112 protein-coding genes and 4 pseudogenes (1 of these 116 running past the window's edge) are annotated in these 108,038 nt (G+C 63.0%); 48 read left to right on the top strand and 68 right to left on the bottom strand.

The annotated features are described in order from the left end of the window. Window positions 1–567: 567 nt before the first annotated feature. The 5 genes from AB4Z10_RS15910 to AB4Z10_RS15890 all read right to left on the bottom strand — a co-directional run bounded on the left by AB4Z10_RS15910 (window position 568) and on the right by AB4Z10_RS15890 (window position 6,151). Window positions 568–1,467, bottom strand: a complete 900-nt coding sequence (locus AB4Z10_RS15910) for a polysaccharide deacetylase family protein (RefSeq protein ID WP_441471338.1) — start codon at window positions 1,465–1,467, stop codon at window positions 568–570. Window positions 1,468–1,608: 141 nt separating this feature from the next. Beyond that, window positions 1,609–3,312, bottom strand: a complete 1,704-nt coding sequence (locus AB4Z10_RS15905) for a dipeptide ABC transporter ATP-binding protein (protein WP_441471337.1) — start codon at window positions 3,310–3,312, stop codon at window positions 1,609–1,611. 163 nt (window positions 3,313–3,475) lie between these two features. Beyond that, entirely contained in the window at window positions 3,476–4,354 is an 879-nt protein-coding gene (locus AB4Z10_RS15900; RefSeq protein ID WP_441471336.1) for an ABC transporter permease, read from the bottom strand. Then, entirely contained in the window at window positions 4,351–5,325 is a 975-nt protein-coding gene (locus AB4Z10_RS15895) for an ABC transporter permease (RefSeq protein WP_441471335.1), read from the bottom strand. The genes AB4Z10_RS15900 and AB4Z10_RS15895 overlap by 4 nt, the downstream gene beginning before the upstream one ends. A 124-nt stretch (window positions 5,326–5,449) precedes the next feature. After that, window positions 5,450–6,151, bottom strand: a complete 702-nt coding sequence (locus AB4Z10_RS15890; protein WP_441471334.1) for a creatininase family protein — start codon at window positions 6,149–6,151, stop codon at window positions 5,450–5,452. A 127-nt stretch (window positions 6,152–6,278) separates the two neighbouring features. Between AB4Z10_RS15890 and AB4Z10_RS15885 the strand changes: the two genes are divergently transcribed. The 5 genes from AB4Z10_RS15885 (at window position 6,279) to AB4Z10_RS15865 (ending at window position 11,441) form a co-directional block, all read left to right on the top strand. Then, entirely contained in the window at window positions 6,279–6,824 is a 546-nt protein-coding gene (locus AB4Z10_RS15885) for a MarR family winged helix-turn-helix transcriptional regulator (protein ID WP_441471333.1), read from the top strand. A 2-nt stretch (window positions 6,825–6,826) separates the two neighbouring features. Continuing rightward, window positions 6,827–8,419 carry an ABC transporter substrate-binding protein gene (locus AB4Z10_RS15880; RefSeq protein WP_441471332.1) on the top strand — a complete coding sequence of 531 codons (1,593 nt, stop codon included), beginning with the start codon at window positions 6,827–6,829 and terminating at the stop codon, window positions 8,417–8,419. A 145-nt stretch (window positions 8,420–8,564) separates the two neighbouring features. Further along, the gene (locus AB4Z10_RS15875; protein WP_441471331.1) at window positions 8,565–9,512 is read left to right on the top strand and encodes an isoaspartyl peptidase/L-asparaginase family protein; all 948 of its coding nucleotides are present in this window, start codon (window positions 8,565–8,567) and stop codon (window positions 9,510–9,512) included. 160 nt (window positions 9,513–9,672) lie between these two features. Continuing rightward, window positions 9,673–10,713: a ketopantoate reductase family protein gene (locus AB4Z10_RS15870; RefSeq protein ID WP_441471330.1), complete on the top strand. Its 1,041-nt coding sequence runs from the start codon at window positions 9,673–9,675 to the stop codon at window positions 10,711–10,713. Continuing rightward, the gene (locus AB4Z10_RS15865) at window positions 10,686–11,441 is read left to right on the top strand and encodes an SDR family NAD(P)-dependent oxidoreductase (protein WP_441471329.1); all 756 of its coding nucleotides are present in this window, start codon (window positions 10,686–10,688) and stop codon (window positions 11,439–11,441) included. Before AB4Z10_RS15870 ends, AB4Z10_RS15865 begins: the two co-directional genes overlap by 28 nt. A gap of 124 nt (window positions 11,442–11,565) precedes the next feature. On the opposite strand, the gene AB4Z10_RS15860 is transcribed toward AB4Z10_RS15865, so the two are convergent. From AB4Z10_RS15860 to AB4Z10_RS15850, 3 genes are read right to left on the bottom strand one after another with little or no spacing between them, the layout of a single operon-like run. Continuing rightward, window positions 11,566–12,000 carry a VOC family protein gene (locus tag AB4Z10_RS15860; RefSeq protein ID WP_441471328.1) on the bottom strand — a complete coding sequence of 145 codons (435 nt, stop codon included), beginning with the start codon at window positions 11,998–12,000 and terminating at the stop codon, window positions 11,566–11,568. A 44-nt stretch (window positions 12,001–12,044) separates the two neighbouring features. Next, window positions 12,045–12,590 (bottom strand): SRPBCC family protein, encoded by a 546-nt coding sequence (locus AB4Z10_RS15855; RefSeq protein ID WP_441471327.1) that lies wholly within the window; start codon window positions 12,588–12,590, stop codon window positions 12,045–12,047. Between the two features lie 41 nt (window positions 12,591–12,631). Further along, the gene (locus AB4Z10_RS15850; protein ID WP_441471326.1) at window positions 12,632–12,979 is read right to left on the bottom strand and encodes an ArsR/SmtB family transcription factor; all 348 of its coding nucleotides are present in this window, start codon (window positions 12,977–12,979) and stop codon (window positions 12,632–12,634) included. Between the two features lie 224 nt (window positions 12,980–13,203). On the opposite strand from AB4Z10_RS15850, the gene AB4Z10_RS15845 reads away from it, so the two are divergent. Then, complete coding sequence (locus AB4Z10_RS15845; protein WP_441471325.1) at window positions 13,204–14,658, top strand: AMP nucleosidase; 1,455 nt, start codon at window positions 13,204–13,206, stop codon at window positions 14,656–14,658. A gap of 140 nt (window positions 14,659–14,798) precedes the next feature. Here the strand turns inward: AB4Z10_RS15845 and ubiB are convergent, their stop codons facing one another. Both ubiB and ubiE read right to left on the bottom strand, forming a co-directional pair. Further along, complete coding sequence (gene ubiB, locus AB4Z10_RS15840) at window positions 14,799–16,355, bottom strand: 2-polyprenylphenol 6-hydroxylase (protein ID WP_441471324.1); 1,557 nt, start codon at window positions 16,353–16,355, stop codon at window positions 14,799–14,801. A 106-nt stretch (window positions 16,356–16,461) separates the two neighbouring features. Further along, window positions 16,462–17,223 carry a bifunctional demethylmenaquinone methyltransferase/2-methoxy-6-polyprenyl-1,4-benzoquinol methylase UbiE gene (gene ubiE / locus AB4Z10_RS15835; RefSeq protein ID WP_441471323.1) on the bottom strand — a complete coding sequence of 254 codons (762 nt, stop codon included), beginning with the start codon at window positions 17,221–17,223 and terminating at the stop codon, window positions 16,462–16,464. A gap of 114 nt (window positions 17,224–17,337) precedes the next feature. Between ubiE and mutM the strand changes: the two genes are divergently transcribed. From mutM to AB4Z10_RS15775, 12 genes are all read left to right on the top strand, one after another. Further along, window positions 17,338–18,228 carry a bifunctional DNA-formamidopyrimidine glycosylase/DNA-(apurinic or apyrimidinic site) lyase gene (mutM, locus tag AB4Z10_RS15830; RefSeq protein WP_441471322.1) on the top strand — a complete coding sequence of 297 codons (891 nt, stop codon included), beginning with the start codon at window positions 17,338–17,340 and terminating at the stop codon, window positions 18,226–18,228. A 197-nt stretch (window positions 18,229–18,425) separates the two neighbouring features. Continuing rightward, window positions 18,426–19,199 (top strand): enoyl-CoA hydratase, encoded by a 774-nt coding sequence (locus AB4Z10_RS15825; protein ID WP_441471321.1) that lies wholly within the window; start codon window positions 18,426–18,428, stop codon window positions 19,197–19,199. A gap of 269 nt (window positions 19,200–19,468) precedes the next feature. After that, window positions 19,469–20,470 carry a threo-3-hydroxy-L-aspartate ammonia-lyase gene (locus AB4Z10_RS15820; protein WP_441471320.1) on the top strand — a complete coding sequence of 334 codons (1,002 nt, stop codon included), beginning with the start codon at window positions 19,469–19,471 and terminating at the stop codon, window positions 20,468–20,470. A gap of 179 nt (window positions 20,471–20,649) precedes the next feature. Further along, entirely contained in the window at window positions 20,650–20,916 is a 267-nt protein-coding gene (gene rpsT, locus AB4Z10_RS15815) for a 30S ribosomal protein S20 (protein WP_149131629.1), read from the top strand. A 781-nt stretch (window positions 20,917–21,697) separates the two neighbouring features. Then, on the top strand, window positions 21,698–23,218 hold the full coding sequence (dnaA, locus tag AB4Z10_RS15810; RefSeq protein WP_441471319.1) for a chromosomal replication initiator protein DnaA: 1,521 nt from the start codon (window positions 21,698–21,700) through the stop codon (window positions 23,216–23,218). Between the two features lie 156 nt (window positions 23,219–23,374). Then, the gene (gene dnaN / locus AB4Z10_RS15805) at window positions 23,375–24,490 is read left to right on the top strand and encodes a DNA polymerase III subunit beta (protein WP_441471318.1); all 1,116 of its coding nucleotides are present in this window, start codon (window positions 23,375–23,377) and stop codon (window positions 24,488–24,490) included. A gap of 121 nt (window positions 24,491–24,611) precedes the next feature. Then, window positions 24,612–25,739 (top strand): DNA replication/repair protein RecF, encoded by a 1,128-nt coding sequence (recF, locus tag AB4Z10_RS15800; RefSeq protein WP_441471317.1) that lies wholly within the window; start codon window positions 24,612–24,614, stop codon window positions 25,737–25,739. A 75-nt stretch (window positions 25,740–25,814) separates the two neighbouring features. Further along, window positions 25,815–26,429, top strand: a complete 615-nt coding sequence (locus AB4Z10_RS15795) for a LysE family translocator (RefSeq protein ID WP_441471316.1) — start codon at window positions 25,815–25,817, stop codon at window positions 26,427–26,429. 6 nt (window positions 26,430–26,435) lie between these two features. Continuing rightward, entirely contained in the window at window positions 26,436–26,789 is a 354-nt protein-coding gene (locus AB4Z10_RS15790) for a hypothetical protein (RefSeq protein WP_441471315.1), read from the top strand. A gap of 59 nt (window positions 26,790–26,848) precedes the next feature. Further along, window positions 26,849–28,687, top strand: a complete 1,839-nt coding sequence (gene recQ / locus AB4Z10_RS15785) for a DNA helicase RecQ (protein WP_441471314.1) — start codon at window positions 26,849–26,851, stop codon at window positions 28,685–28,687. Between the two features lie 272 nt (window positions 28,688–28,959). Continuing rightward, on the top strand, window positions 28,960–31,398 hold the full coding sequence (gyrB, locus tag AB4Z10_RS15780) for a DNA topoisomerase (ATP-hydrolyzing) subunit B (protein WP_441471313.1): 2,439 nt from the start codon (window positions 28,960–28,962) through the stop codon (window positions 31,396–31,398). 439 nt (window positions 31,399–31,837) lie between these two features. After that, window positions 31,838–32,029 carry a hypothetical protein gene (locus tag AB4Z10_RS15775; RefSeq protein WP_441471312.1) on the top strand — a complete coding sequence of 64 codons (192 nt, stop codon included), beginning with the start codon at window positions 31,838–31,840 and terminating at the stop codon, window positions 32,027–32,029. A 60-nt stretch (window positions 32,030–32,089) separates the two neighbouring features. On the opposite strand, the gene AB4Z10_RS15770 is transcribed toward AB4Z10_RS15775, so the two are convergent. The 8 genes from AB4Z10_RS15770 to AB4Z10_RS15735 all read right to left on the bottom strand — a co-directional run bounded on the left by AB4Z10_RS15770 (window position 32,090) and on the right by AB4Z10_RS15735 (window position 41,603). Beyond that, entirely contained in the window at window positions 32,090–32,305 is a 216-nt protein-coding gene (locus tag AB4Z10_RS15770) for a type II toxin-antitoxin system Phd/YefM family antitoxin (protein WP_441471311.1), read from the bottom strand. Between the two features lie 28 nt (window positions 32,306–32,333). Further along, window positions 32,334–35,270: a TniQ family protein gene (locus AB4Z10_RS15765; protein ID WP_441471310.1), complete on the bottom strand. Its 2,937-nt coding sequence runs from the start codon at window positions 35,268–35,270 to the stop codon at window positions 32,334–32,336. Window positions 35,271–35,291: 21 nt separating this feature from the next. After that, window positions 35,292–37,181, bottom strand: coding sequence for a TniQ family protein (locus AB4Z10_RS15760; RefSeq protein WP_441471309.1), 1,890 nt, complete (start codon window positions 37,179–37,181; stop codon window positions 35,292–35,294). Then, entirely contained in the window at window positions 37,178–38,314 is a 1,137-nt protein-coding gene (locus AB4Z10_RS15755; protein ID WP_441471308.1) for a TniB family NTP-binding protein, read from the bottom strand. The genes AB4Z10_RS15760 and AB4Z10_RS15755 overlap by 4 nt, the downstream gene beginning before the upstream one ends. A gap of 11 nt (window positions 38,315–38,325) precedes the next feature. Further along, window positions 38,326–38,487 (bottom strand): hypothetical protein, encoded by a 162-nt coding sequence (locus AB4Z10_RS15750; RefSeq protein ID WP_441471307.1) that lies wholly within the window; start codon window positions 38,485–38,487, stop codon window positions 38,326–38,328. Further along, window positions 38,484–39,887 carry an AAA family ATPase gene (locus tag AB4Z10_RS15745; RefSeq protein ID WP_441471306.1) on the bottom strand — a complete coding sequence of 468 codons (1,404 nt, stop codon included), beginning with the start codon at window positions 39,885–39,887 and terminating at the stop codon, window positions 38,484–38,486. The genes AB4Z10_RS15750 and AB4Z10_RS15745 overlap by 4 nt, the downstream gene beginning before the upstream one ends. Before the next feature lie 550 nt (window positions 39,888–40,437). Beyond that, entirely contained in the window at window positions 40,438–40,869 is a 432-nt protein-coding gene (locus tag AB4Z10_RS15740) for a hypothetical protein (RefSeq protein ID WP_441471305.1), read from the bottom strand. Between the two features lie 323 nt (window positions 40,870–41,192). Next, on the bottom strand, window positions 41,193–41,603 hold the full coding sequence (locus AB4Z10_RS15735; RefSeq protein ID WP_441471304.1) for an MbcA/ParS/Xre antitoxin family protein: 411 nt from the start codon (window positions 41,601–41,603) through the stop codon (window positions 41,193–41,195). Between the two features lie 382 nt (window positions 41,604–41,985). Here AB4Z10_RS15735 and AB4Z10_RS15730 point away from each other — a divergent pair, with 382 nt between their 5' ends. Continuing rightward, entirely contained in the window at window positions 41,986–42,171 is a 186-nt protein-coding gene (locus AB4Z10_RS15730; protein ID WP_441471303.1) for a hypothetical protein, read from the top strand. 532 nt (window positions 42,172–42,703) lie between these two features. Next, window positions 42,704–43,000 (top strand): SemiSWEET family sugar transporter, encoded by a 297-nt coding sequence (locus AB4Z10_RS15725; protein ID WP_441471302.1) that lies wholly within the window; start codon window positions 42,704–42,706, stop codon window positions 42,998–43,000. Window positions 43,001–43,056: 56 nt separating this feature from the next. On the opposite strand, the gene AB4Z10_RS15720 is transcribed toward AB4Z10_RS15725, so the two are convergent. The 3 genes from AB4Z10_RS15720 to AB4Z10_RS15710 form a co-directional block, all read right to left on the bottom strand. Next, on the bottom strand, window positions 43,057–43,458 hold the full coding sequence (locus tag AB4Z10_RS15720) for an MOSC domain-containing protein (RefSeq protein WP_441471301.1): 402 nt from the start codon (window positions 43,456–43,458) through the stop codon (window positions 43,057–43,059). A 474-nt stretch (window positions 43,459–43,932) separates the two neighbouring features. After that, entirely contained in the window at window positions 43,933–45,201 is a 1,269-nt protein-coding gene (locus AB4Z10_RS15715) for a GGDEF domain-containing protein (protein WP_441471300.1), read from the bottom strand. Between the two features lie 283 nt (window positions 45,202–45,484). Continuing rightward, window positions 45,485–46,354 (bottom strand): hypothetical protein, encoded by an 870-nt coding sequence (locus AB4Z10_RS15710; RefSeq protein ID WP_441471299.1) that lies wholly within the window; start codon window positions 46,352–46,354, stop codon window positions 45,485–45,487. A gap of 261 nt (window positions 46,355–46,615) precedes the next feature. Here AB4Z10_RS15710 and AB4Z10_RS15705 point away from each other — a divergent pair, with 261 nt between their 5' ends. The 6 genes from AB4Z10_RS15705 to AB4Z10_RS15680 all read left to right on the top strand — a co-directional run bounded on the left by AB4Z10_RS15705 (window position 46,616) and on the right by AB4Z10_RS15680 (window position 47,990). After that, window positions 46,616–47,044, top strand: a complete 429-nt coding sequence (locus AB4Z10_RS15705; RefSeq protein WP_441471298.1) for a DUF1810 domain-containing protein — start codon at window positions 46,616–46,618, stop codon at window positions 47,042–47,044. Window positions 47,045–47,126: 82 nt separating this feature from the next. Continuing rightward, on the top strand, window positions 47,127–47,288 hold the full coding sequence (locus AB4Z10_RS15700; RefSeq protein ID WP_441471297.1) for a hypothetical protein: 162 nt from the start codon (window positions 47,127–47,129) through the stop codon (window positions 47,286–47,288). 33 nt (window positions 47,289–47,321) lie between these two features. Then, a complete protein-coding gene (locus tag AB4Z10_RS15695) occupies window positions 47,322–47,558 on the top strand; it encodes a DUF3606 domain-containing protein (protein ID WP_441471296.1) in 237 nt (78 codons plus the stop codon). After that, entirely contained in the window at window positions 47,521–47,715 is a 195-nt protein-coding gene (locus AB4Z10_RS15690) for a hypothetical protein (RefSeq protein WP_441471295.1), read from the top strand. Before AB4Z10_RS15695 ends, AB4Z10_RS15690 begins: the two co-directional genes overlap by 38 nt. Window positions 47,716–47,727: 12 nt before the next feature. Further along, window positions 47,728–47,901, top strand: coding sequence for a DUF7696 family protein (locus AB4Z10_RS15685; protein ID WP_441471294.1), 174 nt, complete (start codon window positions 47,728–47,730; stop codon window positions 47,899–47,901). Then, the gene (locus AB4Z10_RS15680) at window positions 47,817–47,990 is read left to right on the top strand and encodes a hypothetical protein (RefSeq protein WP_441471354.1); all 174 of its coding nucleotides are present in this window, start codon (window positions 47,817–47,819) and stop codon (window positions 47,988–47,990) included. The genes AB4Z10_RS15685 and AB4Z10_RS15680 overlap by 85 nt, the downstream gene beginning before the upstream one ends. A 529-nt stretch (window positions 47,991–48,519) precedes the next feature. Here AB4Z10_RS15680 and ligD read toward each other — a convergent pair. Beyond that, a complete protein-coding gene (gene ligD, locus AB4Z10_RS15675) occupies window positions 48,520–49,383 on the bottom strand; it encodes a non-homologous end-joining DNA ligase (protein ID WP_441471350.1) in 864 nt (287 codons plus the stop codon). Between ligD and AB4Z10_RS15670 the strand changes: the two genes are divergently transcribed. From AB4Z10_RS15670 to AB4Z10_RS15660, 3 genes are read left to right on the top strand one after another with little or no spacing between them, the layout of a single operon-like run. Next, the gene (locus AB4Z10_RS15670; protein ID WP_441471353.1) at window positions 49,309–49,626 is read left to right on the top strand and encodes a hypothetical protein; all 318 of its coding nucleotides are present in this window, start codon (window positions 49,309–49,311) and stop codon (window positions 49,624–49,626) included. The genes ligD and AB4Z10_RS15670 overlap by 75 nt on opposite strands. Before the next feature lie 39 nt (window positions 49,627–49,665). After that, window positions 49,666–49,887, top strand: coding sequence for a hypothetical protein (locus AB4Z10_RS15665; RefSeq protein WP_441471293.1), 222 nt, complete (start codon window positions 49,666–49,668; stop codon window positions 49,885–49,887). A gap of 12 nt (window positions 49,888–49,899) precedes the next feature. Then, window positions 49,900–50,124, top strand: coding sequence for a DUF6894 family protein (locus AB4Z10_RS15660; protein ID WP_441471292.1), 225 nt, complete (start codon window positions 49,900–49,902; stop codon window positions 50,122–50,124). 857 nt (window positions 50,125–50,981) lie between these two features. On the opposite strand, the gene AB4Z10_RS15655 is transcribed toward AB4Z10_RS15660, so the two are convergent. Then, entirely contained in the window at window positions 50,982–51,215 is a 234-nt protein-coding gene (locus AB4Z10_RS15655) for a DUF6894 family protein (RefSeq protein ID WP_441471291.1), read from the bottom strand. 584 nt (window positions 51,216–51,799) lie between these two features. Between AB4Z10_RS15655 and AB4Z10_RS15650 the strand changes: the two genes are divergently transcribed. Together AB4Z10_RS15650 and AB4Z10_RS15645 are read left to right on the top strand one after the other, a co-directional pair. Continuing rightward, complete coding sequence (locus AB4Z10_RS15650) at window positions 51,800–52,114, top strand: hypothetical protein (RefSeq protein ID WP_441471290.1); 315 nt, start codon at window positions 51,800–51,802, stop codon at window positions 52,112–52,114. Window positions 52,115–52,382: 268 nt separating this feature from the next. Continuing rightward, window positions 52,383–52,592 (top strand): con-10 family general stress protein, encoded by a 210-nt coding sequence (locus AB4Z10_RS15645; RefSeq protein ID WP_441471289.1) that lies wholly within the window; start codon window positions 52,383–52,385, stop codon window positions 52,590–52,592. 78 nt (window positions 52,593–52,670) lie between these two features. Here the strand turns inward: AB4Z10_RS15645 and AB4Z10_RS15640 are convergent, their stop codons facing one another. The 3 genes from AB4Z10_RS15640 to AB4Z10_RS15630 form a co-directional block, all read right to left on the bottom strand. Further along, window positions 52,671–53,201, bottom strand: a complete 531-nt coding sequence (locus tag AB4Z10_RS15640; RefSeq protein ID WP_441471288.1) for a ferritin-like domain-containing protein — start codon at window positions 53,199–53,201, stop codon at window positions 52,671–52,673. 112 nt (window positions 53,202–53,313) lie between these two features. Beyond that, complete coding sequence (locus AB4Z10_RS15635) at window positions 53,314–53,511, bottom strand: hypothetical protein (RefSeq protein ID WP_441471287.1); 198 nt, start codon at window positions 53,509–53,511, stop codon at window positions 53,314–53,316. 82 nt (window positions 53,512–53,593) lie between these two features. Then, window positions 53,594–53,890 (bottom strand): con-10 family general stress protein, encoded by a 297-nt coding sequence (locus AB4Z10_RS15630; RefSeq protein WP_441471286.1) that lies wholly within the window; start codon window positions 53,888–53,890, stop codon window positions 53,594–53,596. Between the two features lie 194 nt (window positions 53,891–54,084). On the opposite strand from AB4Z10_RS15630, the gene AB4Z10_RS15625 reads away from it, so the two are divergent. From AB4Z10_RS15625 to AB4Z10_RS15600, 6 genes and pseudogenes are all read left to right on the top strand, one after another. After that, entirely contained in the window at window positions 54,085–54,393 is a 309-nt protein-coding gene (locus AB4Z10_RS15625) for a DUF982 domain-containing protein (RefSeq protein ID WP_441471285.1), read from the top strand. 18 nt (window positions 54,394–54,411) lie between these two features. Then, complete coding sequence (locus tag AB4Z10_RS15620; protein ID WP_441471284.1) at window positions 54,412–54,729, top strand: DUF2934 domain-containing protein; 318 nt, start codon at window positions 54,412–54,414, stop codon at window positions 54,727–54,729. Between the two features lie 282 nt (window positions 54,730–55,011). Then, window positions 55,012–55,305 (top strand): hypothetical protein, encoded by a 294-nt coding sequence (locus AB4Z10_RS15615; RefSeq protein WP_441471283.1) that lies wholly within the window; start codon window positions 55,012–55,014, stop codon window positions 55,303–55,305. Between the two features lie 170 nt (window positions 55,306–55,475). Further along, a pseudogene (locus AB4Z10_RS15610) lies at window positions 55,476–56,807 on the top strand (YihY/virulence factor BrkB family protein). A gap of 84 nt (window positions 56,808–56,891) precedes the next feature. Beyond that, a complete protein-coding gene (locus AB4Z10_RS15605; RefSeq protein ID WP_441471282.1) occupies window positions 56,892–57,152 on the top strand; it encodes a hypothetical protein in 261 nt (86 codons plus the stop codon). 3 nt (window positions 57,153–57,155) lie between these two features. Next, complete coding sequence (locus AB4Z10_RS15600; RefSeq protein WP_441471281.1) at window positions 57,156–57,617, top strand: hypothetical protein; 462 nt, start codon at window positions 57,156–57,158, stop codon at window positions 57,615–57,617. Here AB4Z10_RS15600 and AB4Z10_RS15595 read toward each other — a convergent pair. From AB4Z10_RS15595 to AB4Z10_RS15565, 7 genes are all read right to left on the bottom strand, one after another. Then, window positions 57,614–58,525, bottom strand: a complete 912-nt coding sequence (locus AB4Z10_RS15595; protein ID WP_441471280.1) for an NAD(P)/FAD-dependent oxidoreductase — start codon at window positions 58,523–58,525, stop codon at window positions 57,614–57,616. The genes AB4Z10_RS15600 and AB4Z10_RS15595 overlap by 4 nt on opposite strands. Before the next feature lie 44 nt (window positions 58,526–58,569). Continuing rightward, entirely contained in the window at window positions 58,570–59,202 is a 633-nt protein-coding gene (locus AB4Z10_RS15590; RefSeq protein WP_441471279.1) for a DUF6766 family protein, read from the bottom strand. Between the two features lie 55 nt (window positions 59,203–59,257). Then, entirely contained in the window at window positions 59,258–59,635 is a 378-nt protein-coding gene (locus tag AB4Z10_RS15585) for a VOC family protein (protein ID WP_441471278.1), read from the bottom strand. Beyond that, window positions 59,632–61,161, bottom strand: a complete 1,530-nt coding sequence (locus AB4Z10_RS15580) for an FAD-dependent oxidoreductase (RefSeq protein ID WP_441471277.1) — start codon at window positions 61,159–61,161, stop codon at window positions 59,632–59,634. Before AB4Z10_RS15580 ends, AB4Z10_RS15585 begins: the two co-directional genes overlap by 4 nt. Window positions 61,162–61,338: 177 nt before the next feature. Beyond that, on the bottom strand, window positions 61,339–61,941 hold the full coding sequence (locus AB4Z10_RS15575) for a cysteine hydrolase family protein (protein WP_441471276.1): 603 nt from the start codon (window positions 61,939–61,941) through the stop codon (window positions 61,339–61,341). A gap of 53 nt (window positions 61,942–61,994) precedes the next feature. After that, window positions 61,995–62,501: a YciE/YciF ferroxidase family protein gene (locus AB4Z10_RS15570; protein WP_441471275.1), complete on the bottom strand. Its 507-nt coding sequence runs from the start codon at window positions 62,499–62,501 to the stop codon at window positions 61,995–61,997. Between the two features lie 74 nt (window positions 62,502–62,575). Next, entirely contained in the window at window positions 62,576–62,920 is a 345-nt protein-coding gene (locus AB4Z10_RS15565; RefSeq protein ID WP_441471274.1) for a low affinity iron permease family protein, read from the bottom strand. Between the two features lie 99 nt (window positions 62,921–63,019). Between AB4Z10_RS15565 and AB4Z10_RS15560 the strand changes: the two genes are divergently transcribed. From AB4Z10_RS15560 to AB4Z10_RS15550, 3 genes are all read left to right on the top strand, one after another. Beyond that, entirely contained in the window at window positions 63,020–63,445 is a 426-nt protein-coding gene (locus tag AB4Z10_RS15560; RefSeq protein ID WP_441471273.1) for a low affinity iron permease family protein, read from the top strand. 230 nt (window positions 63,446–63,675) lie between these two features. Further along, window positions 63,676–63,978 carry a PepSY domain-containing protein gene (locus AB4Z10_RS15555; RefSeq protein WP_441471272.1) on the top strand — a complete coding sequence of 101 codons (303 nt, stop codon included), beginning with the start codon at window positions 63,676–63,678 and terminating at the stop codon, window positions 63,976–63,978. A gap of 17 nt (window positions 63,979–63,995) precedes the next feature. Then, the gene (locus AB4Z10_RS15550) at window positions 63,996–64,532 is read left to right on the top strand and encodes a hypothetical protein (protein ID WP_441471271.1); all 537 of its coding nucleotides are present in this window, start codon (window positions 63,996–63,998) and stop codon (window positions 64,530–64,532) included. A 578-nt stretch (window positions 64,533–65,110) separates the two neighbouring features. Here AB4Z10_RS15550 and AB4Z10_RS15545 read toward each other — a convergent pair. The 3 genes from AB4Z10_RS15545 to AB4Z10_RS15535 form a co-directional block, all read right to left on the bottom strand. Continuing rightward, window positions 65,111–66,055 (bottom strand): cation diffusion facilitator family transporter, encoded by a 945-nt coding sequence (locus AB4Z10_RS15545; RefSeq protein WP_441471270.1) that lies wholly within the window; start codon window positions 66,053–66,055, stop codon window positions 65,111–65,113. A 107-nt stretch (window positions 66,056–66,162) separates the two neighbouring features. After that, window positions 66,163–67,443, bottom strand: a complete 1,281-nt coding sequence (locus AB4Z10_RS15540) for a DUF763 domain-containing protein (RefSeq protein ID WP_441471269.1) — start codon at window positions 67,441–67,443, stop codon at window positions 66,163–66,165. Between the two features lie 103 nt (window positions 67,444–67,546). Next, a complete protein-coding gene (locus tag AB4Z10_RS15535; protein WP_441471268.1) occupies window positions 67,547–67,831 on the bottom strand; it encodes a hypothetical protein in 285 nt (94 codons plus the stop codon). A gap of 203 nt (window positions 67,832–68,034) precedes the next feature. On the opposite strand from AB4Z10_RS15535, the gene AB4Z10_RS15530 reads away from it, so the two are divergent. Both AB4Z10_RS15530 and AB4Z10_RS15525 read left to right on the top strand, forming a co-directional pair. Then, window positions 68,035–68,319, top strand: coding sequence for a BrnA antitoxin family protein (locus AB4Z10_RS15530; protein ID WP_441471267.1), 285 nt, complete (start codon window positions 68,035–68,037; stop codon window positions 68,317–68,319). 382 nt (window positions 68,320–68,701) lie between these two features. Next, a complete protein-coding gene (locus AB4Z10_RS15525; protein WP_441471266.1) occupies window positions 68,702–69,262 on the top strand; it encodes a DNA-3-methyladenine glycosylase in 561 nt (186 codons plus the stop codon). 28 nt (window positions 69,263–69,290) lie between these two features. Here AB4Z10_RS15525 and AB4Z10_RS15520 read toward each other — a convergent pair whose 3' ends face one another. The 17 genes and pseudogenes from AB4Z10_RS15520 to AB4Z10_RS15440 form a co-directional block, all read right to left on the bottom strand. Continuing rightward, window positions 69,291–69,536, bottom strand: coding sequence for a hypothetical protein (locus AB4Z10_RS15520; protein ID WP_441471265.1), 246 nt, complete (start codon window positions 69,534–69,536; stop codon window positions 69,291–69,293). A 250-nt stretch (window positions 69,537–69,786) separates the two neighbouring features. Further along, window positions 69,787–70,392 (bottom strand): hypothetical protein, encoded by a 606-nt coding sequence (locus tag AB4Z10_RS15515; protein ID WP_441471264.1) that lies wholly within the window; start codon window positions 70,390–70,392, stop codon window positions 69,787–69,789. A gap of 20 nt (window positions 70,393–70,412) precedes the next feature. After that, on the bottom strand, window positions 70,413–70,694 hold the full coding sequence (locus tag AB4Z10_RS15510; RefSeq protein WP_441471263.1) for a type II toxin-antitoxin system Phd/YefM family antitoxin: 282 nt from the start codon (window positions 70,692–70,694) through the stop codon (window positions 70,413–70,415). 134 nt (window positions 70,695–70,828) lie between these two features. Beyond that, window positions 70,829–71,161: a DUF4113 domain-containing protein gene (locus AB4Z10_RS15505; RefSeq protein WP_441471262.1), complete on the bottom strand. Its 333-nt coding sequence runs from the start codon at window positions 71,159–71,161 to the stop codon at window positions 70,829–70,831. 19 nt (window positions 71,162–71,180) lie between these two features. Next, entirely contained in the window at window positions 71,181–71,333 is a 153-nt protein-coding gene (locus AB4Z10_RS15500; RefSeq protein WP_441471261.1) for a DUF1127 domain-containing protein, read from the bottom strand. 470 nt (window positions 71,334–71,803) lie between these two features. Further along, window positions 71,804–72,022 carry a hypothetical protein gene (locus AB4Z10_RS15495; RefSeq protein ID WP_441471260.1) on the bottom strand — a complete coding sequence of 73 codons (219 nt, stop codon included), beginning with the start codon at window positions 72,020–72,022 and terminating at the stop codon, window positions 71,804–71,806. After that, window positions 72,022–72,267 (bottom strand): hypothetical protein, encoded by a 246-nt coding sequence (locus AB4Z10_RS15490; RefSeq protein ID WP_441471259.1) that lies wholly within the window; start codon window positions 72,265–72,267, stop codon window positions 72,022–72,024. The genes AB4Z10_RS15495 and AB4Z10_RS15490 overlap by 1 nt, the downstream gene beginning before the upstream one ends. A 14-nt stretch (window positions 72,268–72,281) precedes the next feature. Beyond that, window positions 72,282–72,581 (bottom strand): hypothetical protein, encoded by a 300-nt coding sequence (locus AB4Z10_RS15485; RefSeq protein WP_441471258.1) that lies wholly within the window; start codon window positions 72,579–72,581, stop codon window positions 72,282–72,284. Further along, the gene (locus tag AB4Z10_RS15480; protein WP_441471257.1) at window positions 72,572–74,641 is read right to left on the bottom strand and encodes an ATP-dependent helicase; all 2,070 of its coding nucleotides are present in this window, start codon (window positions 74,639–74,641) and stop codon (window positions 72,572–72,574) included. Before AB4Z10_RS15480 ends, AB4Z10_RS15485 begins: the two co-directional genes overlap by 10 nt. Window positions 74,642–74,948: 307 nt before the next feature. Beyond that, window positions 74,949–75,938, bottom strand: coding sequence for a 3'-5' exonuclease (locus AB4Z10_RS15475; RefSeq protein ID WP_441471256.1), 990 nt, complete (start codon window positions 75,936–75,938; stop codon window positions 74,949–74,951). 279 nt (window positions 75,939–76,217) lie between these two features. Further along, window positions 76,218–76,367 carry a hypothetical protein gene (locus tag AB4Z10_RS15470; protein ID WP_441471352.1) on the bottom strand — a complete coding sequence of 50 codons (150 nt, stop codon included), beginning with the start codon at window positions 76,365–76,367 and terminating at the stop codon, window positions 76,218–76,220. A 32-nt stretch (window positions 76,368–76,399) separates the two neighbouring features. Next, window positions 76,400–76,507 (bottom strand): annotated as a pseudogene (locus AB4Z10_RS15465) (transposase); the annotation flags it as partial. A gap of 443 nt (window positions 76,508–76,950) precedes the next feature. Further along, window positions 76,951–79,215, bottom strand: a complete 2,265-nt coding sequence (locus tag AB4Z10_RS15460) for an ATP-binding protein (RefSeq protein ID WP_441471255.1) — start codon at window positions 79,213–79,215, stop codon at window positions 76,951–76,953. A 519-nt stretch (window positions 79,216–79,734) separates the two neighbouring features. Next, a complete protein-coding gene (locus AB4Z10_RS15455) occupies window positions 79,735–80,841 on the bottom strand; it encodes a DUF3800 domain-containing protein (protein WP_441471254.1) in 1,107 nt (368 codons plus the stop codon). A 6-nt stretch (window positions 80,842–80,847) separates the two neighbouring features. Next, window positions 80,848–81,288, bottom strand: a complete 441-nt coding sequence (locus tag AB4Z10_RS15450) for a hypothetical protein (RefSeq protein WP_441471253.1) — start codon at window positions 81,286–81,288, stop codon at window positions 80,848–80,850. A gap of 4 nt (window positions 81,289–81,292) precedes the next feature. After that, window positions 81,293–83,146, bottom strand: coding sequence for an ATP-dependent nuclease (locus tag AB4Z10_RS15445; RefSeq protein ID WP_441471252.1), 1,854 nt, complete (start codon window positions 83,144–83,146; stop codon window positions 81,293–81,295). Between the two features lie 340 nt (window positions 83,147–83,486). Then, window positions 83,487–84,572, bottom strand: coding sequence for a hypothetical protein (locus tag AB4Z10_RS15440; protein WP_441471251.1), 1,086 nt, complete (start codon window positions 84,570–84,572; stop codon window positions 83,487–83,489). Window positions 84,573–85,066: 494 nt separating this feature from the next. On the opposite strand from AB4Z10_RS15440, the gene AB4Z10_RS15435 reads away from it, so the two are divergent. Beyond that, window positions 85,067–89,512 carry an NACHT domain-containing protein gene (locus AB4Z10_RS15435; protein WP_441471250.1) on the top strand — a complete coding sequence of 1,482 codons (4,446 nt, stop codon included), beginning with the start codon at window positions 85,067–85,069 and terminating at the stop codon, window positions 89,510–89,512. Window positions 89,513–89,916: 404 nt separating this feature from the next. On the opposite strand, the gene AB4Z10_RS15430 is transcribed toward AB4Z10_RS15435, so the two are convergent. Both AB4Z10_RS15430 and AB4Z10_RS15425 read right to left on the bottom strand, forming a co-directional pair. After that, on the bottom strand, window positions 89,917–90,489 hold the full coding sequence (locus AB4Z10_RS15430) for a LysR substrate-binding domain-containing protein (protein ID WP_441471349.1): 573 nt from the start codon (window positions 90,487–90,489) through the stop codon (window positions 89,917–89,919). A 186-nt stretch (window positions 90,490–90,675) separates the two neighbouring features. Continuing rightward, window positions 90,676–90,807: pseudogene (locus AB4Z10_RS15425) on the bottom strand (LysR family transcriptional regulator); the annotation flags it as partial. Window positions 90,808–90,900: 93 nt separating this feature from the next. On the opposite strand from AB4Z10_RS15425, the gene AB4Z10_RS15420 reads away from it, so the two are divergent. After that, window positions 90,901–92,316: an aldehyde dehydrogenase family protein gene (locus tag AB4Z10_RS15420; RefSeq protein WP_142022995.1), complete on the top strand. Its 1,416-nt coding sequence runs from the start codon at window positions 90,901–90,903 to the stop codon at window positions 92,314–92,316. A gap of 61 nt (window positions 92,317–92,377) precedes the next feature. On the opposite strand, the gene AB4Z10_RS15415 is transcribed toward AB4Z10_RS15420, so the two are convergent. The 7 genes from AB4Z10_RS15415 to AB4Z10_RS15385 all read right to left on the bottom strand — a co-directional run bounded on the left by AB4Z10_RS15415 (window position 92,378) and on the right by AB4Z10_RS15385 (window position 98,625). Beyond that, window positions 92,378–93,268: a LysR family transcriptional regulator gene (locus tag AB4Z10_RS15415; protein WP_441471249.1), complete on the bottom strand. Its 891-nt coding sequence runs from the start codon at window positions 93,266–93,268 to the stop codon at window positions 92,378–92,380. Between the two features lie 94 nt (window positions 93,269–93,362). After that, window positions 93,363–93,710, bottom strand: coding sequence for a hypothetical protein (locus AB4Z10_RS15410; protein WP_142022872.1), 348 nt, complete (start codon window positions 93,708–93,710; stop codon window positions 93,363–93,365). Window positions 93,711–93,738: 28 nt separating this feature from the next. After that, on the bottom strand, window positions 93,739–94,203 hold the full coding sequence (locus tag AB4Z10_RS15405; protein ID WP_142022873.1) for a nuclear transport factor 2 family protein: 465 nt from the start codon (window positions 94,201–94,203) through the stop codon (window positions 93,739–93,741). A 65-nt stretch (window positions 94,204–94,268) separates the two neighbouring features. Then, a complete protein-coding gene (locus AB4Z10_RS15400) occupies window positions 94,269–94,817 on the bottom strand; it encodes a carboxymuconolactone decarboxylase family protein (RefSeq protein ID WP_441471248.1) in 549 nt (182 codons plus the stop codon). Between the two features lie 134 nt (window positions 94,818–94,951). Further along, window positions 94,952–97,021 carry a 2Fe-2S iron-sulfur cluster-binding protein gene (locus tag AB4Z10_RS15395; RefSeq protein WP_142022875.1) on the bottom strand — a complete coding sequence of 690 codons (2,070 nt, stop codon included), beginning with the start codon at window positions 97,019–97,021 and terminating at the stop codon, window positions 94,952–94,954. A 59-nt stretch (window positions 97,022–97,080) separates the two neighbouring features. After that, the gene (locus AB4Z10_RS15390) at window positions 97,081–97,692 is read right to left on the bottom strand and encodes a glutathione S-transferase family protein (RefSeq protein ID WP_142022876.1); all 612 of its coding nucleotides are present in this window, start codon (window positions 97,690–97,692) and stop codon (window positions 97,081–97,083) included. 186 nt (window positions 97,693–97,878) lie between these two features. After that, the gene (locus AB4Z10_RS15385; RefSeq protein ID WP_142022877.1) at window positions 97,879–98,625 is read right to left on the bottom strand and encodes a pirin family protein; all 747 of its coding nucleotides are present in this window, start codon (window positions 98,623–98,625) and stop codon (window positions 97,879–97,881) included. A gap of 111 nt (window positions 98,626–98,736) precedes the next feature. Between AB4Z10_RS15385 and AB4Z10_RS15380 the strand changes: the two genes are divergently transcribed. Then, on the top strand, window positions 98,737–99,612 hold the full coding sequence (locus AB4Z10_RS15380; RefSeq protein ID WP_142022878.1) for a LysR family transcriptional regulator: 876 nt from the start codon (window positions 98,737–98,739) through the stop codon (window positions 99,610–99,612). A gap of 1 nt (window position 99,613) precedes the next feature. Here the strand turns inward: AB4Z10_RS15380 and AB4Z10_RS15375 are convergent, their stop codons facing one another. From AB4Z10_RS15375 to gcvA, 3 genes are all read right to left on the bottom strand, one after another. Further along, the gene (locus AB4Z10_RS15375) at window positions 99,614–100,621 is read right to left on the bottom strand and encodes a zinc-dependent alcohol dehydrogenase family protein (RefSeq protein ID WP_142022879.1); all 1,008 of its coding nucleotides are present in this window, start codon (window positions 100,619–100,621) and stop codon (window positions 99,614–99,616) included. Window positions 100,622–100,822: 201 nt separating this feature from the next. After that, entirely contained in the window at window positions 100,823–101,398 is a 576-nt protein-coding gene (locus AB4Z10_RS15370; protein ID WP_142022880.1) for an isochorismatase family protein, read from the bottom strand. A 439-nt stretch (window positions 101,399–101,837) separates the two neighbouring features. Beyond that, on the bottom strand, window positions 101,838–102,713 hold the full coding sequence (gcvA, locus tag AB4Z10_RS15365) for a transcriptional regulator GcvA (RefSeq protein ID WP_061971254.1): 876 nt from the start codon (window positions 102,711–102,713) through the stop codon (window positions 101,838–101,840). A gap of 170 nt (window positions 102,714–102,883) precedes the next feature. Between gcvA and AB4Z10_RS15360 the strand changes: the two genes are divergently transcribed. Both AB4Z10_RS15360 and AB4Z10_RS15355 read left to right on the top strand, forming a co-directional pair. Continuing rightward, on the top strand, window positions 102,884–104,299 hold the full coding sequence (locus AB4Z10_RS15360) for an amidase (protein WP_142022881.1): 1,416 nt from the start codon (window positions 102,884–102,886) through the stop codon (window positions 104,297–104,299). 63 nt (window positions 104,300–104,362) lie between these two features. Beyond that, the gene (locus tag AB4Z10_RS15355; RefSeq protein ID WP_061971250.1) at window positions 104,363–105,604 is read left to right on the top strand and encodes an MFS transporter; all 1,242 of its coding nucleotides are present in this window, start codon (window positions 104,363–104,365) and stop codon (window positions 105,602–105,604) included. A gap of 194 nt (window positions 105,605–105,798) precedes the next feature. Here the strand turns inward: AB4Z10_RS15355 and AB4Z10_RS15350 are convergent, their stop codons facing one another. The 3 genes and pseudogenes from AB4Z10_RS15350 to AB4Z10_RS15340 all read right to left on the bottom strand — a co-directional run bounded on the left by AB4Z10_RS15350 (window position 105,799) and on the right by AB4Z10_RS15340 (window position 107,826). Further along, window positions 105,799–106,155, bottom strand: a complete 357-nt coding sequence (locus AB4Z10_RS15350) for a DUF2200 domain-containing protein (protein WP_061971248.1) — start codon at window positions 106,153–106,155, stop codon at window positions 105,799–105,801. Between the two features lie 112 nt (window positions 106,156–106,267). Next, a pseudogene (locus AB4Z10_RS15345) lies at window positions 106,268–106,714 on the bottom strand (alpha/beta hydrolase family protein). A 248-nt stretch (window positions 106,715–106,962) separates the two neighbouring features. Then, window positions 106,963–107,826, bottom strand: a complete 864-nt coding sequence (locus AB4Z10_RS15340; RefSeq protein WP_061971247.1) for a LysR family transcriptional regulator — start codon at window positions 107,824–107,826, stop codon at window positions 106,963–106,965. Between the two features lie 103 nt (window positions 107,827–107,929). Here AB4Z10_RS15340 and bla point away from each other — a divergent pair, with 103 nt between their 5' ends. Beyond that, window positions 107,930–108,038, top strand: the 5' end (the start) of a protein-coding gene (gene bla / locus AB4Z10_RS15335) for a class A beta-lactamase (RefSeq protein WP_082617698.1). The gene runs 785 nt beyond the window's last position; only the first 109 of its 894 coding nucleotides appear in the window; it begins with the start codon at window positions 107,930–107,932; its stop codon lies off the right edge, out of view.

The following is a 108,038-nucleotide window of genomic DNA, read 5'->3' as shown; positions in this document are numbered from 1 at the left end:
CTCCGCCGGCGGACGCGGCGGTGTCGGCCGGGCCGCGGGCGGCTGTGCTGGTGCCGGCGCCATGTTCGGGGCGGGGCGCATAGCGGGAGGCGCCTCGCGCGGCACCGGCGGACGCTCCGGCTGCGGACGCGCAGCAGGCGGTTCGGCGCGCGGTTGCGGGGCCGGCATGGCGGGCGGCTGCGGCCGGGGAACAGCCGGGGCGGGCTGCATTTGCGGCGGGCGCGGGGCCTGGGGAGCGCCCGGAGCCGCGGGCCGCTCCGGGCCGCGCTGGCCCGGCTGCCCGCCGGGCGGACGATGCTGCTCCTGCGGCCGCTGACGTGGTCCCCGTCCCGGTTCCTCGTCGCCGGCTGCGGGGGCCTGGGCCAGCCGGTATCCGGCTTCGGCAAAGGCTTGCCCGGCCTGCGAAATGACGAGGGCGGGCAGGACGGTCCCGACCAGCAACCAGCGTTTCGTGCGCATTGCAATTCCCGTTGTTCGTTTCAACGCGTGGGTATCAGGCCGGCCAGGGCCTGAACCCGCGATGAAGCGAAAACGGCGAGAATCGGGCAGCGGTTCCGATCGGACGGGTCAGAGCCCGGCTTCGGCCTTCACATAGGCCGCGATCTCGGCATGGGTCGCAAACCAGCAATCGCCCTTCGCCTTGGCGAGCCGGATCAGCTCCTCGAGTATCCAGAGGCGCGAGCGATAGGTGATGACATGCGGATGCATCGTCAGCAGGAAGAGCCCGCCATCGGCATAGGCGCCCTCGAATTCGCGGCGGAAGATGTCGAAGACCGCCTCCGGCGGCGTATAGGGCCGGAGCGCCTGGAAACGGTTCATGTTGAAATAGACCGCGTCGTCGCGAATCCATTCGACCGGCAGCTCGACCATGCCGGTCGCCTCGCCCTTCTCGACGATCTCATAGGGGTCGTCATCGGCGAACAGCGAGGAATCGTAGAGAAGGCCGAGTTCGCGTTCGACCGAGAGCGTCACCTCCGAGAAATCCCAGGACGGGGTGCGCATGCCGACCGGCCGGACGCCGGTGATCTTCTCCAGCGTATCCGCCGAGCGCAGATGCAGTTCACGCTCGTCGGCCGGGGGAACGGCCGTGTTGACCTCGTGGATCCAGCCGTGAAGGCCGATCTCGTGACCCTCGCCGACGATGCGGCGCTGTTCGTCGGGATAGAGCAGCGCCGTAACGGCCGGCACGAAAAAGCTCGCCGGGATGTCCTGCTTCTTCAAAAGCTCCAGGATGCGCGGCACGCCGACGCGGTTGCCGTATTGCCCCCAGGACAGGCGGCCGACCGACTTGCCGCCGTCGCGTAGCTCGTTGGTCTCATGATCGACGTCGAAGGAGAACGCGATCGCGCAACGGGCGCCGCTCTTCCACCTGGCAGGCTTGAGATTGCGGCCGGCGCGGACGCGCTCGACCTTGCCGCGCCAGACCTCTTCCGGCCATTGCCAGGGCAGGAGTTCGGATTCGGTCATTGCCTTTTCCTCTCTGTCGAAACGCGCCCGGTCATTGCGAGCACGGCGAAGCATTCCAGGAGGACTGGGTTGAACGGTTCAGCCCTGCCGGCCCTGGATTGCCTCGTCGCTTCGCTCCTCGCAATGACGGGGTAATCATCCTCAAGCCACCGGCAGCACCGGCACGGCGGCGAGCAGGCGCTTGGTATAGTCGTGCTGCGGATGGTCGTAGACCGCGCCGGCCGGGCCGCTCTCGACGATCTTGCCGCGATACATGATCGCGACGCGGTCGCAGAGATGGCGGACGACCGAAAGGTCGTGCGAGATGAAGATCAGCGTCAGGTCCAGTTCCTGCCGCAGGCGGATCAGCAGATTGATGATCTGAGCCTGAATGGAAACGTCGAGCGAGGCGACCGGCTCGTCGCAGACGACGACGTCCGGCTGCATCGCGAGCGCCCGCGCGATGGCGACACGCTGGCGCTGGCCGCCCGAGAACTGATGCGGGTAGCGGCCGGCGACGTTCGGATCGAGCCCGACGGCCGCCAGCCATTGCCGGACGTAGTCCTTCGCTTCGCCGCTCTTGACGAGCCCATGCGCCAATGGCCCCTCGGCGATGCTGTCGCCCACGGTCATGCGCGGGTTGAGCGAGGCGAAAGGGTCCTGGAAGATGGTCTGGACGCGCGTTGTGACCTTGTGCGGGTTGTCTCCCGCACTCATCACCGGCGCGCCGTCGATGCGGACGGAACCGCTATCGGGCGCATAGATGCCGGCCGCGACGCGCCCGAGCGTCGACTTGCCGGAGCCGGATTCGCCGACAAGGCCGAGCGCCTCGCCGCGCTTCAGCACCAGCGTGACGTCGTCGACCGCTTGCACCACTGCCGCAGCCTTCGACAGGCCGGCCTTCTGGGCGAGCTTGCGGAAAAGCCCGGGCGTCCCGGCGAAGCGCTTGGCGACATGCTCGATGCGGACGTAATGCAGGGCATCGGCGACGGCAGGCGCAGCCACCTTCGCGGCGCGCGGCGGCGGCGCGACATCGGAGCCGGCGCCTCCGGCCAGCAATTGGCCAGGCTCGGAGCGGGACGGCAGCGCGTCGAGCAGCCCCCGCGTATAAGGGTGCTGCGGATGGGTCAGAACATCGAGCGTCGGCCCGGCCTCGACGATCTTGCCGTGGCGCATGACGCAGACATGGTCGGCAAGCTCGGCGACGACGGCGAGGTCGTGGCTGATCCAGATCAGCGCCGTGCCGAGTTCGGCGACCAGCTCCTTCATCTCCGCGAGGATCTCGGCCTGCACGGAGACGTCGAGCGCGGTCGTCGGCTCGTCGCAGATGATCAGCTTCGGCCGGTGCAGCAGGGCGATCGCGATGGCGACGCGTTGGCGCATGCCGCCGGAGAACTGGTGCGGGTAGAAATCGACCTTGCCCTCGGGATCGGGAATGCGGACCTGCGCCAATGCCGCGACGGCGCGGCGGCGCGCCTCGGCGCCCGAGACCGTCTCATGCGCTTCCAGAGCCAATCGGATTTGCGTCCCGATGGTCAGCATCGGGTTCAGCGTCATCATCGGGTCCTGGAAGACCATCGAGATCTGCTTGCCGCGGATCTTGCGCAAGTCGGAGGGAGCCAAACCGACGAGTTCGCGGCCCTCCAGCTTCACCGAGGAACCGCTTTCGACGCGGCCGGGCGGGTCGATCAACCCGATGATCGAGAAGCCGGTGATGCTCTTGCCCGACCCGGACTCGCCGACGAGCCCCATCACCTCGCCGCGCTTCAGCGCGAAGGAGACGCCGTCGACCGCCTTCACCACGCCGCTGCGGGCGTGAAAATGCGTTGCGAGATTCGCGACCTGAAGGAGCGGGACTTCGGTCATGACTGCCCCCTCCACCGGTATCCCTCAGCCCTCATCCTGAAGCACGCCGCAGGCGCGTCTCCAAGGATGGTCCAGCTCGCGGCGAAAGCGCCCCCTGAAGCATCCTTCGAGACGCCGCTGCGCGGCTCCTCAGGATGAGGGCTCGCATATCCAGGAGGGCCGCTCATCGCTTCAGCCTCGGATTGACCTGATCGCGGATGCGGTCGCCGACGAGGTTGATCGCGACGATCAGCACGATCAACGCGATGCCCGGATAGATCGAGATCCAGTAGCGGCCCGAGAGCATGTACTGGAAGCCGTTCGCTATGAGCATGCCGAGCGAGGGCTCGGTGACCGGCAGGCCGACGCCGAGGAAGGAGAGCGTCGCTTCCAGCGCAATGGCATTCGCCACCTGCACCGTCGCGACCACGATCAGCGGCGGCAGGCAGTTCGGGAAGATGTGGCGCAAGACCACACGCCAGCCGGGCAGCGGCGTCGACAGCACCGCCTCGACATAGTCCTTGCCGCGCTCGGCCGAGGCAGCGCCATGGGCGGTGCGTGCGAAATAGGCGTATTGCGCGGCAGCGAGCGCGGCGATGAGCTGCATCTTGCCCTGGCCCAGCAACGCCGAGAGCACGAGCGCCAGCAGGATCGCCGGGAAGGCGAGCTGGAGATCGATGACGCGCATGATGAAGGCTTCCCAGCGGCCGCCGACATAGGCGGCGCCTATGCCGAGCGAAACGCCGAGGACGAAGGCCAGCGCACCGGCGACGAGCCCCATCTGCAGCGAGATGCGCAAACCGTAGAGGATGGCCGACAGCAGATCGCGGCCCTGCGCGTCGGTGCCGAGCCAATGGGTATAGCCACCTTCACCGACATAGCCCGGCGGACGGCGCGCATCCGACAGCGACAGATTGGCGAGGTCGTAGGGGTCCTGAGGGGCGACGAGCGGCGCCAGCAGCGCGATGCCGATCATCAGCACGACCACGACGAGCGCCGCGACCGCTGTCTTGCTCTCGCGGAATTCGGCCCAGAAGCGGGCGGCGGGAGAGGCGTCCTTCATCTGGCGCCTCCTTTCCTCAGCCTGGGATCGAGCCCGACATAAGCGAGGTCGACGAGGAAGTTGATGGTGATGAAGACGAAGGCGACGAGCATGAGATAGGCGACCATCACCGGCCGATCGAGCGACTGGATGGAGTCGATGATCAGCTTGCCGATGCCGGGCCAGGAGAAGATCGTCTCGGTGACGACGGCGAAGGCGAGCGTCGAGCCGAATTCCAGGCCGAAGACGGTCACCAGCGGAATCGCGATCAGCCTCAGCACATGCCGGCGCAGCACGGTCCATTCGGAGAGGCCGGCGGCGCGGGCGAACTTCACCGTGTCCGACAGCATGGCCTCGCGCGTGCCGGCGCGGGCAAGGCGCGTCATCAGCGCGAGCTTGAAGAAGGCGAGGTTGAGCGCCGGGAGCAGCAAGTGGCTGAGCCCGTTCAGCGTCAGGAAGCTCCACTCGACGCCGAAGATCGAGACCGTCTCGCCGCGCCCGCCCGCCGGCAGCCATTGGAGTTCGACGGCGAAGGCCATGATCAGCACGAGGCCGATCCAGAAGGTCGGCACGGAGAAACCGAGGATCGAGACCGTCATGATCAGCTTCGAGGCGAAGCCATCGGGCTTGTAGCCGGCGTAGATTCCCGCGGGGATGCCGATCAGCGCCGCGCCGCAGACCGCGGCCAGCGTCAGTTCCAGCGTCGCCGGCAGGCGCGACAGGATGAGCTGCATCACCGGCATGCCGAAGACGAAGGAACGGCCGAAATCGCCGTGCAGCACGCGCCCGAGAAAGGTGAGGTATTGCTCCCAGAGCGGCCGGTCAAGCCCGTAATGGGCGATGGTCTGGAGCCTGAGCTCCTGGCTGACATCGGGACCGATCAGCACGTCGATCGGATTGCCGATCGCATAGACGCCGACGAAGACCAGCACCGACATCACGAGCATGACGACGAGCGCCTGCGCCAGCCGGACGGCGACGTGGCCTAGCATGCGTCTCGGCGGTCCCTGCCGCTCTGTCCAGCCCTCATCCTGCGGAGCGCCGCAGGCTTTGTCCGGCTCGCGACAGTGACGCCGCTCCGCGGCTCCTCAGGATGAGGGCTGAGGGAAGTCGGCCTCACGGCCAGTTCTCCACCATCGCCGCACGCGTCTCCTCGACGCCCACCCGCCAGACCTTCAGCATGTCCTCGTCCGGCCGCTGATAAAGGCCGTGGAAGTTGCCGTCGCCGATGATCTCGCGTCGCCTCGCGGGACTCGCGGCCTGGTATTGGGCGGCAATGAAGGGCGGCTTCAGCGTGTCGGGCATCGAGACGCCCGCGAGCCGCGTCCAGGGGAAGTTCTCCATCCAGGAGGCGTGCGACGCCGCCGGGTCGATAGCCTTCACCGCCGCCTGGAATTGCGGCGCCGCCCACCAATTGTGCAACCTGATGCTCGCATCCGGGTGGCGATCGAGCCATTCGGTGGCGAAGTTCAGCGCGGGCGAATTGCCGCCATGGCCGTTGACCAGCACGATCCGCCGGAAGCCAGAGCGATAGAAGCCGTCGAAGATGTCTCCCAGCAGCGCCGCATAGGTGCTGAGCTTCAGCGAGATGCTGCCCGGAAAATCGAGGAAGCCCGGGGTCATGCCATAGGCCAGCACGGGGAAAACGGGGATGCCGAGCGGCTCGGCCGCCTCCTTCGCCACCCGTTCGGACAGGATCACGTCGGTCGCCAGGCTGAGATAGGCGTGCTGCTCGACGCTGCCGAGCGGCAGGACGCAGCGGTCGTCCCGCTTCGCCTGGGCTTCGATCTGCATCCAGTTCATCTCGGCGACCAGCACGGCGCAATCCTTGCTTTGCTTTCACAGGCGGTAGACAGTTCGGTCAGTCCCTGCCCAAACCATCCTTGACTCTGGCATTCCGGAGCGTCAAGTTCCATTTGGAACTAAACGGCAGGGAGACACTGCCATGCGGCGCTCGCCTACCTCTCTTTCGCGCGTTGACCCGGAACGCGAGGCCGCGTTTGGCGCGCTCGATCCGCTGACCGTCACCAAACTCTGGGACAATCCCTGCTGGCTGTCCTTCCGGCTGAACTTCCTTGCCTTCCGCTTCAACGATCCGGTCTATCGCTGGATCGAGACCCGATACGGCCTGGTGCGCCCGGAATTCGTTGCGCTGTATGCCGTGGGGCTGCGCGAGGGCGTCGCTGCCAAGAACATCGTCGCCTCGTCGGGGCTGCCGAAGAACACGCTGTCGCGCGCAGTGCAGAAGCTGCTGCAGAGGCGCCTGCTCAAGCGCGAGACCGACCCCGACGATCTGCGGAGCTACGTGCTGCACCTGACGGCGGCCGGCCGCAAGATCTTCAACGAGACCATGCCGCAGATGGTGCAGCACCAGAGCATGATGCTCTCTCGCCTCAGCGAAGACGAGCAGCAGCAGCTCTGCGCGCTGCTCGACAAGCTCGTCATTGCCTCGCCCACCTGGCCCAACGAACTCGAACACGAGGGGAACTAATCATGAAACCGGCCCGGACCTTCCGCCTCGCGGCCTTCGCCGCGCTACTCGCCACCACCGTCTCGACCGGCGCACTGGCCCAGACCCTGACGATCGGCGTGCGTGCCGGCCCTGAGTCGATCGATCCGCACTTCACCGCCACCGGCACGCATGCCGAGGCGCTGAAGCATGTCTTCGACACGCTGACCTGGTCCGGCGACAAGCTGCAGATCGAGCCGCGGCTCGCCCTGAGCTGGAAGACGCTCGAGCCGACCGTCTGGGAGTTCAAGCTGCGCCCCGGCGTCAAGTTCCATGACGGTTCCGACTTCACCGCCGAGGATGTGAAGTTCTCGATCGAGCGCATCCCGGTCGTGGCCGGACCGAACCCGACGACGATCTACGTCCGGCGGGTCAAGGAGGTGAAGATCGTCGACCCGCTGACGGTTCACATCGTCACGGACGGGCCGGCTCCGAACCTGCCGAACGACTTCATCCGGCTGTTCATCGTCTCGCACAAGGCCGCCGCGGGCCTGACCAAGGACAATGCCAACGAGGCCTTCAACTCCGGCAAGGCGGCTGTTGGCACCGGCCCCTACAAGTTCGTCTCCTGGACGCCGAAGGACCAGATGGTGCTGGATCGCTTCGACGGCTACTGGGGCCCCAAGGAGCCCTGGGCCAAGGTCGTGCGCAAGGAATTGCCGAACGACGCCGCTCGCGTCGCGCAGCTCAAGGCCGGGCAGGTCGACATTATCGTGCGTGCCCCGGCCTCCGACGTGCCGACGCTGAAGCGCGATGCCAAGCTCAACGTCGCGACGGTCGAAAGCGTCTACCTCTTCAACATGGAGCTCGACATGCGGGACAAGTCCCCGCAGATCAGCGCCAAGGACGGCTCGCCGCTGCCGAAGAACCCGCTGCAGGACGTCAGGGTGCGCGAGGCGATCGACCTTGCCATCGACCGGCCGGCGCTGGCCGAGATCGCGATGGAAGGCCTCGGTTCGCCGGCCAACCAATTGGTGACGCCGACCATCGCCGGCTTCAACAAGAGCCTGCCGGCGCTCAAGCCCGACATCGCCAAGGCCAAGAAGCTGATGGAGGAGGCCGGCTATCCCAGCGGCTTCAAGATCACCTTCTCCTTCACCAATGACCGCCTGCCCGGCGACCGGCAGGTCGGCACCTCGATCGCCCAGATGCTGGCGCGCATCGGCGTCGAGGTGAACGCCAACGCCCAGCCGGGCGCCGTGTTCTTCCCAGCCCGCCTGCGCGGCGACTTCTCGATGTCGATGTCAGGCTGGGGCACGCTGACGGGCGAGGCCAACTACACGCTGTCCTCACTGGTGCATTCGAACGACCCGGCCAAGAAGCTCGGCGCCTTCAATGTCCAGAACTACGCGAATCCTCAGGTCGACAAGCTGATCGAGGACGCTGCTGTCGAGATGGACGAGGCCAAGCGCAACCAGATGCTGGCCGATGTCTCGGCCATCGTCGCCAAGGACCGGCCGCGCCTGCCGATCACCGCCGTCGGCTCGGCCTGGGCGATGCAGAAGGACAAGGTGACGATCAGCCCGCGCGTCGACGAGGACACGCTGGCGATGGACATCAAGCCCGCCAAGAAGTAACGCGACCACCTTCGCGTCATGGTCGGGCTTGTCCCGACCATCCACGTCTTCGCTGGGCGAGGGTCGTGTTCAAGACGTGGATGCTCGCCACAAGGGCGAGCATGACGGGCGACTCCTCGAAACGACGACTGATCGGAATACGAACATGACCCTCGCGCTTGCCATTCATGGCGGCTGCGGCACGTTGCCCAAGGCCGAGATGACCGAAGCCGAATGGGCGCAGGCCCGCGCCGACCTCGCCGCTGCGCTCAGGGCCGGCTGGAGGATCCTGAGCAAGGGCGGCCCCGCCGTCGATGCGGTCGAGGCCGCGGTGCGGGTGATGGAGGACTCCCCGCATTTCAACGCCGGCCATGGCGCCGCCTTCAACACCGATGGCGAGCATGAGCTCGACGCCTCGATCATGGACGGATCGACGCTTGCGGCCGGCGCTGTCTGCGGCGCCAAGCGCATCCGCAACCCGATCACGGCCGCCAAGGCCTTGATGCTGCGCGGCGACCCGCTGCTGCTCGCCGGCCCCGCGGCCGATGATTTCGCCGAGCATGAGGGCGTCGATACCGTCGCGAACGAGTATTTCTCGACCGAGCGCCGGCGCAAGAACCTCGCCTCGATGAAGCTGCGCGAGATCGTCGGCACCGCCGCCGAGGCGAGCGAGGCCGAGAAGCACGGCACGGTCGGCGCCGTCGCCTGTGACGCGCAGGGCCATCTCGCCGCCGCGACCTCGACCGGCGGCTACACCAACAAGCCGGTCGGGCGCGTCGGCGATTCCCCGATCATCGGCGCCGGCACCTATGCCCGCGACGGGCGCTGCGCCGTCTCCGGCACCGGCAAGGGCGAGTATTTCATCCGCTACTGCGTCGGCCACGAGATCGCATCGCTGATCGCCTATAAGGGCCTCTCGCTGCAGGCCGCGACGGACGCGGTTCTTGCGGAACTCTCCGAGCACAAGATCGGAGCCGGGCTGGTGGCGGTCGGGGCCGATGGCGCGATCGTCGCGCCCTACAACACCGAAGGCATGTATCGGGGCTGGGTGACGGCGGATGGACTCGTCCATGTCGCCACGCACGACCATGTCGAGTTGGTGGGGCAGGCGTGATGCCAGTTTCGTCTTCCACAGCCCTCATCCTGAGGAGCCGCGCAGCGGCGTCTCGAAGGATGTTTCAGGAGGCGCGGGAGACATCTGGAACATCCTTCGAGACGCAAGCCTTTGGGCTTGCTCCTCAGGATGAGGGCTGCGTGATGCAAAGGCTTCTATCGTGACCGCTGAACCCATCCTGATCTGGGGCGCCGGCGCCATCGGCGGCACGCTCGGCGCCTATTGGGCGCGGGCCGGCGTGCCGGTTCTGCTCGTCGACATCGTCCCCGAGCATGTCGAAGCCTGCCGGACCAAGGGGCTCGCCATTTCCGGGCCGGTCGAGGAATTCACGCAAGTCGTGCCGGCCGCGACGCCAGCCGAATTGACCGGCCGCTACAGCCGCATCGTCCTTGCCGTGAAGGCCGGCGCGACGGAGGCTGCGCTCGACGCGCTCAAGCCGCATCTGGCCGAGGACGGCTTCGTGCTCTCCGCGCAGAACGGGCTCAACGAGCTCGCCATCGCCAAGGCAGTCGGCGAACGGCGCACCATGGGCTGCTTCGTCAATTTCGGCGCCGATTGGCTCGGGCCGGGCGAGATTCTCTACGGCAACCGCGGCGCGACGGTCGTCGGCGAGCTCGACGGGTCGATCAGCGAACGCGCGTCCGAGATGCATCGGCTGATGAAGCTGTTCGAGCCCGACGCGATCCTGACCGACAACATCTTCGGCTATCTCTGGGGCAAGCTCGCCTATGGCGCGATGCTGTTCGGGACGGCGCTGACCGACGATTCGATGTCGGCGAATTTTGCGGACCCGGAACGGCTTCCGGTCTGGCTGGCGCTCGGCCGGGAAGTCGGCGCGGTCGCGGCCAAGCGCGGCGTGACCTCCCTCGGTTTCGGCGATTTTGACCCGATGGTCTTCGCGCCCGGCCGGCCGGAAGGTCCGCAGATCGAGACCATTCGCTGGCTCGCCCGCTACACCGCGCAGACGGCCAAGACCCATTCGGGCATCTGGCGCGATCTCGCGGTGCGCAAGCGCAAGACCGAGGTCGACCCGCAGATCGGCGTCATCGCGACACTCGGCCGCGAGGTCGGCATCGCGACGACCGCGATCGAGACGCTGGTTTCGCTCATCCACGACATCGAGGACGGCCGCCGCCCGATGGCCTTCGAGACGCTGAAAGTATTGATCGACCGATGCAGATCCGCTTCGACGGCCGCGTAGCCCTCGTCACCGGCGCAGCCCAGGGCATCGGGCGCGCAATCGCCGCCGCCCTGGCCGAGGCAGGCGCACGCGTCCACCTTGCCGACATCGATACCGGCGGCGTGCAGGCGGCGGCGCGGGAAATCGGCGCGACGGGGCATGGCGTCGATCTCGGTACGCCCGAGGCAGCGCAGACGCTGGTGCGCGACATCGTCGCGATGGAAGGTCGGCTCGAACTCCTCGTCCATGCCGCCGGCGGCGTGCGCGGACAGGTCGGCAGACCGATCGAGGCAATTTCAGAAGAAGACTGGCGGGTGATCTTCGCGGCCAATGTCGATGCCGCCTTCTTCCTCGCGCAGGCGGCAGCGCCCGCGATGAAGCAAGGCGCCTACGGCCGGATCGTCACGATCTCGTCTGGCGCAGGATTACGGCCTAGCCTCACCGGCATCCAGGCCTATGCCAGCGCCAAGCACGCACTCGTCGGGCTGACGAAGCAGCTCGCCTGGGAATTCGGCCCGCATGGCATCACGGTGAACTCGGTGGCGCCGGGCTTCGTGCGCTCAAACCCCGCAACCGAGCGACAGTGGCAGAGCTATGGGCCGGAAGGGCAGAAGCGCCTCGTCGAGAGCATCCACACCCGCCGCCTCGGCACGCCCGAGGATATCGCCAACGCCACGCTGTTCTTCCTGAGCGAACAGGCAGGCTGGATCAGCGGGCAGGTGCTCTCGGTGGATGGCGGACGGTCATAGAGGCGGCTGGAGCGCGCCGTCATGCTCGGGCTTGACCCGAGCATCTCGTCCCGAAGGAGGCTCCAGCGCCTTGTTCTGCGTGAGATGCTCGGGTCGAGCCCGAGCATGACGAGCGTTTGTGGCGTCAGCCGCAGTTCATCTTGTCGGCCGGCTGGTCGGCGCCGACCATCCAGTTGGTGCCGAAGCGATCGACAAGCATGCCGAAGCGCGGCGACCAGAAGGTCTCGGCCATCGGCATGGTGATCTTGGCGCCGCCTTCGGAGAGACCCGCGAAGATGCGCTCGGCCTCCTCGGGAGTCTTCACGCCGACGCTGACAGAGACCGAACGCATCGGCCCGTCCGAGCGATCCGGCGGCGCGTCGGAGGCCATCAGCATCTGCCCGTCGACCTCGAGGCAGGCATGCAGGATCTTGTCGCGCCATTCGGGGGCGACATGCTCCTCGGCCGGCGTGCCCTTGTGGTCCATCATGGCCAGCATCTTGCCGCCCAGCACCTTCTCGTAATGGGTGAAGGCCTCGCGACAGTTGCCTCCGAACATCAGGTAAGTCGACAGTTTCATTGTGTTTCCTCCTCGCTGGGGTGATGGCGGGTGCGGAGGGCGGCTCAGGCGGGGCGCTCGGCCGCTGCCTTCATCGCCGTCAGGCCGGATTCGAAATCGCCGCCGACCATGCGGTCCATATCCATGAAGACATGCATGATCTTGCCGATGAATGGCGTCGGGCCGGTCATGGTCCAGGTCACGACCGTCGCAGGGCCCTGCGGCGTCAGCGCGAAGGCGACGTCATTATGGGCCTCGAACGGCTTGACGAAATCGAGCTTGAGCGCGACCCGGCTCGGCGCGTTGGCTTCCATGATGCGCATGCTGCCTTCGCCGACATTCTTGTCGCCGGCCCAGGCATAGGTCGAACCCACGCCGGTGTCAGTGCCGCCATAGGTCCGCTTCATCGCCGGATCCTTCTTCTCCCAGGGCGACCAGGCGCTCCAGGCCTTGAAATCGGCGATCAGGGCATAGACACGCTCCGGCGGCGCCTTGATCGTGGCGGTGCGCGTGACCTGGAAGGTGTCCGGCTTGCGGGCCGCGAGGATCAGCACGATGGCGATCCCGAGCACGACAACGCCGAGCAGGCTGAGGAGAACAGTCTTGAGCATGGGTCATCACCTGCGGAAAAGCTGAAGGGAATATTGGCGTCTCAAACGCCCGATTCATCGGGGGGTTTCACCTTGATCTGGCGCAGCATCTCGTCCAGCCGGCCCAGGCTCTGGTCCCAGAAGCGGCTGTAATGCTCCAGCCATTCCGAGACGTCCTGCAAGGGGCCGGGGTCGAGCCGGCAGGGTCGCCACTGGGCTTCCCGCCCCCGCGTGATCAGCCCCGCGCGCTCCAGCACCTTCAGGTGCTTCGAGACCGCGGGGAGGCTCATCGCGAAGGGCTCAGCCAACTCCTTCACGGAGGTCTCGCCTTGCGACAGCCGGGCCAGAATGGCGCGGCGCGTCGGATCGGCGAGGGCGGCGAAAGTCAGGCTGAGCGGGTCCGTCGACATCGAATGAAACCGATCAGTTAATTAACTAGTAGGTTTGGTATCGTCATCCCCCTACCTTGTCAACCGCGTTCCGAGCAGATTGTCGTGAACCACCGCCGGTTGTTGTCAGGAGCAAGGACACGCGGATAGCCCTCTTTGCTTCGAGGCAATTTCTTCACGCGAACCGGTGTCCACTTCGCTCGAAAATGCTCTAGAACCGATAGACGAGGAGGACGCACCCGCTCATGAGCTTCGAGACCGCAGCGACACCCGAAGCCGCCATCGACCGGCTCGAGCAGCTCTATGACGAAGCCCGCTCGGCGCTGCGCGGCGACCTGCAGCACTTCTTCGATACCGGAAAGGCACCGACCCCGGAGGATCGGGAGCGCTACCGCTACCCCATGCTGCGCGTGACCTACGAACCGTCGAAGCTCCCGGCCGCCACGCGGCGCGGCTATGCCAAATTCGCGGCGCCGGGCATCTATTCGACCACGGTGACGCAGCCGGCCGAATTCCGGGCCTATCTGCTCGACCAGCTCCGGCCGCTCGTCGCCGAATACGGCGCGACGATCGAGACCGGGGTCAGCACGCAGGAAATCCCCTACCCCTATGCGCTGGAAGGCGGCGACGAGCTCGGACGCGGCAAGATCACGCCCGCCGAACTCGCACGGCATTTCCCAACGCCACTGCTCGCGCTGGTCGGCGATGAGATTGCCGATGGCACCTATGACCTGATCGAGGGCGAGCCGCGCCCGCTCTCATTGTTCGACGCGGTCAGGGTCGACTATTCGCTGCGGCGCCTGGTCCACTACACCGGCACCGATTGGCGGGCCGTGCAGCCCTGGGTGCTGCTGACGAACTATCACCGCTATGTCGACCAGTTCGTCCGGCTTGGGCTCGCCGAGATCGAGGCCGGCACGGCCGAGGCACTGGTCGCGCCGGGCGGCATCCGCATCGGCCGCGACGGCATCGACGTCTCGGCGGCGGAACGCGTGATGTCCGCGCCCTGGCACCGCTTCCAGATGCCGGCCTATCACCTGATCCGGAAGACCGGCGAGGGCGTGACGCTGGTCAATATCGGCGTCGGCCCTTCCAATGCGAAGAACATCACCGACCATCTGGCAGTGCTGAGGCCGAATTGCTGGCTGATGGTCGGCCATTGCGGCGGCCTGCGCCAGACCCAGATCATCGGCGACTACGTCCTCGCGCATGCCTATCTCAGGCAGGACCATATCCTCGACGAGCTGGTACCGCCGGAGATTCCGATCCCGGCGCTGGCCGAGGTCCAGGTCGCGCTGCAGCAGGCCGCCGCCGAGATCACCGGCGAGAAGGGCGACCGGCTGAAGCAAAGGCTGCGCACCGGCACGGTCGTGACCCAGGACGACCGCAACTGGGAACTGCAATGGACCAAGGAACGGCGGCGCATCAATCTCTCGCGCGCCATCGCGGTCGACATGGAATCCGGCACCATCGCCGCGCAGGGCTACCGGCTGCGCGTGCCCTATGGCACGCTGCTCTGCGTCTCCGACAAGCCGCTCCATGGCGAGATCAAGCTGCCGGGCGCCGCCAACGCCTTCTATGAACGCGCCGTCGGCGAGCATCTGCGGATCGGGCTCGCCGCGCTGGAGAAGCTGAAGGAGGCGGGCTCGGCGATCCATTCGCGCAAGCTGCGCAGCTTCGACGAGCCTCCGTTCCGGTAAGGCGTCGGCCCGGAAAGGGCGTCATGCTCGGGCTTGACCCGAGCATCTCTGGACCAGAAGGCCCCCATCCGGCAAAGACGCCCTGTCCGGCAAGATTCCCGGGTCGCCGCTGCGCGGCGCCCGAGAATGACGGGCCGGCCTCAGCCGAACACGCCATAGGCGATCAGCGCCGCGATCACCCAGAGTGCGGCGGTGCCCCAGCGATTGCGCTGCGCCTCGGCGCGCCCGATCGCCTCGATGCTGCGCTCGTCGAGGACGAAGCCGTTGCGCGAGGCGTCCTCCAGCTGGCCGAGCACACGCTCGGCGCGGACGACCGTGTCCGGGAGCGCGGCCAGCGAACCGAGCAGCGAGCGGGCACCGCGCCCGGCCTCCTCCAGCTTGCCGATCGGCCCGAGATTATGCGTGATCCAGCTGCGGACGACCGGATCGGCCGTGCCCCACATGTCGAGATGCGGATCGAGCGAGCGCGCCACGCCCTCGACCACCACCATGGTCTTCTGCAGCATGACGAGCTCGGTGCGGGTCGCCATGTCGAACATGCCGGTGATCTCGAAAAGCAGCGTCAGCACCTTGGCCATCGAGATCTGGTCGGCACGCTTGTCGTGGATCGGCTCGCCGACGGCACGGATCGCCTGGGCGAAATCCTCGACGTCGTGATGGGAGGGAACGTAGCCGGCTTCGAAATGAACCTCCGCCACGCGGCGATAGTCGCGCGTGATGAAGCCGAGCAGGATCTCGGCCAGAAAGCGCCGCTCCTTCAAGCCCAGCCGGCCCATGATGCCGCCATCGACCGCGACGAGCCGCCCCTCGACATCGACGAAGAGGTTTCCGGGATGCATGTCGGCATGGAAGAAGCCGTCACGGATCGCATGCTTCAGGAAGGACTGGATGATGTTGCGCGCGAGCTCCGGCAGGTCGTGGCCGGCAGCGCGCAGGCCGTCGACATCGGAGAGGCGCACGCCGTCGATCCATTCGTCGACCAGCATCTCGCGCGCCGTCAGCTGCCAGTCCGGCTCCGGCACGCGGAAATCGGCGTCCTCCTTGGTATTCTCGGCGAATTCGGACAGGGCGGCCGCTTCCAGCCGCAAATCCATCTCCATCGTGACCGAGCGCGCCAGCGTCTCGACCACGCCGGTGAAGCGCAGGCGGCGCGCCTCGGCCGAACGCGCCTCGGCCTGTTCGGCGCCGAAGCGCATCGCCGCGAGGTCGCGGTTGAAGCGATCACGGATACCGGGGCGCAGGATCTTGACCGCGACCTCGCGCCCGTCCTTCAGCCGGGCGCGGTGGACCTGTGCGATCGAGGCGGCGGCGACCGGCTCGCTGAACTCGACGAAGATCTCTTCCAGCTTCTCGTCATGCGCGGCTTCGACGATGGCGCGCGCCTCCGCCATCGGGAAGGCCGGCATGCGATCCTGCAGGGCCGAAAGATCCTCCGCGATCTTCATGCCGACGACATCAGGCCGCGTCGCCAGGAACTGGCCGAACTTGACATAGGACGGGCCGAGCCGGGTCAGAGCCGCCGCGAGCCTCGTCGCCGAGGACCCGGCACCGCGTCGCTCGATCAGCCGACCGACGCGGATCAGACCCCGCGCCAGCGGCGGCAGCACCGAGGGGTCGACCAGCGCGAGCGCGCCCTCGCGGGCCAGCACGAAGCCGACGCGCGCGCCGCGCAGGAGGTGGAAGGAGGAAGAGATCATGCGGTTCCAGCCGTCATGCTCGGGCCTGACCCGAGCATCTCAGGAAGGGTGCCTTTTCCGGCACGAGATGCCCGGGTCAAGCCCGGGCATGACGCAAAACAATCCATCACAGCTTCCAGCCGGAATGCAGCGCCACGACCCCGCCCGTCATCGGCGTGAACTTCGCCCGACGGAAGCCGGCGTCCTCGATCATGTTCGCGAAGGCCTGCGGCTTCGGGAACTTGCGGATGGATTCGACGAGATACTGGTAGGGCTCGGCTTCGCCGGTGACCATACGGCCCATCGGCGGAATGACCTTGAAGGAATAGGTCTCGTAGATCTTGTCGAGCAGCGGCACGTCGACATGGCTGAATTCGAGGCAGAGGAAGCGCCCGCCGCGCTTCAGCACGCGATAGGCCTCGGCCAGTGCCTTGTCGATGCGCGGCACGTTACGGATGCCGAAGGCGATGGTGTAGCAGTCGAAATGGTTGTCCGGCAGACCGAGCTCCTCGGCATTGCCCTGGACGAAGCGAATGCGGTCGTCATCCGGGAAGCGCTTGTCGGCCCGCTCGCGCCCGACACGCAGCATGTCGGCATTGATGTCGAGCACGGTGACGTCGGTCTGCGGGCCGCCGGCCTCCAGCACGGAAAAGGCGACGTCGCCCGTCCCGCCCGCCACGTCGAGATGGTGGAAAGGCCGGTCCTTGGCCGGATTGATCGCGGTCAGCAGGGCGCTTTTCCAGGCCCGGTGCAACCCGCCCGACATCAGGTCGTTCATCAGGTCGTAGCGATTGGCGACCTTGTGGAAGACGTCGTCGACTTTCGCCTGCTTCTCGGTGAGCTTCACCGTCTCGAAGCCGAAATGGGTGGTGTCGGAGGCTGCTGTCACGTTCGGGCGGACCTTTTGCGGGCGGACCTTGTATTCGGCTGAGGCGATGAATAGCCAAAGGCAGCGGGCTTGTCGCGGCCCGTCTCGACGCAGGCTTTACGAAGGTCTTGATCCATGCCCGAGCTACCCGAGGTCGAAACCGTCCGGCGCGGGCTGGAGCCCGCCATGCTGGGCGAACGCTTCGCGCGCGTCGAGCAGCGCCGGCCCGATCTGCGCTTTCCGTTGCCTGACGGCTTTTCCGAGCGGCTGACCGGCCGACGCATCGAGGCGCTGTCGCGCCGGGCAAAATATCTGATCGCCGATCTCGACGATGGCGAGGCCCTGATCATGCATCTGGGCATGAGCGGGCGCTTCATCGTCGAGGCTCCCGGCACACCGCCGACCGAGCCCGGCGCCTACTATAATGAGATCGGCCGGCATCTGATCCACGACCATGTCGTGTTCGAGATGGGGTCGGGCGCGCGCGTCACCTATAACGACGTGCGCCGCTTCGGCTTCATGGACCTCGTGCCGCGCGCCGAGCTCGCCGCCTCCAGGCATTTCGCCGGGATGGGCATCGAACCGCTCGGCAACGAACTCTCCGGCGAGACGCTGGCGAAGCTGTTCACGGGCAAGATCGCCCCGCTCAAGGCTGCACTGCTCGACCAGCGGCTCGTGGCGGGTCTCGGCAATATCTATGTCTGCGAGGCGCTGTTCCGTGCCGGGCTACATCCGGAAGCCGAGGCAGGCACGATCGCGACGCCGACCGGCCGGCCACGGCAGACAGCGCATGAACTGGCGCGCATCATCCGCGAGGTGCTGGAGGAGGCGGTCGCGGCCGGCGGCTCGACCTTGCGCGACTTCGCCCATGCCGACGGCTCGCTCGGCTATTTCCAGCATCGTTTCCGCGTCTACGACCGCGAGGGCGACGTCTGCGTCACACCGGGCTGCGGCGGGCTGGTGAAGCGGCTGGTCCAGTCGGGCCGCTCGACCTTCTATTGCGAGAGCTGCCAGCCACGGCGGTAGGGACACGCGTCATTCTCGGGCTGGACCCGAGAATCTCTAGACGGAGGTGACACCGGAGCCTCTCCTGCATGAGATGCTCGGGTCAGGCCTGAGCATGACGTGCCTTTGGTCCCAGGCGCGGATGCGCGCAACGCGCATGGACTTGAACCTTCCCGGCCCGCTAAAGCTGCACCGACAGCATCATCGGGGAGGCCGCCATGGCTTATGAGACCATTCTCGTCGAGACGAAGGGCAAGGTCGGGCAGATCACCCTCAACCGGCCGCAGGCTCTGAACGCCCTCAACGGCCAGCTCATCGGCGAGATCAATCAAGCGCTCGACGGCTTCGAGAAGGACGCCGGCATCGGCTGCATCGTCATCACCGGTTCGGAGAAGGCTTTTGCGGCCGGCGCCGACATCAAGGAAATGCAGAGCCGCACCTTCCCCGCCACCTATCTCGACGACAAATTCGAGGATTGGGACCGGATCGGCCAGCGCCGCAAGCCGATCATCGCCGCGGTGGCAGGCTTCGCGCTCGGCGGCGGCTGCGAGCTCGCCATGATGTGCGACTTCATCATCGCAGCCGACAACGCGAAATTCGGCCAGCCCGAAATCAATCTCGGCGTCATCCCGGGTGCGGGCGGCACGCAGCGCCTGACCAAGGCAGTCGGCAAGGCAAAGGCCATGGACCTGATCCTCACCGGCCGGATGATGGACGCGCAGGAGGCAGAGCGCTCCGGCCTCGTCGCCCGCATCGTGCCGCTCGCCGATCTGCAGGCGGAGGCGCTGAAGGCGGCAGAGGCGATCGCGGCGAAGTCGCTGCCGTCCGTGCTGATGGCGAAGGAATCGGTCAATCGCGCCTTCGAGGTGACGCTTCAGGAAGGACTGCGCTTCGAGCGCCGCGTCTTCTCCTCGCTCTTCGCCACCGCCGACCAGCAGGAAGGCATGTCCGCCTTCGCCGAGAAGCGCAAGCCGGACTTCAAGAACGCCTGACGCCGGCGCCTCGACCGCGCGGGTCCTCATCCTGAGGAGCCGCGTGAGCGGCGTCTCGAAGCATGCTCGTCGCGCCTTCCGGAACCATATGAGACATCCCGAGGCGCCATTTCCGATGAAATGGCGCCTCGGGATGAGGGCTCGGACAAGGCGGAAGGCTTGCGGCGATGCGACCGATCACTCCCGCGCATGGCCGGGACGTCGATCTTTGACTTGAACCCGGCCCCGCCCTGCTGACACGATGCGCCATCATCAGCAGGACGAAGACCATGAACGCCACAGCCCGCATCGCCGCCCCCGAGGGTCTGACGCTTCCGACCTATGCCGATGTCGAGCGCGCCGCCGAGCGCCTGAAAGGTGTCGCGCATCATACGCCCGCGATGAGCTCGGCGACGGCCAATCGGCGCACCGGGGCGAGCCTCGTCTTCAAGCCGGAGAACCTGCAGCGCATGGGCGCCTTCAAGTTCCGCGGCGGCTACAACGCCATTTCCGCGCTCTCCCCCGAGCAGAAGAAGGCGGGCGTGCTCACCTTCTCCTCAGGCAACCACGCCCAGGCCATCGCCTATGCAGGCAAGTTGCTGGGCGTCCCGACCACCATCATCATGCCGGAAGACGCGCCGAAGGCTAAGGTCGAGGCGACGCAGGGCTATGGCGGCGAGGTCGTCCGCTACGACCGCTACACCCAGGACCGGCTGGAGATCGGCAACCGCATCGCCACCGAGCGCGGGCTGACGCTGATCCCGCCTTATGACCATGCCGATGTCATCGCCGGCCAGGGCACGGCGACCAAGGAGCTGATCGAGGATGCCGGCCCGTTCGACATCCTGATCGTGCCACTCGGCGGCGGCGGGCTTCTCGCCGGGGCAGCCCTGGCGGCCAAGGCGCTCAATCCCAATTGCCGCATCTTCGGCGTCGAGCCCGAGGCCGGCAATGACGGCCAGCAGTCGCTGCGCTCCGGCAAGATCGTCAAGATCGGTGTGCCGAAGACCATCGCCGACGGCGCGCAGACCGCATTCCTGGGCGATCTCACCTTCCCGATCATCCAGGCGCTGGTCGAGGACATAGTCACCGTCGGCGACGCCGAGCTCATCGAGACCATGCGCTTCTTCGCCGAGCGGATGAAGCTCGTGGTCGAGCCGACCGGCTGTCTCGCCGCAGCGGCGGCGCTGACCGGCAAGATACCGGTCGAGGGCCAGCGCGTCGGCGTCATCATCAGCGGCGGCAACGTCGATCTGGCGAGCTTCGCCCGCTTCATCGCCCCGTCCGCGTGAGGATAGCGGCGCGAAATCGATTCCGGCGTTGACGGCGGGGTCGCAAGCGATTATAGCCCCACCACTCGCGGCGGCCCGCGCATGCTCGGCCGCCGCTCACGTTTTTCCACCAAGGGTGCGGCCAGACCCGCCGGCAATAATGCCAGGCGCCTGACCGCGATGAAGACGAGGACGTTTCGATGGCCAATACGACGTCGGCCAAGAAGGCTACGCGCAAGATCGCGCGGCGCACCGAGGTCAACAAGACTCGCCGCTCGCGGATGCGCACCTTCCTGCGCAAGGTCGAGGAGGCGATCGCCTCTGGCGACAAGTCTGCCGCGGCCGAGGCCCTGAAGGCCGCCCAGCCCGAGATCATGCGCGCTGCGCAGAAGGGCGTGGTTCACAAGAACACCGCCTCGCGCAAGGTTTCCCGCCTCGCTCACCGCATCGGCGCGCTGGCTTCCTGAGCCTGAAGATCCGTCCGTTTCGACGGCGAAAAGCCCGGCCTCGCGGCCGGGCTTTTTCGTTGGCTAAGGCCCCTCCTGTGGCGACTCGGCCACAGGCTCCAACGGAACAAAAAAAGCCTGCCCGCAAGGCATTTCCGCAGGCTTTCCACGGGTTTGCAGACTTGACTCTGAAGCGCGCTTCAGGGCGAAAAACCGACCCTCGCAGCTGACTCCGTCGCTCACAAAAAGACCTGCATTATCATCATCTTAGTGGGCAAAGGATTTTGGCGAGCGGAATCACGGCGACTCTGCGGCAGCCTTTTCGAAAGCCGTGAAAAAAAGATTCGCGGCGCGCAGGGGGGCCGGGCATCAAGAAAATCTTAAGTTCCCCAACCAATTGCAGGGCGCAGCCTCGCTTTGGCGGGGCCACCTCGCAGGCCAAGTCTTCGAAGCCGGCTGAAAGGGATGTTGCAGCCCGTCGAGAGCGCCTTGTAAGGTCCCTTCATCGCCCGGCGGACAGCAATGACCGCCAGGCGCTTTCCAGAGATGATAAGCGTTTTGGCTCGCGACCACGGAGGTTGGAGGATGTAGCTCCTTTGTCTTTTAGTGTTGAGATAAAGGGCGGCATCGTCCCTCGACGAGCCTTCCAAGCGTAATCGACAAAGCATGGATCGGAACCTGCGGGCGACAAAGCGCCCGACAGGACGGGATCCTTTTTTAACCCGGACAACAGTGCCAAGAACGCGGCCGCCCTGCGGCCGCCGTTCCGAAGGCGCGTGCATTTTAAAGATTGGGGCCATTGATGTTCGAGCGACAGGAACTCGGTGATACGGTCGATACAGCGTCTGTGGTGGTGATCGCGGCTGAGGACACCGCTGGGGTTCAGCTGGAAGAGGTTTCGGTCCAGGAGGCCTGGGAGCGCGTCCGCAGGCGCCTGCGCGCCGAACTTGGCGAAGACGTCTTCTCCAGCTGGTTCGGCCGGCTCGAGCTCGCCGGCATTGTCGAGGGCGTGGCCTATCTCACGGTCCCGACCCGCTTCCTGAAGAGCTGGCTCGAGGCGCATTATGCCGAGCGCCTGCGGGTGAACTGCATGGCGGAGCTGCCGGCACCGGCCGGCGTGCTGCTCTCGGTCCGCACCGTCTCGCGCGAAACCACGGTTGCACCGCGCGTCGAGGCCGCCCTGCGCGCCCGGCCTGCCGCGACGCCCGCCCCCGTCGCGACTGAAGCCGCCCGGCCGGCTGTCGCAGGCGGCGCCCAGCCTTGCGAATCCGATCTGGTCGACGCCTGCGGCACGGCGCTCGACAAGCGCATGAGCTTCCAGAGCTTCGTTGTCGGCAAGTCGAACCAGCTCGCCTTCGCGGCGGCGGAGCGCATCGCCGGAGCGCCGGCGGGCCAGAGCCCCTATAACCCGCTGTATCTCCATGCCGGCGTCGGCCTCGGCAAGACGCATCTGCTGCAGGCAGTCGCTCAGGAAGCGCGCCGCCAGGGCAAGCGCGTCGCCTATTTCACCGCCGACCGCTTCATGTACGGCTTCGTCGCGGCGCTGAAGTCGCAGACCGCTCTCGCCTTCAAGGAGAAGCTGCGCGGCATCGATCTGCTCATCGTCGACGACGTGCAGTTCATCCAGGGCAAGTCGATCCAGCAGGAGTTCGGCCACACGATCAACGCGCTGCTCGACGCCGGCAAGCAGATCGTCGTCGCCGGCGACCGGCTCGCCGGCGAGCTGGAGGCGCTCGACGAGCGCATCCGCTCCCGGCTCGGCGGCGGCCTCGTCGTCGAGGTCGGCGAGCTCGACGAGGCGCTGCGCGTCAAGATCCTGGCGACCCGCATGGACGCGCTGCAGGGCGCCCATCCGAACTTCCAGGTCGGCCCGGACGTCGTCGCCTATGTCGCCCGCGTCGTCGCGACCAATGGCCGTGACCTCGACGGCGCGGCCAACCGGCTGCTCGCTCATGCGACGCTGTCGGGCCAGCTCGTGACGCTGGAGACGGCCGAGTCCGCGATCCGCGACCTCGTGCGGACGCGCGAGCCGCGCCGCGTCAAGATCGAGGACATCCAGAAGCTCGTCGCGACACGCTACAATGTCAGCCGCGCGGATATCCTTTCGGAGCGCCGCACCGCGGCGGTGGTGAAGCCGCGCCAGATCGCGATGTATCTGTCGAAGGCGCTGACGCCGCGCTCGCTGCCCGAGATCGGCCGCCGTTTCGGCGGGCGCGATCACACCACCGTGCTGCACGCGGTGCGCAAGATCGAGAAGGCGATCAGCGAGGACCGCTCGCTGCATGACGAGGTCGATCTCCTGAAGCGCATGCTGCAGGAGTGAGCCCGGCGCGATCGCTCGCACCTGCTCTGCCAAATGGTTGTGGTTCCCGGCGCGCGCGGCCCTTGCGCGCGTCGCTGCCGTCCTGCAATGTCGCTGGCCATTCATTCGGCCCTTGCATCCGTGCGAGGGCAGCAAGCGTCAGAAGACTAGACAATCATGAAGGTCACGGTCGAACGTTCCACGCTGCTCAAGTCGCTAGGCCACGTTCATCGGGTGGTGGAGCGCCGCAATACGATCCCGATCCTGTCGAACCTGCTGCTCAGCGCCTCCGAGAACGGCCTGCGGCTCAAGGCGACCGATCTCGACATCGAGGTGGTGGAGACGATTCCGGCTGACGCGGCCGAGCCCGGCGCCACGACCGTTCCCGCCCACACCCTCTACGACATCGTCCGCAAGCTGCCCGACGGCGCGCAGGTTTCGCTCGAGACGACCGGCGACAGCGGCCTCGTGCTGCGCTCGGGCCGCTCGCGCTTCCAGCTCCAGACGCTTCCGGAGAGCGACTTCCCGGACATCACCGCCGGCGAGATGGCGCATCGCTTCGTGCTGCCGGCCGGTGAGTTGAAGCGCCTGATCGACAAGACCCAGTTCGCGATCTCGACCGAGGAGACGCGCTACTATCTCAACGGCATCTATCTCCACACCATCGATGTCGAGGGCCGCCCCGTGCTGCGCGCGGTCGCGACCGACGGGCACCGGCTCGCCCGCGTCGACACCGCAGCCCCGCAGGGCTCGGTCGGCATGCCCGGCGTCATCGTGCCGCGCAAGGCCGTCGCCGAGATCCAGAAGCTGCTGGAGGATGGCGAGAGCGAGGTCGCGGTCGAGCTTTCCGGCTCGAAGATCCGCGTCGCCACCGCCAATGTCGTGCTGACCTCCAAGCTGATCGACGGCACCTTCCCCGACTATCAGCGCGTCATTCCCGCCGGCAACGACAAGCTTCTCACCGTCGACAAGGGCGATTTCGCCGCTTCCGTCGATCGCGTCTCGACGATCTCGTCGGAGCGCGGCCGCGCCGTGAAGCTGTCGATGGCCGACGGGCGCATGACGCTCTCCGTGACCAATCCGGATTCGGGCTCCGCGACCGAGGAGATCGAGGTCGATTACGAGGCGAGCCCGCTCGATATCGGCTTCAACGCCCGCTACCTGATGGACATCGCGGCGCAGCTCGATGGCGACACCGCCGTGCTCAAGCTCGCCGACCCGGGTTCGCCGACCGTGATCCAGGATCGCGAAGGGGCCTCCGCCCTCTATGTGCTGATGCCGATGCGCGTGTGAAGTATTGCGCGAAAAAGTGGACACCGGTTTTGCGCTAGAGCAATGCGCGAGCATTGCGAGCCGATCGCTCTCGTCCGCGTTCGGACGCTCGCGTCCGAACGCGGCGTGATCGGGCGCGGCCATGGCCGCCGTCGCGCGCCTGATCCTCCAGGATTTCCGTTCCTACGAGGCCCTCGATCTCCCGGTCGAGGGTCAAATCGTTGCGCTGATCGGCGAGAACGGAGCCGGCAAGACCAATATCCTCGAAGCGCTCTCGCTGTTCACACCGGGACGAGGCTTACGCCGCACCGAGCTTTCGGTCATGGCGCGGCAGGGCGGCGACGGCTCCTTCGCCGCCTCGGTGACGCTCGCCGACGAGGCGGGCCGGCTCGGCATCGGCCTCGGTCCCCTCGACCCTGAGGGCCGCCGTCCGCGGCTCGCCCGCATCGATGGCGCCGCGGTCGGTTCGGCCCTCGCCTTCAGCGACTATCTGCGCGTGGTCTGGCTCACGCCCGATCTCGACGGGCTGTTCCGGGGCGCCGCCGGCGACCGCCGCCGCTTCCTCGACCGGCTGGTGCTGGCGATCGACCCGGGCCACGCCACGCGCTCGAATGCGCTGGAGCGGGCGCTGCGCTCGCGCAACCGCATCCTCGAGGAAAGCCCGGGACAGACGCAGTGGCTCGACGCGGTCGAGCGTGAGGTCGCCGAGCTCGGCGTCGCGGTCGCTGCCGCGCGTGCCGAGACGGTGGCGCGGCTGTCCGCGATCATCGCAGACACGCGCGATGAAGCCTCGCCCTTCCCCGATGCCGATATCGCGCTTTCGGGCGAGATCGACGAACTCGTCGCGCGCCTGCCGGCCGTGGATGCGGAGGACACCTATCGCGACCTGCTGCGCCAGGGCCGCAACCGAGACCGCGCCGCCGGGCGGACGCTCGCCGGCCCCCAGGCTTCGGATCTGGAGGTCCGGCACGGGCCGAAGGACATCCCGGCCGGCCAGGGCTCCACCGGCGAGCAGAAAGCGCTGCTGATCGGACTCGTGCTGGCCCATGCAAGGCTGGTCGCGGCGATGAGCGGCATCGCCCCGCTCGTCCTGCTCGACGAGATCGCCGCCCATCTCGACCCGCGCCGGCGCGCGGCGCTTTACGAGGGCCTCACCGATCTCGGCTGTCAGGTTTGGATGACCGGCGCCGATGCCGCCTTGTTCGGCGATCTGCCGGGCGGCGCGCAGCGTTTCGCGATCACGCCTGGCCGGGCCGATCCGATCGATTGATCGGTCGGACCACGTCTTGCGATGGGACGGAACCGGCGCGTTGCTGCTAGCATCGCGAAAAATCGGAGCCTCCCAATGGAAGTCGCCAGCCTCGCCCTGTTCGCCGGCGTCTATTTCCTCGCCGTCGCCTCGCCCGGGCCGGCGATCGCGGCTCTGGTCGCACGCTCCCTCTCCACCGGCTTTCGGCGATCGCTACCCTTCCTCGCCGGCATCGTCGCAGGTGACCTCGTCTGGTTCACGCTCTCGGCGCTGGGTCTCAGCGTCCTCATGCAGAGCTTCCACGGCGTCTTCGTCGCGATCAAATATGCCGGCTGCGCCTATCTGCTCTATCTCGCCTACAAGGCCTGGACGGCGCCCGCCGAAGCGCCGAAGCCTTCCGCCGCCGCGCGCGGAGAGGGTGCCCGCCTGTTCCTCGGGGGCCTGGCACTGACGCTCGGCAATCCGAAGGTGATGGTGTTCTTCCTGTCCATCCTGCCGCTCGTCATCGATCTCAACGCGCTGACCCCGCTCGCCTATCTGGAAGTCATGGCCCTGATCGCGCCGATCATCAGCGGAACCTTGCTGGCCTATGCCTATGCGGCCGACCGGGCGCGTCGCCTTGTCGCCAGCCCGCGCGCCATGCGCTGGATCAACCGGACGACCGGCGGCGTGATGGCGGGCGCGGCTGCCGCGATCGCCGCGCGGAGCTGAGCGGCCTTGGTTCTGGCGGCGGGCCTCATCGATCTCGGCTTCGCGCTGTTCCACGCCGCGTTCCGGCGCCTGTTCGGCTGGCCGGAGCGGCTCGTCCCCTCCGGCAGTCTGAACACCGCGATCACGCAGACGCTCAACGCGATGCTGATCTTCGTCTTCCTCGCCTATGGCGCGACCTTGATCTGGCTGGCCGGGCAAGGAAACGTCCATCCCGCGCTGCCACTTGCGGGCGCTGCCTTCTGGGGCCTGCCGCTCATGCTGCAATTCATCTGGTTCGATCTCAAGCCCTGGCCCTCGAAACTGATCACCGCGATTTTCGCGCTGACCACGGTGGTTCATCTGCTGGCCGGACGGGTCTAGGCACAGGATATCCCGCGAAAGGCTGGCCAAGCGCGCCCGGCTGCGGCACACCCCTTCCCATGTCGCCATCCCGCGAATCAGAAGCCCGCGCGATCCTGAAATCGGTGTGGGGCTATGACGACTTCCGCCCCGGCCAGTGGGAGGTGATCGAAGCCGCGCTCACCGGACGCGACGTCTTCGCGGTGATGCCGACCGGCTCGGGCAAGTCGATGTGCTACCAGCTCCCGGCGCTGGTCACGGGCGGCCTCACCCTCGTCGTTTCGCCATTGATCGCGCTGATGCGCGACCAGGTCGGACAGCTCGTCCGGGCCGGCGTTTCCGCGGCCTCGCTGAACTCGATGAACAGCGAGGAGGAGGCGGCTCAGGCCTGGGACAGGCTCAATGCCGGCGATCTGAGGCTGCTCTTCGTCTCGCCGGAGCGATTGGCCGGCGAAGGATTGGTCGGCCGCCTGAAGCGTCTTGGGGTGACGCGGCTCGCCATCGACGAGGCGCATTGCGTCTCGCAATGGGGCCACGACTTCCGCCCGGAATACCGGCTTCTCGCCAAAACGCGCGAGGCGCTGGGCGGCGTGCCGGTGACGGCGCTGACCGCCACCGCCGATCGGCAGACCCAGGCCGATATCGCGAGTCAGCTCTTCCGGCAGCCGCCGCAGATGGTGGTGCATTCCTTCGACCGGCCGAATCTGAAGCTCGCCTTCGCACCGAAGGAGCAGCCGCGCCGGCAGATCGACGATTTCCTGCGCCGCCACCGCAACGGCTCGGGCATCATCTATTGCTCTTCCCGGAGCAAGACCGAAAGGCTTGCCGAAGGGCTGCGGGAAAAGGGCTGGAATGCGCTCGCCTATCACGCCGGGCTGGAGCAGGCGGAACGCAACCGCAACCAGGACATCTTCCTGCAGGAGGACGGGGTGGTCGTCTGCGCCACCATCGCCTTCGGCATGGGCATCAACAAGCCGGATGTGCGCTTCGTCGTCCATGCCGATATGCCCGGCTCGATCGAGGGCTATTACCAGGAGATCGGCCGCGCGGGGCGCGACGGGCTGCCCGCGGATACGCTGACCCTCTACGGCGTCGACGACATGTCCTTGAGACGGCGCCAGATCGACGAGAAGCCCGTCGACGACGAGCGCAAGCGCATCGAGCACAAGCGCCTGAATGCGATGATCGATCTCTGCGAGAACGCCCTGTGCCGGCGCAGCGCGCTCCTCGCCTATTTCGGCGAGGAGACGCCACCGTGCCGGCATGGCAGCGCGCCGTTCCGCTGCGATCTCTGTAGCGCTGAAGCCCCGGCCCTGCAGGACGCCACGCTCGACGCGCGCAAGCTGCTCTCGGCGGTGATCCGTTCCGGCGAGCGCTTCGGTGCCGGCCATCTCGCCGATATCCTCACGGGGACGACCACCGAGGCGATCCGTCGCCAGAACCATGACGGGCTGAAGACCTTCGGCGTCGGTGCCGACAGGCCCAAGGCGGCCTGGATGGGGCTGACGCGCAAGCTTTTCGCCGCCGGGGCTCTGGCCGAAGCCAGCGCCGAACATGGCGGTTTCCGCCTCACGCCGAAGGGTGAGGACATCCTGTTCGGTCGCGAGGCGATCGCGCTCAGGGCCGACCCCTTCGCCGAGCGGCGTTCCCGCCGCGGCGAACGCGAGGCGGCACGCGCCGACGGCCTGGACGAAGGCACGGCCGCCCTGTTCGAGCACCTGCGCAAGCTCAGGCTGCAACTCGCCCGGGAAGAGGGTGTCGCGGCCTACATCATCTTCACCGACCGCACCCTGATCGCGATGGCGCGCGAGCGTCCGCTCGGCCTCGACGAGATGCGCGCGATCGAAGGCGTCGGTGAGCGCAAGCTCACGCAGTATGGCGAGGCCTTTGTCGAGGCGATCGCGGAGTTTCCGGGGTAGGCGCTCCGGCCTGGGCAGCCGTCATTCTCGGGCGGAGCGAAGCGTAGACCCGAGAATCTCCGGCATGCGGTAACGCCGGAGCCTCCATCGGCATGAGATGCTCGGGTCAAGCCCGAGCATGACGCTCTGTTCCGACGCCGAAGACACCGGCATCAACGCGCCGACTCGCACACGCGCGCCTATGCGCGTGAAAAAGCCATCGTCTGCCCCTATATTGTCGTTTCGAATCAGGATCATCGCGGGCGCTCGCTCGCCCGTGCAAGGACGACTTCATGACCGACGCTGCGCTCAGCGCCCAGCCCGATGATTACGGCGCCGATTCCATCAAGGTTCTCAAGGGTCTGGATGCCGTCCGCAAGCGGCCGGGCATGTATATCGGCGACACCGACGACGGCTCCGGCCTGCATCACATGGTCTACGAGGTCGTCGACAACGCGATCGACGAGGCGCTGGCAGGCCATGCCGACCTCGTCACGGTGACGCTGAACGCCGACGGATCGGTCACGGTCAGCGACAACGGCCGCGGGATCCCCACCGATATCCACAGCGAGGAAGGCATCTCGGCGGCCGAGGTCATCATGACCCAGCTCCACGCCGGCGGTAAGTTCGACCAGAATTCCTACAAGGTCTCGGGCGGCCTGCACGGCGTCGGCGTCTCCGTCGTCAACGCGCTCTCGGTTTCGCTCAAGTTGCGCATCTGGCGCGGCGGGCACGAGCATTTCATGGAATTCCGCCATGGCGACGCGGTTGCCCCGCTCGCTGTGGTCGGCCCGCAGGGTGACCGGCGCGGCACCGAGGTCACCTTCCTGCCGTCGCAGGAAACCTTCACCATGGTGGAGTTCGACTACAAGACGCTGGAGCACCGGCTGCGGGAGCTCGCCTTCCTGAACTCGGGCGTGCGCATCGTCCTCACCGATGCCCGCCATGCCGAGGTCATCCGCGAAGAGCTGATGTACGATGGCGGCGTCGAGGCCTTCGTGCGCTATCTCGACCGCGCCAAGACCCCGGTGATCGAGAAGCCGATCATGCTGACCTCGGAGAAGGACGGCATCACCGTCGACGTCGCGTTGTGGTGGAACGACAGCTACCACGAGAACGTGCTCTGCTTCACCAACAACATCCCGCAGCGCGACGGCGGCACGCACCTCGCCGGCTTCCGCGCCGCGCTGACCCGCCAGATCACTGGCTACGCCGAAAGCTCGGGCATCTCGAAGAAGGAGAAGGTCTCGCTCACCGGCGACGACTGCCGCGAGGGCCTGACCGCGATCGTCTCGGTCAAGGTGCCCGATCCGAAGTTCTCCTCGCAGACCAAGGACAAGCTGGTCTCCTCGGAAGTCCGTCCGGTTGTCGAGAACGTCGTCAACCAGGCGCTGTCCGAGTGGCTGGAGGAGCATCCGAACGAGGCCAAGACCATCGTCGGCAAGGTGGCGGAAGCCGCTGCCGCGCGCGAGGCCGCCCGCAAGGCGCGCGACCTCACCCGCCGCAAAGGCGCGCTCGATATCGCCTCGCTCCCCGGCAAACTGGCTGATTGCCAGGAGCGCGATCCGGCCAAGTCCGAACTCTTCATCGTCGAGGGCGACTCGGCCGGCGGCTCGGCCAAGCAGGGCCGCGCCCGCGAATACCAGGCCGTGCTGCCGCTGCGCGGCAAGATCCTGAACGTCGAGCGGGCGCGCTTCGACAAGATGCTCTCCTCCGACCAGGTCGGCACGCTGATCACGGCGCTCGGCGCCGGCATCGGCCGGGCCGAGGCCGATCAGGGCGGCTTCAACCTGGCGAAGCTGCGCTACCACAAGATCATCATCATGACCGACGCCGACGTCGACGGCGCCCATATCCGCACGCTGCTGCTGACCTTCTTCTACCGGCAGATGCCGGAGCTGATAGATGCCGGCCATCTCTTCATCGCCCAACCGCCGCTCTACAAGGCGGCGCGCGGCAAGAGCCATGTCTATCTCAAGGATGAGCGGGCGCTGGAACAGTACCTGATCGACTCGACGCTGGACGGGGCGACCTTCCGCACCAGCGAGGGCGTCGAGCGCGGCGGCGCCGATCTGCGGGTCCTGATCGAGGAGGCCCGCAACGTCCGCAACGCGCTGTCGCAGCTGCATTCGCGCTATGACCGGCGCGTCGTCGAGCAGATGGCGATCGCCGGCGTTCTGCATCCGATCGGCGAGGACAACGAGGCCCAGGCGAACGAGGCGGCGGCCCGTGTCGCGCAACGGCTCGATGCGATCTCGGACGAGCTGGAGCGCGGCTGGGAAGGCAAGGTCAGCGAGGGCGGCTTCATCTTCTCCCGCATGGTCCGCGGCGTGAAGCAGGCGGCGACGATCGACGCCGGCCTGCTCGCCAGCGCCGAGGCCCGGAAACTCGATGCGGCGGCGGTTTCCCTGCAGGAGGCCTATTCCAAGCCGGCGGTGCTCGGCCGCAAGGGCGATTCCTTCACGATCAACGGCCCGACCGACCTGTTCGACGCGGTCTCGACCATCGGCAAGAAGGGCGTTGCGCTACAGCGCTACAAAGGGTTGGGCGAGATGAACCCCGACCAGCTCTGGGAGACGACGCTCGACCGCGACGTCCGGACCCTCCTGCGCGTCAAGAACGACCAGAACGACGAGGCCGACGATCTCTTCGTCAAGCTGATGGGCGACGTCGTCGAGCCGCGGCGCGAGTTCATCCAGACGAACGCGCTCAACGCGACGGTCGATATCTAATTCCGGCTCCGAATGTAGGGGCACCCTAAAGGTTGACTCCTAGGCCGGGTAGTCGGACTCAATTGTCGTATTAGATCGACTCATGACGTGGTGAGGCCGGCGGACTACTGGGAGGTTGCGATGGCATCCGGCACAGAGGCGAAATCCTCAGCAGTGGGAGTCGTTAGACGGCATTCGGATGCTCCGCTTCCTGACCTAGTTCCGGGCGCGAGCATTCGAACGTCGCGGTTCAAGGCCGACGCTCGTCGCCAGTCCCTCGCTGTCACAAAGTCCGTTCTTGCGAGCGAAGATCAGTCGTTCATTGACGCATTTTCCGACCCCGCCTGCATGGAGCGGAATTCTTGGGCTGGGCCGCCTAGTAAAGCGGACTTTTGATTGACCTGACACATCGCCGCGCTAATCGGCTGGTCGGCATATTTCGCTAGATTGGTAGGTGTAGTTGACCGACCGCAGTTCTCCACCGCTGGACGACAAGCTGAAGCTTCGCGCAGGAAGGCTCGTATCGGTTGCACTCACCCAAGAAGGTGAACGCAATCAGGCCCAGCTTGTCGATGCCAGCAAACAACGAGTCGACGAGCTAAGAGCGCTGATGCGTAAGCAGAAGCGCGTCAAAAAATGGCGCCGTGACTGAGCCGGTATAGTCAGCCTCGATGCGATCCTGGGAGTTTCTGGCGAGGTCCCAACTACCGCGCTAATGCTCGGGCAGCGGTTCCTGGAACTGCTCGTCGATGGCGATCTTGCCCTTGAGCGCACCAAAGCGTCGTTGGCCCCGTGGCGCCATGGGTGCTCCACGCACCACCGTCACGCTGCGGCGAGTGATGACCACGTCTTCACCCGCCAGCGCCTTTGAATTCAGTTCGGACAGTTGGATTTGTGCTTCACGGACCGAGAACTGGGGCACGAGCATAGCCCTTCCAACTTGGCCATAGCGGATCTCAGGCCGCGGACCATCGCTTTTGGGTGAGGCCGTCCAATGCACCCAGAGCCTGCTCGCGATTGTAGATATAGCCCCCCAGCTCCGAGTACGGAGCGATCGGAGCCACACCCAGCCGCTGCAGGGCGGCAACCGCTGTCATCGAGCCTTTTTTGCCGATGTACTCCGAGGCTTCGGTAGCGAGGATGTAGGTTTTCTCGAACCGCTCGACCTCCTCGAGGGTGAAGACGACGGAAAGGCCGCGTTTCTCCCCGTGGAGGATGCCAGCGCGGACCAAGTTGGCCATCATCTTGGAAACGATTCTGAGCCTGGCTGACGCTTCCCGGCTTAAGAGAACAGGAATTTCCGCGATCTTCGCCTGCCTCTCCTCCTCCGCTTGCCGCTCGGATTCGAACTGCCGGACCGCTGCGACCAACTGGGCGCGATCGAAAACGTAGGCCTTGATATCCGGAGGCCCGAAGGCCGGCTTCAGCCCGAGACGCTTAGAAAACCAAACCGGGTTCATCCCCGGGTCTTTCGTATTGGCTTCGAGCGCCCCAACCAAGTCCTTTCCAGAGAGGTACCGCTCACGGAAGGCCACAAGCTGGCTCGCCGAGAAATAATACTGAAGGCCGTCCCGCTTCGAGGTGAGGATGCCCTTCTTTTCTAGGAAGGTGATTGTGTCGCGGTTGATGCCCACGAGCTCGGTGATCTGCGAGGCGGTGAGGTGTTCATTAGGATCGAACTGGAAACGTGGCGCCTCCTCAATCACGACGGAGTTTAGGCGTTCTATAACCGCCAACGCGGATATTCGGTCGTAGAGATAACTCGAATAGTCCGGCGGCGCGGCGACGACCTTTTCCTCGCGAAGCGCCTGAATTGCCTTCTGCGCGCTGCACCCGAGCAGCTCTCCCGCCTCCAGGGTGGTGATGTAACGCGACTTGAATTCGTTGACAGCTTCCTCGTTGAGACGCCGCCCGCGGCTGTTGTCCTCACTGGGCAGAATGCCGGACGCTATCAGCTCCATTCCAAAGCCGTAGGGGAGCTGCAGCTTGTTGAGTGCGTGTTTGGCCGTCAGCCATCCGCCGGCGGAATACGACTCAGCCTTCGTCTCAGACCCGGACCAACCTCGGATCGCTTCCTCGGATTCCGAGCGGTTGTAGATGTATCGCTTATCGAAATCCCGACCACCGACAGGTTTGATACCTATCGTTCTGAGCAGCTGATCGGCTGATTGCCAGCCTGGCAACCCGAAGGTCTCTGCGAGCTTGCTGGAGGTCGTGTAGAGGTCGTTGAACTTGTCGATTTCCTGCTTCGACACGGCATATCGACGCCCGGTTTTCGCGAAAGGTAGGTAGCCCGCGTCGCGAACCTCCTTCGCCGCCGCCGGCGTAAGGCCGATCTCCGCGCTGGCCTCGAGGAAGGTTCGCATATCTCCACGATCCTTCTGCAGCGCCGTTTTTATGTCGACGATGCGGACCTTCAGCCGGGCAAGGCCATTGGCTGCTTCGTCGAGGGCGCAGACAGAAAGATGACCCCGAAGGATCAGACCCACCACAGAAGACAGACTCTTGGACGCGCCGAAGCTTGCCTCGATTAACGACAAAGACGGACTCTGAATCGGCACGAGGGTCCGTGCCAGCTTCTCGATGAAGCCATCTACGGTCTCCGGCGAAATACGCCACTGCGCAAACCCGGCGCTCCCCTCTACCCTCGGATTGTCCGATGTGATGCCGTCCAGGTGGCCCGCCTCCAACAATCGCTTCATGCTGGTCACCTCGACGCCGAGACGAGACGCGGTCTCCTCGAGGTTGAGCCATTTTTCCTTCTGCTCGCGGATAATTTCGACGGCTTGCTCAGAAAGCGTAATCGGAGCTCCCTTCCACCGCTTCCGCGGCTCAATGAAGCTTTTTTCGATCGCCACCCGTCGGACCCACTCGACGCTGGTGCCGATGGACTGCGCAGCTTTTGACAGACTGATCCCCGAGCCGTCGACCGGCGCGAAGCGGATCGCTCTGCCGACACCGGCGGACGCCATGTCCCGCTCGATCGTCTTTTTCAGGTGGTCCTTGAGAGCGCCATCGGGAAGCCCGAACGCCCATTTGTCGAAGCCGCCATATGCCTTTTCCTTTCCCGTCCCTCGAACGTTATGAGCTCCCTCCCTCAGGCGAGCGACGAGCTTGGGAGCGGCAATACCTAAGTCCTCGACGACAGATAAGCCGATGCCGCACGCGTGGCTGGATGCCCCGCGGCTATCGCCGTGCTGTTTGACGAAGCTGCGTTCGGTTTCGGCGTATCCCAGCACCTCCATGGTCTCGATCGCCCAGTGCAAAGGCATGTCGTCCAGTGCAGGAACGTTGATGCGCGGTCTGCCTCCCAGCCGTCCTACCACGTAGGCAGATRCCCGAACCTCCTGCGCGTCGGCGGGAACACATTCGAATCGGCTGATCTCATGGTCGTTGGGGCAGCGATCAATTGTACCGCGGCCTGGGTCGAACGGCTCTGAGCATTGCGGGCAGCGTGAGATTAGGCGGCAGTGGTGGTCGGGACACGCGGTCACCGCCGTTACATCCCACCAGGTGCGATGCCATGCGCGCGGCAGTCGACGCTTATGGACTTCAACAACCTTTTTGTCTTCGGAGAAACATGCTGGGCACGCTCGACGAACGCTAGCGGAGGCCCACTGTGTGCCACGCCTAAGCGTCTCACCGCGCAGGGTGACGATGTCTCGATCATCCGTAGCGGTGTCATGAGCAAGGCGGCTCGTGTCCGAGCGGCCCACCTTCGCAATCGTCTCCAAAGACGATCGCATGTGAAGGCGATGAGATTCCAGATCGACGCTCGCGGCCAGCGTGGCGACACGTTCCACGCCGTTGGCTTGGGCGACCCGCGTGAAATGGGCGTAGGCCGGCTCTCCATCCTGACGAGCGGGACGAACAGTAACGTAGTTGATCCTCATTCTGATAATCCCATCGGACAGTCAGTGTTCGGTAGCGCGCAGTGCGCCGGATTCGAGTTCGTGCCACCGTTCCAAAGCCGCTTCGGCATCAGATCGGCGATAGATTGCCTGCCGAGCTAGCTCGACCGGTAAAATGGGAGTCAGACCGACCTTCCTGAGCTGCTTGGTCGCCGCGCTGGCCGAGCCAAAGCCGCCCTTGGAGGCGAGACCCTGCGACGTGACGTGGTCGTCGACGAACTTCTGCAAGTCATCCCGCCGAACCAGCAGACTGTTTCGATGACGGGTTGCGTCGAGGAGCTTATGATCCCGCAACGCCTTGGCGGTTTCGCCCTTGATGCCGATTTGGTCGGCAGCGACCGAGATCGGCACAAATTCGTCGGATAGGTGCTGGCCAATGGCTTTCAAGAGGTCGCATCGGTCAATCAAGAATGCCTGAAGGCCTGGCGCGCTGCCGTCGTAGCCCCTGATCGCTAGTCTTCCAGACAGCACGAGCTGGACGGCCTTGCTGGTAGCGAACCGCAAGGTTGCAGCGGCCCTCGGGATCGGGGTGAGATCCTCACCGCCGAGTTGGATCCTGGCAGCCAGGTCGTCGAGGAGCCTGCGGACCGACTGCACCGAGAACAGGGCGACGTTGAATCTGAGCTCGCGGCGCTGCTCGGCCGACACGATGGGATCGACCAGTCCAGCATCGGCGATCGCGCGGGCGGCAGCTGACGACACACCCAGAGCGACTTCAAGCTCTGTCGCGTTGAAGCACTCGGCAATCATTTCCTTGAGCTGATCTACGAAGGCACGGGAAATCTTTGCGCTTTCGCCCTGTCGGAGCCTAGCGGTCGGCAAGATGCCCTGCGCCTCGCAGAATCGCCGAAAGCGCTCTGCCCCCATGCCGCATTCCGCAGCGGCCTCAGCCATGGGGATGTGCTTGGAAATCGCTATCACAACGCCAGCGATACTGGTGTTGGCTTTGAAGGTGACCAGATCCGAATCCTGCGCGTGAGCCACGACGCCAGCCCGCAATGCGTCGGTGATCGCGGAAGCCGGTTCATCCATCAGCCACTCGTAAAATTCGCCGTAAGCCTTCAGAAGGCCCCACCGCCAAGGGCGCTGGGCAGACATACCGACGAGTCCGTCTAGAACCGCCGGCAACTGCTCGGGCAGTTCCTGAATGACGTTCAAGCCCGCAGAAATGATCGCGCCGGATGAAGCTCTCGAAGGCTCTTCGACATATCGCTCTATTCCCATCGCAGCTCGACCGATGGCCTCCATCGTCGCAATCGCGCGACCGAGTTCCAGGTCGTCAAGGAATGCTGAGGCCATGCGGTTCGCGAAGCCGAGCCGCCCGAGGATGTATCGAGCGCCGATCGTTTCGCCTTCAGGAACAGCGTCGCAAATGAACTGCGCAATGTCGTGCCCAGCTGGGCATCGGCCGACCGCAGCATTCTCGTAGGAAAGCTTGTCGCCACAGGCTTCACAGGCGTCGATGAGACGCGCCGAATGCTCCAGGCACACATCGAGGGCACGGATGTCCCAATGGGTGCGCCGCCATGCCCTTGGGAAACGGCGCCGGAATTGCTCAGGCGTTGCCAGGTCCTGACGAATGCACAATGGGCAAACCTTGCACTGTGAAGCGATGGTCCACTGCTTTCGAAACAGTCGTTCGCCGCGCAGCTCGACGCTTTCGGGGGCCGTTCTAGCCGTATCGAAAGACAAGGCAGCGATATCCTGGCCCGCACGCTCAGCGACGATCTCCAAGGCTTTGCCCTGGATGATCTCGAACGACCGGAAGCCAAAAACACGACCACAGTCGGTCAGCGTCTTCAGGCCGTTCGTCGCGCCTATTCTCGCGCAGTAAGCGTAGGCTGGTTCGCCCGAATGTCGAATCGGGCGAACCGGCAGAGTGGCGGCCCTCACACTTCGTCCTCGATCGAGGGGCGCTGGTTGCCTCGCAGGAGCGTGCGATCATAGTCCTCGAGGGACTTCTTCTTCTTTTTCAGCTTCGACAGATCGGCAACTCGGAATGGGTTAGCTCTCATGTCGCAGAGGCCGATTGCTTCCGCTGCAGCAGCAAGATCCGACTTTGTCATCGAGCGGCCTGCCATCCAAGGGCCGACACCGGCGAGCTTGAAGAGGTCTGCAACGCGGCCAACTTCTCCATCCGTCGCATGGATCATGCGCTCGGGGTAATCATGGAGGTGGAGATCGAGCTTTTGCTCGAAACCCAGCCTTTTCTCGAAATTTTGCAGCAGCAGGGCCATATGGTCTCGCCGCTTATTGTCGAGGCGTCGAACCTCTATGATCGGCGTCCTACGACGAAGCTCGGGGTATTCCTCGACAAACTTCGCCGCCTTGACCCCCGCCAGAACGATGGAGACCGGCCATTCTTTGTCGACCAGCATTTCTTTGAGCTTCATGGCGATCTGAGCGCGCTCATGGCTCTTGGGGTTTGAGAAGACGTTGTTGATCTCGTCGATGATGACGACCATGACGCCCTGAGCCGCGAGCTGAATACGGATCACGTCCCAGATATCTTCGGCGTCGAGCCGGATTCCCTTGGTGATTTTGGACTCACCGTCACCAGTTTCCTCAGCCAGCGCCACCCCAACACCCATGCGGCGAAGCACACGCACGCCGAGCTTGCGTAGGTCGCAGGCAGCCGGAATCTCCACCTTGAGCAGAGGCCGCAAAGGCCCCTCCTCAGTTTCGATAATCTCAAGACATTTGTGACGGCTGAGGCGCCGCAGAATGTGCGTCTTGCCCGCACCCGTGGGACCATCGACTGCGAACGCCTTGCCCTCTTCCTCTTCGCCCAAGCCGGCGATGATCTGATCGAATAGATCGCGCGATTGCACCCAAGTCCCCGTCGGGACCTCGATCATACGCATCCGCCGAAACCACTCCGCCGCTTTCTCGCGTCCGGCGGAGTGATGCCTGCTTTTCATCGTCGCCGCTATTTGAGCGTGTCGGCCGTTTTTTTTGGCTCGCTGCTCAAAGTCCGGCGCCTTCGAATAGGCGTCGTCCGGGTTGATTTTGACCGCAACGTTCATCGGAGTTTCCCTCAGTCGTCGGACATCTCGAAGTGCGAGAGGTCGTCGTAGTCCTTGGCTTCTTCTGGCAGTGCCTCGTCGGCGGCCCTGTTGATCAGCGCCGCTGCGGGAGGCGGCAGCTTTCCCGCGGAGCTGAGGTGCTCTTCGGCCAAGGCTATGGCCTCACGGATCACTTGAGGTCCGCATCCTTCAAAATCTGCGAGCCTAGATAGAAGCGGAATATCTCAACCAGCTCGTGCGTGTCCGGCTTCTCGATCTGGATTTCCCGATCAAGTCGGCCGGCACGCTTTACCGCCGCGTCAATGCGGTCCGGGTGGTTGGTCGCGGCTACGACAACGACCCCAGCTCGCTCTTCGATCGCGGCCAGCTGCTCCAGAAGCAGGTTCACGATCTGGGTCCAATATTCGATGTAGTCCCCGCCAAGCTTCGCGCGATCCGAGATTCCGTCCACCTCATCGATGAACAGGATGCATGGAGCCTGCCGGCGAGCCCGTGAGAACGCGTCCCGGATCGCCTGCAGGGTGCCCGAAAGGTATGATGCCGAGTTCCATTCCGCGACCGAGGTGGAAACGAGTGGCACCCTCGCTGTCTTGGCCAGAGCTCGCGCGAACTGCGTCTTTCCCGTTCCGGGAGGGCCCGAAAGCAACAGACCCTTGTGATCGACGTCAACCCAGCTCAGGCGGCCAGCACGGTACTCGGTCAGGTCGTCGGCCAGCTGAAGCCCCCAATCCTTGGCTGCGCCATAGCCGGTGAGCTCTTCAAGCGACGGGCCTTCGAAGAGATAATCGCCGCGCTTCCTCACCACATCTTCGATTGCGGCGAGGCATTCGTTTCCCTGCAGGCCGAACCTGAACGCAAGTGGGAGATCATCGATCTCCAGCATGCGAACGAGGTCCGCATCCATAACGCGCGTCGGCGCTAGGCCGGTCACTGCTTCGACGACTAGGGCAACGCCCGCCTGATCGAGTGAGGGCAGCGTCAGCTTGAACACGGCTGTGCGGGTCAGTGCTTGGGGCAAATGCCTCGAAGGGTCGGGCGCGATCCCCATGATGGGAATTCGATACTGCAGCGCTGAGGCGACCTCGCGACTCCCCTTATCGCGACGATCTGGCTTGGCGGAGCCATCGCGAACAATCAGGATCCCGCGCGTCTGAGGACTCACGAGAGTCGAGCTCTCAACGTCCAAGACGCGTGAGTGCTGGGGGAGCACGCATTCCTGCGCGACTTCCTTTGCGGTCTCGGCCAGGTTGGGGCTGTGTATCGTCATAACGACGACAGGAGCGTCACGACGGAGCTGACCTGCGAGACCCGGCTCTGCTTCAATCGCCCGAGCCATCAAGATCGCGACAGCTGCCAGATCCGGCCGGAGACGGGCGCTGGCCGTATCTCCTGCGTAGCCCTTGAGGTCGTCGATCAGACGCTCCAGCGCGGCGTCTGAGTACGCTCCAGGGAGCATCGGCTTGGTCTTCGCTCCTGCCTCCCGTGCGAGGATATCGAGATAGGCGCGCGCCAGCAGGTCGGGCGGCATCTGGGCGAGTTTCTTCGCGCCGAAGATCGGCTTTCTCTGCGGCATGAAAGCTCCCAAGGAATCGGACGACATCGCGACGGAGCGCCATCAAGGATAGGAGTCGGCGTCGTGCTGGTCGGGGCGGTTCGAGTATCGCGGCAGAAGGTATTCAGGCCTGATTCGCTAGCTGCAGGAGAACGCCAGGCTCGCAGGAGAGGTCGTCGAATTCCTCGTCCAGCAAGGCGGAGGCCGGATCATCTCCGAAAGGGCACATGTGCGAGCGCTCTGCCATAGGGCGTGCCCTCGTATGGACGTCTGCCATGCCGCATATGCCGGCGGCTGACATGTATGATCCTCGATAGGCCAAGCCGAAGTGTCTCTGGATTGCCATTTGCGGCTCCATGAATGACGACAACGATAGGCGCCAAGCTCCACAGGAGGGCGCACGGGCAGTTCTGCATCTAATTGGAAGAGGCGCGAAACCGGCCAGCATATGGGAGGCCGCCTACGATCCTCGGCACTCTCTGCCGCTGGTCGCGATCAACTCGGGTCGCCATTGCCCAGGCTGAACGTTAACTAATATATCTGGGATATAAAAAATTCGCTACAAATTGACTCAATTATGGTTAACGGCGCCGCTTTTTGCCGGCTGATCGGATGGCGCGCCCGAGCCCGGCTTCGCTTTGTAGACGATCACACCGACAACGTTCTCTCCGTAGACGAACTGCGCACCCGCGCGCTCCAGCGCTCGCCTCAGTCTCAAATTGAGAGCCGCCTTGGGACGAGCGTACCCGTTTTCAAAGTCATTTATGGTCTTACGCGATACTTTTGCATTCTGCCAAAGCCAAGCTTGAGTGACATCCAGGAGGGCTCGTGCCGCTTGGCATACGCAGCCTGCAAGTTGGCGTTCCTGGGGCATTGGGAGAAAGCCGGTCGCGGTCAATGGCGGCGGCTGCCCATCGCCAAAATGAAAGATTCTGATACCGCTGCTGTAATTCCAATCGTTGGCACAAAGATCCTGATCAAGATTCTGCGCGGGCGGAGCCATGCGGCGAGCCCGTTTCTGAACGCCCTTTGATGCTATCGGATTAGACATCAACACCTGCGGGCAACCGCCACTTCGCCAACTTCAGCCCGGCTGATCCTTGGCACTGGGCAAGATTCTTCTATCGATCCCAGGATTGCAATATCAGTCCTTCGAGCCCCGGCTACATCATCAACAGCCGTTCTCAGCGTTCGTTGAGGCGATCCCCCACGCTTACCGCGCTTCGACAAGGGCGGCACGTTCGCACTACTGCTTGGCTATCGCAGCGCTGGGTAACAGGTATCAGGCCGCGTTACCCGTTACCGACGCTCACTCCCTCACGACGCTCACCAGGCGCCGCGCTCTGCGTCGAGATATGATCGCATCCTGGCGAGCGCGAAAATGCTACCCTCCGCCATCATCTCGGCAGGCGAGCGGCCGTTGAAATTTTCATTCGGCTTGCTCACCCAGCCGTAGGCGCGTTGAGCGTCGCTGAACAGAATACGTAGAGCTTTGTGTATCCCCATCAGTAGCGATAGGCGCGTCGCAAGATCCCTGGTGAGCCGTGGACGACGCCCCGCTCTCCAGCGGGCATACGTTTGTTGCGAAATGCCGCCAAGAATTTCGCTGGCCATGGCGTCGCTGAGGTCCCATTTCGCGAACAGCTCGATGACAGCCCGCGCCGCTGCGGAAGCCTCCTCAGCCGTGATTTGCGGAATTTGAGGATTGGAAGCCGTGCGAGGGATTTCAAGCAGCATCGAACCGACCTGTTGTCCCCCCGAGGCTATACCATCCGGCGGTCAGGCCGCAATCGAGCGTGAACTTGTCGTGATCGTTGCCGCTAATATGAGAAAATAAGCCCGCCGTTGGGGAACGGCGGGCCTCTGACATCTGTCAGGACTTGGCGGTTCCGGTCATCACCGGGAAACTGGCTTTGCCCTCCTGTCGGTTGCGGCCGGTACATCCGCGGCAACGCATCCAACCGGAGAGCAGGCAGGTGCCACTAGTGCACCGCGCGGACAACGAGATAGGCGCTGCTTTGGTTCCCGCAAGACTACGGGCTGCGATCTTCGTCCGCTGAGGAACGGGAGCGGGCTGGGCAGCGTTCATCCTCCGCGCAAACACCTGATGGAGGCACCCATGGCGAATGACCAGAGCCCAGCAGTCGAAAGCCTCCGCAGGGAGCAAAAGTCTCAGGAGCAAGCAGAGCGGGAGCTGACCTCCGATCAGAAGCTCGAAAGGGCACTCAAGGATACCTTTCCCGCGAGCGATCCGGTTGCCCAGCAGGTTCCGATTACGCCGGGCGCCGCGGAGGAACAGAAATGATCCGCGCCGCAGTCTTTAGCCTGGCCGGCGCCTGGGTCGCCGGGAAAGTGGGTCGGGGCGAAATCCCCGAGCGGCTTGCGGTTCCTCTGACGCTTCTGGCGACACGGCTTCCAACGCCACTCATCCTCGCTGGCGCCATCCGCTACGCCTGGTACCGCATGAGCCAGGAGACGCGAGCGACGGCGACAACGGAGGGTGAGCAGCCTGAACGGCGGGCCCGCTCAGGCCCAGCGCGAAAGAGCACGCCGCGGTCTCGAAAGCCCTCACCTGAGGGGGCTGCCGATGTTTAAGGTCTGGCGGGAGATGTCGATGTTAGCATTCGAGGCGCAGCAGGCCATCTGGCTCCGAAGCATGAAAATGCCCCCGGCGGTCGCGCTGCACATCGTGAGCCAAGATTGATGGTGACCGAGAAGGTCTCCGCCGCTCAGACTGCTGTCCTGCAGGCCGCCATCGGAACGGGGCCCGCCAGTATTGCCCGGGGCTATCGACGCAAGGTCCGAGCCAAGTCAGGCGCTTGTCCAAGGAATCCGCCGTGAGCTGGATCGCCCTGGCCGGCACTCTCGCTGCGCTATGCTCGACTATCAGCTTCGTTCCCCAGGCGTGGCGGATCGTCAGGACACGCAATACCGACGCGATCTCTCCGTTGACCTACAGTTTGACCGTGACCGGCTTCGCTCTGTGGACGGCCTATGGAATCGGCTTGGGCGAGTGGCCGCTGATCGTCACGAACAGCATCTGCTTCGTGCTGTCTGCCTTCATCCTCATGATGACGCTGTTGCCCCATGCTAAGAAGGAGGCGGTGGCCGACACTGTCGATCCACGGTCCTGATGTCGGACAATCGGCTGAGGCGAGATCGGCCGCGCCAAGTCGGTGCAGAAAGCGGCCTATGTGTCCGAGGGTAGCGCGACGAGATCGTCGCCGATATCGGCGCTTCCACCTTGAATGATCCGCGCTGTGATACCGCCGAGACCCCGCACGGCATTGTATCCGCCAACGCCGAGTATCTCTTCCATTCGAGAGCACGGATGACATTCGCCCGTCGTCTCCAAGATGGCGGAGCCCAGCTTGAAGCGCTTCTCCTTGAGAGCGACCAGGTTGATACCCCTAGTAACGATATTGCGCCGCAAATCTGCGGGCAGTATCTGATCGCGGCCCAAATGACTGGCGATAGCCGCCAAGTGCTCAGCCTGGATCAAAGTGACCTGCCGGCTGCCGGCGGGGCGAATGTAACGATCGCCGACGACCCCTCTCTCAACATCGAGGTTTGCGGTCTCGATTGCCAGCATGGGCTCTCGGCGGCCGGGGCGGACACCAAGCCAAACAACCTGTCCCGATCTCACCTGTGCGTTCAAAAGCTTCGTGAGCGAGGATGAGGGGTTAAAGGGCACGGATTCTGGCCAATTTGCTGAACGGGCGGTTAGTCGCTGAAAGATATCCCTGGCTACCCCCAATACGCGTTCACGGAGTTCAGGGCGAGTTGCGAGCATCCACCCAGCCGCGCCAGCCACTATAAGCCTGATCGTTATGAAGGTCTCCGGGTGCACACCCAACATCGCGCGGGCAATCGAAACGCGCTTTCGGTAGGTTGTCAAAGAGTGCTTTTGCACAAGCAGCCGACGATCCACGCCATTCGGGAAACAGTCCTGGCTCAACTCGGCCGAGCGCCCATAGGCGGAGACACGCGCGACCCGAGCTAGGGACCTTTGGATACCCACCCCAGAACCTGGCAAAGGGCGTCCAATTCCGAAACACGATCTCCGTTAACGCTCGTCTGACACTACGAGACGAAGTTGGGACCCGGCTGGCTCAGCCCGGCCACCGCGTGAGTAGTTTACGGCAACTCGATAGCAGTTTCGTCCGCAGCGCTTTGCCTCGTACAGCGCGGTGTCAGCGCGCCGATACAGGCTCTCAAGGCTTTCTCCGCCGTCGAAGCTCGCAATCCCGGCGCTCACGCTCAAGAACGCCGCAGCATCGGATGAACCATGTGAAATCCGGAGCTCCAAGATGCTTCGGACGATCTCACCGACCAGATGCGCAGTCCTACTGGCATCTAGTCCGATGATCAGGATCGCGAACTCCTCGCCGCCCAATCTTCCGACAAGGTCCTGCGGGTGGCGAGTGAACGTGGACAGGCGCTGGGCAACAAGCTTCAGCGCGAAATCCCCACGCTGGTGCCCGTAAGTGTCGTTAAAGCGCTTGAAATAGTCGACGTCCAGCACGATGAGCGCTGCCGGCGAGTTATCGCTATAGGCAGACTGGAGCGCGGCTACCGCGTGATCTCCGAAGTGGCGTCGGTTGGCGAGGCCTGTGAGTGGGTCGAGCATCGCGAGTTGTTGCAGCATGCGCCGGAGCAAGAATTTGTCACGCTGGGCATACTCCCGCAGGTACGCGCCTACAGCCCCAACAAATGCGGCGAATGCCAACATAGCCGCCAGGGTGATTGTCTCGCGAGCATAGACAACATCGAGCATGAGGAGCCCGGCTATGGCCACGCTCAGGGCGGTCGAGACTGCTGTGAACAGGCTTTGCCTGAATGTCATCCCGAGCGGCAGGAAAACGGCCATGACGATTGCGAAGCACGCCAATTCAGCGTGGGGGATTCCCCTCACCTTGTAGACGTTTGCGTTCACGGCTGCGCCCGCCGCCACGAGGATCAAGGCGAAGAGTGACATCCAAGGATAGATGCGCCTAGCGTCAGAGGCCACCAGTAGGCCGAACGAGGTCGAGAGCACGACGAGTGTCAGCAGACGCAAGCCTGTCCCCGCGACGAAGTCCGGCCGCCAGGCTGCAATCTCAGCAGGGTAATCAAGGCGGACGAGGTCGAAGGCGCCAAACCCGATCCAGATAAGCAACGCGGTTGCAGTGCAGATCGTAGCGCTTGGCTTCTGCTCCCGACGCATCTGGTCGAGAAATTCAGCCTCCAAGAGCGGCTCGAACCGCAGCAGTCGAAAGCCCCGCGCACGCTGCTGGGCGTCCAGGCGCGAAAAGTCCGCCGCTGAGTTCGGTCTGGAAGCGCGGGCAATCGGCATGAGGCCTGCTGCGAAGGAAAGCGTCGATCCCCCGTCCTATCAACTGAGGCTCAACGATCCTTCGCGTCAATCGAGACAAGTCTAAGCACCGGTCGGGTTATTCGCTCTTGGGCGAACTAAGCGCACCTCTGGAAGTTACATGCCGCAAAATCGCTAGGATGGACCCGCAGAGATAAGGAAATGCTCAGGCCTCAAAACACCTGCAGCACCAAGCTGCTGCATCGCAGGAAAAAGGCCCACCGTCATCGCCGGCGGGCCATTTAGGAGAACCGCTGCCCGATCGCTAAAGCGCTGCCTGAACGCGAAGGTTATCGTCGCGATGCTCCCCGCCGAGCGCGGCGGCCCACGACGCGGCAGCCGCGCCAACGAGCAGGGCGGCGGCAGAGAGGAAGGCGGTCAGGATCGCAATCTTGCGCGCGCGCTCCGCAGCCTGTTTGGCTGTTTCTTTCGCCTGCGAGAGCTTCGCATAGGCATCGTCAATACGCTTCTGCGCGTCCTGTTCACTGATGCCCGACCGTGCCGCCAGCCTGGAAGCAAGATAATCGCGATCGCCCTGCTCGATCTTGCCGTTCTTGAGCGCGTTGACGAAAATCCGCGAGGCTTCGTCGCGCTCCTGGGCGGTCGGCGGCTGCTGGCCGTTGGCGCGCATGATGTTATCGAGCGACATCGCCAGCGGATCGACATTCTGGGAAACCAGCGATGCCACGCCTGAACCGGCATTGGCGACGCCGCTGGCTGCCGTCTTCGCGGCACCGAAAAGCGACGACGTCGCGACGATAGTGATCAGAAGAGCTCCGGTCGCCCAAACGAGCAGGCCATGGGTCGCATCGCGCACCTTGCGCTCCTCGGCATTCGCATCGAAGCTTGGATGGCGCATGCGTCCAGCGAGATAGCCGCCGGCCATCGTCGCCGAAGCCATCACCCAGAGCGCCCAAAGCCCGCCAGCGATTGCAAGGGCGGTCGCGCTCGAACTCCTCTCGAAATCGGCAGAGACCATCGACAGGCCAATCGCCGAACCGAAAACAGTCATAATGGTCGAGATCGCGGTTGCTATCACCGCGCCGCCGATAATCGGCCCCCATTGTACATAGGAGCGGCTTTCCTTGTTGACGCTCACCGGAGCGACGACGACATCCGTGCCGGACAGGGACATGGCAGACTCCTACCGCAAGCCGAGGAACGACAGGATGGCCAGGACCACAACGATAAGTCCTACGATGTAGATAACGCCGTTCATTGCGACCTCCGCTGAATGAAATGTGCTGGAGCAACAGCGCCTGAGGGCATTCAGTTCCGCTGCGTGACAAAACAGTAGCTCCTCCGCCGATCCTGCGACGAAGCGGAGGTTCACCAGCGATGGTGGCGTTAACGGCAACGCTATCTGAGGCGGGCAAACCGGCACGGAAGGGACGGCATGGCCAAAACCTTTAATCCAGATCGCTTCATCACGGCTCAGGCAGCGGTCATCGACCATGCCTTGGCTGAACTGGAGGCCGGCCAGAAGCGGAGCCATTGGATGTGGTTCATCTTTCCGCAACTCCGAGGCCTCGGAGTTTCGGCAACCTCTGAGCACTACGGCCTCGCGGATATATCAGAGGCTCAGGCCTATCTCGCACATCCGCTGCTAGGCAGTCGTCTTGTCGCTTGCACAAAGGCTGTTCTCACCGTGCAGGGGCGGACACTCCACGAAATATTTGGAACGCCCGATGACATGAAATTCCGATCTTGTATGACCCTGTTCGCGATGGCTGCGGGCAGCAGGCTCCATTTATTTAACATCGCCCTGGACCGTTACTGCCAAGGGGAGGCCGACCCACGAACGGTCGCGCTGTTAGCGCAATAGCCCCGCTGCGCACCTCGTCACGAGCTCTGAGCCATTACGCGGGCCTTGAGTTACGTCCAGTTCGTCGGCCAGTGAGGTCGCCATGAAAACGACGATCAACAGCCAGTCGGAGTATGAGGCTGCCTTAGCTCGCATCGAGGAATTAACCGGCGCGCTCGAGGGCACGCCGGAGGAAAGGCTTTCATCCAGATCGTCTTGGATGTCGAAATATGGCGGGCAAAGCACAGCGCGGAACCCTTTGTGAGCTGGGGCGATTTGTAAGTCGCAGGAGGCTCACATGGCAGACGACAAAAACAACCGCGGCCCTCAGGACCGCTCCCGGATCAACCTCAGCGAAGACTATGAGGTCAGGTACTGGACCGAGAAGTTCGGCGTATCGAAAGCTCAGCTTGAAGAGGCAGTCCGCGCCGCCGGCTCCTCCGCGGAAGCCGTGGAAAAGAACTGCGCCGGAGCACGTTGGGCGGAGATTCCAAGCAGTGAGCGCCACCATCGACATTCGCCGCGACGGCGATAACTGGGTCATCGAGGGCGGATCGGCACGCATCCAGATCACCAAGCCCGCTGAAGGCCTGGTCGAGCGCTTCGTGGAAGACTGGGCTTCAGGGAAGAAGCTGGCCCCCGGAACAGATGTATCGTTGGATAGCGAGGTTTCCCGAAAGCGGCGAATCTGACACCTACGCGCTATGCCCTATCAACCGGACAACCCGCCTCATGTCTTCTCCGTCCTTGCCGGTCGCGAAGTTTCGACCTGGTCAGGAGAGTGGAAGCACGAATGCGAGGTGCGATTCCTGGCGGGCCTGCCGCTCGTGATCGGAACCGCGCGCTCGACGGGGAAAAGGACGGCATCCGCAGCATGAAAAGCATTCGCGGCGATACTGCGGTCGCGCACCTTCGCTCCGAGGTCGATCGCTATGCGATGCTCAAGAGCAAGCCCCGAGATTACTGAACGCTAGTCACGGCGCTCAATCTCTCCACGGCTATTGACGTGGACTGTGAAGCTGCGCCCGTTCACCGTCGCCGTCCCGGTCCATCCGCCATCTGAGCTGCGTAAAAGCTCCCCCACATTCGGATAGCCGCTAGACGACAGCTTCTGCCTTGCCTCTGCCTCGGTCTTTGCCGGAGCGGGTAGCATTGTCTCGGCGGGCGGAGCGTTTTGCGGCGGCCCGGTGGGTGCGATCTGGGCTTGTGCCGCACAGCAGAGGCCAAGAAAGAAAAGACCAGTTCGAAGCCACATGTCGCTCTCCATCCGAAGCGGCAATGCCTCAATCGGGAGCTGCCGGTACATCCGCGGCTCGCTCTCCGATCGAAGGCGGAAGAAGCGAGCCGGCTGGCTGGGGGGAATTAAACACCGGCTCGCTCCTGGTGGGCATCTTGGCAGAGGCTCGACCGCTATCGTCGATGGGGTGCAACAACGGTAGCGGCTCAAGAACGGACCGGTGCTGCGCGAGTTCCGCAGGCGCTCCAAAGATTCCGGACTATTCGCCAATCTTGAACACGGCGGCCTCATCCGCATCGTCGCGCAAGCCTTTGAACGAGGCATGCCGCAGCTTCCCGTCGTCGGTCCAGCCGCGCAGCGCGATTTCCGCGATCAGCTCGGGCTTGGCCCAGCGATAGCGCTTTTTGCGATCCGGCATCCTGATCGGCGCGTGCGGGATTACAAGCTTATCCATCAGCTTCCGAAGCGCGGTTCCGCTGGTTTGTGTAAACCCCGTGCCGACGCCGCCGACATAAACCAGTTCCCCGTCTCTCCGCGCCGCCAGCAACAGCCGGCCGATGCCGCCGAGCGCAATCGTCGAAGGCTCATAGCCGATGATGGCGAAGCTCTCTGACTGGATGCATTTGATCTTCAGCCAGTCGCCGCCGCGACCGGATCGGTAGGGCGCGGAGCGCCGCTTCGCGATGATGCCCTCAAGGCCCAGCTCGCAGGCACGCTTCAAGAATGCGGAGCCCTCGGCATCGATCTCCTCGCTCAGGCTGATCGACGCATGCGGTTGAGCAGCCAGTACATCGGCGAGCATCTCACGCCGCTCTGTCAGTGGCTGATCGCGCAGGTCATGGCCATTGAGATAGAGCAGATCAAAGGCATAGAGCCTGGCTTCAGCCGCGAAGCGCTTGCCCCCACGACCGCCCAGCGCCTTCTGCAGCGCGCCGAAGTCCGATGCGCCGCGCTTGTCGAGCACGACGGCCTCGCCATCGAGGATCGCGCTATCCACGCCGAGTTCCAGCGCGTCATGAGCAATCGTCGGAAAGCGGGGCGTCCAATCATGGCCGCCTCTTGTGATGATCCGGACCTGCTTACCGGCGACATGGATGGCGAGACGATATCCGTCCCACTTCACCTCGAAGGCCCAATCTTCTCCAGCAGGCGCCTTGGCAGCCAGCAATGCCAGGCAAGGCTCGATCCGGTCGGGCATCGGATCGACGAAGAGGTCGCGCTCAAGTCGCTTTCGGCGCGCCGGCCCCTTGACGGCATCGACGCCCAGCCCGGCCCGAAGAACCCGACGCGCACACATTGGACACAACCCACGCAACGAAACGAGTCGCCAACAGTCAGCGGAATGAATCGTTCCGAGGAACCGTAGGGGTGCAGCGTGGTTGGCGGATCAAAGGGAGATCCAGTCATGCCATTTGAGCACGTCACCGCCCCGATGAACTCGGCACCTGCCAACGATGTCGGCGGACATGGCATCACTTCACTAGATGAATACGAGGCCGCGACCGAGCGAGTTCGAGAACTGGCCGACTATCCAGAAGGCACGCCGCAGGCGGAAGAACTTGCTGGACTCGTACAGGCCATAATGCAGTGGGACAATGCTCACGACGACGCGACTTCATGGCAGTAGAGAGCCCCGCCCATGCCGCGCTATCGCTTTATCACCCGCAATGGCGGAGACCATGCCGTCGAAATCGAATGCCCGAACGATAAGGCGGCGCGGATCGAGGCCAGGAAGGCCTTTGCCGAAGCCGCACACGACGCTCTCGTGGATTCCGATCAGATCGAAATGACGATGACCGTGGATGAAGGCGGGCGCGTGATTTTTCGTGGGCTCTTTTCGTTTGCCGCGATGGACGTGAACTAAATCGGTGCGTCAACGCACAAACTACTAGACGGCGGAACAGATAGAACGTCTGTATCGTTTTGCGGCCTTGAGCTGGAAAAATTCCATCATGCAGGTTCTAACGCTGTGCCGGATCGATACCGATTGGGCCTTCCGCGACGTGACGGGGTCCGCTTACGGCCACTCCCCTGACATTAGGATAGTCCTTGAAACAGCGCAAAGCATGGCTCAGCGGATAGGCGCGCACGTCAAATTCACACCTGAGGCCGAGAGCCATTATCGAGCCATCATCGGACCGCGCAATGAAACGCAGACCGAACCCGCGAAACCTAATGGATTTTGGAGACGTTTGGCGATGAGGCTGTCCTCGCGCCGACTCGGTAGCGAAGGCCACTCCACCGACGGTTAATGAGTAAGCGGCGGGTTGACTTGGTCCGTCATTAAGCGCCCGATGCGCAAGCGATCTGTCGAGTTGCGACGGTTGCCATTCCTCCGTTCCCGCGTCGCACGCGGACGATCGGCACTTCTGTGAAACCGACAGTTGAGACGTACACGGCAGTTTTGCCGTGGTACGAGCGCGCTGATTTTCAGCGTTTGTGGGAGCTTGCCCACGATCGGGACGAGATGCCAAGCAACTACGATGTTTGGTATGCGTCAGCCCTGGAGGTGATGAACACGTGGCTTGCACGCGGGCGAGCACTCCAGATTGTCACGATCCGCCCAGACGAATTCCTAGACTGGCTTCGGGTTCGTGAACTTCCAAATACCGCGGCGACGCGACTGAAATACGTGGAAGAAAAAGCGCGAGGGGGCTGCGGCGCTCTGGCAGGCATCGCGACATCAGGAGCGAGCACGGCGTCTGAAGGAAACCCACGCGCCTAGTCGCTCTCCTTTTTGAACTTCAGTGAAGCGCGGTAAACTTCCTGGCCGGCCTCATTCTCGACCCGCGCCCTCAGATCGAAGCGATTGCCATCCGGCAGCTTATCTTTGGCCATATCGGCCAGGGCTCGCTGGGCATCCTCCTTGGCGGCTTTCTCATCGGGAAAATCCAAGGGCTTCTCGTCGCGGTCGACCCGGTTCCCATCTTCGGTGGTGAAACGAAATTTCGGCATGGGCGTCCTCGCATTTTCGGAGAAATGCAGAATTGGCCGGCCGGGTTCCTAGTTTTGGCACGCAACGCGACGGGGAACTCTGCACCCATGCGACTCGTTCGGCGTCTAGCCTCCCTGTTGCGTAAGGTGTTCCCATGGTTGCCCTGAGAAAGCCGGTCGAACTAGCGGCCCGTCGTCAGAGCCCTGTCAGGCGCGAGCTATATCGTGAGCGATGCAAGGATGGCGACGGGAACCGCTACACGGTCATCGTCTGGCGCGAGACGCCTGACACAAGCCTGACCTCCTACTCGTTGGAAGACGGTACGCCGGTTCACTACGAGGACGAGTGCTATTTCCTCATCGAGCCCACCCGTCAAATGCTAACGCGGTGCGACGACTAAGGTGCTTTTATCCGTCGATGAAGACGACATTAGAGCGAGCTTTCGAACTGGCGCGCTCCGGGCGGGTTGAAACGATCAGAGCATTGCAGCGCGTCCTCGCGGACGAAGGTTACACGGCCAAGCAAATCAATGGTCCGGTACTTTTCGAGCAGCTTCGAAAGCTGATGAAGGCCGCGAAAGCCTCCGAAGGGTGCGGGCGGTCTAATGACTGACGAGCCGTATCGGCTGCGGCTGACATGGCCGAGCGAAGACGAGAATGATTATCTCGTTCTCGATCCGCAGGCGAACATCATAGGCAGGATCTACAGAGAGGTTGCCACATCGCAGGGCCGATGGCTGTTCTTCGTCGGGCCGGGCAACCTGCCAAGGCGCGCTGACTTTCATGGCTATGTCGATAACCTCGACGAGGCGAAGGCTCGCTTCAAAGAGCTATGGCCTCGGTATCGCGAGCAGTGGTCTGAGGAACGCTTAGAAGCAGCCCTGGCGCAGCAGCGCGCGGCATGGACATCTGGGAACTAGGTCATGCCATGAAAAGGGGACCAGCATTCGCCAGTCCCCTTCCGCGTGGTTTCAGGCGCGACACTGAGGGGCCACGCGCCGCACAAACGATGCTTGCGCCGACAGAGTTCCCGAGAACAACGTAGGGTACGCGGCCGGTCAATACGCGTTATGTGGAGGAACTGGTCCACCGGTCGCCAGTTGATCTCCTGACCGGGTTAGGCCGGTCTCCCAAACCTCAAACCCGAGATTCCCCGGTGTCGCCGGGGAGCAACCTATGGAGAGAGATATGGCTAGCAACAATTTTGCCGACGACCCGAAGAAGGCCTCTGAAGCGGGCAAGAAGGGCGGCGAGAACAGCCACCGTGGCCAGCAGTCACAGCAGTCCTCTGATCGCTCGCAGTCGGGGTCGCACGACAACCAACGCGGCGGCTCCGGAAACTTCGCCAATGACCGTGAGCGCGCTTCTGAAGCCGGTCGAAAGGGCGGGCAGTCGTAGCAACTAACCTCGCTCTGTCGAGCGTGCGAATTTGGGTGGGGCGAGTCCTTCGGGCTCGCCCTTTTTCCTGCCGGAAAGCTACCGTTTCGCGGAAGCACCCTTCTCTTCCAAGCTCAAAAACTTGGAGGTGACAGAAGGCAGGTTGTCGCCCAGCCAAGTAGCCATCGCCATTTCCTCAGCAAGAATGCGCTGGCAAACTGCGGCGGTCTCCTGGTCGCCACAGGCTTCCGCCGTCGCGATGAGAACCTGGTATGCGGCAATCTCCATGTGCTCGAAGGTGTAGCTGGCCATCGACCCCTTGATGACCTCGTCATCCATGACGGCGCCGCCGAGCCCCTGACCCATCGCAGCAAACTTGCCCATCAGATCCTTGAGTGTGGAGGTGTCACCGCCCCGCCGCTCGATGCAGGATTGCAGCATGTCGCTCTGACGGCGGGTTTCCGCCAGATGCTCCTCGATCTTTGCCTTCAGATCAGGAGAGCTCTCGATGCGGCTGGCCTGAGCGGTGAGCATCGTTTCCGCCTGCTTTTCCATGGCGTGAGCATCCCGCAGCCATGCAAGAAGTCTGTCTTCCTCGTCGTCATCGGATCCTCCTTTGCCTTGTGACATCGAAACGAGCCCCGAAAGCGCGGGGTTCCGGCAGCGAAATAGTTGATTGACCGAGTAAGCCCCGGTTCGGGGCAGCCGGCCACAGGCTGATCCCGTAGCAGCAAATCAGGTTTCACTCCGAGGGCTTCCGGCCGCGCTTTTTCCGTCTCGCTTCGGCGGCGGCCTCCGAGGTGGACATTTGGCGCAGCTCTTCGGAAGAGTGTTTCTCCGCAAGCTCGCGAGCCTTGCCGCCGAGTGAAACGCCGCTATCGCGTCCGGCAAGGGCCGCGGCAGCCACGGATCGCTCTTCAATTCCCAGTCGCTTGGACATGACGTTCCCCAGGAAGCTCGTGTTGCGCGTACCCTGCGGTCGCGCCGCGGACAGGCCACCCCCGCAGGGCGGCCGTCGCAGATTACTTCTGGCCGCCTTTCTTGCCAGCTTCGGAGGCGCGCCCACGGTCATTTGCAAAGTTGCCGGATCCGCCGCGCTCGCCGCCCTGTTGGCCTCGATCACCGCCGCTGGCCTGCTGCTGATTGTTGCCGCCGTGGCTGTTCTCACCTCCCTTGCGTCCTGCCTCTGAAGCGAGATCATGGTCCTGCGAGAAGCTGCGCTTTTCCGCTGGCACGCTCTGGCCGCCCTTCGACCCGATACCGCGCTGCTTATCATCGTCCATGGAGCCGAAGCCGCGCTTGTCGCTGTTGTTTGTCATCGCAAACCTCCATTCACTTGATTTCAGGAATGAACCCGAGGGCTCATTGACTGAACAGGCGTGGAGAAGCGCAGTTCAAGTTATTTTGCCTTCGTGCGCTTCCGCACCGTCCATTGCCAATTTCCGCTGCTCGGAACTCCAGCCGTTGATGCTCGTTAGCAGCGCGGCCGCCCTGTAAGTTGGAGGAACTGGCAATGGCAATTTCGGAGCTTTTCGAGCAGCCCGTCATCATTCTGACAGGCCTCGGCCATCCCACGACCGTCTCGTCCAGCATGGAAGCCTATATGTTTCTGGCCGATTGGCCTGTTTGCAAACAGGACGCTTGCCATCGGTTCATCATGGAGACCTGCTTGGCGTCCATCCGTAGCGACGGAGATCTCGACCTGGCTCGCGCGCTCTTCGCTTCGTGGTGCGACCAGAATGACATTCTTGCCCCTGCCATGCTGGAAGTCCCCCGCCAGCAAACGACAGGCTCGGGCAACCGGCTGGCAGTAACAGCGTAGGACAGATTTGGAGCAAAAATGACTGACGAGCTCGATCGAGAAGCTCAAGTGCGCACTATTGCTTACGAGCTATGGGAAGGTGACGGTCGGCCTGTAGGCGCGGAACTTCGCCATTGGGATGCTGCACGGGAAATCCTCGCTAAGCGTGAATTGACAGCTTTGGGCGAAGACCCGACGCTTATGCCTAGCTCAGCAGCTGCACCTGAGTCTGAAACTTACGCCCGGCCTGCGGCTGGCGAGCCCGCATTGTCGATGGAAGGGCAAGCGGCCGCCCCCGCATTGAGTGAGCAGAAACGTCCGGACAAAGCTCCGCGGCGCCGCAGCAAACCTGCGTGACGGAATGCATACGGCGTAGCTGCAGTGATGGAAGTTCAGCGAGGTCGAAGCTTGCTAATGATATGGCGCCAGGAACCTTCGTGAAGTTCTGAGCGTTGCCGCAGCACGGTTCATAAAAAAGGGGCTGACAATGCGTTCCATCCTTCTGTGGCTCGTCGGAGTGCCGATCCCGATCATTATCTTGCTGTGGTTCTTCATGCGGTAGCGGGCTGGCGCAATCGAGCGCCAGAAGCCCGTATTGGCCACGCCTTGAATGCGCCTGCGGTCATCCCGAGCAACCTGATGTCAGACAATAGTGAAGAGACGAGATCGGGCGGCAACCCCGAGGGTCTGGTTGTCCGCTTGCTTGAGATCATCGCAGCGGAAGGTTTGATCAAACCCGAGCTTTTGGATTCCCATGCGAAGGTCGACGAGATTGGGTTCACAATCGACGACCTGACATTGATCGGCAATGCGGTCGAACGCGAGTTTGATTGCGACATGATGCCGGACGAAGCGATGCAGCAATGCCGAACCATCCGGGAACTCGTGCTGCTGATCGGCCGGCGGATTCAAAGCTCAGGGGCTGGCGAATGATGTTCAAAGTGTTGGCCGGAACCGATGATGGATGAAAATTCGCGCTTTGCGCGCCGTTTGGACGTGGCTGCGCGACCATTTGACTTATCGCTGGGAGCATCGCGATGAGCTTGGCGATTAGACCAGTCCTGAAGGCGGCGCCGACGAAGGCACCCGAATAGTCGATCGCGATGTCGGACGCCGTGGGCGTACACCTGCTGCATTGCCATCAAACGGTCTCGCCACGCGGGGAGCAAGCGAACTCGCCCGAGCAAGATGAGACGTCGCCCGATGCAGAAGTAAATTGGAGCGGCTGCTGCGCTGGTCGTCGCGGTCGGAACTGCGCGGACGCTCTTCACATTCCTTGCTGCAACCTTCCCGCTCGCCCCAAGTTGCAGATTTTTGGGGCGAGACTCGTGCGCATTCCATCTTTCGTTAAGCAGGCATCGCTCGCGGCCCTGGCCGGTCTAACGGCATCCTTGACGGCGGTGCAGCTGTACTCGTTCCTCGCGGCCGGTACTCGCAGCGGTACTGGCCGCGGTAGCTCCGGTACTGACGGTTCCGATGCCGACGCACCGACTGAAATCCCGCCGAGAGGGTGGCGCGATATTCTCAGGCGGACATATGGCGAAGTGAGCAGGGATAGGGTGCTCGCGGTAGCTGCAGGCGTGACCTTCTACGGCTTGCTTGCGATATTCCCGGCGATTACGGCCTTCGTATCGCTGTACGGTCTGTTAGCCGATCCGGGAACAGTCGCTGAGCAACTCTCGGCAGCGGAGGGCATGCTGCCTGGTGGCGCGATCGAGGTCATACGCGATCAGATCGTGCGCATCTCAACGGGAAACGAGACCAAGCTCGGCTTCGCTTTCGTCCTCGGTCTTGGGATATCGGCGTGGAGCGCCAATGCAGGAGTGAAAGCTGTCTTCGACGCGCTCAACGTCGCCTATGGCGAAGAGGAGAAGCGCAGCTTTATCCGGCTCAACCTGACCTCGCTCGTCTTCACGCTCGGCATTCTCGTGTTTGCCGCGCTGGCAATTGGCGCGGTGGCCGCCATCCCGGTCGTCCTTGATTACCTCTACCTCGGAGACGTCGCGGAATGGCTGATATGGCTCGGTCGGTGGCCCGTCTTGGTCGCCATCATGATGATCGGGCTCGCGGCGCTCTACCGCTTCGGGCCGAGCCGTGACGATGCCCAATGGAAATGGGTCAGCCTGTGAGCAATGTTCGCAAGCGTCGCGTGGTTGCTCGGATCGGTTCTGTTCTCTTGGTATGTCGCCAGCTTTGAGGATTACAATAAAACGTACGGCGCGCTCGGCGCCGTGATCGCTCTCCTAATGTGGATGTGGTTGTCATCCACGATCATTTTGGTCGGTGCCGAACTGAATTCCGAAACTGAGCGTCAGACGCTTCGCGACACCACCGAAGGCGCACCGCGACCGATCGGACTGCGCGGCGCAGACGCTGCTGACAATAAGTCTGGTGACGGCCACAAGCCGGTTAAAAACCAGTCCGCTCAACGATAATACGGCGAACGCGAAAACCCAGGAACCGTTGGCGCGGGTGCCCGTTGAAAGCTCATCATAAGCTGCAAGCTTTAGGAGCGCACGATGGCAGATGAGAACGAACTCGGCCAGACAGGCGGCGATGGCCAGCGCTCGCAAATGGACGCAGCCCGAGCCGCAGCTAGCGAAGTTTCCGAGAACCTCAAATCGGTCGGCATCGACACGGACCGTATGACCGAAGCGGCAGGTGAACGGGTCAGCGAGTTGCAGCGCGTGCTGATCGACGAAGTGAGAGCGCAGCCGCTACGTGCCCTCGCCTGGGCCGCGGCCGCCGGCATCATCTTCGGTTTCTGGGCGGCGAAGTAGGCCATGGGCCGCCTTGTCGCCCAACTCGTGTCTGTGGCGACGGGAGCGCTCAAACGCCATTTGATCATATATGGCCTCTGGGTTGCCAGCGGGCTTTTCTTCGTCTTCGCGGCCGGATACGCGCTTAGTGCACTCCATGCGGCGCTCATGTTCCGCTGGGGCTCGATAACGGCGAGCCTCGTCGTGGCTGGTGGGCTGTTGCTCTGCGCAATAGGGCTCATCATCGCCGGATACATTCTCTCGCGGACCCCTGCGCCTTCGCTATACCAGCGCCTTCAAACCTCTCCCGATCTCTCGCGAACGGCGAAGTTGCTGACGCGGCCGAAGCGGACGATTGCGCCGGCCGCAGCCGGTGCAATCGCAGGCGCTGTGGCCGTCGGTACGATGGCTTATTTCTTGAGAAGGGGCAGGCTGTCCGTCCAAGCCGTCCGTGCGGACTGGCGCGACGGCGATCGGTTCGTTTAGCGCAGGATCGGCTTGGCCGTAGCCAGGTCATTGCGGATCGTTGTCGCGGCGACGCCGGCCTCGCCCATCGCGTGGCTGATCTGGTCCAGCCCGACAACGACATCGCCGGCGGCATACAACCCCGGGACATTCGTGCGCTGGTGGGCATCGACCTTGATGCAGCCCTCGTCCGTCAAAGTGGCGCCGAGCGACGCCGCCAAGTCCGAATGAATCTTGGAGCCAAGGGCAGGATAGACTGTATCGAAAGACATCCGTCGCTGCCCTAAGCTGACCGTTATCCCGGTCTGGTCGAGGGAAAACTCGCTCGGTCGACCCCGGACCAACTCAATGCCGACCGCGCCGATCCGGCTAAGATCCTGCTCGGTCAATTCGGCCCGCTGATCGAGGATCAGCGTCACCCGATCGGTGAAGGACCTTAGGAATACCGCCTCGGTCACAGCGCGCGCGTCGCGACCGATGACACAAACGTTCTGGTCAGTCACTTCATAGCCATCGCAAACCGGGCAATAGCGCAGCCTGCCAGAGCGCAGGGCCTCGGCGTGGAGGGGCTTTGGAATATCGGGCGGTCGGTTGGACACTCCGGTCGCGAGAAGGACCGTTCGCGCAGGACCGATCATCCCACCGCCGCGAGCCATGTACCCATCGGGGCCTTTCACCAGTTCAGCGACGTGGCTTTCAAGGTAGCAGGCGCCATATTTGCCGGCCTGGTCACGCATGCGGTCCAGAAGGTCAGCCCCGGCAATGCCTTCCGGGAACCCAGCGTGGTTGTTGGTGCGAGTGATTTGCCGCGCCCGGCTGTTGCCGTTGTCGGCCACCGTCACGGACAGATGAAACCGCGCCAGATAGATCGCCGCGGTCAGTCCCGCAGGTCCGCCTCCGATGATCAAGCAGTCACGGGCTTCTGACATCGCTCGCCATTCACTCAGTCACGTTCCTGTTCGCCGGTGCACCCTCAGGCGCCGGTCTCGTCATTGCCGGCGGCCGCCGGTTTGGACTCGGGAGAGCCGCGGTGCCGTAGGAATATCGACAATATAACCAGCATGGCCGTCGAGAGGAACTCCGACTGCCAGTTCTGGAACGATTCGAACCAGAGCTGGGAATCGCCGATGTATTCGAGCGCCGACTGCGGCGCCCGGCCATGAAGCGCCGCCTCATGATTGGCTGCGACCATGCTGAACCACCAGTGCAGTACGAAAGAAACCCCGAAGAGGACCGCCAAGGCGATGCCGAGCGAACGTTCGTACAACCAGGCGAGGATCGGATGGCGGTCGCGCCAAGGAACTTCGTCTCCGTCGCGGTGAGGGTCGTCGGGATCGCGTGACTCCGCGGAGCCGCGCTGGAAGAGCATAGCGGTCAGGACGACGTAAACCGCCATCTGCAGGAACTCGCTCTCCCAGTTCTCGAACAGGGCCGACAGGAACGTGCCTCCGGAAAGGTAAGCCCCCAATCCGAGTGCAGCTTGACCGTGTTCGGCCAGTTCTTGATTGCGGGTTGCATGCCCGGTCAGGGCCATCCCGATCAGAGAAATAAGGAACATTGCTGAGAGCGCCAGCGTCAGGCCGTTATCGCGAAGTCGTTGCCGCATCTGCCGCTGCCTACTCATCTGAACTGCCGTCTCAAGCGTCTGCGCCTTCCCTTTTTCATTTCCCGTGATGCGTGACCGCCTCGATCTTGTTTCCGTCCGGGTCGAGGACGAAGGCGCCGTAATAGTTGGGGTCGTATTCCGGTCGCAGGCCCGGTGGGCCCGCGTCCGACCCGCCGTGCAACAGAGCGACCCGATGAAACTCGTCGACCTTGCTTCGGCCGCCGGCTTCGAACGCGATATGGACGCCGTTCCCCGCGGATGCGGGTTTGCCGTTGACCGGTGTTTCCAGGCTGAAGAGCACCGTGGAGACGCCGTAATCCGCGGAGTCCTCCGAAGCCTTGAGAAGGCTCAGTCCGAGCACCCCAAGCACGGCGTCATAGAACTTCCTGCTCCGGGCAACGTCACTGGTGCCGAGCGAGACGTGATGGATCATGACGAAGCCTCGACATCCGCAAGGGGACCGATAGCCGGCGCGTTCAGGACGCTGCCGTCCGGCGCGAAATGCGATCCGTGACAGGGGCAGTCCCAACATTCCTCGAACGAGTTCCAGTGAAGGTGGCAGCCCAGATGCGTGCAGGCCGCCGATTTCTCGATGACATCGCCCTTCTCGGTCCGGTAAGCCGCGATCTTGTTCAGTCCCCGCCTGACGATCGCCCCTTGCCCAGGCTGAAGCTCGTCGATGGAGGACAACTCTCCCGGTGCGAGATACTCGGCGAAGTTCTTCACCGCCGTGATGTTCTCACTGACGTAGGTCGAAGCTGCCTTGATGGGTTTGCGGTCGGGGTCGTAAACTGCGGCGAACTCGTTTTCGCGACCCAGAATGAGGTCCGGGATAAGCAGACTGGCGACGACGCCGGGGGTGATGCCCTGCCCGGAGTCGCCCGTCGAGACGAGGACGCGAGTGCTGCCAGCCTCCCGTCCGATGAAGCCGCAATAGTCGAGCGTATCCATGACCTGGCCCGACCAGCGATAGCGCTCGGGACCGAGATCCGGGATGAGGGTCTTGGCCCAGGAGGTGAGGGCGGCGAAACGCGCGTCGGCGTCATCGGCTTCGCCCGTCTTGTGATCCTCGCCACCGACGATGACGATGTCCTTGCCATCCTCACCGGATGTGAGGCGGACATAGTGATAGGGGTCCTGGGTGTCCCAGTAGAGGGCGTCGTCGAGCTTCCCGGCCTCGATCTCGAATCCCATAGCATAGGTTCGATAGGGCGCCTGCTTCGTGTGCAGGGCGACGAGATCGTGGATCGGGGAATTCGTCGCGATCACGGCATGGCCGGCCGTGACGATGTGGCCCGACTCCAGCTTTAGCTCGACCCTGTCGTCCTTCTCGTTCACCTCAACGACGGCGGTGTCGGGATGGAGACGCGCGCCCTTCGCACTCAACTCCTTGGCCACGCCCCGTAGATACTTCAACGGGTGGAAGGTCGCCTGGTCCGGATACCGCAGGAATGGTCGATCCTCCAGCGTGCGCAGGGGCAAGCCCTTGCCGCGCTCGACGGTGACGCCGATTTCCCCTGCCGCTGAAACCTCATCGTCGAGGACGCTCTCCTCGCTTTCGGGATCGAGAAACAGGATTCCGTCGAGACGCCTGAATTCGCAGTCTATCCCAAGCTCCTCCTGGATGGCCTCGATGCGATCGACGGCCGCGCTCTGGCTGGCCTGGAAGCCCCGCGCCAACTCTTGGCCGCGCATCGACAGCAACTCGGCGAGGGAATCGTCGCAGATGGGAGCGAGGTGAGCCGTGGTGCGTGCTGTCATGCCTCCGGCGATCTCGCCTCGATCGAGAACGACGACGGACAAGCCGCGCTCCGCCAGCTCGTAGGCGATGGACAGGCCCGCGATCCCGGAGCCGACGATGGCAACATCCGCGGCATGGTCCGACCTCAGGGGCTTGGCCTCGGGCGCTACTTCGACATCCATCCAAACCGAACGGCTTCGTTCGCGTTTTGCATTCATGGCAGACCTCCGCGATGGTCTGCGTGCAACGTCCCCGGATCGAATATGTTCGAAGAGTTCTGAAGTTCGGCAATTGGCTCTGCGTCTGCAACACCTGCGCCGCTTCGGGTCGTTGGAAGGCGATTGCTGCCTACGCGGAGGCGGTGTCGCAAAAAGCATCGTTTGAGGGCCGACCGCTTATCCGCTCCAGCGATCGACGACCTCCTCAACGGTGGCGGCCGAGATCTGCTGACTGAAGCGCTCCCGGAAAAGCATCAGCAGGCTGTCGTGCCCCGTGTCGGAGAAGCTGCACACCGCGTCGGTGGCGATCACGACGCGGTAGCCGTGATCGACTGCGCCAAGTGCGGTCGAGAGTACGCACACATCAGTCTCGGCCCCGGACAGGACGACCGTATCGACCGACCGCTCTCTTAGATATGCGAGCAGTTTGCCGCTCGCGAAGGCGGAGTAGACGGGCTTGTCGAATATCGGTGCCGGAGGCGTAAATCGGGCGAGGTCCGGTACGAGATCGATCAGCGCGGGGTCCAGCCGATCACGGGTCGTCTCGGGCCACCGGCGATAGAAATCGCGCCAAGCCCCGAACGCCGCCTCTGGCGACGATGGGGTGACGAAACGCGTAAAGACGGTGGCCAGCGGGCGGGCTTCCGCCAGGGCCACGCACCGAGGAAGCACACGCGTCATCCATGGAGTGGCCCATGGACCTTCCGGAGCAAATATTCTTTGCATGTCCACGCAGATGTGGACGGTGCGGTCGGTCAGCAGCGGGAGTCGCTCGCCCATGCCTTCCTCCCTGGAAGGCGCGCCGGCTCCCGAAGCCGGCGCGCAATTCAGGCTCAGGCAGCCTCGCCCTGCGCGCTCTTGTTGACCGCGGTGACGCCGAGCTTCGTCAGGAGTTGGTCCGTCGTCTCTTCCTCCCGGAGCGTCTGTTCGAGCAACGCGGCTGCATCCTTGAGGCCGAGCTGGGTCGCCCAGGTCTTCAAGGTCCCGTAGCGCGTCATCTCGTAGTGCTCGACGGCCTGCGCCGCAGCGACTAGTCCGGCGTCCAGCGCGGGGCTGTCGGAGTACTCCTCCATGATCTCCTTGCCTTCCTCAATGATGCCGAGGATGGCGTCGCAGGTCTTGCCGCGGGGAGCCTTGCCGGCAATCTCGAACACTTGGCTGAGACGCTCGACATGGGTCTCAGTCTCGTCCCGGTGCTTTTCGAAGGCAGCCTTCAGGTCAAGCGACGATGCCGCCTTCGCCATTTTCGGCAGCGTCTTCAGGATCTGCTTTTCCGCGTAGTAGATGTCCTTGAGGGTGTCGATAAAGAGGTCGTTGAGGGTCTTGGGCTCGCTGGCCATGATCGGCTTCCTCCTTAGGGGTGAGACCGATCCAACGGTTTGCCTGCGGGCGAGTTCCGAGGTCTATACTCCCGCTACGGTTCAGGATGATGTTCCTCGGAGCGGCGCGCCTTTTCGATCTCTTCGTCACTGCGGTCCTCGACCCCGATCAACGAATTGCGGGCACCCTCCTGAACCCGAATGAGCTCATCGATTTTCGCCTGCAAGGCGGCCCCGTCGCGGTTCTGCGTGGCTTGGAGGATCGGTAGGAGCAAAAGAGTGACTGTGCTGATCGCCAGGCTAGCTCCTCCCAGGAAGTGATCGTCCCCTGAAGCGAACGCTAGGACTCCGGTTAGGGACAGAGCCAGAGCCACCAGCAGCATCGCAGGCCGCCCGGCGAAACGGGCGCACCCCGTCGAGAATGCGTCGAACCACTTCATGTCGCCCTCCGATTGCGGACGATCCGGAACTCGCCGGGTGCGCTGCCGGTTCAATTGCTCTGCGGACGAAGGCTTCGCAACCGGGGATCGAGGTGCAGCATGTCGAGCTATGATCACATCATTCACAAGGACAACAAGGTGTCCTTGTTCACGCGGGTTGCTCAGGCGGTCGCCAGTTGGACAGGCAAGCCGATCACGTTCTTCGTGGCGGTCGGCTTGATCCTTATCTGGGCCCTCTCCGGCCCGATCTTTGGCTTCAACGACACATGGCAGCTCGTCATCAACACCTCGACGACGATCATCACCTTCCTGATGGTGTTCATCATCCAGAACAGCCAAAACCGCGACACCGCCGCGATGCAAATTAAGCTCGACGAGCTCATCATCCGATTGGAAGGAGCGCGGGAGGAGCTCCTTGATCTGGAGGAGCTGGACGAAGAAGACCTCGTGGTGATCAGGCGTGACTTCTGCAAGCGCGCGTCCAAGGCGCGGCGCAAAGCCGAAGATGGGTCGAATACCGCCTGAATCTTGGACACCTCCCCGCTTCTGCGACAGGTATCTGCGAGGAAACACACGGATCGGTTTAAGCGCGAGCCGACAGCGGCATGCGTCCGGACCCGCCGGATCATTCACATCAACGACAGTCCGCCCCTAGCTTCGTTCCGTCGCACAAGGTCCACGGGAACAGAACCATCGCCCAAGTGGTTCGAAGGGTTTCCGGCGGCTTAGGCCGCGTCCATGAGGGGGCCTTTCCCATGAGAAAACAGCTGATCGTTCTCACCATCTTGGCGGCGACCGCGTCGTTCGGCGCGCACGCCCAAACCTCGACCACCTCGCCAATGCCGGCGCCGAAGGCGGATGCCGATAAGAATGCGCCGCTGCCGGGCGCCAACAGCTTCACCGAAGGCCAGGCTAAGAGCCGCCTCGAGGCCAATGGCTATACCAACATCGGTGAACTCAAGAAGGACGACAATGGCGTCTGGAAGGGCAGCGCGACGCATGGCGGCGCGAAGCTCACCGTCTCGGTCGACTATCGCGGCAACATCACCCGTAACTGATCAGAGGAGCGATAATCATGACCCAGACCCGAACCCGTTCCTATGACAACTATGAAACCGCCCATGCCGTCGTCGGCCAGCTCGAGGCGGCCGGCGTAAGCTCTTCGGACATCAGCATCGTCGGCCGCAATGGAAAGGCCGACGATAGCAATGCCGGCGAAGGCGCGGGCATTGGCGCCGCCGTTGGTGGCGCCGCTGGCTTGCTGGCAGGTATTGGGATGCTCGCCATTCCGGGCATCGGCCCCGTGGTTGCGGCCGGCTGGCTGGCGTCGACCGCAGCGGGTGCGGCTGTCGGGGGCGCCGCGGGCGGCATCGTGGGAGCCCTGACCAGCGCAGGGCACAGCGAAGAAGATGCAAACTACTATGCCGAGACGGTTCGCCGAGGTGGCACAGTTGTTTCGGTTCGCGCCGCCGATGAACAGGTGCCTGCGATCGAGGCCATTTTGGATGGTGCCACACCGATCAATCGCGATGAGCGTCTCGCCGAGTATCGAGCCAGCGGCTGGAGCCGGTTCGACGAGACGGCGGATCCCTATCAGCGTCCAGTGATCTGATAGAAGGCTAAGGTCAGAATTTGTGCAGGCCCGCAACTATCGGCGGGCCTGCACGATGGCCAACCTTGCAGTAGGGCGCGACCGCCTCCGGCGAAGGCTTTCCTTCTTCTGGGTTTGGCCGCTACGCAGGACGATCACCGGCCTTCCAGCCACCTCGATCGCCTCCGCGAGGCGATCGCAAATCTGCGACCGAGCGTCGACGTTCTTATCGTCAGCGTGCTTTGGGGCTATGGGCGCGGCGACCCGCTGGCGGAGTATCAGCGCCTACTTGGGCATGCTTTTATCAATGCGGGTGCCTTCTCTACGGCCTCGGTAATCATATCGCAGGACCGGGAGAACGCTGCGCGTGATAAGCAGGCGATCTCCCCGATCGATTCGGTGTCCCTAGTCATCCGCATCAGCAGCGAGCACGGCGGTCCCCCGCGATCGAGTTGAGCCCCACCGTGTGCAACAAGGCGCGCTTTCCGCGCTTCTCGACTCTTCTTCGCTCGCGCGRCCGGTCTTTGAACTGTTTTCGCGGCTTGCGGCTAGCGCAAAGCCACGCTGATATATAGCGCCCCCGTTGCCGATCTGAATTTTCACTCGACCAGCTTGGCCCGCCGCTTTCGCCAGGTGGCAGAGGTCTGCGGCTTCACGAAAACCGAGGCAATGTCCGAGCGGTGCTGTTTGAGCCTCGCTTCAATGCGCTCCACGCAATCTTCGATGTCCTCGGTTGACCGATCGTCCTTGAATTCAAGGCTCAGCGCCACGACGATTTGATCCGGACCCAGATGGACTGTCGTCATGCCGTTGACACGCTCGATGTCTGGATCTCCATCAACCGCCGCCATGATCTCTTCCTGCACGTGGGGCAAAGCCGCTTCACCGATCAGCAACGCCTTACTTTCGCGCGCCAGAAGCGTAGCCGTCATCGCAAGAATGAGGCCGATGAAGATCGACGACACGCCATCGAGCTCAGGGCGCTCGAAGTAGGCTGCTGCCGTGATCCCGATGAAGGCGATGAACAAGCCGAGCAAGGCTGCGGTATCTTCGAACAGGACCGTAAAGACGCTCGGATCCTTACTTTGCCGGACCGCGTCGAAGTAGCTCAACGAGCCTTTCGCTGCCCTGAACTCCTTCAGCGCGATCCGCCAGGAGTAACCTTCGAACAAGGCCGAAAGGCCTAGGACGATGTAGTTCGTGGTCAAATTCGTTGCCGCGTGCGGGGCAATGACGTGGGAAATGCCTTCGTAGAGAGACACACCCGCGCCGACCGCGAAGACCAGGAGCGCGACAACGAAGCTCCAAAAATAGAGCTCGCGGCCGTGGCCGAAAGGATGCGTGAGATCCGGTGGCCGCGCGGCCCGGTTGAGGCCATAGAGCAAAAGCGCGCCATTGCCGGTGTCGACCAGGGAGTGAACGCCCTCGGACATCATCGCGGAGCTTCCGGTCCAGGCCGCCGCGATGAATTTTGTCGTCGCGATCAGCAGATTCCCTGCTAGCGCCGCATAGATGACTTTCCGTGATCCCGAATGTGCAGCCATCTAGCTCCCCGCCCAGGCGCAACGGGGTTTAGCGGTACGTGTTCCCTAATCCCGACCACGAAAGGGTTGAAGCAGGAGAATGGAGAACGGGCAGTGCAGTACCATTGTTACACGCGTCGACGCGCTGCGCTGACGCTCTCAACATGTGCAGTCTCTGACTCCTCCCAGCCGAAGACACTTCGGCCGCCGTATTCCGCGGATCGACGGCGCTCCTCGGCGACATACTCGATAAGTGTCGGACCGGTCGTGCTCCGCTCTAACCGACGGCTCTCACTGTCCAGCCGCGCAATGGCGGCAAGGCGGTCGCCCTGGCCGATCTTAGCCCGATCGACGGCCGACCGCAGGACAGCGATGGTCTGGTCGTAGACCTTGGTTGGYACTGCGAAGGGCTGTCGGTCTTTGCCGCCATTGGCGAGAGAGAAACGCGCTGGATCACTGAAACGGCAGGGCGCGCCATGCAGTACTTCCGCGACCATCGCGAGTGATCGCACGGTGCGCGCGCCGATGCCGGGAACAAGCAGCAGCTCGGAAAAGTCCTGGGGTCCTCGATCGGCTGCTGCAGCCAATGCCCCATGCAGTCGTCGCGTTACGACGTCCTCGGGCCGGACATCGTGATGCGCGGGCATCACAAGGTGCGGGAGGACCAGTTGCGGTTTGTTTTGATCAGAGATGGGGCGCGCCGGCTGTAACGCCGCCAACTCTCTGACGATCCTGTCCGGTCCCTGATCGCGCAGCATCGCGACCTGAGCTTCGCGGGCGCGGTCGGCGCGCGCATCGGTCAGATTGACGATGCTGCCGGCATTACGCCCCTCGATTGCGGCGTGGGGTGCTTCGACGAAACTGCCAAGCCCCTCGGAATGCCAATGATAGCGCCGTGCCAGGCCGCCGTCGCCGTTCATGCCCTGTTGCACGACCGTCCAATGGCCGTCATCGGTTACAAAGAAGCCGTGTAGATAGAGGTCGAATCCGTCCTGCACCGCCGCGCTGTCGACCTTGGCGACGAGCCTGCTTGCCCGCGCCAAGGCTTTCCCGTCGAACCCTACCTTCGCGCCGATCTCATCCAGCTCGGCGGGTGTTCGGCGGGAATGATTGCCTCGCCCTCCGCAGACATGCAGCCCTAACTCACTGGCCAGCGGCTTCAGACCTCGTTTTAACGCCCCGATGACGCTCGTCGTAATGCCGGACGAGTGCCAATCCATCCCCATGATTGCGCCGAACGACTGGAACCAAAAAGGATGCGCCAGCCGCCGCAGCAGCTCGTCACGCCCATATTGCTGGATGATGGCTTCGCAGATGACGCTCCCCAGCCGGGCCATGCGCTCGCCCAGCCATGGTGGCACGCGCCCATAGTGCAGGGGAAGATCGGCACTGCCTGATCGCTTTGTCATAGCTTACCGGAACCAAACGGGAACAACCGAATATATACGTCGGCCCCTGTTCCTTGACCATACCGAGCGAGCGGCGCCGGAACTTAGAACGGTTCCATTTCGTTCAGTAAGCGACCGAGGGCGCGGAACCGGAAGTTTTCACATCTCCCAACCGATCCAGGTGAGCCTCCAGCGCCACGCAACTGCTGCTCGCATCAAAAAGCAAGGATGATGACTCATGGCCCGCTCCCCCCGCGATGTCCCACCAAATGCCAAGGCCACCGTGGGAGAGGGCGGCGAGTTGCACCAGGCAGCCTCTGCGCCCGATGCCCGGATCACCACCAATCACGGTGTCCCGGTCAGTGACAACCAGAACTCGCTGAAGGCAGGCGGTCACGGTGGTCTGCATAAACGGACATCTCCAAAGGACGACCGTTGAACGCCGCCGCCGCGTGGCCGTTCCTCATAGCAGGCGTTGATTCCGAGAACGCACCGCAGGAAACCTACGTGATAGGCGCGCGCCGTTTCCGAAAGTGATCACCCAGCGAATGGCGCCCATTCTCCATCCAATCCTGCTATGATTGAGTATCGGGTGGCGGGTATGAGGACGTAATGAGCAACGATCGAATGCGCCGCCCAACCAGCGCTCGCGACAAGGCGGAAGCCCTTTTCGCCGCGCCGAAGGTGGCGCCACCCGCGCCAATCGAGAAGCGTACCGTTCTGCCAGGCGCCAAGGAGATGGTCACACTTCGCATCGACAGCGAGGTGCTGGCACACTTTCAGGATGGCGGCCCCGGCTGGCAGGACCGGATCAACGACACCCTCAGAAAGGCGATGCCAGCATCCCTCGATGAGGGGCTGAGGCCGGAGGAACTCAACTCTTCGAACGACGGTTGATAATCCGCGCGCGAGCCCGCTTTGATGACCGTGCAGTACCGGCTCATAGAGGCCGGACAGAGTCGCAAGACGCAATACGGGCCTAGCGGGCTGCGCCGCGACGCGGTGGCAGACTGGTCACACGAGACGACAGTGTGGCGGATCGCCTTTCAAAGCGATTGCATCGGGGCGCGTTGGGTCCGAAGCTGAGTTTCGAGGGAGGCGAAGTTATGCGTACGCCTGACAGCTCAGAAGCCTCTATGGCTCGGATCAACGGCATACTCATTCGCGGCGCCATCGTCGTGGCGATTGCTGCGGCCACCGTGCTCCCACTGATACGCTAAAAGTCCAGACTGCAGCCGCGGTTCGAAGCCCGCGCCATCGAGAAGCTCGCGTTGACTGAATGCCTTTGAATTTGACCGAGCTAAAGGCTTTGGACGCTCTGCAGCTTGCTCCGCGACTGATTGGTATGAAGCTGTTCGTCGAGGGCGTCGGAGGAACAATCGTCGAAACCGAGGCCTACCTCGCCGATGATCCCGCTTCGCACAGCTTCCGAGGCCCGACACCGCGAAATGCCGCCATGTTCGGGCCTTGCTGGCATGCCTACGTCTATCGATCTTACGGGCGTCACTGGTGCATGAATATCGTCTCTAAAGGCGCCGGTGCGGTCTTGATAAGAGCCATCGAACCTACCGAAGGATTGGACGAAATGCGGGCACGTCGCCGCAGCCCGGTCGCCCTCTGCAATGGGCCAGGGCGCTTGGCCCAGGCGCTTGGGATAACGAGCGCCCATAATGGACTGAGTTTGGAATGGCTTCCGTTCTCGATCATCGATCGATCAAGTGCGCCTGAAATATCCTGCAGCACCCGAATTGGGATTTCGAAAGCCGCTGAGCAACCTTGGCGATATGGCCTTGCCGGCTCGCGCTTTGTGAGCAAGCCATTCCCAAACCCGAGCCAATAGCTCTGGTGGCCAGCTGGGCGGCTCATCGTCAATCTTTGTGAAGCTTCCCGAGATTGCCAGGAAGCCCTGAGAACGGGAGATCGTCGGGCCGTAACAAGCTCTGATCCGGCTCGGGGCCGCTCGCATTTTCCCCCTTGTGGGCCTCATCCCAGTCGCGAATTGCCGAGGTCAGCCTCTGAAATTCACGACCCTCTTCGGAATCCGAGGGAGCGTCGCTAACAGCGGCCGCGCGTTGGACGGCCGCTTGATATTCATCTTGGTTGGAAATGCGCACCAGTCTTCTCCAAGCTGTATCCGCTGGAGAATGAACAGGGCCGAGGGTGCCTCTGTTCCAAGCGTTGAGCCCCGCGGAAGCATCACGATGCGCGCCCGTTCGCGGGATCGGCCACCGTTTTGCCCACGGAGGCGTCAGTGGCTGGTGATGAGAACGTCGGTTTGGAAGCCTCGAACGGACTGGGCATCGCTGCTGCCGACAGGTTGAGGCGATAGTAATAACTTCTCCCCCGTTCGTTCGGGCGGCATCCTCACCGAAGCAGACCTTCAGCCTCAAACTCTTCCCAGCCGTCGAGGCCGGTTTCCTGCTCGTCCGGATCGGGCGCTGCCTTACGGGATTTGGCCGAACGCTTTCCCGCGCGCGTCAAAGCCGCTTTCCCTGCAGCTCGCCGCCGGTTCTCGGCCGCGGTCACGATATCCTCTTCCCGCCAGATTTCCGGCAGCCCGGTATCGAGGACATGTTCGATGAAACCCGGTGTGAAAACGTGGAACGTCACGGCCTTCGCACGGCCGCGCAGCTTGACCGTCTTGGTCCCTGCACTCTGAAGGCAGCCATCGTCGAGCCACTTGTGGCGCTCGCGGGAGGAGATGGAAAGGATGTCCTCCGCCTCGCTTGGGAGAATGGGCAGCGTGGCGAATTCGGGCAACACGTCGCCAACGATCGCCGACAGCGCGTCAAACTCAGCGGCCTCGGCATCTGGCATATGGAGAACCACCTTCCCGGTTTCGACCGTCAGACTCTTCCTCGTTGACCAAGGCAGCCTGCGCCTGATTTCCCGTTCGATCCCCCTGGCGCGTACCGACGATCCCAGGGTGACGGATGATGGAAGATGCCATTCCGCGAGCGGGCGCGCCATCAGCGGCTCTCCTCAGCAGACTACAGCAATCTATCAAAACGCTTCCGGCGCAGTCGCTCGACGACATTGCGGGCCGGCTTCATTTTACCTGCCTCAACCTCCTGGTTGCCGATGGCAAGCATCTTCAGCAGCCCCAGCATTCGTTGCGTCTCCTCGAAGGATGCAATGTCCTGAAGTACCGCCTTTGCCTCGCCGTTATGTGTGATCACCAGGGGCTCGCGCGTCTCTGCGACGTTGCGAAGGACATCGGCAGCATTGGCCTTCAGATAGCTTATAGCCTTGATCCGGGCCGAATATCGCAAAGTGCGCTCCCGCGTTAGCTTCATCGAATATGGTTTGCGCGGCCGCGCCATTCAACGCGGGTTGTCGACAACCGGCATTTCCAACGATTGTGATTAAGAGATGATCTGGAGCTCAGGCCTCAAAGTTTGCATCGTTAGTGCGCGCGTGAGCCGACAACAGGTACGTCATGCAATCGCGTCGTGTAACGCGGCGAGCGCTGGTCGAATTTGGTGACCCACGCCTTGCGCTGACGGAGCAGCGCCTGCACCCGCTTATCTGGTAGGAGCGACCGCGGCAGCAGATGACACAGGGGCCTCCCGAACGTGACCTTATCAAAGTCGTGTCCTGACACCCCGTTCTCGCGACCGTTCGACGAGAGCCTGAAAAGCAAAATGCCCGCCGTAAGGCGGGCATTCGCTCTGCGACCGAGGCTCAAGGGAGGGAGATTCGAGCCTCGGGAGAAACTTTCTGTGTTGAGCGCGCCCATCGCGAGCCCATCAAGCGGTTCAGGCCGCGTGGACGCGAGCGATGAACGGGATCTCCGAGCGCGACACGCCAAGATCGGCGAGTTCGCGGTTGGTCAGGCGCGACAGCTCGCTGACGGTTTCGCGATAGCGAAGGTAGGCGCGGATCTTGGCAGCGATCATGGTGACGAACATGGTGATCTCCCTAAGCGGCTATTCCGGACCGGGGCGGTGCCCACAGCGACAATCTCGTTGTGCGCTGCATATAGACCGAATGAGGTGCCACATTTAGGTGACCTAAGGTAGCTCTGATATGCATAAAACGCATGAAACAGGGGCAAATATAGAAAATTACGGACTTGTTATGCGTATGGAGCAGGACTAGTTGCAATCGCAACGGTTGGTTCGATGCCTGTTGCGTTCAGCCGCGGCGGTCATTTTGACAAGGCTTTGGCCGACCGCATTGTTCGGCTTGCTCCATGTTGTCACAGCGATGCTTGCCCTGGCCTCCGTCGACCAGCTCGATCGGCTGGTCAGTTGGTTGCGAGCTAGCTAGTTCGCGCCGCGATCCTGCTAAACATTTGGCAGATGTTCAGCAATCCAACCATGCGGAAGTTTCTCTACCTGATATGGGGGCGCGTTCTCATCGGGCATCATTGGACGAGCTACTGAATGGGCGAAACCTGAGCTTGCGCCTCATTGGCTTTAGCCATCATGGCCTCAAGCTTCCCAAACGCCTCCGGGGAAAACACCAGGTTCATCACCTGACCGCCGGCCATCTCGAAACTGATGATGGTCTCGCCCTGGGGATCGGTCGTGAGCGCGATCCGCTTTACGTCGGACACGTCGAGATCGATTTCCGGCAGCTCCTTCTGCTTCGCCATCAATCTCGATCCTCAGCAGGGCGCCACACCTCCTCAGGTTTGGCTCGTGCGATAGCCGTGTCGTCGATGATGTGCTGCTCTTGGAGCTTGGCTTCGATCAGCGCGGTATTAAGAAAATAGGCCAGCGTGCCGAACCCGCGGTTGGTCGCTTCGTTTTTTAGAGCTTCGATCCGCTCAACCAGATCGTCAGCTTTGCGGATCGGAATGCGTGGCACTCCCGAGCCGATCGTGACCATAACCGCCATGGCGCTGGCCCTCCCTAGTCAGGGTATTCGCCAGCAAGCCGGTCATACAAGTCGCCTTCGGCGGCGCCGGCTGCGAGAGCGGTTTCAAACTCGTCGGTCGGAGCGATGACGCCGCCGAAATGAGCGTGGAAGGCGCTCGCGAAGCGCGCCTCTTCAAAAGCCACGCGGATAACGCCGTCGGTCATCGTGCCGAGAACGTGGAAGGCGATCTGCCAATCGGTGCACCATGCATCGATCCGGCGAAGCCGTTCTGCTGCGGACATCTTGTCCAGCTTGAGTTCGACCTGGTGAGGCCAAGGATCGGTCATCGCCACATACCACGCATCTTGGCCCGAACATCGACTTTCGGTCCGCTGAATGGCGCCCGAGAGGCTTCCGCTGCCGCGATGGGCCAAGCCACAAGCTCAAACTGGCTGAGTAGCGCGTTGGGGATGAAGCGCGTCCGGTTGGCGTAGACGTGGCGGTCACCGGTCGCCGATTGCCCGTGTGTGAAGAACCGCTGTGGCACGACCAGATGCAGATCGTCCTTGGCGCGGGTCATTGCGACATAGAGCAGGCGCCGCTCTTCTTCGATCTCGTCCCGCGCGCCGGCCCCGAGATCGATCGGAATGCAGCCGTCGACGGTGTTCATGACAAAGACCGACTTCCATTCCTGGCCCTTGGCCGAATGGATCGTCGACAGGATGAGATAGTCCTCATCGAGATGCGGCACGCCGGCTTGGTCGCTGGTCGCGTCTGGCGGATCGAGAGTTAGTTCGGTCAGGAAGCGCTCGCGCGACGGATAACCACTTGCGATCTGTTCGAGCTGTACGAGATCGGCTTGCCTGGTACTGGCGTCCTCGTGAATGCGCTCCAGGTGCGGCTCATACCAGCGGCGGGCGCGCTCGATCTCGGCCGGCCAACCGGCTGTGCCGGAGCGCAGCTCGCTGATCGCGGAGACGAATGACGCCCAATCTTCGCCAGCACGCGGCGGAGCCGGAGCGTTCTCCAGAGCCTCGAGGGGAAGCGAAGCCTGAGCAACATGCTCAAGGACACGCTGTGCGGAGGTCGGTCCAACGCCCGGCAGGAGCTGTAGGACACGGAAGCCGGATACCTTGTCTCGCGGGTTCTCGACGAAGCGCAGCAGCGCAAGCAGGTCCTTGATATGCGCGCTGTCGAGGAACTTGAGGCCGCCGAATTTGACGAATGGGATGTTTCGGCGCGTGAGCTCAATTTCGAGCGGACCGCTATGATGAGAGGCGCGAAAAAGCACCGCCTGCTGCTTCAACGTCGAACCGCCTTCCCGGTTCTCCAGCACCTTCTCTGCTATGAAACGAGCCTGATCCGCCTCGTCCCGAACATGGACCAGCTGCGGCGGCGAGCCGGTCGCGCGGTCGGTCCAAAGGTTCTTGGTGAAGCGCTCGGCTGCCAGATCGATCACGGCATTCGCGGCCGACAGGATGGCGCTGGTCGAGCGGTAGTTCTGATCGAGTGTGATGATTTCGGCCGGCGGCACGAACGCTGCCGGGAAATCGAGGATGTTGCGGACCGTGGCTGCTCGGAACGAATAGATCGATTGGGCATCGTCGCCCACGACCGTCAGACCGAAGCCATCGGGTTTAAGTGCGAGCAGGATGGACGACTGGAGACGGTTCGTGTCCTGGTACTCGTCGACCATGACGTGATCGAAGCGACCACCTATGTCTGCTGCGATATCGGGATCGGTCACGGCCTGCGCCCAGTAGAGCAGCAGATCGTCGTAATCGAGCACGTTCTGGCTCTGCTTCGCCTCGACATAGGCGGCGAAGAGCTCTTTCAGCTCGGCCGCCCAAGTGGCGCACCAGGGATAGGACAGGCGTAAAACGTCCTCGATCGGCAGCTCGGCGTTCACGCATCGCGAATAGATCGACAGGCAGGTACCCTTCGTCGGAAAGCGCGACTCCGTCTTCGAGAAACCGAGCTCGTGCCGGACCAAATTCATCTGGTCGGCCGAGTCCTCGCGATCATGGATCGAGAAAGCGGGATCGAGGCCAAGCTGCTCAGCATAATCGCGCAACAGCCGCGCGCCGATGCCGTGAAAGGTCCCAGCCCAGGTCAAGGCATCGGCGAGTACACCGGCACCATCTCCCAGCACCTTGCGCGCGATGCGCTCGACACGCTTCGCCATCTCGGACGCGGCCCGGCGCGAGAACGTCATCAGCAGGATCCGCCGCGGATCGGCGCCGCTGACCATGAGGTGGGCGACACGATGGGCCAGCGTGTTGGTCTTTCCAGAGCCAGCGCCCGCTATGACAAGCAAGGGCGATCCGGCCGTCGCGCCAACGCCGTGCGTGACCGCACGCCGCTGGGCCGGGTTGAGCGCATCTAGATAGCTGATCGGGGCGACGGCATTCATGTCTCCAACTCCCGTGCTCCCTTTGAGAACCGACGGCGCAAGAGGCTCAGCGAGGCGACCCGGTCCGCATCCTTCAGAATCTCATCGCGATTATGAAGTAAGGCGCCGATGGCAGCCCGCGCATTGCCATCGAACGCCGCCAAGAATGAATCGATCTGGCGCTCCATAAGGGTCGGAGCAGGCGCGTGTCGGGGCACGACTGGCGGCATGGGATACGTCCTCAAGAATGAGAACATTATGAGAACGATCGTGTTCGCGGAGTCAAGCTTGGAAGCGGCCCCTAGCGGCGCCGGCTTTAGAACAGGAGCTACACGCGATATCGCTCAAGCGCGGTCAGGTGCACCGTCAGTGGCTCTGCGTCTTCCCAGCCGTAGATGTCGGTCCGAAGATACCGCAGCTCCTCGTCCCAGAGCTCTTCATCAATCTCAATCCACCAGGCTCGGGGCCTTCCGTCACTGCCATCTGACCAGCGATAGCCTCGGCCTTTAAGGTGGTCCTTCATGTCGAAGGGTGCGTTCTCTGCATAAATCCGGATTCGACTTTGTTGGCTGGATCGTAAAAGCGCAGCGAAGGGCGGAGTTCCATCCTGTCCCACCGGACGCGCCAGCACCTCTAGCAGCGCGTGGCAATCATCGGTCGCTCGATGCCCCTCATGAAACAGACCGGACTGTCCGACGAGGTAGCCGAGCTTGTTTCCCTCGAAACCAAGGTCGGCCCATGGAATCTCCTTGACGGAACATGCCCACGCCTTCGCAGTGAAAGTCCGTGAGAGGTTCTCGCAAAACGGTCGATCGAACGCGGCGTTGTGCGCGATCACCAGATCCGCAGGCTCTATCAGAGCATCAAGTGCGGCGAAGTCGATTTCCAGGCCAGCGACCATCTGGTCAGTGATCCCCGTCAGCCGCGTGATTTCGGCTGGGATCGGTTCCGATGGCTGACGCAACCCGCTGTAGACGCCGACGACATCGCCGATGACGCCTTCATCATGATAGGTGAATGCGACCGCGCCGATTTCGATGACCTCGTCCTTGGCGTGGTTCAGACCCGTCGTCTCCGTATCCACCAGGACCGCAAGGTTCGGATAGGCGCTTTCAACCCGCGGGATGACGGTGCGCGGAACAAGCTTCCGCAGAATCCTGAAACGGCCAGTCTGCTCCAGTCGTTGCGCGGCTTCTTCGTCGTCCCAGCCGGCATGCTGGGGCGCTACCGCCTGACGCTTTCTCGGCGCCGGCCGTGGCGCCTCGCGGTAGCCGGGCGCGTCATCAAACAGGTCGATCTGAGCAGAGCTCGTCTTCATTCGGCTGATATCTATCCCGGCGCCTTTTGGCGCGCCAATCCGCTCACAATAAGGGCCGATCAGTCAGCCCGCCACGGCGCTTCCGGGGAAACAGTCGTATTTTACCCACCGGACTGCCGTTCATTCTGAGCCAGGGTTTCCCAGCCATCGTCGCATGCAAATTTGAGGAATACGGTAGGCTGCTGTAATCGGCAGATCCTGGCCCTTTTCGGACTCTGGCAACGCCCGCTTTGCGGCAGTCTAATTTTTGCACGCGAGGATGAAGCGTAACCGCTGTTTTCAGGCCACGGCCTTGAGCTGCTGGGGGGCGTAGGCCCAAGGCAGCAGGTCGCCGATCTGGCTTTGGGGATGACCGGCGACGATGCGGGCGATGACGACAGCCGGCACGAAGGCCGGCAGCGCCTGCGCGCCTTGCGCGCCTCGCGGCACCAGGTGAACAACTGCTGCGGCGTCCGGCCATGCCGGCGCGCCACCTCGGAGACGACCGCTCCATGAACCAGCGTCTTTTCAAGAATCTGCGCCCGGTCATCGGCAGTCCACCGCCGTCGGCCTATCGCCCCGGTGATCACCTCGAAGCGGCGCACCTCGCCCTCAGGCTCAAGTCTATGGTCAAGCCTCGACACAAAACGATCCCTCCAAATCAGGACCGTCAGAGTGGGCGCTCAACCCGCGGCGAAGAAGGTGCGGTCGGAACACCGCTTACGATGAAGCATCCTCGGCGGGTGAATTCCAGAATGATCTGCTGTCGAGCTAACGCTTTGAGGGCCGCTCGGCCTTACCCCCAAACTGAAAAGAGGGGAGCCGAGCGGCTCCCGACCCAAGCTCATGAGGTCTGCTACGAAGCGCGCTTGCCCCGGCTTCGTCGAGAGCTACCCCTCTGCCGGAAACGTTGAGCCCTCTGATTTCGATCTGCAGCATTTTTGGCAGTTCGCTATGGGAGCATTCCCAATTTACGATGGTCTGCCGCGACTTCTTATGTTCTGAGGCGAGACCTCCCTCGCGGAGGCTTGGTTCAATATCGAAGATTCCCGAACAGGCTTCGCAGGTCCGCGTCCGTGAATTCCTCGTCGGTTTCCGACGCCCGTTTCGACACGCTGGAGCTAAAGTCAGGCGTCTCGGGCTCTTCCAGCATAGATAGTTTGCCCTCAATCGCCGCCCTGGCTTTTGTTATGCTGTAGCCCGTAATTTTCGAAAGCTCTTCCAGATGTTCAAGATGTTCCTGTAAACTATCTGGTGTATCCAGGTCATTGATCGCTGCACTCGTATCGTGGAACTCGTAGTCGAGGACCTCCGATAAAGCCTCTTCTACGGTATCAGGAGTGGGGTCACCCATATATTCCTTAACGCTCTTCACGACAGTGACGATATCGTCCAGGGACAGCCCCGATTTTACGGCTAGGCAGAAACGTTGCTTAATTGCGTCGAACAGTTCTTCCCTGAGATCGTGGTCGGCCGGCAAGATGTAGTCGGCGCTCCAGTAAAATTGGGCCAGCTCTACGCTATCGCGATAGGACCGCGTCTTGAGATCGGCATTGTCTAGAACTGCAATCGCCAAACGGACATAATCGTCAATCTTAGATGCTTCGAACCATTCGATGAGGAGGTCAGCGCGTTCGGAAACTGCGAGATCATTGTGCGACTCCCACGGATCGTCAGTCCCCTCCGGGTCCTGCGTAGGATGGTCCTGTATCCGAGAGGCGTATTGCTGAAAGGCAAAGGCAAACTGCCTGATCCGTTCAGGGTGCGCCTTGAAGATCTCCTTTGCATGTTTCCATATTTTCGACGCCCAATCGGCTCGTCGTGCCGCCGCGGGAAGCAGCAGAAGGAATTCTGGCTCAATCAGATACGCCTTCATAAAGTCCCGCAGAGAAGGGTTCACGAACGATACGTTTTGGCCGGATATGGATAGGAACCCAGACTCAAGCATCCTGAGAGCTGTCTCGAAGTCGGACGGCGAGGTGCTGCGCGCGTAATGGCTGCTCACAGCCCGGTGCATATCGGAAAAATTCTCGCGAAGATGCTCGATGCTGACCCCGTATTGGCTAGAGAAGAACAACGCGACGAGCAGATTACTGCACTTCATGTCAAGTGAGCGGAACGGTTTGCTCCAAATAGTATCAGGATTCTCAAGAGAACTAAAAATATACTGAGGATATTCACCCGCCGCTATATCATCAATGCAGTCGCTGGAGCAGGATGCAATGACCCGTGGATTATAATTCTTGTGGTCAATAATGCGCGATATCCATTTGCCCTGCAGTAGAGCGGCGATATGGTCATTACTCAAGCTTGAGCATGACAGGTGATTGAATAGGATGTGCGCTTTTATTTTCCGCGTGTATGCGCCAACATCTAAAAGGTACTTTGCTAGTTGAAAACGACGGTCGTCGATATGGTCTGACAGAAGTCTCGCTTCTTCGAAAATATGCGCTCGGGTCGTAAGAATGAACCGCGCGTTCTTTGATTGCCGAACGCGGCGAACGAATGTCGCGAGCGCCGTCTCCCGCTTTAGCAGCGACTGTTTGTCCAGCTCGATGCGGCCGAGGAAATCATCGAAAAAAAACAGGCGGGGTTTCTCGTCGTCTATCCTCTCGAATGCATCATCAAGGTCGCGTATCGCCACGAACTCCCAGCCATCGTCCAAATAAGAATAAGAAAGCATCTTTGCCAACGTCGTCTTACCAACACCCGGCGGGCCCGATATGACAATGATTCTCTGCGTGTTCAACTTCTCGATTGCCTCGTCGAAACTTAGATTACGAACATACACTTTCAGTTCTGCCTGAATTTCTTCCTTCGTCGCCTGCGTGAAAGCTTCCAGGCCGGACTGAAGGATGCGCTCCAGGACAGCTGTGCTCGAAAGCCAAAGCTTCAAATGCCGTTTCACTATCTCGGGATGCCGATCGAGGGCGGCCTCAATATCCTTCTGGCTCCAAAGGTCACCGGGCTCGTTTAGGTGCCCGCCCAGCAGATCAACGATCTGATCTGCCTTTGCCTTGGTAAGGGACTGCGAGGTGAACAGGAGATAGCGGCTAGCCTGTAACGACGGCAATTTCGCCAACTCGCGACGGACTGCTTTTTTCAGATCGGAGAAGCTTGAGCCCGCGTAGTGTTTGCTCTGCAGTATGACGTTCAAGCCAGCTCTGGCATGCCGGCCGTCGACACCCTGATCCGGCCCCGTGCGAAATGCGCTGAACCGCATGTTTGTCTCAGCATACGCAATGTCCCGGCTGAGATCCTCGAAATCAATATGCGACAGGTTCTGAAGTCTGGACATGATTCACATGGATCTGCTGCGCAACGAACGGTGCGTAACGGTAGCGATCTAACCTTCGTTCACGCAATCCGGCTAACGACGCCCGCACCGCTATGAACTGGATTTTCAGGAACCAGGGTACGGGCTGAGCTCTGGCCGGGATTGTTTTGCCCGGCCGATAGACCCTATCGGCGATCGCCGTCTAATGCCGGCGAGCATCCATCATTAGGTTAGAGCAATTCAAACCGGGGCCTTAGGCCCCTGATTTGGAGCGTTCCCCCCGGGGCGGTTCCTGGGGATCAGCTCTAGAAACCGGATGGAACTGACGCATGCTATCACGCGACCAGCTATGTCCTCGGCAAGGTTGCCAATGCACCTCCGGGCGCATCGCTCATCACGTCGCTGTCCCTCGTTTATAATAACGGCATCAACCGCTGACCTACGACATGCGGGAGCAATACAAGGTGCAGCAAAACGTTCAGTATTGACCGAAATAGCCCATCGGGTGTCGCACCAGCTTCGGGCGGCCCTGTTAGCCCCTTACTCGTCCAGGAACGCCCAGAGCCTGCGCTGATGTGAAGGCGCCATGACGAAGTTAGCAAATATGTCGCTTTCATCGAGCGACCGGTCAAGTAATCGCGATAGCGTCGCAAGCGAGGATCGCTGGCGATCGTTGAGTTCCGCGCGTGCTTCGACCAGTTCAGCCTCACTGTGCACGATGATGAAGTCGCATAGTTTTCCAATCAGGCCGACCACCGGGTCCGACATCTGAATGCCGACCTCCTCATGCGATACGGCAAACCGGAAATGGTCGAGCCGGCGATCGCCATCCATGAAGCGCCACGTCGAAACTTCGCGGCTGACTTGGTCCTCGGCATCAAGCACATGGTGCGCGTTGATCATCATGCTCAAGCGCGCCATGTAGAAGTCGCGATACTGGGCCACCAGTTCCCCGGGTGTCTCGTCTTCAAGGAATGGCAAACGGTCGAGCTGTTTGCCGAGTTGCAATACACCTTTCAGCATCTGGAACGCGAAGGGCGGACAAAGCGAGCGCCCAGGCTCCATTGTTTCCAGCAGCATTTCGAGGAACTGGCACCGTCGCGTTGCGCCTACATTGGGATAATCGAACCGCCTAAAGACGTCGATAATCGCGTGCAGGTCCGCGCGAACCAACGTGTTGAGCGTGTCCTTGAGTGGCCAGATCATCTCGTTCAGGCGATCGTCTTGCGCCTCAGCCAAGATGGAGTCGATGATGTCGACGATCGACCAGAAGATGGGATCGATCGCTTGGAGATGCAGGTAAAAACCCTCGTCCTCGAGCCATTGCAGATACGTGCCGACCTTCACGCTTCCTAACAGCCTCAGGAAGTCGCCCGAGCCAAGATGACGGAGCTTCAGGTCGCGGTTGGTGGGCTGCAGGTAGAGCGCCGCGCGCAGTGCCGGAAAATTGAGTTCCCGCGGAGGCCCACGGTGCCCGATCCCGCCGAGTACAAAGCATTTTGCTTCGTTGTTGAGACCCGTATCGGTGATGCGCACCAGACGGTGATTGTTCGTCTCGTCGTAATAAAGCGTGTACTCGTCGTCGGCGTGATTGAGACCGTGCATTGCGATCTCGGCGCGGCGATGGCGTCGAACGTCGATGTCCATGAGGCGCTACCTCTTCCTCAGCAGCCGGCACGCCAGATAGCGCTCGCCCCAACGCGTGGAGAACGCGTCCGACACTTCAAACCAGCTGCAATCATTGCCGGACCCGTGATGCTCGCCCATGCAGGAGCACTGGCAGATATGGCCCGTGGCGTTCTGGCAGGAAGAGGAGCAGATCTCCTGTTCGCGATACGGCTGCACGATATAGACCTTGCCGAAGCGCGCGAGAGCCCGGTCGACGGTGTCGTTGAACCAGGCCTTCGGGATCTGCCAGTAGGCTTCGTCCGATACCCATTCCGGCTTGCTGCGGCGGCCATTCTGCAGCCATTGCCGATTGTTCTCGGCGAAAGGCAGGCGCACACGCAGCTGCTCGCCTTTGCCCGTGCGCCGCAGCACGACAGGAATCGCTTTCTGGCCCCACACATAGGGAAGCGTCAGCCGGTCGTGCACCGCCCTACCTGGGTTCGCCTTCGATGATCGGCTGCGCCGGCGCGGCCGCGGGCTGCTCTTCGATCGCGGGCTCTGCGGCGACCGCCAGCTCGAGCTCTTCGACCGTTTTCCACGCCAGCACGCCTGCAGGTGCGTCCTCGCGTTCGAACAACAGGTAGTCGAAGGCCCACTGCACGCGTTCGCGGGCGACAGCCTCCGCACGCATCGTCATCACCGTCTGGAAAGGCTTGTCGCTCGTTGCCGACGTGCCGAACATCGCATGCTCGAAATCGATCGTGCTCGCCGCCAGGCGCACACGGTCCGGGTCGGGCGCGGCCGCTACCGCATCCCGGATACGCTCATTCGCAGCCCACGCCGAATTGGCCTTGCCCTTCTTAGTCAGCGGCCGGTCCGTGTCATGCAGCACCGCATAGCGGGTGCCGAAATGGTTCATGATCTTAATAATGATCGGAATGATGTACTTGCCCCGGGCGCGGACCACATGGACGTTGCGGTAGCGTTGTGGGTCGGCGTTGACGAGCTCTCGGAACGCCGAGAACTCCGTATCCCCTTCGACGACGATCGTGCGGCCACCGAAGAACAGCTCACCGACATACGGGTCCCACTGGTTCAGGAGCTTGAGAAGCTCCTTCTCGTCCGGTGTGAGCTTCACCTTATCCGGCCGGAACACCGTCGTGCCGGCGATCGCGCCGTCCTGACCGCGTTCGACGCGGACGATCGTTGTGTTGTCGCGTGAGACGTCGATGAAGGGCGGCGAATGGGTGGTGACCATGACCTGCCACCCCGTGCCCGCCGCAGCCAGGTCGTAGAGCACCCGGCAGGCATCACGCACGGCCGAAGGATGCAGGCAGATCTCAGGCTCATCGAGCAGGAGGACATGCGGCCGCCGAAGCACCTCACCCTCGGCTGCCTCCTCCACGACGGCTGCCTTCTTGCCCCTCTTGGCAGGCGCAGGCTGGCGCTCAGCGGCCAGCTTCAGCGCCGACCACAGCAAGGTGCGGCGCGCACCACTTCCCTGCTTGTCGAGCGGCGCCATATGGCCACCGTCCGGCCCCATCCGGATGACTGGCTTCGCTGAGAACAGGCTGACCGGGTTGCTCGCCAACTGGTCGGGCCGTGTGTCGAGCTGGACTTTGAATCCACCGAAGATCTCGCCGATATAGGAGCTCAAGGACGCCTCGAGCCCAGTAATGTCTTCCCTGCTCTGCTCGACGATCTCGCGCTGGATGCGGCGGATCTCGTTGGACAGGGTTTCGATCGTCGACGCCTCTTCACCTGCTGTGCGGGTTGCCCGTTCGGTGAGGATCTCCTGCATGATCTTGGAGATCTTCTCACCTTGCTCGTCCGGGCTCGCAAATGCATCGACACGGTGCGGATACGGCCTATGGGCATTCGCTATGTTTGGTGCGCCCCATGGTACCTGCTCATCCCAGTCCTCGGCAGCAGCACGGCGCCCCTGGCGCTTCGGATCCTTGTCCTGCGTCTCCCAGCGCCAGCGCTCACGGATGTAAATATGGTCCGTATTCTCCTCTTTATGGAGCCATTGTGCTGCCGGAAGATCGTCCCAGACATAGGTCTGCAGCTCGATCTCCGGCAGATTGTCCGGATCGACCATCTCGCGAGGAAAATCTTCGATCTTGAGGCGGCCGTCGGTGCTGCCGTGCGACATCACCACTTCATAGGCGCGCAAAATGGTGCTCTTGCCCGCATTGTTGGGGCCGACGAGCACAACGATGTCATCCAGATCGATGCTGACGGGATTCGGCCCGATGCACCTGAAATTCTTGACGATCAGTCTCTTAAGCTTCGATTTCGACAGCGCGAATGGTTCTTCTGCTTTTGCAGGTGGCTTTGCCATCGTTTCCCCCAGGCCATTGGGCCTAATCTGCCGTAGGCAAAGATGGAATACAACGTAAAGTAATGGCCATGCACGCAGAGCCTGCAAGCTGCCTGATCTGCGGCCACGCAGCTGTGATCGTAGGCCGCCGAAGTGCCCTCTTTGCGATTTCGCTGTGTGAAATGCCGGCGCCTTACCCGGCTACGAGCCACTATCGGTCCGAACAACACGCTGAAGTCGATTTCGACCGAGAGGCGCCACACGGCAAGGTCTGCTTTCGATCAACACGCTAACGCCCGAAAGTATGGCCCGCTTCGAGCGCACTGCATCCAGCCGCTGAATAGATCGAAAGAACTTGCCTCTAACGCCCCATCGTCGCAAGAAAGCGATATATCTTTTGGTCAAGAACGAGCGACGGGTCATCTTCTACCGTCTTGCCTGCGTAGAACGCAGCGATCTCCGCGTCGCGAAAGCGCAGCATCGTCTCAAAATCCGCATCACTTAGGAAGATGAGCAGCTTTCCGCTCTCCCGCATTGCGCCGAAGGCGGCAAGTTCAGCGTGATCGTGCGGCTTTTGCCTGGAGACCAGGAAGCATATCGGCCGCATGGCGGAGCCGCTCATGTAGCGTTCAGTCGTATAGACCTGCTGCGGTCCAACCGGGTCCGTATAGTTCTTGAACTCGAACATGATGACTCGAGCTCTGAAGTCGCGAGTAAGCGTGTTCCAAAAACTATGGCTCGGTCGGACGCGGTAGACGACATCGAAGATGTTCAGGCCATCTTCCGTCCTCGATTGCGGACGGGCGTCAACCAGATGCTCACCGAAGAGATAATCGATGATCTCGATGCAGACCCGCTCGTAGGCTTTTGCGCCTGAATTGCCCGGCGGGATGGCGGCGAGCCGGGCGATCAGAGCTTCACCGGGTGTCTTGGATGGTGGCCTCTCTTCGCTCTCGAATTGCGCGGGAGGCGCGGTCTCGTCGCTCCCCGAAGCGCGACTGCCCACCCTATCTGCTTCGAGTTCCTTCGTTGCATCATCAGATGCCAGGAGCTCGGCGAGCAGCTTGCTGTCGTCGCGCGCGAAGATCTTCAGACGCTCTCCATCCCAGATTTTGACATCGAATTGCTGCTGAATCCAATCGCGATGGGACGCGTCAGCAACCCCCGACACGACGAGCACGAGCTGGGCCTCAGGAGTCGACACCTTGTAAGCGGCAAGACGAGCGGCCCAGTCACGAAGCATTTGCAGCGGTACCGGATTTCGCCGCGTCCATTTAATCTCAGCGAGATATCTAGCACCATCCGTCCCGAGAAGGACGGCATCGATGGCAAACATGCGACCGTCGACATTGGTTTGAACCTGGCGCTTGACGTCGTAGCCCGCGGCGGCCAGTGCCTTCACGGCGATGTCCTCGAAGAGCGCGCTCTGCGACTGTAGTCGGTTCATTATACGGTCCTGTGTTAGTGCAGTGCAGACCGCCAAGGGGGCACCATTGCGACGGTTTGCATGCTGGGCGTTACTGTTGCGTGTAGTGAGCGCCGCCGATGTCGTGCCCAGAGCGGTCCATCGCCAGAGGCCAACCGGCCGTCGACCTGATCCGCGAATGTCGTATGTCGGGTAGGACGCTGAAGCCCGCTTTGGCGCAAAAGCAGCGATGACCGAGGTGGGTGGAAAGCGGCCGTAGGAGGCGCGGACGATGAGTGTCCGCTCCAGCCCTGACAGCGGACGCGGATGCGAGTGCTCCGACCTTGTTCTGATCACGCAATCTGGCCGTTCTCAGCCATACCGCATTGCAGGTGCGCGGCAGCATAGGCGGACAATCAGAAGGCCTGCGTTCGGCAATGTAGAGCAACCTTTCGATAGCGACCTAATGCTTAGCGCTCGTCACCGTTGTGGCAGGTCACCGAATCCCTTGATGATAGGCTTGCCGAGGAGCCGACATGTCCCTGCCCGATATTGATTTCAACGAGATCCGTCTGCACGGTAACCAGGCCGACGCGTTCGAGGAGCTGTGCTGCCACCTCGCCTCGGACGAGACATCGCCCGACCGAGTACGGTTTGACCGGAAGGGCCGCGGCGGCGATGCCGGCGTCGAATGCTTCGAGACGCTCGCCGACGACTCCGAAATCGGCTGGCAGGTCAAGTTCTACTGGGACATCGACTCGATGCTACGCTCGCTTGGCAAGTCGCTCGATACGGCGCTGGTCAAGCATCCCAAGATGTGCAAGTTCATCGCCTGCTTCCCCTTCGATCTCGCCGATGCCCGCAAGGACGGCACGACGACTGCGTTGGAAAAGTGGGATGCTTGGCGCGCCGATCGGATTAAGCAGGCCTGCAAAGCGGGCCAAGCCATTGAGATCGAGCGCTGGGATGCCCATGCCCTGCGGCAGCGGCTGACCGGCAGTAATCCGCGCGCGGCGGGGCGCGTCGCCTTCTGGTTTGATCAGCAGCTTTTCACCGGCGACTGGTTCGACGGGAAGTTCGCGCGCGCCAGGGCCGGACTCGGCGAGCGTTACGATTCCGAAGGCCATGTCGATCTGCCGATCGGCCGTGCGATCCGCGCCGTCACCGGCGACCCCGCTTTCTATGCGGAACTCGAGCAGCTCGGTGATGCGGTTCGCCGCGCCGCGGAAGACGCGTTCCCGATAACCGGGACGCCGGCCGCGGACGCGAGCGCCGCCGCCGTGACTGCGCTCCATGCCGCCGCCCGGTCCGGGCTCGTTCCGGCCCCGGCGCTATGCGACGCGGTGCGCGCCGCGGCCGATGCGGCGTTTGCGCTGCATGACGCGCTGGATGCCGCCAATGGCGACAGCGACCCCAGTGCGGCGATGGTTGCCGTGTCGGACCTGGCGGCACGGCTTCGCGACATTCTGACCGAGATTCGCCGGCCGCACTGGGCGCTGCTGGACCGGCGGTCGCTGCTGGTCAACGGCGCCGCCGGTAGCGGCAAGTCGCATCTCCTGGCCGACGCCTGCGCGCATCAACTGGCCGCAGGTCGTCCGGCATTGATGATCCTAGGCGGCACACTCGCCGACGACGAGCCCTGGAGCCAGATTCTCAAGGGGCTCGACCTTCCCCGTCATCTCGAGGTCAGCCAATTCCTGGGCGCGCTCAATGCCGCGGGCGAGGCGGCGGGGGTGCGCACGCTGATCGCAATTGACGCGCTCAACGAGAAGAACGGACAGGCGATTTGGCCGGAGCGGCTGCCGGGCCTGCTCCACGACATTAGGCAATTTCCCTGGATCGCCGTCGTCCTTTCGTGCCGTACCACTTATCTCGAGCTGGTGATCCCCGACACGCTCGACGCAGCGAAACTGCCTCGGGTCGAGCATCGCGGCTTTTCGGTCGGGGAAGTGCGCGCTTATCTGCGGCAGCGCGGGATGACGTTGCCCGAGACCCCGCATCAGGTCGCCGAGTTCCGGACTCCCTTGTTCCTCCGGCTTTATTGCGATGCGCTCGAGTTCGAAGGCGAGACGCTGCTGGCACGCGGGCTGGGCGGCGTGACCGACATCTTCCGCGCTTATACCGATGCGGTGGTACGCCGCGTGCAGCGCCAACTGAAGGTGCCGCCCGGCCGCAGTCCGGCCGCGGCGGCGCTCGCCGGGTTGGCGCGCGAGATGGCCGCTATCGGCCGCGCGGACCTCCAGCTTGACCGCGCCGAGGCGATCGTCCGCGCCGTCCATCCAGGCCGGTCGGCCGACGAAGACCTGCTCTTCCAGCTCGAGAATGAAGGGATGCTCGCGGTCGATCCGATGCTCACCGCTTCGGGCAAAACGGTCCAGGCGGTCCGGTTCACCTTCGAGCGGATGGGCGACCATGCGGTCGCGGCGGACCTGCTCGCGCGCAGTGACGGCAGCGGCGCGGCTACACTCTGCGCCGTCGGAACGCCCCTGCGCGACGCGCTTGACGACGACGAAAGCTGGATCGTCCCCGGCCTGCTCGAAGCGCTGGCGGTGCAACTGCCCGAGCATTTCGGTATCGAGCTGCCCGACCTCCCCGGCCTGCCGGCTGCATTCGCACCCGACCATGCATTCGCGCAGAGCCTCCAGGCGCGCCGACTCGAGGCGTTCACCGCGCGGACCTGGGAGCTGGTCGATGCGGTCGGCAGTGATTCCCTGCGCTACAATACGCTGATCGCACTCGCCACCGAGCCCGGCCATCCCGACAATGCGCGCCATCTCGACGCCGAACTTCGCGCGATACCGATGGGCGCGCGTGATGCGCGCTGGACGATCCACCTCGCCCGATCACCCGACGCGGCATTTCACCTGATCGACTGGGTCCGCGCGGCCGATCCCGCCGGCATCGCGCCCGAACGCGCGGAGCTCACTGCTATTCAGCTCACCTGGTTTCTCACTGCAACGCGCCGGGCGTTGCGCGACAAGGCGACCAAGGCGCTGGTCGTGCTGTTCGCCGACCTTGCCGCGCTGGCGATGCGGATCTGGCGAGCCTTCGCCGGGCTCGACGATCTCTATGTCGTTGAGCGGCTCGCCGCCGCGCTGTTCGGCGCGGCGATGCAGGGGCGCTGGAGCATGGAGGAGCTGCGCACCGTCGCCGGAATGCTGAACGACGGTCTGTTCGCCGGCGGCAGGCCGCCCGCCAACAAGCTGCTTCGCGACCACGCCTCGGGCATGATCGGCTATGCCGCGGCACAGGGCGCGCTGCCGGCCGAATTCGACCTGGCATCGACCAAACCGGCCTTTTCGAGCGCTTGGCCGATCGAGAAGATCTCCGAGGAGCAGATGGCGGCGTTCAAGGTCGCCTATGGCGAGGACGGCGAGCGCCATCGCGATGCAATCGTCAGCTCGCTCAAGGACGGCGACTTTGCGCGGTATGTCCTCGATCCGATCGCTCGCCGCTTCAGCCCGGCGCTGCGCGGCACCGACCCGCTGCCCACCGCCGGGGACTTGAGGAGCCAGTGGCTTGCCGAGTTCGCCGCCGGCGCTGGCGAGGAGGAGCTTGCCGCCCATGCCACCCTCCAGGCCGCCACCGCCGCGATCAAGGGGGATCGGAACGGCCCGGTTCATGCGGACCGCCGCGACGATCTGCGCGCGGCGAAGCGCGCCTTTCGCGACACCATCGGCCCCGAGCGGTTCGAGGACTGGCGTGCGCGCGCCGAGACCTGGCGCGACGAAGGCATGTACCAGGGGTTCGCGGCACGCGGACCGGCCGAGTTCAACTTGGCCTGGGCACGCCGCTGGGTGGCGTGGCGCGCGCACGACCTCGGCTGGTCCGAGGCGTTGCACCATGAATTCGACCGGCGAATCGGCACCGGCCGCAACAGCCACGAGGTCGAGCGGATCGGCAAGAAGTATCAATGGCTCGCGACCTATGAGCTCGCGGCGCGGATGGAGGACAATCTTGCGGTGCTGCCCCGTGAAGAGGAGGATGGACCGAGCCGGCTGCGCGACATCGACCCGTCTATGCTGCGCGAGCGCACCGAGGACGACGGTTGGCGCCGGCCGCGCGACGCGAGCTTCTGGGCGCCCTATCGTCCGACCATCGAGGCAGCGACGCCCGGTGAAGCGCTAGCCTGGCTCAATTCGGGCGCAGCGATGCTTGATGGCCCAGAGAATATCGAGGTCATCGACCAGGACGGCCGCCAATGGCTCGTGCTCACCGGGTTCGAGATATGGGAGGAGGATCGCAACCAGGTACGCTCGGAATCCTGGCGCAGGATCGGCTGCACGATCGTCCGCGCTGCCGATCTTGGGCAACTGCTCACCCGCCTCAAGGGCATCCATATGACCGGGCATCACGACATGCCGGTCGGCGGTGCCGACGGCTATCATATGCATCTGGGCGAGCATCCCTGGGCCTGGTCCGACCGCAGCGACCATGGCTGGATCGAGTGGCGGCCCAATGGCGGCGACTGGCAGGCGCCCGCCTTGGCCGTGCGACCGCCCACCGCCGAATATACTGCGGAGAGCAACGGCTACGACTATTCGATCACGCAGAACATCGCCCTCAACCTGCCCGCCGGCTGGCTGATCGACGCGCTCGGCCTGCACCTCTCCGATGGCCGGTCGATCGAATACCGCAACGCGGGAGGCGAAGTGGTGTTCATGGATCCCTCGGTGCACCGCGTCGGACGAAGCGCGGCCTTGGTCGATCGCGCCGCGTTCCTTGGGATGCTCGCGCGCGAGGAGTTGACCGCCATATGGGCGGTGGCGGGGGAGAAAAGCGTCTTCGGCAAACTTCACAGCGACGGTTTCGGCGGCCGTCGCGCTTTCACGCGACTGTTCCATTCGGATGTCGATGGGCTTCACGCACTTCCGCGGTTCGAGACCTTCGAAAAGCCTTCCCGCCGCCAGCGCGCGATCCTGCTCGGGAACGAGGCCGAGGGCTTGGCTGACGACGAGTATGATGCCGAGTTAGGAATATGAGAGAGATTGACTACGCGGGGGTAGTCGTCCCAGTCGGAGCTGCTTCAGCGCGGGCAGGTCGACGCTGTTATATTGGCTCACCATCAATGAGGGAGCCGTTAAGCGCTCGATAGATCGTCGATCCGTCTGCGGCACTTCTGCGTCGATATGGTCCCAGCGCCACCCGTGAACGGGGGAGCAAAAGGCAGCTTTGAGGATTAATCGCCGCTCCTCGACACGACCGAAACGGGCGCGACGCCGAAGTCAAGTTGTCATCTGGTCCGCTTCACTGTTGGGACCGGACTGTGTCAGCTGGAAGTCGAGCGTTCGACAAGGGTCGAAACCGGAACGTCCGCTTTCGGGCGGACACCAAAGTTCTGCTTCTGGCGCTTCTCGTTCATCCCACTCTGTTAATGTGCCGTAAGCTATCGGCCTCCCTCTCTGATCAGATCAATGAGCGCGCGAAGCTTCAGCGGGATGTTCCGGCGCCCAGAGAAATACAGCGACAAGCCCGGAAAAGGCGGCGTCCACTCGCTAAGCACCTCGATGAGCCGGCCAGCTTCGACATGCGGGCGGGCCGAAGTCTCCTCGACGTAGGCGAGACCGACGCCTGCCAGAGCAGCGGATAGAGCGAGTTCTGTGGCGTCGAAGATGAGCACGCCTGGTACATCGACAGTCATTGCTTCGCCACGGCGCTCGAACTCCCACCGATAAAGGCGACCGTTGGCCATCCGATGATGGATGCACTGATGCTTCGCCACGTCGAGCGGGGATGAAGGCCTTTGGCGCTCTGCAAAATAGTTGGGCGCACCGACGACGATCATCCTGAGCCAGGGAAAGATCGGCACGGCGACCATATCAGGGGGCACTGCGTCGGCCAGCCGTGCACCGGCATCGAACGATCCGTCCGCAAGATCGACAAAGGCCGCATCGGTCGCGATCTCCAGCGTCACCTTGGGGTAGCGTGTCGAATAGGCGAGCAGGATCGGCTCCAGCATCATGCGCGCTGCGCCCAAGGATGTGGTGATGCGCAACGTCCCCGACGGCTCGCTCGCCTCCGCGCCGAGTTCGTCAATCGTTTGACCGATCGACTGGAGGGCCGGACCGATGCCGTTGACGAATTGCTCACCGGCTGCCGTCAGCGAGACGCTCCGGGTCGTGCGATTGAACAGCTTGACCGCCAGCCGGTTCTCCAAACCAGCGACGGCATGGCTCAGCGCAGACGAGGTCTGCCCGAGCGAGCGCCCGGCCGCGCGGAATCCTCCATGGCGCGCCACGGCGATAACCGCCTCGGCCTCCGCAAAGCTCAGCTTCATTGCTCGATTCTTCTCATTGATCCGATGAGATTGACGTGGCTTCTTTCATCGCACGTCGCCCTGCATATCGAAAGCCAGACACAGGAGCTTTCGATGCGAACAATCAATCAGAACTATATCGATGGCCGCTTCGTGCCGGTGCAAGGCACTGACCTAGGGCCGCTGTTCAACCCCGCGACGGAGGAGCAGATCGGCACGGTCCATTTGTCGAATGCCGCGGATGTTGATGCAGCGGTTCGAGCGGCTGTGGCCGCTTATGCGGAGATTTCGACGATGTCGAACAGCAAGCGCGTCGCGATGCTGCATCGGCTATCGGATGTCGTCTCGCGACGCAGCGCGTATCTCGCCGAGGCCATGAGCGAAGAATACGGCGCACCCGCGCCATTCGTGGAGGCCAGCGCCAGCCGGGCAGGACAGGTCTTCCTCGACATGGCACGAACGGTCGAGGCCTATCCTTGGCAGCGCCAAATCGGATCGGCACTGGTCGAGATGCGCCCGGTTGGCGTGGCCGCCGCTGTCACGCCCTGGAACAGCAATCTCGGCTTCATCTGCTCGAAGCTCGCCACAGCCATCGCGGCGGGCACCTCGATCGTGATCAAGCCTTCGGAGATGAGCGCCTGGCAGACGCAGGTGCTCGCGGAGGCGCTCGATGAGGCCGAACTGCCGAACGGCGTCTACAACATCATCAACGGGACTGGAGCATTGGCCGGGGACGCTCTGACCCGTCATCGCGACATCGCCAAAATTACATTCACCGGGTCGACTGAGACCGGGCGGGCGATCCTTCGCGCAGCATCGGATACAATGAAGCGGGTCACGCTCGAACTAGGCGGAAAAGGCGCGCAGATCGTTCTCGACGATGCCGATCCAGACGCTGCCGCGGCTCAAGTGCTCGCCAACGGCTTCATCAATAGCGGGCAGGCCTGTATCGCAGGAACGCGCATTCTGGTCCCGGAACACAAGCTGACGACGATGCAAGAGCGCTTGGTGGCAGGCTTGGCGAACTGGTCGGTCGGACCCGGCAATGATCCGGCTTCGCGCATAGGCCCGATGGTCAGCGCCAGGCAGTGGGAGCGCGTCCAGTCTTACATCGCGCTCGGCCCACAAGAGGGGGCTCGCGTTCTCGCGGGTGGCGAAGGCAGGCCCGACGGCCTGAATAGCGGTTGGTTCGTCAAACCGACGCTTTTTGGCGAGGTCGATAACAGCATGCGGATCGCACGGGAGGAGATATTCGGACCGGTGCTTTGCGTTCTGCCCTATCGTGACGAGGACCACGCGATTAGCATCGCAAACGACACGGACTACGGCCTTCAGAATTATGTCATCGGTACCGACCCAGAGCGTTGCCGGCGCATTGCGTCGCAGCTGCATTCGGGCCGCGTCGTCATCAATGGAGCGAAACACGAACCGCACGCGCCCTTCGGCGGCTTCAAGCAGTCGGGTATCGGACGCGAGTACGGCTCATTCGGACTGGAGGCATTCCTGGAACCGCGCTCCATTTTGGGGTGAGGGTTGGCGCACGGGGCCCGGACGGCAATGAACGGGCCGAACTGGCCTTCCTGGCAGGGGATCAGTTCAGGAGACGGTTGGCGCGGAGCGCCGTCACGGCGGCGTCCACAAATGTGCGTACCTTGGCCGGGGCTTGGCGACCTTCCGTATACACGACGTGGATCGGCAAGGGCGGTTCTTCGTCGTCGCTGAGCACGACCTGGAGGCGTCCATCCAACAATGCCGGACCGATTTGATAATGCAGGACGCGGGTCAACCCCCACCCAGCAATGGCGGCCGCAATGACCGCGTCGTTGGTATTACACTGAAGCGAGGGATGGACGGTGACCCGCTGGTCGCGAGCGAACCGCCACTCCGGCGAAGCCCAGGCACTCGTCGAGGCCGCGATCCGATGGTCCTTGAGCTGCTGGGGGGTCGTTGGGACACCATGCTTCTCGAAATAGGACGGGGCGCCGCAGACAACCCGCCGAACCGAGCCGACCTTCACTGCGGTGAAGCCGGAATCTGCGAGATGCCCTATCCGGACCGCGACATCGATACCTTCCTCGACGATATTGACCTGGCGGTCCAGGAACAGGGTCCTTGCCGCCATGGTCGGATAGGCGTCAAGATAATCCGTGACGATCGGCAGGACGTACATCTGGCCGAACAGGAGCGACGCGGTGACCGCGAGCGTTCCTGAGGGCGTCGCATAGGACCCTGCAGCCGCAGCTTCCGCCTCCAGGATGTCCGAGAGGATTCGGCGGCAATCGTCGAAGTAGCGGTCGCCGGCTTCGGTGAGCTTTACGGATCGGGTCGTGCGCACGAACAAGCGCGCGCCGATGGCGTCTTCCAGGGCAGCCACGGCGCGCGTCACGGCAGGCGCGCTCATATGCAATTGGCGCGCGCTTTCCGAAAAGCTCGCGGTCTCCGCTACCTTCACGAAGATGCGCATGGCCTGCCAGCGATCCATCAATTGCCCCCTACGGCCGGTCTGCCCGCTGCAATGCTGTCAGCAGCCTATAGCGGGTCGCAAAGAGGTTGCGCAAAACTGGGCCGCCATGGGCTTACGCCCTGCTGGCCGAGCCTTGTTTGAATGTCGCGATGAAGCGTCTGGCGAAGGTCTCGATCTTTCGGCATGTGTCCTCGCACAGGCCGAGGCTCTCCGCCCTCGCGCGAGCGGCAGCTCGCAGCGCCTCATCTTCGGACAGTGCCGCGATCGCGACCGCCTGAACCGTAGCGGTCTGGACATCGAAGCTCCGCCCCTCTCTTGCAATGTCGATCTCAGCCTCACTCATCCCGAGCCGCTTGGCGTCCGCATACTGTTGCCAATATGCGGACGGGTCATCGGGGCCTTCAATCAAGGCAAGCTCAATCGAGACGCGAACGCGCTCGTTGATTGGATCGGGAATCACGGCCGCGTCTCCGCAAGAACGAAGGATTTCAAAAGCCGAAATGGCTGAGGCCGGGGTGATCGTCAGGGCGACGGCCCAGAGGCCAGCGGAACTTGCGCTCGGCCTCGCTGATCGGCATTTCGTTGATGCTTGCATGGCGCGACCGCATCAGCCCATCCTCGGCGAACTCCCAGTTTTCGTTGCCATAAGCCCGGAACCACTGGCCGCTGTCGTCATGATACTCGTAGGCATAGCGCACGGCGATCCGGTTGCCGCGGAAGGCCCAGAGCTCCTTGATAAGGCGGTAGTCGAGCTCCCGATTCCACTTGCGGGTCAGGAAGGCCTGGGCCTCATCGCGACCGTTGCAGAATTCCGCCCGGTTCCGCCATTTCGTGTCGAGCGTGTAGGCGAGCGCGACCTTGGCGGCATCGCGCGTATTCCAGCCGTCTTCAGCCAGGCGGACTTTCTCGATGGCGCTCTCTTCAGTGAAGGGCGGCAGCGGCGGGCGGGACATTTTCAATCTCCTGGAATTGGGTGGAAAGCGGCGGCCGGGCGCATCGAGCGCGCCGGCCGTCGACTTCAGGCCGCGAGACGCTCGACGAGGGGGAAATCGACCTCGGTGCCGAGCGCTTCGTTGACGTAGTTGTTGAAGGTGTTGACAGCGACATGGCCGATGATTTCGAGGATCTCGGCATCGCTGTACCCGGCGGCCCGAACCTGATCGAGCGCGGCCGGGCCGACCGATCCCCGCGAGACCACCAGGGCCCGCGCGAAGGCGACCGCCGCAGCCGCCTTGGGATCCTGGGAGGTGCCCTCCAGATTGGCCGCAATCTCATCGTCGCTGAGCTTGGCGAACTTGCCGCCGAAATAGGTGTGCGCCGCCTGGCAGTAATCGCAGCCGTTGACGCCGGCCATCGCCAGCGCGATCCGCTCGCGAGTCGCCGGTGCAAGCTTGCCCTTGCCCAAGGCGGCCTGGAAGCCGGTGAGGCCCGTCAGAGCGGCGGTGCTGGTCGAAACCAGCCGGAAGATGTTCGGCACCGTGCCGATCTGCTTGCGGATCGTCTCGAGGATCGGTTGCGAGCCTTCGGGCGCCTCTTCGATCGTCGCGGGAGTCGGGATGTAGGACATGATGTTTCTCCTGTTTTGAAGGCGAGAGAACCGCTCTCGTCTGAGTTGAAGAATGATCGGTTGGGCCATCGTGTTGAATGCTCGAAAGGCGGAAGGGATTATTGCGCGCCAGACAGCAATGACGGCGGATGAGATTAGACCGCTAGCTGGATCCTGTTGTCGCCGCTCCCCTCCGGCTCGGCCGGAACGGTCGAGCAGAGCAGGATCTCGCCCTCTTCCAATGCGGCCGCAGGCTCCCGGACATAAGCGACACGGCCTTTGACGAGCTTGGTCCGGCATGTGCCGCAATGGCCCTCGCGGCAGCTGAATGCCGGCTCCAGCCCGCGCGCCTCGGCCAGTTCCAGGAGCGTGCCGGAGCCCGGCGTCCAGCGGGCTTCCTTGAGCGATTCCGTAAAGGCGACAGGAACCGCCTGCGTCGCGGGCTGTGGCCTGACAGCGATCTCGATCGGGGCTGCCGGAGCCGTGCGCTTGAGTGACGACGGTCCGAAGGCTTCGGCATGAATACGGTCGTCTGCGATGTTGAGGCCGCGCAGGCCATCATACAGGGCCTGGGTGAAGGACGGCGGACCGCAGAGGAAGAAGTCGTAATCGCCGAAGGGGAGGAAGCGACTCAGCGCAGCCACGTCCAGCCGGCCCGAGACGTCGTAATCACGCTCTGGCTCTGCATCGGTCGTATCACTGAGAAGGCGCACCAGCTTGACCGCACCCTGTGCAGCCGCGACCAACTCGGAAAGCTCGTGGTCGAATGCCCTATCCTTCTTGGTACGAGCGGCCTGGAATATGGTGACCGGCCGGATGCGCTGCTTGCGCACCCCCTCGTAGACGATGTGCCGGAGCATCGCGAGCAGCGGGGTGATACCGACGCCACCCGCCAGCATCACGACAGGACGTGTCGCTCGTGCGTCGATGGTGAAGGAGCCTGCAGGCGCGCGCGCCTCAATGGTATCGCCCACCCGCAGATTGTCGTGCAGATGGGTCGAGACCAGACCGTCGCGTCGCACGCTGATCCGGTAGACGCCATCTGAGGGTGCTGCCGACATGGTGTAGGTTCTCACCACAGGCTGCTCGGCGCCTTTGGGCGTCAGACGGATCGGGAGGTGCTGCCCGGCGAGGTGAGCGAGCAGTCCCGCTCCATCCGTGGGCTGCAGATAAAACGATCGGATCGAAGCGCTCTCGTCGACGATCCTCGCAATGCGCACTGGCCTCCAGCGCGTCGCCAGCTCCGCCGCCCGAAGCCGGTCGGCGGCCTGCTCCCAATCGCCGGTCATCAGCGAGTTCGCAGACCAGCCGTTCTGCCGGAAGTTCCAGCGCAGGGCGAGCGCGGCGCGGCGTCGGACGATCCGGCGCGCCTTGAAGGTCCAGAGCCGTTCGGCCCCCTGGAAGGCGGCGATCTCCGGCGAGTCCAGAACAAGCGCCGCGTCTCCCGTCAGTTGGAGCACATCGCCGGTTTCGAAATCGACGAACAGCAGCCCGGCCTTACCGTTCAGATGAATGTTGCCGAGGGTGGCGAAGAACAGGTTGCCGTCGAAATCCGGGATGGTCAGCGTTCCGTCCTCGCCGACGCGGACGAAGCCGGCCTTGCCGCCGCGGTGCGAGACGTCCACCTGGCGGCGATCTCCTCGATCGGCATAGGAGGCAACGAAGAACGCGTCCGCACGCTGTATCGTCTCGCGCGCAGCATCGTCCAGCGACGCCAGGCTCTCGGCAATCAACCCCGGCTGCATGTCGGGCTCCCGGCTGAACGAGAAATCCCGCAACTGTATATAGCGGGGGCAGTTGCCGAAGCTCTGGTCGACCGCGACGCTGAGGCCTGCGGCGGACGTCGAGACGAAGCCGTTCATGCGGTTGCGGCGGCGGGTATGCATTTCGATGCCGAGCAGCCCGATGGGAGCGCCATCCGCCATGCCCTCGGCCGCCGGATCGCCCGCGGCCGGATGTGCTGCGATATCGAGAACGGTCGGCGACGGTGACGACATGAAGCCGGGCCGCCCCTCGATGAACGTTGCCCAGGCATCCCCGGCAGGATCGACGCTGCCGAGCACGATGAAGGGCAGCTGCGCATAGAACTCGCGGTGCTGGTCCGGCATGAAGTCACGGACCACCCGTTGCCCGGCGACGGCCATGCGTTCGGCCATGCCGGCCTTTTCCTGCAGATACCGTTCTCCCTCATGCCATACAGGCAGCTTCGCGAGTGTCGTATCCATGTCCCCGCTCCTTCGAATGAAAGGTCCGGGCGCGCCGGCGGGCGCGCTCCGGCACATCGTCACGCAGCCAGGCCGACGGGGGTCTGCACAAAGGGTACGAACCCGGGCAGGGCCTCGACGCGCCGCAGAAACGCGTTGACATTCGGGTAGCCGGTCAGATCGACATTGCCTTCCGGCGCGCGGGCAACATAGCTGTAGATCGCCACGTCCGCGATGGTGGGGCCGTCGCCGACGAGCCAATCGCGACCGTCGAGCCGGCTCTCAAGCCTCGCCAGCAGCACATGAGCGCGGGCGATGACCTCCTCGGGGTTGTACTTGGCCCCGAATACCGTGATGAGCCGTGCGGCAGCCGGACCGTAGGCGACCTCGCCTGCAGCGACCGACAGCCAGCGCTGGACCGCGGCGGCGCCCTTTGCATCGTCTGGAAGCCAATCGTTCCGTCCTGCCTTCTTGGCCAGGTAGACGAGAATGGCATTCGAGTCGGCGATGGCGACCTCGCCGTCTTCTAGAGCGGGAACCTGACCGAACGGGTTTATCCGGAGGAAGTCGGGCTTCTTGTGCGCGCCGGCCTTGAGGTCGACCTCGACGAGTTCGTGCGGCAGCCCCAGAAGAGAAGCGAAGAGACGGGCGCGGTGGGCATGGCCCGAAAGGGGATGATGATAGAGCTTCACGGCTCACTCCTGCGATGATGGACGGGCCTGTTCCCGATCCGCATCGCCAAGGTGCCGCAGGTTTCACTCTTGCAGAATGCTCAAGCTCGGCAGTTCATTGTTACGCGACGTGGAAGAATGGCCGATTCACATGCGCCTGGCCATCCAGGCGAAACGCCCAATATTGGCCCGATATCGGCCGCTCGATCATGCCTGCGCGACGTTCCCGCTGAACATGCCGCCCTTGAAGACCGGAGCCGTGGTATCAGTGGTAAACAGAACGATGTCTGCGTCGGTAACCGCCGCGATGCCAGCCTCGCTGTCGCCAAGATGGTAGAGTTCTCCAGCATCGATCGCGAGGTCGCCGACGCGCACCTTGCCTGAGAAGACAAAGAGGAGACTGACGAAACCGGGCGCTATGACGTCGGGCAAAGCCAGAGTGTGACCGGCGTGCAAATGCGCATCTCGAACCCACGCTTGCGAACGAACTTCGAAAGCCGCTCCCTGCGGGGCAACGAGAAGCCGCCAGGCATCGTCGCTGCGCTCCGCATCCATCTCGTGGAACTGAACCTTCGGCTCCAGATCACCCTCGCGCGGACGCAGGAAGATCTGGAGCGCCTGCGTGGGCTCGTCGCCCAGGACATGTTCCTCGTGCTGAAAGCTATGCCCGGCGTTCATCATCATCAAACGGCGGGGCGTCACCTCCTCGCGGTTGCCGACGGTATCGAGATGAAGCATACGGCCCGCCCTCTTGTAGGTGAAGATCTCGTCATCCTTGTGCGGATGCATTCCGATGATGTGTCCGGGCTGAATCTGAGCGCGGTCAATCCGGCCGATCGCGCCGATGCCGCTGTCGACCTCGTTCGACAGGGAGCCCGGATAGAACACCTTGATGCCGAAGCCGTGCTTCCAGTCGCCCCGTGTGATCGACGGCATGATTTTGGTCGGTTGCATGATGACACTCCTCAGGTCCGGGATGGACTTCTCGCCAGAAGAGGTAGCGTTGCTGTATGCGGGCGAGTAGCCACGTCTGACGGTCAGCTGAGTTTCGGCAAGAGGAACGCCATGGATGTCGACGATTTGAGGACCTTCGTTCAAGTCGCTGACGCCGGAGGGGTATCGCCTGCCGCGAGGCGTCTCGGCTTGGCCAAGTCGATCGTCAGCCGGCGTCTGGTGCGGCTGGAAGAAGAGCTGGGGGCACAATTGCTGGCGCGAACCACCCGCGGTGCGGCGCTGACCGAGGCCGGAGTGACGTTTCGGGAGCACGCCGCTCGGATATGTTCGGAGCTGGATGCCGCGCGCGAAGAGATCATGCCCTCGGGCGAACTGCGCGGACTGCTGCGATTGGCGGCACCGTCATCCTTCGGCCCCGAATATTTTGCGCCTGTCCTTGCCGAGATGGCGAAGCGCCATCCGCTTCTGCACGTCCACACTCTGTTCAACGACCGCTATGTCGATCTCATCAGCGAGGGCTTCGACTGCGGTATCCGGGTCGGCTATCTGCCGGACTCAAACCTGGTGGCGAGACGCATCGGCACGCTGCCCGTCAGGCTCTTTGCCAGCCCCGACTATGTGGTCGCCCATGGGGCACCATCGGTTCCCGCGGAGGTAGCCGGTCATTCGGCGGTGATGATCGGAACGGAGAGCTGGAAATTCGAACGCGACGGCACGGTCACGCAAATTCACCCGCATGGTCGCTTCAAGGCAGACAGCGCCGTGGCGATCGCCGAGGCGACCGCGGCCGGCATCGGGATCGCGGCACTGCCGCAGTTGATTGCCGAGCGCTATGTCGCGGCGGGCCGGCTGGTGCCGATCATGATCGAGTGGTCGCTGCCATCGGTTGGCATCTTCGTCGTGCGCCCGCCCGGTCAGCACCTCCCGCGCAAAGTGAGGGTGCTGACGGAAATCCTCATCGAGAGGATCGGGCCGGCTGCGAAATGACCTACCACTCGATGCCGATCTTGCCGAAATGGCCGGAGGACTGCTGAAAGCGGAAGGCTTCCGCAAGTTTGCCGAGCGGGAAACGCCGGTCCACCACCGGACGGATTCCGGTCACATCGATGGCGCGCACGAACTCCTGCTGCTGCCGCCGCGATCCGACGATCAAGCCTTGCAATCGCGCCTGCTTGGCCATCAGTGCGGCGGTCGGCACGTCGCCCGCGACGCCTGTTACAGTGCCGATAAGCGCGATGTGCCCGCCTACGCGGACCGCCGCGATCGAGTTGGCGAGAGTGCCGGCACCGCCCAGCTCAAGGACGTGGTCGACGCCCCGGCCACCGGTCCAATCCGCGACAGCACGGCCCCAACCCTTCACCTCCCGATAGTTGACGACATGGTCGGCGCCGAGGTCGCGTGCACGCTCAAGCTTCTCGCCGGACGAGGACGTGACGATCGCGGTCGCACCCATCGCCTTTGCGATTTGCAAGGCCCAAATAGAGACCCCGCCTGTGCCGAGCAGCAGCACGGTATCGCCAGCCTTTAAACCACCATCGGCTATCAGGGCTCGCCATGCCGTCAAACCGGCCGTCGTTATCGTCGCGGCCTCGACATGATCATAGTCGCGCGGCGCATGGGTGAAGGCGGTCGCGCGGGTGACAACGAACTCGGTCGCGAAGCCGTCGATCCCATCGCCGGGCGTGCGCGCGAAATTGCCGATCGTCGGCGCGCCGTCTTGCCAGTCGGGAAAGAAGCAGGAAACCACCCGGTCTCCCACTGCGAACTCGGTGACACCGTTTCCGACAGCCTCGACCGTTCCACCGGCATCCGCTAGCGCGATACGGCCAGCCTCCGCCGGCATGCGTCCCGTGACCACACCCAAATCGTGAAAGTTCAGTGAGCTACCGTGCAATGCGACACGGATCTCGCCTTCTCCGGGCTGGCCTGGGTCCGGCTTTTCGCTGAAACCCAGGGTCTCCAGGGTTGCCGGGGAACCAACGGTCATCGCCTTCATGGGGTGTTCCTTCGTTCAGGAGTTGCGGCGCCGCGCGGTAAATGACGGGGGAGCGAAGGGTTCGGTCGAACGCCAGAGAGGCCCATCGTCTTCGCCATGGCCATACGAGCAGGTACGATACCGCCCGGATGGCCATAGCTGAAAGCGGGCCGACGACATCGCTTCTCGGCCGGAAGGGCTTACGAGCGCGGCAAGTAGCGCTCAGTGATAAGCCAGGATGCCGGACAGGCGCTGGCCCAGTGGCGTGCTCCAGTCGACGGCCAGCTCCGAAATCAACTGGTCATGCGTTATGATCACCGCGCCCGCACGCTCCATCCGGCGCAAGGCGAGGTCGTCGCCATATTTGGTGTAGGAGGCCGAAGCATCTGCCGCCACCTGCACTTCGTAACCTTCGTCCAACATCTGCAGCACCGGGAAGAGGACACAGATCTCGGTCGTGATCCCTGCGACGATCAGCTTCTTGCGGCCAAGCGCCTTGACCGCAGCGTTGAAGCCGTCGTGATGCATCGCATTGACGATACCGGGCCGCTTGATGCGCTTCGCGTAAGCCTCCGGCAGGATCTGCTGAAGCTCGGGAATGAGCGGCCCTTGCGCATGATCTTCCATGCTGACGGTCAGAAGCACCGGGATATCGGCGCCGACCGCGATCTTCGCCAACTTCACAGCATTGGCCTTGACCAGATTGATGTCGTGGGAGTGGGTCCACGACATAGTGCCGACCTGATGATCGATCAGCAGCATCGCTGCATTCTCGGGAGTGTAAACATTCTTGTGCATGGTCGTTCTCCGCCGTCTCGATAAGTGGCAAGGCATAGGCGCCTCGCCCTGTCCTCAAGCACCGACCTCATGTCTTCTGCCGGGGACAAGGAGAAAATCGCCGCTCTCAACGAGGAACACTAGATTCGTAACGAGGACTTCTGCGTTCCTCAGGCAGGAACGCATCGGGCCACCGGAGGAGCTAAGCCCAAGCTGTTCAACTCACGGTAACGAACCAAAGCCTATCGCGCCCGGATCGGCCGCTTGCCTCCATGAGACCAACGCCAGTCTAAAGAAGGTCTGCTTTTGGGCGTCAGTCCAATGTCAGCATTTGGCGCTAGCCCGCTGTCGCCAATGGCAATTTCCCACCACCCTAACGGGGCCTTGGTCAGTTGAAGCGTGGATATCTACTCTCTGCTGAAGTCAGTACCTGAGGATGTAACTCCGTCCCCTCTTGCCGTCATGTGTTCAAGATCCAATCCCGGAACGCTGCGATCTTGGGCTGCTGCTGTCGGTTGTCCGGACAGACGAGATAATAGGCAAACTCCTCCATTCGAGCGGGCGGAAACAACTGGATCAAACGCTCGTCGCGCAGTTCATCCTCAAGCAGGGCAGCCGGGAGCAGTCCCGCGCCTTGACCGGCGAGCACCGCTTTTAGCAAGAGGCCGCTGTCATCGAAGGAGAGGCCACGCGCAGTCGTCCTTTCAGCAACGCCGTGCGTGTCAAACCACAGGCTCCAGCCCTTTCGTTCGGCATCGTGAACCTGCGGCCAACGCACGAGATCCGATGGCCGGTTCGGACGGCCGGCTCGGTCGATCAGATCGGGGGTGGCCACGGCGATCATCTCGACCGTGACGACGCGGTCGCTGCGAAGTCCGGGATATCGGCCCATCCCATGGCGGATCGCAACATCCGTGTCCGAGCGAGAAAAATCAACCAGTGCATTGCTGGTGACGATCTGCAGATCGATGCTGGGCTGCGCCGTTCGAAAGGATGACAATCGCGGCACCAGCCATGCCGATGCAAAAAAGGGCGTGGTGCTGACAGTGAGCAGCCCAGAATCCAGCTGGGCTGCGATCCGCTCGGATGCACCGGCGATCTGGCGGAATGCATTGCGTATCGATGGCAGATAATCGCGGCCCGCGTCAGTCAGAAAAATCCCTCGCGTCACCCGCTCAAAGAGCTTCACGCCGAGATTTTCCTCCAGAACCCGGATCATCTGGCTGACGGCCCCCGGCGTCACGCACAATTCTTCCGCGGCCAGTTTGATCGAGAGGTGGCGGGCAGCGGCCTCGAATGCCTTCAGCGCGTTAAGGGGAGGCAATCGACTCGGCATGAATTAGAAAATCTGATTCATCAGGGTTAAGTCTTCTGGTTTGTCCAAGCAGCGAGCGTCAGCATAATTCCCGCCGATATCAAGCGTCAATGCTGCAAGCAAGCCGCCAAGAATCGCATGAATTCTAAATCATAGACTGTCGTGCGTGGCCGCTGGAGAGGTTGGATCGGATGTCTTTCAACGTGGAGTTCTATGGTCTCACAGAGGTCGGAGAGCTTATCTCTCGCCGCGCCATCGCCTCAAAGGATGTCACCGAGGCGCTCCTTTCGCGCATTCGGCGTCTTGATGGTGAATTGCAGGCTTATGCAAGCGTCCTGGACGAGAGCGCCCTCCGCCAGGCGGAGGTTGCCGACCGCGAGATCGAGGCGGGAATCCACCGGGGCCCCCTCCATGGCGTTCCCATAGCCGTAAAGGACCTTTGCTGGATCAGGGGCGTCGCAACGGCGGCCGGCACCGTGGTCCATAAGGACTATGTGCCGGCGCGCGATGCGACCGTCGTGCGAAAGCTCATCGACGCAGGGGCAGTGCTGATCGGCAAGACCCAGCTCACCGAGGGGGCGTATTCCGACTACCACCCATCGATTCCGCCAGTGCAAAACCCATGGAACGGCGACTATTGGGCGGGCATCTCCTCCAGCGGATCAGCGGTCGCGACCGCCGCCGGCCTGTGCTTCGGCGCCATCGCGTCCGACACGGGCGGGTCGATCCGTTGGCCCTCGGCCGCCAACGGCGTCAGCGGCCTGAAGCCGACCTGGGGGCGCGTCAGCCGTTATGGGACATTCGACCTCGCTCCCTCGCTCGACCATATCGGCCCGATTGCCCGGAACGTGATCGACGTCGCGGCGATCCTCAATGTCATTGCCGGGCATGACCTCAATGACCCGACGACGAGCGTTCGTCCGGTTCCCGACTACTTGGCCGACGCAAGCGGGAATGTACGCGGCAAGCGTATCGGGATCGACCCGCACTGGAACTCCGAAGACGTCGACGATTGGACACAGGCCGCACTGACGGAAGCCTGCGCGATATTCTCGAACCTGGGCGCCGAGATCGCCGAGGTGTCATTTCCCGATGTCCGCCAGATCGTGGCGGACTGGACACCGAACTGCGCGGTTGAAGCGGCAGTTGCCCATCAAGCGCCCTATGCCCTCCATAAGGAACAGTATGGCGCCATCCTATCGTCCGTCATCGAGAACGGAATGGCCGTTTCGGGGATGGCCTATCAGGAAATCCTTCGTCGCCGCGCGGCATTCCGTGGCCAGGTCGAGGCCCTGCTATCATCGGTCGACGCCATCCTGACGCCCGTCCATCCTTTCGCGCCGCTCACGCTGAAGACGATCGCAACCCTTGGCGAGCAGCCGGAGCTGATCGCCAAGCTGCAACGCTACACCTGCCCCTTCAACATGAGCGGCCATCCAACGCTGGCCTTCCCCGGGAGCGCCTCGGTGGAAGGCATGCCCATCGGCCTGCAATTGATCGCTGCCGAGTTCGACGAAAGCGCGCTTCTTGCTCTCGGCGCAGCGTTTCAGGGCGCAACGTCCTGGCATCGTCGTCAACCGGGCCTCAGTGGCCCGAAGCGATCCTAAGGTCTTGGGAGCGGCCCGCATATCGCACGCCGAGACGGCTCGGCCCGCCAACAGAGGATAATCATGAACCTGGAAAGGCAATCGGCGATTTTTTACGGTTGGCTTGTGGTCGCCGCAGCCTTCGTCATAACCTTCGTCGGCTTCGGGAGCGCATACACATTCAGCTCGTTCCTGGACTCGCTCCAGCACGAGTTCGCGGCATCGCGCGGTTCGGTCTCGGCGGTTTTTTCGCTGGCCGGATTTATGTACTTCTCGCTCGGCATCGTTTCCGCGCCGCTCGCGGATCGAATCGGCGTGAAGGCGCTTTCCGCAATCGGAATGACGCTAGTCGGCCTCGGCCTCATTCTGGCCGGACAGGCGCAAACCATTCTCCAGGTCTATGCGGCCTATAGCATCGGTATCGGCGTCGGTGTCGGCTGTGCCTATGTGCCCACACTTGGCGCTGTGCAACGCTGGTTCGTCAAGCGCCGTGGTCTCGCATCCGGGTTGGCGGTCAGCGGCATTGGCGTCGGGACGCTCGTGATGCCGCCGTTCGCGCTTTGGCTGATCGCGGACATCGGCTGGCGGAACGCCTACACCACGCTCGGCGTCCTCGCGATCGTGGTCGGCCTGGCAGCGGCGTTCGTCATGGAGGACGAGCCTGGCCGCCGCGGCCTGCAGCCCGACGGCATCACACGTACCATCGTCGTTGGCTCCCTGCAGGCGGGCAATGATACGCCCGTGGGCCAAGCAATCCGGACGCGACGATTTGCGGGGCTCTATCTTGCGTCGTTCCTGAGCGCGCTTGGTGTCTTCGTACCGTTCGTGCATCTCGCGCCCTACGCGGTCGACCATGGTGTTCCCGCTTCGGCGGCAGTCTGGCTGCTTGGTGCCATCGGCATCGGCAGCACGATCGGCCGCTTCTTCCTCGGCGGCATCGCGGACAGGATGGGCCGCGAGAGCTTCCTGATCGCCATGTACATTGGCATGGCCGCCTCACTTCCGACCTGGATCCTTGGTGGCTCCTTGAGCCAGCTCATACTGTTTGCGTTGATCTTCGGTCTCTTCTACGGAGGGTGGGTCGCGATTTTGCCAGCAGTGGTCGCCGATCTGTTCGGTGCGCGTCATGCCGGCCGCATCATCGGGGTGCTCTATTCGAGCGTTGCCCTAGGCACGCTCGTTGGCCCAGGCGCGGCAGGCTTCATCTACGATCGCAGCCATAGCTACGTCATACCCATTGCCGTCAGCGCTCTCGCAAACGCCGGTGCCGCTGCCGTCATGTTTCTGGCGGCACGTCGAGCCTCCGCTGGCAGGGTGAGCAGATGAGCCAATCCATCCCACCCTATTGAGCCGCGGTGGAATTCGGTCGCCTTGGCCGCACCTCCGAACACTCCTTCGCAGTCTAACGCAGCGTATTTGGTGACCCGGAGCGCGCGCCCTTGAAGGGCGTCGCTATACGCGAACAGGTTCGGTTCCTTGTCCAAAATCTAAGAATGGCGTCCCCCCGGCAAGCGCGCTGACTATGGTCGACGGCATAAGATCTTGTCGATCGCCTTCCCTCGGGCGAGTTCATCGATGAGCTTGTCCAAGTAGCGGATTTCCCGCATCACTGGCTCGGCGATTTCCTCGACGCGGACACCGCAGACAATTCCCCTTATGCTGAGGCGCGCGGGATTGAGTGCCGGCGCCTGGGCGAAAAAGGTCTCATAGTCCGAGTTTTTCGCCAGCTGAGAGGCAAGTGCCTCTTGGCCGTAGCCGGTCAGCCAGTGGATGATCTGGTCGACCTCCACCTTCGTGCGCCCCTTCCTCTCCGCCTTGGCGACCAGAAGAGGATAAATCTTGGCAAAGCTCATTCTGTAGATGCGGTGCTGCGTCATCACTTGCTCTTTCCCGGCGCTGCTCGTGGCGTTTCCCGATGTCCATCTTCATATCGCGACCCTGCCGGGGGTTTGAGCTGCCCGGCCCAGGTAAGAGTTGCGTCGGACATGGTCACGAGATGATCGGCCGCTCAATGAGGGTGGGATTTTTCAGATCGACAAGGTGGCCGGTGCGCAATTGCTCCGGCTTGCCGGGCGGATGGAAAGGATAACGGAGGCAAAGAAGGCGACGAATCCGTCCACTCTCTAACAGCGTGTCCGCGACCATGCTCGCGGCGCGCCCGCCCATCGACTTGCCACCGATAACAAGCTCTCCCTGCCGAGCGCGTCGACGGCAGCGATATATCGCGGGTTTAGCTTTTCAGCGCGGGCCGACGGCATGCGCCCAACTGCGGTCCGCCGCCGCCATATAGTCGAACTCAAAGCGGGCAACGCGAAAGCCCTCTCCGGCTAAGGCATTTGCGGACGCCGTCATTGATCGCGAGCCCATCGGAGCTTCGGCCCCATGCGCCAGGAGGATCGTCACGTCGGCCTGGTCGGGGCCGTCGAAAAGAAACATTGCGCTGTCCCACGGGGCCGCTGTCAGCCGCAAACTTACCGCAGCAGATCTCCCGCGTCGGAGCCTTCCCAATGAGCAGTGGCGGCGACTCCTTCGGCACTGTTCGGCTTGCGGCCGGGCCCGTGCCTCTCTCTCAGGTCAGTGCCGGCTCTTCGGTTGCGTTGTCCAGATCTCTGCCCGCTTTCACACTGACCACTAGTGTCCATTGTTGGCGCACGCCTTTGAAAACAATCGTCTCCATGCTCAGCTTAAAGCTCGGCGACAATCCACCTCTTAAAGGCCACCATGGCGCCGGTTTCGGTCCGTGACCTCAATCGCGTCATCCAGTAGGCCCCGGTAACGATACCGACGTCGAGAGGCTGTACAATCCGACCGGAAGAGATATCGCGCGAGAACATCGCGGCGGGGACCAGCGCAACACCGAGACCTTGCGCTGCCGCTTCGACCAAGGCCAGCGAGTTATCGAAAATCCACCCCCGCGCGACCGGCGGGGTCAGTCCCGCGGTAAGGAACCAGAGCGGCCATTCGTCCTGGCGGTATGAGCGCAGGAGGTGCTGGGCCAGCAGGTCAGCCGGAGTGCGGACTGACATGGCGAGGCCAGGGCTGCAGACCGGAGCGAGCGGGGCTTGCATCAGCTCGACCGCCTCTGTGCCGTGCCAGGCACCGTCACCGAAACGAATGAAAAGATCGAGGCCGTCGAGGAGCGTGTCGGCACGGTTGTTGTTCGTCTTGATCCGCACCTCGATCTGCGGGTGCCGCGCGTTGAAGTCCTGCAGGCGCGGCAGGAGCCACCCGAGGGCGAAGCTGCTGACCACGCCGATCGTGAGAATCTCGGCCGTGCCGCCGGTACGCAGTTGGTGCACCTTGTCGCTGACCCGACGTAGCGCATCCGTCAACACCGGCAGCAGCGCCTGCGCCTCCTCGGTCAGAGCGATGCCACGCGGCAAGCGCTCGAACAGCGTGAAGCCGAGATCTTTCTCAAGCAGCTTGATCTGATGGCTTATTGCGGTCTGGCCCACGCGCAGCTCCATCCCCGCCTTGGTCAGGCTACCGAGCCGCGCCGACGCTTCAAAGGCGCGCAGCGCGATGAGCGGCAATCTCGAAACATCCATCCAGAAGCCCCAATTTTATTCATATCAAATCTGAGTAACGATCATTTGGCTAGGGCCATGCGGCCTCGCTACCTCTGCGCCTCCCTCTGGAGACGCAACGCACATGACAACTCGCACCATTGATTTCCTTGCGGACCGGCGCTCATTCTTGATCGGCGCCGGCGCCACTCTAGTCGGCGCCGGGCATGCCGCGGCTGCTCCTGGGACTAGTC

Source organism: Allobosea sp. RAF48 (assembly GCF_052114025.1).
Taxonomy (GTDB): domain Bacteria; phylum Pseudomonadota; class Alphaproteobacteria; order Rhizobiales; family Beijerinckiaceae; genus Allobosea.
Note: the sequence above shows the minus strand (reverse complement) of the source record. Positions and strands in the feature narration are given on the sequence as shown.

Excerpts from the sequence above, each read along its gene's own strand:
- AB4Z10_RS15710 (WP_441471299.1), bottom strand. The coding sequence starts at position 46,354 with ATGTCCCTGTCCGGCACGGATGTCGTCGTCGCTCCGGTGAGCGTCAAC.
- AB4Z10_RS15370 (WP_142022880.1), bottom strand. The coding sequence starts at position 101,398 with ATGCACAAGAATGTTTACACTCCCGAGAATGCAGCGATGCTGCTGATC.
- gcvA (WP_061971254.1), bottom strand. The coding sequence starts at position 102,713 with ATGCCGAGTCGATTGCCTCCCCTTAACGCGCTGAAGGCATTCGAGGCC.
- recF (WP_441471317.1), top strand. The coding sequence starts at position 24,612 with ATGGCCGCCGTCGCGCGCCTGATCCTCCAGGATTTCCGTTCCTACGAG.
- AB4Z10_RS15530 (WP_441471267.1), top strand. The coding sequence starts at position 68,035 with ATGAGCAACGATCGAATGCGCCGCCCAACCAGCGCTCGCGACAAGGCG.
- AB4Z10_RS15595 (WP_441471280.1), bottom strand. The coding sequence starts at position 58,525 with ATGTCAGAAGCCCGTGACTGCTTGATCATCGGAGGCGGACCTGCGGGA.
- AB4Z10_RS15560 (WP_441471273.1), top strand. The coding sequence starts at position 63,020 with ATGTCGAGCTATGATCACATCATTCACAAGGACAACAAGGTGTCCTTG.
- AB4Z10_RS15660 (WP_441471292.1), top strand. The coding sequence starts at position 49,900 with ATGCCGCGCTATCGCTTTATCACCCGCAATGGCGGAGACCATGCCGTC.
- AB4Z10_RS15360 (WP_142022881.1), top strand. The coding sequence starts at position 102,884 with ATGTCTTTCAACGTGGAGTTCTATGGTCTCACAGAGGTCGGAGAGCTT.
- AB4Z10_RS15505 (WP_441471262.1), bottom strand. The coding sequence starts at position 71,161 with ATGGGCGCGCTCAACACAGAAAGTTTCTCCCGAGGCTCGAATCTCCCT.
- AB4Z10_RS15620 (WP_441471284.1), top strand. The coding sequence starts at position 54,412 with ATGACTGACGAGCTCGATCGAGAAGCTCAAGTGCGCACTATTGCTTAC.
- rpsT (WP_149131629.1), top strand. The coding sequence starts at position 20,650 with ATGGCCAATACGACGTCGGCCAAGAAGGCTACGCGCAAGATCGCGCGG.
- AB4Z10_RS15340 (WP_061971247.1), bottom strand. The coding sequence starts at position 107,826 with ATGGATGTTTCGAGATTGCCGCTCATCGCGCTGCGCGCCTTTGAAGCG.
- AB4Z10_RS15515 (WP_441471264.1), bottom strand. The coding sequence starts at position 70,392 with ATGGCGCGCCCGCTCGCGGAATGGCATCTTCCATCATCCGTCACCCTG.
- AB4Z10_RS15525 (WP_441471266.1), top strand. The coding sequence starts at position 68,702 with ATGCCTTTGAATTTGACCGAGCTAAAGGCTTTGGACGCTCTGCAGCTT.
- AB4Z10_RS15565 (WP_441471274.1), bottom strand. The coding sequence starts at position 62,920 with ATGAAGTGGTTCGACGCATTCTCGACGGGGTGCGCCCGTTTCGCCGGG.
- AB4Z10_RS15445 (WP_441471252.1), bottom strand. The coding sequence starts at position 83,146 with ATGGCAAAGCCACCTGCAAAAGCAGAAGAACCATTCGCGCTGTCGAAA.
- AB4Z10_RS15615 (WP_441471283.1), top strand. The coding sequence starts at position 55,012 with ATGTCAGACAATAGTGAAGAGACGAGATCGGGCGGCAACCCCGAGGGT.
- AB4Z10_RS15655 (WP_441471291.1), bottom strand. The coding sequence starts at position 51,215 with ATGCCGAAATTTCGTTTCACCACCGAAGATGGGAACCGGGTCGACCGC.
- AB4Z10_RS15495 (WP_441471260.1), bottom strand. The coding sequence starts at position 72,022 with ATGGCGAAGCAGAAGGAGCTGCCGGAAATCGATCTCGACGTGTCCGAC.
- AB4Z10_RS15735 (WP_441471304.1), bottom strand. The coding sequence starts at position 41,603 with ATGCTGCTTGAAATCCCTCGCACGGCTTCCAATCCTCAAATTCCGCAA.
- AB4Z10_RS15630 (WP_441471286.1), bottom strand. The coding sequence starts at position 53,890 with ATGACAAACAACAGCGACAAGCGCGGCTTCGGCTCCATGGACGATGAT.
- AB4Z10_RS15440 (WP_441471251.1), bottom strand. The coding sequence starts at position 84,572 with ATGAACCGACTACAGTCGCAGAGCGCGCTCTTCGAGGACATCGCCGTG.
- AB4Z10_RS15895 (WP_441471335.1), bottom strand. The coding sequence starts at position 5,325 with ATGCTAGGCCACGTCGCCGTCCGGCTGGCGCAGGCGCTCGTCGTCATG.
- AB4Z10_RS15860 (WP_441471328.1), bottom strand. The coding sequence starts at position 12,000 with ATGAAACTGTCGACTTACCTGATGTTCGGAGGCAACTGTCGCGAGGCC.
- AB4Z10_RS15475 (WP_441471256.1), bottom strand. The coding sequence starts at position 75,938 with ATGAAGACGAGCTCTGCTCAGATCGACCTGTTTGATGACGCGCCCGGC.
- AB4Z10_RS15685 (WP_441471294.1), top strand. The coding sequence starts at position 47,728 with ATGCCCTATCAACCGGACAACCCGCCTCATGTCTTCTCCGTCCTTGCC.
- AB4Z10_RS15755 (WP_441471308.1), bottom strand. The coding sequence starts at position 38,314 with ATGAACGTTGCGGTCAAAATCAACCCGGACGACGCCTATTCGAAGGCG.
- AB4Z10_RS15430 (WP_441471349.1), bottom strand. The coding sequence starts at position 90,489 with ATGCTGGAGCCGATCCTGCTCGCCTATTCGACACGCTACCCCAAGGTG.
- AB4Z10_RS15845 (WP_441471325.1), top strand. The coding sequence starts at position 13,204 with ATGAGCTTCGAGACCGCAGCGACACCCGAAGCCGCCATCGACCGGCTC.
- AB4Z10_RS15695 (WP_441471296.1), top strand. The coding sequence starts at position 47,322 with ATGGCAGACGACAAAAACAACCGCGGCCCTCAGGACCGCTCCCGGATC.
- AB4Z10_RS15795 (WP_441471316.1), top strand. The coding sequence starts at position 25,815 with ATGGAAGTCGCCAGCCTCGCCCTGTTCGCCGGCGTCTATTTCCTCGCC.
- AB4Z10_RS15585 (WP_441471278.1), bottom strand. The coding sequence starts at position 59,635 with ATGATCCATCACGTCTCGCTCGGCACCAGTGACGTTGCCCGGAGCAGG.
- recQ (WP_441471314.1), top strand. The coding sequence starts at position 26,849 with ATGTCGCCATCCCGCGAATCAGAAGCCCGCGCGATCCTGAAATCGGTG.
- AB4Z10_RS15455 (WP_441471254.1), bottom strand. The coding sequence starts at position 80,841 with ATGGACATCGACGTTCGACGCCATCGCCGCGCCGAGATCGCAATGCAC.
- AB4Z10_RS15640 (WP_441471288.1), bottom strand. The coding sequence starts at position 53,201 with ATGTCACAAGGCAAAGGAGGATCCGATGACGACGAGGAAGACAGACTT.
- AB4Z10_RS15820 (WP_441471320.1), top strand. The coding sequence starts at position 19,469 with ATGAACGCCACAGCCCGCATCGCCGCCCCCGAGGGTCTGACGCTTCCG.
- AB4Z10_RS15625 (WP_441471285.1), top strand. The coding sequence starts at position 54,085 with ATGGCAATTTCGGAGCTTTTCGAGCAGCCCGTCATCATTCTGACAGGC.
- AB4Z10_RS15570 (WP_441471275.1), bottom strand. The coding sequence starts at position 62,501 with ATGGCCAGCGAGCCCAAGACCCTCAACGACCTCTTTATCGACACCCTC.
- AB4Z10_RS15635 (WP_441471287.1), bottom strand. The coding sequence starts at position 53,511 with ATGTCCAAGCGACTGGGAATTGAAGAGCGATCCGTGGCTGCCGCGGCC.
- AB4Z10_RS15720 (WP_441471301.1), bottom strand. The coding sequence starts at position 43,458 with ATGCTGGCAATCGAGACCGCAAACCTCGATGTTGAGAGAGGGGTCGTC.
- AB4Z10_RS15865 (WP_441471329.1), top strand. The coding sequence starts at position 10,686 with ATGCAGATCCGCTTCGACGGCCGCGTAGCCCTCGTCACCGGCGCAGCC.
- AB4Z10_RS15580 (WP_441471277.1), bottom strand. The coding sequence starts at position 61,161 with ATGAATGCAAAACGCGAACGAAGCCGTTCGGTTTGGATGGATGTCGAA.
- AB4Z10_RS15400 (WP_441471248.1), bottom strand. The coding sequence starts at position 94,817 with ATGTCCTACATCCCGACTCCCGCGACGATCGAAGAGGCGCCCGAAGGC.
- AB4Z10_RS15355 (WP_061971250.1), top strand. The coding sequence starts at position 104,363 with ATGAACCTGGAAAGGCAATCGGCGATTTTTTACGGTTGGCTTGTGGTC.
- AB4Z10_RS15380 (WP_142022878.1), top strand. The coding sequence starts at position 98,737 with ATGGATGTCGACGATTTGAGGACCTTCGTTCAAGTCGCTGACGCCGGA.
- AB4Z10_RS15745 (WP_441471306.1), bottom strand. The coding sequence starts at position 39,887 with ATGCCGCAGAGAAAGCCGATCTTCGGCGCGAAGAAACTCGCCCAGATG.
- AB4Z10_RS15705 (WP_441471298.1), top strand. The coding sequence starts at position 46,616 with ATGGCCAAAACCTTTAATCCAGATCGCTTCATCACGGCTCAGGCAGCG.
- AB4Z10_RS15480 (WP_441471257.1), bottom strand. The coding sequence starts at position 74,641 with ATGAATGCCGTCGCCCCGATCAGCTATCTAGATGCGCTCAACCCGGCC.
- AB4Z10_RS15715 (WP_441471300.1), bottom strand. The coding sequence starts at position 45,201 with ATGCCGATTGCCCGCGCTTCCAGACCGAACTCAGCGGCGGACTTTTCG.
- dnaA (WP_441471319.1), top strand. The coding sequence starts at position 21,698 with ATGTTCGAGCGACAGGAACTCGGTGATACGGTCGATACAGCGTCTGTG.
- dnaN (WP_441471318.1), top strand. The coding sequence starts at position 23,375 with ATGAAGGTCACGGTCGAACGTTCCACGCTGCTCAAGTCGCTAGGCCAC.
- AB4Z10_RS15645 (WP_441471289.1), top strand. The coding sequence starts at position 52,383 with ATGGCTAGCAACAATTTTGCCGACGACCCGAAGAAGGCCTCTGAAGCG.
- AB4Z10_RS15700 (WP_441471297.1), top strand. The coding sequence starts at position 47,127 with ATGAAAACGACGATCAACAGCCAGTCGGAGTATGAGGCTGCCTTAGCT.
- AB4Z10_RS15880 (WP_441471332.1), top strand. The coding sequence starts at position 6,827 with ATGAAACCGGCCCGGACCTTCCGCCTCGCGGCCTTCGCCGCGCTACTC.
- AB4Z10_RS15665 (WP_441471293.1), top strand. The coding sequence starts at position 49,666 with ATGCCATTTGAGCACGTCACCGCCCCGATGAACTCGGCACCTGCCAAC.
- AB4Z10_RS15605 (WP_441471282.1), top strand. The coding sequence starts at position 56,892 with ATGGCAGATGAGAACGAACTCGGCCAGACAGGCGGCGATGGCCAGCGC.
- AB4Z10_RS15405 (WP_142022873.1), bottom strand. The coding sequence starts at position 94,203 with ATGTCCCGCCCGCCGCTGCCGCCCTTCACTGAAGAGAGCGCCATCGAG.
- AB4Z10_RS15350 (WP_061971248.1), bottom strand. The coding sequence starts at position 106,155 with ATGACGCAGCACCGCATCTACAGAATGAGCTTTGCCAAGATTTATCCT.
- AB4Z10_RS15535 (WP_441471268.1), bottom strand. The coding sequence starts at position 67,831 with ATGCAGACCACCGTGACCGCCTGCCTTCAGCGAGTTCTGGTTGTCACT.
- AB4Z10_RS15375 (WP_142022879.1), bottom strand. The coding sequence starts at position 100,621 with ATGAAGGCGATGACCGTTGGTTCCCCGGCAACCCTGGAGACCCTGGGT.
- AB4Z10_RS15740 (WP_441471305.1), bottom strand. The coding sequence starts at position 40,869 with ATGGCTCCGCCCGCGCAGAATCTTGATCAGGATCTTTGTGCCAACGAT.
- AB4Z10_RS15875 (WP_441471331.1), top strand. The coding sequence starts at position 8,565 with ATGACCCTCGCGCTTGCCATTCATGGCGGCTGCGGCACGTTGCCCAAG.
- AB4Z10_RS15395 (WP_142022875.1), bottom strand. The coding sequence starts at position 97,021 with ATGGATACGACACTCGCGAAGCTGCCTGTATGGCATGAGGGAGAACGG.
- gyrB (WP_441471313.1), top strand. The coding sequence starts at position 28,960 with ATGACCGACGCTGCGCTCAGCGCCCAGCCCGATGATTACGGCGCCGAT.
- ubiB (WP_441471324.1), bottom strand. The coding sequence starts at position 16,355 with ATGATCTCTTCCTCCTTCCACCTCCTGCGCGGCGCGCGCGTCGGCTTC.
- AB4Z10_RS15490 (WP_441471259.1), bottom strand. The coding sequence starts at position 72,267 with ATGGCGGTTATGGTCACGATCGGCTCGGGAGTGCCACGCATTCCGATC.
- AB4Z10_RS15385 (WP_142022877.1), bottom strand. The coding sequence starts at position 98,625 with ATGCAACCGACCAAAATCATGCCGTCGATCACACGGGGCGACTGGAAG.
- AB4Z10_RS15420 (WP_142022995.1), top strand. The coding sequence starts at position 90,901 with ATGCGAACAATCAATCAGAACTATATCGATGGCCGCTTCGTGCCGGTG.
- AB4Z10_RS15670 (WP_441471353.1), top strand. The coding sequence starts at position 49,309 with ATGGCCGCCTCTTGTGATGATCCGGACCTGCTTACCGGCGACATGGAT.
- AB4Z10_RS15545 (WP_441471270.1), bottom strand. The coding sequence starts at position 66,055 with ATGGCTGCACATTCGGGATCACGGAAAGTCATCTATGCGGCGCTAGCA.
- AB4Z10_RS15855 (WP_441471327.1), bottom strand. The coding sequence starts at position 12,590 with ATGCTCAAGACTGTTCTCCTCAGCCTGCTCGGCGTTGTCGTGCTCGGG.
- AB4Z10_RS15730 (WP_441471303.1), top strand. The coding sequence starts at position 41,986 with ATGGCGAATGACCAGAGCCCAGCAGTCGAAAGCCTCCGCAGGGAGCAA.
- AB4Z10_RS15590 (WP_441471279.1), bottom strand. The coding sequence starts at position 59,202 with ATGCGGCAACGACTTCGCGATAACGGCCTGACGCTGGCGCTCTCAGCA.
- AB4Z10_RS15435 (WP_441471250.1), top strand. The coding sequence starts at position 85,067 with ATGTCCCTGCCCGATATTGATTTCAACGAGATCCGTCTGCACGGTAAC.
- AB4Z10_RS15680 (WP_441471354.1), top strand. The coding sequence starts at position 47,817 with ATGCGAGGTGCGATTCCTGGCGGGCCTGCCGCTCGTGATCGGAACCGC.
- mutM (WP_441471322.1), top strand. The coding sequence starts at position 17,338 with ATGCCCGAGCTACCCGAGGTCGAAACCGTCCGGCGCGGGCTGGAGCCC.
- AB4Z10_RS15575 (WP_441471276.1), bottom strand. The coding sequence starts at position 61,941 with ATGGGCGAGCGACTCCCGCTGCTGACCGACCGCACCGTCCACATCTGC.
- AB4Z10_RS15460 (WP_441471255.1), bottom strand. The coding sequence starts at position 79,215 with ATGTCCAGACTTCAGAACCTGTCGCATATTGATTTCGAGGATCTCAGC.
- AB4Z10_RS15500 (WP_441471261.1), bottom strand. The coding sequence starts at position 71,333 with ATGTTCGTCACCATGATCGCTGCCAAGATCCGCGCCTACCTTCGCTAT.
- AB4Z10_RS15555 (WP_441471272.1), top strand. The coding sequence starts at position 63,676 with ATGAGAAAACAGCTGATCGTTCTCACCATCTTGGCGGCGACCGCGTCG.
- AB4Z10_RS15770 (WP_441471311.1), bottom strand. The coding sequence starts at position 32,305 with ATGCTCGTGCCCCAGTTCTCGGTCCGTGAAGCACAAATCCAACTGTCC.
- AB4Z10_RS15550 (WP_441471271.1), top strand. The coding sequence starts at position 63,996 with ATGACCCAGACCCGAACCCGTTCCTATGACAACTATGAAACCGCCCAT.
- AB4Z10_RS15650 (WP_441471290.1), top strand. The coding sequence starts at position 51,800 with ATGACTGACGAGCCGTATCGGCTGCGGCTGACATGGCCGAGCGAAGAC.
- AB4Z10_RS15900 (WP_441471336.1), bottom strand. The coding sequence starts at position 4,354 with ATGAAGGACGCCTCTCCCGCCGCCCGCTTCTGGGCCGAATTCCGCGAG.
- AB4Z10_RS15600 (WP_441471281.1), top strand. The coding sequence starts at position 57,156 with ATGGGCCGCCTTGTCGCCCAACTCGTGTCTGTGGCGACGGGAGCGCTC.
- AB4Z10_RS15825 (WP_441471321.1), top strand. The coding sequence starts at position 18,426 with ATGGCTTATGAGACCATTCTCGTCGAGACGAAGGGCAAGGTCGGGCAG.
- AB4Z10_RS15415 (WP_441471249.1), bottom strand. The coding sequence starts at position 93,268 with ATGGATCGCTGGCAGGCCATGCGCATCTTCGTGAAGGTAGCGGAGACC.
- AB4Z10_RS15885 (WP_441471333.1), top strand. The coding sequence starts at position 6,279 with ATGCGGCGCTCGCCTACCTCTCTTTCGCGCGTTGACCCGGAACGCGAG.
- AB4Z10_RS15905 (WP_441471337.1), bottom strand. The coding sequence starts at position 3,312 with ATGACCGAAGTCCCGCTCCTTCAGGTCGCGAATCTCGCAACGCATTTT.
- AB4Z10_RS15910 (WP_441471338.1), bottom strand. The coding sequence starts at position 1,467 with ATGACCGAATCCGAACTCCTGCCCTGGCAATGGCCGGAAGAGGTCTGG.
- AB4Z10_RS15850 (WP_441471326.1), bottom strand. The coding sequence starts at position 12,979 with ATGTCGACGGACCCGCTCAGCCTGACTTTCGCCGCCCTCGCCGATCCG.